The following is a 115,343-nucleotide window of genomic DNA, read 5'->3' as shown; positions in this document are numbered from 1 at the left end:
GAGTAGATAAAATGGGAAAAATAACAAGTATAGAAGTTCAAAAGAGAAATGTAAATAGAGTAAATGTTTATGTGGATGAAGCCTTTACCTTTGCTTGTGACGCTGAACTTATATATAAACAAGGAATACAAAAGGATTCTGTAATAGATGTTGAGGCAATCAAGGAAATTGTAAAAGAAGATGAATTTATAAAATGTAAAAATTCTGCACTAAGAACAGTTGAGAAAACCTATAAAACAGAAAAGGAATTAAGAGATAAACTTACTGAAAAAGGTTTTGAAGAGGATACAATTAAAAGAGCCATAGAATTTTTAAAGGAGTATAATCTTTTAAATGATGAAAAATATGCAGAGATGTATATAAAGGATAGGCTTAGAAGTCAGGGAAGAAATAAAATAAAATATGCTCTTATAAGAAAGGGAGTTAGTGAAGATATACTTTTAGATAAATTATCTAATATTGATACTGAGGATGAAAATGATACTGCTTTTAAGTTAGCAGAAAAGAAATATAATATACTAAAGAAAAAAGAAAGTGATAAATATAAATTATCTCAAAAATTATTTAGATTTCTTTTATCTAAAGGATATGATTATGACTGCTGTAATAGCATAGTTAGAAGATTAACAAATAATGAATATATGGAGTAGATAAAATGAATTTTAACTTAGTAGATATAATTATAGTTTGTTCTTTTATACTACCATTAGTAGTTGCTTACAAAAGAAAGTTTAATATTATTAGAATAAAGAATAGTATAGAGGAATTAGGAGGATATATATCCTTTTTTCTTGCTTTATACTTAAGTTTTATAGCTATAAAAAAGATAGATATAATAGAGAGGATGTTTTCAATTGTAGTTGTTGAATTCAATAACATTATATCTAACTTTAATATTTCACCACAGGTTATAATAATATTCATAGTATTAGCTCTTACCCTTGTAATTTATTTTATAGTAAAAGTTATACTTAAAATATTTAGTTTTATTATTATAAATCCAATACTTAGATGGTTAAAGAAAGCAGAGTCTAGAAGGGGAAAGGGATTTGGTAAAGTTGCGGCTTTAATAATAAATATACCAAAGTCTCTTTTTTATATGGCAGTAATTGCTTTAGTCATAGTTATTCTAGGAAGCAATGGTTTCTTAGGAGAGAAAATGGAAGGAATGACTTTAGCTTCAAAGGCTTATGAGGTTATAAATAGTAATAAGTACTATGCTGCTTTAAATAAAGAATATGAAGCTTTTCATGATGAATATAAAGATGTTATTAGTAAAAACATAGATTCTGCAGTTGAAAGCAATAAAGAGACAAATAGTGAAAAAGTGGTTGAAAGTAATAGAAATGTTATAAATCTTTATAATGGTGTAACTTTAGAACAAGGTATAAAATCAAATGAAGCTATTAATAAAAAAGCTAAGGAACTTACTAAAAATGCAAAAAGTAGTAGAGAAAAAGCTAAAAGAATATATACTTGGATAAGTGAAAATATTAATTATGATGATAATAAAGCTGAAAATATAAGTGAGAAAACTTCTGAGTATAAGTCTGGAGCTATTGAAGCCTTTGAAACTAGAAAAGGAATATGCTTTGATTATTCCTGTCTTTATGTTGCTATGGCAAGAGAAGCGGGGCTTAAAGTTAGAATTGTAACTGGAGAAGGATTCAATGGAAAGGAATGGGGACCACATTCTTGGAATGAGGTTTATTTACCAGAAAAAAATCAATGGATAACTGTTGATCCTACCTTTGGTAAAGCTGGAAACTATTTTGATAGTAAGAAAAATAGTGAATCACACAGAGATGGAAAAATAGTTGGAGAATGGTAATATAATAATTCATATGAAATACAATAAAACTTACAAATATATTTTGGAGAAAATAAAATTTCTTCTAATACTATTTGTAAGTTTTATTTTGGTTTTAGGGAGAATTAGATTTTTCTATATTTCTTTTAATGAAATTTTGCTTATGTAATTTTAATTATAAATTAGAATAGGTATTGAGAGTTAAGTAGGCTATATTTATTATGATTTATTTTGAGATTTTTGATAAAATTAAACTTATAGCTTTTTCACAATCAATATCTGCATTATCTAATGCCCAAGCTAAGTTAAAATATCTCAAAGCCTTAGAATTATTATTTATCATTGAATAACAATAGGCTAAGTTGAAAAAATATTTTGAGTCTTGGTATAGCTCTAAAGCTTTAGTTATCATTTCAATAGCTTTTTCATATTGCTTTAGTTTTATGTAGCAAACGCCAGCATTATAGTAACTGTGGCATTTACACTCATCGTTATCTAAAGCCTTTTTATAGTAATTTATAGCATCAGAATAATTTCTAGTATTGTATAATTCATTACCTTTAGAAAAGTTACTCATTTTTGACCTCCTAAATAATATCTATTTTAATTATTAACTTATTTTGGGATTATATTCATAGGTTGAGAATATTCTATAATTTGATTAATTCATAAATTATAGAATCATATTTAAAGACTAAAAAATATTATAAATTTATATCATATTTGATTAGAGTTACTTGACATAGGTTAAAATAATGGTATAAGATATATCTATAATTTAAATGATGATACAAACAGTGATAAAGAGGAGTAAAGATAGGAAGAACTTTAAGAGAGGAAATCCTTGGGTGTAAGATTTCTAAGTTTGATATCTTGAAGGTAGCTTTTGAGTTTCTTTGGTGAAATTATTAAAGTAATCAAAGACGGCAATTTCAGTCGTTAATTTTAGAGAGCCCTTTTGTGAGGGAAAAAAGGTGGTACCGCGAGTTTTCGTCCTTTTATGGATGAGGGCTTTTTTTATTGCCTAAAATTACTTTTAAATAAAGAATGTTTTAAATCAGTCTTTGTTTTTAGAGAGAACCCTAATACAAATATAAAGGGCTAGCTAAATAAATATTCATTTAAAATACACCATAAATAAAAAATAATTGTTAAAAGGCATTTCAAGATAGTTTTTGGAATGTTTTATATAAATACATAAAATTGTGTTTAAGTTTTAAGGAGGTTAGTCTAATGGATAATAAGAATATTTCTACAACGTATAATCCTAAAGAGTTTGAAGAAAGACTTTATAGCAATTGGCAAGAAAAGAAGTATTTTACTCCTGTAATAGATAAGAGTAAAAAACCTTACACTATAATAATGCCACCACCAAATATAACTGGTAAATTACACTTAGGTCATGCACTTGATAACACACTTCAAGATATGCTTATAAGATTTAAGAGAATGCAAGGATATTGCACTTTATGGTTACCAGGACAAGACCATGCTAGTATAGCAACTGAGGTTAAAGTTGAAAATGAACTTTTAAAAGAAGGTCTTTATAAGAAAGAAATGGGAAGAGAAGCTTTCTTAGAAAAAGTTTGGGAATGGACAGATGAATATAGAGAAAGAATAAGAGAGCAACTTAAGAAAATGGGATGCTCAGCTGACTTTACAAGAGAAGCTTTCACAATGGATGAAAACTTAAGTAAGGCAGTAAGACATGTATTCGTTAAATTATATAAAGAAGGCTTAATATACCAAGGAAACAGAATAACTAACTGGTGTCCTAAATGTCAAACTGCTTTATCAGATGCTGAGATAGAGTATGAAGAAAAAGAAGGAAACTTCTGGCATATTAAATACCAAGTAGTTGGTTCAGAGGAATTCTTAGAAATAGCTACAACTAGACCTGAAACTTTACTTGGAGATAGTGCCGTAGCAGTTAACCCAAGTGATGAAAGATATGCTCACTTAGTAGGTAAAATGTTAAAGTTACCTTTAACTGATAGAGAAATACCTGTAATCGCTGATGACTATGTTGACGTAGAATTTGGAACAGGAGCAGTTAAAATAACTCCAGCTCATGATCCTAATGACTTTGAAGTTGGTAAGAGACATAACTTACCACAAATAAGAGTTATGGATGATAGCGGTGTAATAAACCACTTAGGTGGAAAATATAAAGGCTTAGATAGATATGAGGCTAGAAAACAAATGGTTGCTGACTTAGAAGAGTTAGGATTATTAGTTAAAATAAAACCTCATACTCACAATGTTGGTACTCACGATAGATGTGGTACAGTTGTAGAGCCAATCATATCAAAACAATGGTATGTAAAAATGCAATCATTAGCAGATCCTGCTATAGAGGTTGTTAGAAACAAAGGAACTAAATTCGTTCCTGAAAGATTTGAAAAGACTTACTTCAACTGGATGGAAAACATTCAAGATTGGTGTATTTCAAGACAATTATGGTGGGGACACAGAATACCAGTATTCTACTGTAAAGATTGTGGAGAAATCATGGTTGAATTAGAGGATCCAACTAAGTGCTGTAAGTGTGGATCAGAGAACATAGAACAAGATAAAGACGTTCTAGATACTTGGTTTAGTTCAGCTTTATGGCCTTTCTCAACTTTAGGATGGCCTGATAGAACTGACGATTTAGAGTTCTTCTATCCAACATCAACATTAGTTACAGGATACGATATAATATTCTTCTGGGTTGCTAGAATGATATTCTCAGGTATCCACAACATGGGAGAAACTCCATTTGATACAGTATTAATTCACGGTATCATAAGAGATGCTCAAGGAAGAAAAATGAGTAAATCTTTAGGAAATGGTGTTGATCCATTAGAAGTTATAGATGAATATGGTGCTGATGCATTAAGATTCATGTTAGTAACAGGAAATGCTCCAGGAAATGATATAAGATACATTCCTGAAAGAGTTGAAGCTGCAAGAAACTTTGCTAATAAGATTTGGAATGCTTCAAGATTCGTTATGATGAACTTAGATAGAGAGCTTATGGATAAATATAAAGACTGCAAAGAGTATAGCTTAGCAGATAAGTGGATATTATCAAGAATGAACTCATTAATCAAAGAAGTTACAGAAAACATGGAAAAATATGAGTTAGGAATAGCTCTTCAAAAAGTGCATGATTTCTTATGGACAGAGTTCTGTGATTACTATATAGAATTAGTTAAACCAGTATTATATGGTGATGATGAAAAAGCTAAGGGAGTAGTATTTAACGTACTTTACACTGTATTAAATACAGGATTAAAATTATTACACCCAGTAATGCCTTTCATAACTGAGGAAATATATACTCACTTAAGCACAGAAACTGAGTCAATTACAATAGCTACTTGGCCAACATATGATGAAGCTTTAAATAACGAAAAAGCTGAGAAGGACATGACATTCATAATGGAAGCTATAAGATCATTAAGAAACTTAAGAGCTGAAATGAATGTACCACCTTCAAGAAAAGCTAAGGTTATGGCTTACGCTTCAGAAGAGGCTAAAGATGCATTTATAAATGGTGGAGCTTACTTAGAAAAGCTTGCATCTGCATCAGAAGTTACTTTCTTAGATAATAAGGATAACTTAGATAATAACTTAGTATCAGTAGTTGTTAAGGGTGGAGAATTATTCTTACCATTACTTGACTTAGTTGATAGAGAAAAAGAGTTAGAAAGATTAAATAAAGAGAAAACTAAACTTGAAGGAGAAATCTTAAGAGTTGAGAAGAAACTTTCTAATGAAAGATTCGTAAGCAAAGCACCAGAGGCTGTTGTTAATGAAGAAAGAGCAAAAGGTGTTAAATACAAAGAAATGTTAGAGGCTGTTCTAGAAAGAATAGAAGCTTTACAATAATATAACAAGAAAACTTTAGTGTATCTAAAGTGCTAAATAAACTTATAAATATATTCCGAGAATTACTGTGTTTCGCTAAGAATTTATAGCAGTCATTCCGAGAACTTTCCTAAAGATTGAAAACTAGCTCCGCGTCGGACATTCAATCTTCTTAACGCAAAGTTCTCTCCATGATTGCTTAAATTCTAAAGCTTACACAGATATTCTCTTCATACTATTTATAAGTTTTATTATTTAAGCACTTTGTGATACACTTTCTTTATATATTTTAAGGAGGGCTATAGGAATGATGAATTATGATGAAGCTATGGAGTATATTGTTACTGCATCAAGGTTTGGAATGAATTTAGGATTAGATAGAATAGAAAAGGTTTTGGAGTTTTTAGGGAATCCTCATAAGGATACTAAGTTTATACATATTGGGGGAACAAATGGAAAGGGATCAACTACTGCTATGATAAGTTCAGTTTTAAAGGAAGCTGGCTTTAAGGTTGGAATGTATACCTCTCCTTATTTAGAAGAATTTGAAGAGAGAATACAGATTAATGGGGAGAATATAGATAAAGATGATTTAGCAGTTCTTATGGGAGATGTTAAAAAGGCTATAGATAAAGTTATGGAGCTTGGCTATGAAAGTCCAACTCAGTTTGAAATAATAACTGCTTTAATGTTTTATTATTTTTCTAAAAAGAAAGTTGATTATGCTGTTTTAGAAGTTGGTTTAGGGGGAAGATTAGATGCAACTAATGTGGTCCTTCCTGAGGTAGTTGTACTTACCTCAATAAGCCTAGATCATATGAATATTTTAGGAAATACCATAGAGGAAATTGCAAAGGAAAAGTGTGGAATAATAAAGAGTGGTGTACCTGTAATATCTTATCCACAAGAAGAAAAGGCTTTAGAAGTAATAAAAGAGAGATGTAATGAATTAGGTTGTAATTTAGAGGTTGTTAATACTGAAGACATAAGAAATATAATTATAGATAAAGAAAAACATATTCAGAAAATAGAAGTTTCACTAGAAGATGAAATTTTAAAAATAGATTTAGGTTTACTTGGAGATCATCAAGTAAAGAATTTCTTAGTGGCATTAAAAACCTTAATTAAATTAAGAAATAATGGAGTAAACATAAGTAATGAAGCTATTAAGGAAGGGTTTAAAAAAGTAAGATGGATTGGAAGAATGGAAGTATTAAATGAAAATCCCTTAGTTGTTATAGATGGAGCTCACAATATTGATGGAATAAGAAACTTGAGAAATAGTATAGATAAATATTTTAATTTTAAAAATATAACATTAATATTAGGGGTTCTAGGTGATAAACAAGTAGATGAAATGGTAGAAGAAATAACTAGAGGAGTAGATAAGGTAGTTATAGTTGAACCTCATAGTGATAGGGCAGAGGATATTGAAGATTTATATATTAAAGTTAAAAAATATGTAAAAGAAGTTTTTAAATTTAAGGATTATAAAGAGGCCTATAATAAGGCATATTCTCTTACTAATGAGGATGATTTATTATTAATTTGTGGTTCTTTATACATGGTTGGAGATATGAGAAAGGCCATAAGAAATAATGAGAATACATCCTTAAGAAGTATAAAGTATTAAACTTAAGTAGATAAATTGTATTTAACTGGATAAATGAGGAATTTAAAATTTGAACTATTGTTAACAAAAGGTATATAATTTATTCATAAAATATTATGGATGTGATTAATATGGATAAGGATAAAGAGATAAGTGGATTAAATAATTTAGAGTTTAAAATAATAGTACAAGGAATATTAGTGGGCATAATTGTTGGAATTGTAATAATGATTTATAAGACCATAATAGGATTTGGAATGGAAGGCTTTAACAAGGTATATTCATATACAAGAGAAAATCCAAAGCTTATAATTCCTTTATTTTTAGTTCTTATATTTTTAGGGTTTATAGTTGGAATTATAGTTAAAAAGAATCCTATGATAGGTGGAAGTGGTATTCCACAGGTAGAAGGGGAGTTAAGTGGAAAAATAAGTGTAAACTGGCTAAGAGTATTTAAAGATAAGTTTATTGGCGGAATAATATGTATGGCATCTGGTCTTTCATTAGGTAAAGAGGGGCCCTCAGTTCAAATTGGAGCTTCAATAGGAGAAGGCTTTGCTAAAATATTTAAAAGAAGTGACTTTGAAAAGAGATTATTAATAACAGGGGGAGCAAGTTCAGGTCTTGCTGTAATATTTAATGCCCCTTTATCAGGAGCTATATTTGCTCTTGAAGAAGTACATAGAAGTTTTTCACTGCCAGTTATGTTGGCTGCACTTTCAGCTTCTCTTACAGGAGTTTTTGTGGATAATCTTATTTTAGGAAATGATTTTTGCATAAAAATACCACCTATAAATTCATTGCCAATACAATATTATTGGACATTATTAATATTAGGAGCCATATTAGGAGTAACAGGATGGATTTTTAATAAAGGACTTTTAAAAACACAGGATTTTTATGTAAAGACTTTGAAAAAAATTCCTATTCAATTTAAAACAATAATACCTTTTGTTATGGTTGGAATTTTAGCCTTAACAATTCCAGAAGCAATTGATGGGGGAGACTCTTTAATTGAAAGTGTAATAGGAAATAATATTGCAATAAAACTTTTAATAGTAATTTTAGTAATAAAATTTATATTTACATTCTTTAGTTATTCCTCAGGAGTGCCAGGAGGAATATTCTTTCCTTTGTTAGCCATAGGTGCTTTAGTAGGAGCAATATTTGGATTACTTTTAAATAAATATTTAGGAATAAGTGATTCCTTAATAGTCAACTTTATAGTGCTAGCTATGGCAGCACAATTTGCATCAATAGTTAAGGCTCCTATTACTGGATTAATGCTTATAACTGAGATGACAGGAACTTTTAAACACTTATTACCAGTGGCTATAACAGTTACTGTGGCATATTTAGTTTCTGATATGCTTAATAATAAGCCTATTTATGAAAGTTTATTAGAGAAATTATTAGAAAGAATGAATATTAAGTTTAATACTGGCGTAAAGAAAAAAGAAATTTTTGATTTTGAAGTAAAGATTGGTTCTGAATTAGATGGAAAACTTATAAAAGATGTTAAATGGCCTGAGGGTAGTTTAATAATAACTATTTTTAGAGGAGCAGAGGAAATTATACCAAATGGAGAGGTTAAAATTCAGGCTGGAGATGTGTTAGAAGTAATATTTAGCAAAGAAAAACAAGCTCAGTACTATGATGAAATATCAAAAAAAACATATTGTGAAATTTAATTAATAAAATACATCAAATTAAAAGCTAATAAAAAACTTACAAATAATTCTTAAAGAAATAGGGTAACTCTTTAAGTAAATTTGTAAGTTTTTTATTTTTATAAAAGTTTTTTATCTAGTTAATTTTTCTATTACTTCTCTATAGTTTGGATATTTTTCAAGCAAATCTTCTCTTTCAAATAGTTCAAAGTCTTTAAAATCAAAGCCAGGTGCTACCATACAACCAACTAGGGAGAAGCCTTCATTATTCATAGCAGAACCAAATATATAATCCTTAGGAACTAAAACTTGAGGAGTTTCTCCTTTTTCTATGTTTAATCCTAGTTGTTTTTCTATAAGTTCACCATCAGGGCTTATCATATAAATTGTTAAGGATTCTCCAGCGTGGAAATACCACATTTCATCAGATTTTAATCTATGAAAATTTGAAACTTCTCCAGTTCTTAATAAGAAATATATGCTAGTCCAAAGTAAACGCTCTTCATTTATATGTAAAGTATTTGGAGCAAGTTTGCTAGGTGAAATAAAGGATTCTTTAAAATATCCACCTTCAGGATGTGCTGTCATATTTAATGATTTTATAAAATATTCAGCTGAATGATTCATATTAAAAACCACCTTTCAAATAATTTTTCTAAACATGTTTAATCATAAATCATAAATAGTATAATTACAAATATAAATTTAAAATATGCATATAATAACATGAGAAAGGAAGGGGGACGGTAATTGTGAGTGAAGAATTAAATTTTTATACTAGAGAAGAGGAATTTGCTAATGCCATAACCCACGGAATTGGAGTGGTATTAGCCATAGTGGGAGCTGTTTTACTTATAGTTTTCTCATCTTTAAGTAGAGATTTTTATAAGATAATAAGTTTCACTATATTTGGAATAACTTTATTTTTACTTTATTTAGGATCAACATTATATCATAGTATTCCTAATAAAAAAGTAAAGAGGTTTTTAAGGATAATTGACCATTCATCTATTTATCTTTTAATAGCAGGAACTTATACACCCTATGTATTAGTATGTTTAAGAGATAATAAAAAAGCTATGGCAATATTTATTATGATTTGGGTAATGACCATATTAGGAATAGTATTTAAATTTATCTGTATAAATAAGTTTGAGAATCTATCAACCCTATTATATATTTTTATGGGGTGGTCAGTTATCTTTGTAGTTAAGGATGTATGGCAAAGAGTACCTCATATGGCCGTCTTTTGGCTTCTTATAGGTGGATTGTTTTATACCTTAGGATGTATATTTTTTGTTTTAGATAGAATGCCATACAATCATGCTATCTGGCATTTATTTGTAATGGGAGGAAGCATAAGTCACTTTTTCTCTGTAATATTATATTTATAATAACAAAGAAGAAGCTATATAGAATCTAAGTTATTAGTTCTATATAGCTCTTTATTAATTTCCTTCAGTATTATTTTGATTATTACTATTTTTAGAAGAAGTATTTCCATTATTAGATTGCGTGTTAGAGGATTCTCCATTTCCACTAGAACCATTATTTTCAGACGGTTTTTCTGTTGGAGTTTCTTGAGGAATACTTGGTTTTTCTGAAGTATTAGGTTTTTCTGTAGAATTATTACCAGTAGAAGTGCTTCCATTACTTGGTTTATTAGAAGAATTTACACTATTTCCTTGGTTAGAAGGTTTTTCTACTTTATTATTAGAATTATTATTACTACTATTGCCAGAATTATTTTTAGGTTTTTCAAAATTTCCATTAGTATTTATACTAGGTACATATTCATAATCTGGGTGAGTAGTATCATCTTTAATATCATAGTCATTAAAGTATTGTTCTATTATAGAGTCAAAATTACTAGTATCAGGCTCATAATTTTTATTGTCATTAAATATGAACTCTTGAAGAGCCTTTGATGTTTCTACCTTATCAATAACAAAGACCCAACCCTTATTATTAATGATTCCACCTTTTGAAATACTATCTAGAGGAACTCTAAATTGTTCTATTTCAAAGTTACACTTTTTACCTACATTTAAAGCTGTAAATCCATAATCCATAGCATTTCCTAAGGAAATATTAGTTTTTACATATGGGAATAATTCATTAAGCAGGGAAACAAGTTTAACTGTTGACATATCTTTAACTTTTTCTAAAGCGATTTGAAGAACAGCTCTCTGTCTTTCAGTTCTTTCATATTCACCATTACCAACTTTTCTAATTCTAGCATAAGATAAGGCTTGATAACCATTAAGATTATAAGTTCCAGGTGAAGGAAGTAAATCTTCTTCAGAACCGCCACCATCTAAAATATATTTATTAAGTTCATCAAGTTCATAATCTTTAACTGTTACTTCAATTCCGTTTATAGCATCTATAACCTTAACAAAAGCATTAAAATCTACGATTACATAATTATTTAATTTTATTCCGAAATTATTTTGAATAGTTTCAATTGTTTTAGTAGGACCACCATAAGCAAAGGCATGATTTAACTTTTCTTCTCCGTGACCATCTATTTTTACTAACATATCTCTCATTAAAGAAGTTACTTTTAACTTTTTATTGATATTATCTATTGTTAAGATCATTATAGAATCCGATCTAGATACATCTTCTCCAGGTCTAGCATCGCTACTAAGCAAAAGAATATTTGTTATTCCTGGAACCTCTTTAAACTTAATATCTTCATCTACAGTATTAACTTTAGCAGGATCCGTATTTCCTTCGTAGGAGTGGTTGTAAAATCTAAAAACAAAAAAGCCTACTACAGATGCGATTAATATAAGGATAGCTAATAAAGAAAATATAGTTATTTTTTGTTTTTTACTAAAATTAAAGTGTTTCTTTTTATCCATAAGTACTCCTTTTTATGATTTGTTTAAACGTTTTAATGAGTAGCTAAAACTTAATTATTTAATAATAACATAATATTTATTTTAGAACATCATATTTAAATAATTATTAACAATTAGTTAAATAATAAATATAAAAAAATAAAGAGGATATTATAAAATATCCCCTTTATATTATTCACTAAAGTTTTGTTTTTTATTTTCTAATCTGTATTCAATGAATTTTTCTGTATATATTTTTATTAAGGCTATTATAGGAACACTTAAGAACATTCCTAAAACACCAAATATTCCACCACCAACTGTAACAGCGAATATTATAAATAGTGGAGAAACACCTACTTGATCTCCTAATATTTTTGGACCTAAGTACCAACCATCAAATTGTTGAAGGATGAATATGAATAAAAGAACCCATATTGCCATAGATGGTTGAACAATAAGTGTTAATAAAAATGCAGGAATCATTCCTATAAATGGACCGAAATATGGAATCATATTTGTTAATCCAACTATGAAAGAAATAAGCACCGCATACTGAGTACCCATTAATAATAAACCTATGTAACAAAGCACTCCTATTATAAGTGAGTCTATAATTTTACCTATTATAAATCTACTAAAGATATTGTGAGCTTCTGCCATGAAACTAATAAAAAGTTCTGAAGATTTTTCAGATGGCATAACTGCAATTATAATTTTTTTACACCCTTCAATTAAAGTTTCCTTATCCATTAACATGTATATGGAAATAATAAATCCAAATACAAATTTAACAACAGATGAAGTTATTTTTATAGTTTGAGTTAACAAGCTACCTACTATATTAGATAGTAAGGTTGATGTCTTAGAAATAAATTCCGTAGCAGAAGTATTTAAATGATTTAAATCTAAAGGAACATTCATACTTGCTAAGGTGTTATTAATCCAACTTTCAGCAGAGGATGCATATTCACTAAGATTACTAAATAATTCTGACAAACTATCAAATATTGTAGGAACAATAATTGCAATTAATATGTAAACACATATTATAACTAAAATATAGCTTATCATTAAGGAAAAAGCTCTCTTAAGTTTAAACTTCTTTTCTATAAGCATCATGAGAGGATTTATTAAATAAGCTATACCAAAAGCCCAAAAAAATGGTGTTAAAACTGATAAAAATGGTCTAATACCTTCACTTAAAATGCTCCTAATATTAAAAATTAACATGATTGAAACTGTTGATATCAATATTAGTGGGAGCCAATTAAAGTGAAAATTATGTTTTTTAAACAATTATGTTTTCCCCCTAAATTATATAAATTTTATAACGATTTTTGCTAATAATAATAGCAGGATTATTAATCTTCTATAAGAGCATGAATTATTTTGTTATATATATCGGAAGAATTGTTTTCCCATTTGTTGCAAATAGCTTTTGCTTCAGTTTTGGAAGGAACGCTTACATTTAAATCAATTAGAATAGTATTATTTTCTATTGCTTTAAGATTTACTATGAAAGAACTGTCTTCTCCAACAGTATAATCAGCAGATATACTTAATTCTTTTTTTATTTTTTCAACATGCTTGCGTACATATTCATCTATAAGTTTTAATTTGTTTGGAGATATTCTATCTTTAAAGAAGAATAGTACCTTATCTCCCTTTTCCGTAAGTACTATGATTTCTTTATCATCATCTTGAGTTTTATATTCTAAGAACTCAGAAGAAATTAATTCAGATACATATTGTTGTAACATAAAATAATTTATAAAACTATTTTCTAAAACTATATCTGTTAATTGTGTGTTAGATATAGGATATTTTATTGACTTTATTATATATAAAAGAAGTAATTTATTCTCAGCTAATTCTAATGTGCTATCATACATTTATGTTTTCCTCCATAACTGTTTTGAAATAATAATCCTATTATACCATATATGTTTTAAGATAATAAAGTTATTTGATTAATATTAAATATTAAGGAGTGAATACTTTGAAAAAAAATAATAATTTTTTTATTTGTAAAAACTTTATTACTACCATTACTTTAGTTGTTATTATTGCCATATTTACATTGCCTATTAATGTTTTTGCAAAAGATAATAAGCCAATTCATTGTGTGGATAGAGAGGATAAAAAAATTTCTCTGACCTTTGATGTGAATTGGGCAGAAAATGATTATTTATATGAAATTTTAGATTTACTAGATGAAAATAATGTAAAAGCTACATTTTTTATAATGGGTAAGTGGGTAATATATCCTGAAGGTAATAGAGAAAAGTTAGTAGAAATTCATAAGAGAGGACACGAAATAGGAAATCATAGTTATGTACATCCTGATTTTAAGAATATAGGAAAAGAGAGAATAATTGAAGAGGTTAAAAAAACAGAAGAAATAATAGAAAAGGAAGTTGGAGTAAAGACTAATTTATTTAGATTTCCTAGTGGTTCATATAGCCAAGAAAGTTTAAGTGTTATTCATGGATTACAATATAAAAGTATACAATGGGATGTTGATAGTGTGGATTGGAAAGGAGAGAGTAAAGAGAGGGAATATAAAAAGGTAATTGACAATGTAAAAGGTGGGTCAATACTTTTATATCATAATAATGGTAAATATACTGTAGAGAATCTTAAGGAAATAATTCCAAAATTAAAATCAGAAGGATATGAATTTGTTAAAATAAGCGACATAATATATGAAAATAGTTACGAAATAGATGACAATGGAAAACAATTGTTAATTAAAACGAAACAAAATAATAGTTGAAATCGTTGAACAAAATGTATTATAATGGAAATAGTTATTGGATATACAGATAAATATAAAAAACATATTAAACTTATATGATTAAATACTAATGGGGAGAGGGGTTTAGGTTAAAATGGATAATTTAATGTTAAACAACAAAATTTATTTAGAAGGAACTGTAGTTTCAGAATTAGAGTTCAGTCACGAGATGTATGGAGAGGGTTTCTATACATTTAACTTAGAGGTTATGAGATTAAGTGATTCAAAGGACTTATTAAATATTACTGTATCAGAAAGATTAATAACCACTATGGATTTAAAAATTGGAACTGAAATAGTAGTTGAAGGACAATTAAGAAGTTACAACAAATTTATAGATGGAAATAATAAGCTTATCTTAACAGTTTTTGCAAGAAATATAGAATACTGTGAAGAAAGAAGTAAAAATCCTAATGAGATTTTCTTAGATGGATTTATTTGTAAGGAGCCAGTTTATAGAACAACTCCATTTGGAAGAGAAATTGCTGACTTATTATTAGCTGTAAATAGATCTTATAATAAATCAGATTATATCCCAACTATAGCATGGGGAAGAAACTCAAGATTCTGTAAAACATTAGAAGTAGGGGATAATATAAGAATTTGGGGAAGACTTCAAAGTAGAGAATATCAAAAGAAAATATCTGAAACTGAAGTTGTTAAGAAAATAGCATATGAGGTTTCAATTTCTAAAATGGAAAAAGTATCTGTTGAATCAGAACAAAATGAATCAGGTGAAGAAATTTCTTAAAAGTTTTAATAAAAAGGCCATGGGAATAAATCCTCATGGCTATTTTTTATTATTTTCTTAAATCATCTAATATTTCTGTTTTATCTTTAGTCTTTTCATCAACAGATTTAATAATTTTAGCAGGAGTTCCAGCTACAACTACGCCAGCTGGTACATCTTCAACTACAACTGAGCCAGCAGCTACAACTGAGCCTTTTCCAATTTTAACACCTTCAAGGATAACAGCATTAGCTCCTATTAAAACATCGTCTTCTATTATACATGGAGTTTTGCTAGGTGGTTCTAAAACTCCAGCAACAACAGCTCCAGCACCTAAGTGAACTCTTTTTCCAAGTTTTCCTCTAGCACCTATTACAGCGTTCATATCTACCATTGTACTTTCGCCTATTTCAGCTCCTATGTTTATGACAGCACCCATCATTATAACAGCATTATCTCCGATTGATACTCTGTCTCTTATTATTGCGCCAGGTTCGATTCTAGCGTTTATGTTTAAAAGGTCTAACATTGGAATAGCTGAGTTTCTTCTATCATTTTCAAGTCTAAAGCTTACTATTTTATCTTTATTTTCTGTTAAGAAAGTAGCAACTTCATCACTTTCTCCAAATAATACATAGAAATCATTATTTCCATAACATTCTATTGAACCTAATTCTACACCTTCTAAGTTACCTTTAAGATAAACTTTAACAGGAGTTGATTTTTTTACTTCCTTTATGAATCTAGCAATTTCATATGGATCTGTAAAGTTATAACTCATATTAAATTACATCCTTTCTATTTATAATGCATTTTGTCTATATATTTATTAAAATATAACATACAATATAAATTATTATAAACAAAAATGATTATCAATAAAAGAGAAAAACGTAAAATTTATATTATTTAATAAATAGATTGTTTAAAAAATCAAATATATTATAAAATATAATTTAAAGGAGTGATAAAATATGGCAAGACTTAAAGAAGGATATGTTCAAGTATATACTGGAAATGGAAAAGGAAAAACTACAGCAGCAATGGGATTAGCTTTTAGAGCTGCAGGTGATGGAATGGAAGTAAAGGTGGTTCAATTCCTTAAATCATGGAAAACAGGTGAGTTAGAATCTGCTAAAAGATTTGATAACTTAGAGATATTAAGATTTGAAAAGGTTAAAGGATTTACCTGGGAATTAAATGAGGAAGAGTTAGCTCAGTTAAAATCAGAAGTTAGAGTAGGCTTTGATTTTGTAAAAGGACTAGTTGAAAATAGAGGATGTGATATATTAATTTTAGATGAGGTAATGGCTTCAATTTCTGGAGGATTCATAGGAGAAGATGAAATTGTAGAATTAATTGAAAAGAAACCTAAAGATATGGAATTAATTCTTACAGGTAGAAATGTACCAGAAAAAATAATGGAAAAAGCTGATTTAATAACAGAGATGAGAGAAATTAAACATTATTATAAAAAAGGAGTTCCAGCTAGAGAGGGGATAGAATTTTAATGAATAAAAATGTTATTGGGGTAGAAATATCAGGAATAAGAAAATTCTATAATGAAGTAGTAAAATTCCCAGAGGCTATATCATTAACTCTAGGACAGCCAGATTTTCCTGTTCCAGAAAAGGTTAAAGAAGCTATGATAAGGGCTATTGAAGAAGGAAAGACAACATATACAGCTAATGCTGGTATAGTTGAATTAAGAGAAGAAATATCAAGCTTATTAAAAAATAATTTTGACATTGATTTTAGTAAGGATGAAATAATTATAACTGTAGGTGGAAGTGAAGGTTTATATGCAGCTATGACAGCCCTTTTAAATTCTGGAGAGAAGGTTTTAGTTCCATCAATTGCATATCCAGCTTATGAAAGCATAAGCAAAATAATAGGATGTGAAGTTATAAATTACGATTTAAATGAAGATTTTTCAGTTAACATAGAAAGTTTAAAAGAAGGAATAAAACAAGGGGGAAAACTTTTAGTTCTTTCTTATCCATGTAATCCTACAGGGGCATTACTTAGTAAAAAAAGTAGAGATGAGTTAATAGAGATTATAAAAGAAAATGATATATTGGTATTAACTGATGAAATTTATTCATCTCTTTGTTTTGAAGAGGAGTATTATTCTGTAGCTCAATGCAAAGATATAAAAGAAAAAATAATATATGTAAGTGGATTCTCTAAGATGTTTTCAATGACAGGTCTTAGAATTGGATATGTAGCATGTTCTAAGGAAATATATGATCAAATTATAAAGGTTCATCAATATAATTCTTCATGTGCAACATCTATTTCTCAATGGGGAGCCTTAGAAGGATTAAAATCTTGTATGAATGATGTTGAAAATATGAAGGAATCTTTTAAAGAAAGAATGAATTTTACTTATAAAAGATTAAAAAGTATGGGCTTAGAAGTGGAAAAACCTAAAGGAGCTTTTTATATTTATCCTAATATAAGTAAGTTTGGATTAACATCAGAAGAATTTTGTCATAGATTACTTGAAGAAGGCAAAGTTGCCTGTGTACCAGGAGATGCCTTTGGAAAAGGTGGAGAAGGATATATTAGAATATCTTACTGTTATAGCAAAGATGAACTTGAAAGAGCTTTAGATAAATTAGAGGCTTTTGTAAAAACTTTAAAAAAGTAAACTATGTCTTAAATAAAAGATAATTTAAAAAGGTAAAAATAAAATAAGTTATATAAAATTAAAAATAAAACTTATAAATAGTATTAAGAGAAGAAAATAATTCTCAAAATATATTTATAAGTTTTATTGTTTTACTTTGTTTTAAATATTTTTATTTCTTATGAATAATTTAAATTGAAAGGTTCTAAAAGAGTATATAATCTTTTAAAATCTTCTTTCAGATCTTTAAATTCGTACATAGAAATTAATGATACTTTAAACAAAAAGTGTTTCAGCATTTTATAAAGGTTTTATTAGAAGTTTAGTTGTAAAACATCATCCATTGAGTATTTTCCAGCTTTAGTTTTATCAGCCATGTATTCACATGCTTTTAAAGCACCTATAGCGAAAACATCTCTTGAAATAGCTTTGTGATTTATTTCTATAACTTCACCATCACCAGCAAAAATAACTTCGTGGTCTCCTATTATTCCGCCACCTCTTACTGTATTTACACAGATTTCATTTTTTTCTCTTTTAGCAATTCCTTCTCTTCCGTAAAGTAATTTTGTTTCTTCCTTAAGAGAATCTTGAATAGTATGAGCTAATAAAAGGGCAGTTCCACTTGGAGCATCAACTTTTTGACTGTGATGTCTCTCTACAAGTTCTATATCAAAGTTCTCATAAAGAACTGGAGCTACTTTCTTTAATAAATTATTTACTAAATTAATACCTATGCTCATGTTAGCAGATCTAAATAGAGGGATTTCTTTTGAAGATTCTTCTATAAATTTTAAGTCTTCAGCAGTGTATCCTGTTGAACATAGTATAAGTGGTTTTTTAGTTTTCTTTGAAAATTCTACTAAGCTTTTTAAAGCATCAGCTCTTGAAAAATCTAATAATACATCATAGGAAACATTGCAATCTTCTGGTTTTGCAAAGATTGGGTAAGGTCTTTGAGCCTTAGTGTTATTATCTATACCAGCAACTATTTCAACATTAGGAAATTTTGTTTCAGCTAAGTTTGAAATTACGCTACCCATTTTTCCTGAACAACCATTTAATATAACTTTAACCATAATTGGTACCTCCGATATTAGTTTTAAATAAGCATAACCACCTAAAGGCGATTATGCTTATTATATAATAGATTATTTTATTAAACCATTAGCTTTTAAGTTTTCTTCTAATATTACTAAATTAGAATCTTCCATTTCACATAATGGTAATCTTAATGGTCCACAGTTAAAATTCATTAAATTCATAGCTGTTTTAACTGGGATTGGATTTGTTTCTATAAATAAAGAATTTGCTAATGAAAGATATTTAAGTTGAAGGTTACGTGATTCAATAACTTCTCCTAAGAAATATTTTTCACATATATTGTGAGTTTCTTCAGGAAGAATATTTGCTAAAACTGAAACCACACCAGCTCCACCTAGGGATAAAATTGGAACTATTTGATCATCATTACCTGAATAGATAGCAATTCTATCACCACATAATTCAGCCATTTTAGCTACCTGTGAAAGATCTCCGCTAGCTTCTTTTATAGCAACTACATTATTTAAATCTGCAAGTTTATCAAGCATTAATGGAGTTATATTCATTCCAGTTCTTGATGGAACATTATAAAGCATAATAGGAATATTTATTGCATCATTTATAGCATTGAAATGAGCATATAATCCTTTTTGAGAAGTTTTATTATAATATGGAGTTATTATTAATACCATATCAGCGCCAACTTCTTCAGCATATTTACTTAATTCTATTGAAGCCTTAGTATTATTTGTTCCAGTTCCAGCTATTACAGGAACTCTTTTATTTACAACTTCCACAGAGAATTTTATAACTTCTTTCTTTTCTTCTAAAGTCATAGTAGAACCTTCTCCTGTAGTTCCACAAACTAAAATAGCGTCAGTATGATTTTTAATGTGCCATTCTAATAATTTTCTTAGCTCTTCATAATTAACGCCATCTTCAGTAAATGGTGTTATTAAAGCTACACAAGACCCTTTAAACATACGTATTACCTCCAAAAAAATAAATTATTTTTCGTTTATAAGTATTTCAGCAATTTGAATTGCATTAAGAGCTGCCCCTTTTCTTATATTATCAGCCACAACCCAAAGGTTAAGACCATTATCTAAGCTGAAATCACGTCTTATTCTTCCAACAAAGACCTCATCTTTTCCACTAAGTTCAAGTGGAGTAGGGTATTTTAAGTTTTCTACATCATCATGAACTATTATTCCTTTAGAACTATTAAATAAATCTATAACATTTTCAAGTTCAAATTCAGAATTAAGCTCTACATTTATACTTTCACTATGAGCATTTAAAACTGGTACCCTAACTGTAGTAGCAGTTATTCTTAAATTATCATCATGAAGTATTTTCTTTGTTTCTTCAATCATTTTAATTTCTTCTTTTGTGTATCCATTATCTAAGAATACATCTATATGAGGAATTACATTACCTAATATAGGATATGGGAATTTCTTTGTAGTTCCTTCTTGTAAATCTAATATACCTTGAATTCCAGCTCCTGAAACTGCTTGGTAAGTTGAGTAAACTATTCTTTTTATACCATATTTATCATATAGTGGCTTTAAAGCTACCATAGCTTGAATTGTAGAACAGTTTGGATTAGCAATAATACCTTTATGCCATTTTACATCCTCTGGATTTACTTCTGGCACTACTAAAGGAACTTCTTTATCCATTCTCCAAGCACTACTGTTATCTATAACCACTGCTCCATGTTTTGCGAAAATAGGAGCAAATTCTAAGCTTACACTTCCGCCTGCTGAGAATAATGCAAAATCTATTTTCTTGTTTTCAATATTAGCTTCGCATAATTCTTCAACTAATACATCTTCACCTTTAAATTTTAAAGTTTTTCCTGCTGATCTTTTTGATGCGAATAAATATAATTCTTTAACGGGGAAATTTCTTTCTTCTAGGATTTCAAGGAATTTTCTTCCAACATTTCCTGTTGCCCCAACTATTGCTACATTGTACACAATATACCTCCTAAATATAATCTTAATATATTCTATTTCTATATATTAAATATAGTTCAATGATAAACACTTTATCAAGTATATTTTATGATTAATTTGAAGGATTTGAGTAAGTTAACTTTCATATTTGACTAAATATGAATATTTAAGCTTATAGGGGGAATAATAGTTTTAAAAATAAATTTAAGGTAGGGGAAGAATATGAGCAAGACACCATTAAAAAAAATTATAAAAGGAAAAATAAAATCTAATAAGGAATTAACACCAGCAGAAAAATTAAGAGAAAAGATGAAATATGAAATAGCTGGTGAATTAGGATTAAGTGATAAGGTTGATAAATTTGGATGGGGAGGATTAACTGCTGAGGAAACAGGAAGAATTGGTGGGTTAATGACTAAGAGAAAAAAAGAACTTAAATTACCTAGTAATGATGAAATATTAGGTAGGAAAAAAACTCACGTTGACGAAAAGTAAAAAAAGTATATAATTTTTAGGTAGAATAATATATGGGGGATTTAAATTATTATGAAGAGTTATAAGATGATGGCAAAAGTGTATGATGAACTTATATATGAAGATGTAAACTATGAGAACATAGCAGAATACGCCTTATCAAAATGTGATAAGTATAATATTAATAAAGAAATGTATTTAGATTTAGCTTGTGGAACAGGAAATGTTGGTGTTCATGTAGGAAAATCCTTCAAAGAAAATTATTTTGTTGATCTTTCACAGGATATGCTTATAGAAGCAGATAAAAAGCTTAGAGAACATAGAGTTAGAGGTAAGATAGTTTGCCAAGATATGTGTGAGTTAGGGTTAAATAGAAAGTTTGATTTAATAACATGTGTTTTAGATTCAACAAATTATATTTTAGATGATGAAAGTGTAGAAAATTATTTAAGAGGGGTATATAATCATTTAAAAGAGGATGGTTTATTTATATTTGATATAAATTCATACTATAAAATATCAGAAGTATTAGGCAACAATGTCTACACATATGATAGTGAAGAATTATTTTATGCTTGGGAAAATATTTTTGAGGATGAAATAGTAGAGATGAATTTAAATTTCTTTGTGAAAGATGGAGAAAAGTATGAAAGATTCACAGAAGTTCATGAAGAAAGAGCTTATAAGGAAAGTGAAATAGAATATATTCTTGATGTAATAGGTTTTAAAATAGTAGAAAAGCATAATGGTTATACAGATGATGAAGTAACACCAGATACTGAGAGAATAGTTTATATAGTAAAAAAATAACGGAGGGATTAAATTATGAGTGATAAATTAATAAGAGCCATAGCTAAAGATGGCATGATAAGAATATTTGCAACAGAAACTACAGAGTTAGTTGATGAGGCTTCAAAAATACATGATTGTACACCTACAGCTGCTGCTGCCTTAGGAAGAATGTTAACAGCAGGTACTATGATGGGAGCAATGTTAAAATCAGATAAAGAAGTTGTAACTTTACAAATAAATGGTGGAGGAATGGCTAAAGGGGTTACTGTAACTGCTTACTCAGATTGTAGTGTTAAAGGATACATAGGAAATCCACATGTTGATTTACCTTTAAACACAGAAAATGGTAAATTAAATGTTGGTGAAGCTATTGGTAAAAATGGTGGATTAACAGTAATTAAAGATTTAGGATTAAAAGATCCATATGTAGGACAAGTTCCTATATATAGTGGAGAAATAGCTGAGGATTTAGCATATTATTTTACAGCTTCAGAGCAAATACCTTCAGCAGTTGCCCTAGGAGTATTAGTAGATAGAGATCATTCAATAAAAAAAGCTGGTGGATTTATAATTCAATTATTACCAGGAGCGGATGAACTTTTAGGTGACTTACTAACATATAGACTAGATGAGATTCCTTCATTAACTACAATGCTATCAGAAGGAAAAACAATAGAAGAAGTTATAGAATTCATTTTTGATGGAATGGATTTAAAGATATTAGAAGAAGAAACTCCAAAATATAAATGTGATTGCTCAAGAGAAAAAGTAGAGAGAGCATTATTAAGCATAGGATACAAAGATTTAAAAGAATTATATGATGAAGGTAAAGAAGAGGAATTAAAATGCCACTTCTGTAATAAAGCATATAAGTTTACAAAAGAAGATATAGGAAAATTATTAGAAGAAAAAGAAAAATCTATTGCTGATGAAGTTTCAGAAGAAATGAAAAAAGCAGAAGAGAAAGAAAAAGAAGAAAAAAATAAAAAATAAGTTGACAAATTAATTTTAAGTTAATATAATAATAAATGTCTTGAAGAGCTCAAGACATTTGGCTCGATAGCTCAGTCGGTAGAGCAGAGGACTGAAAATCCTCGTGTCGCTGGTTCGATTCCTGCTCGAGCCACCATTATTGCGGGAGTGACTCAATGGTAGAGTGTCACCTTGCCAAGGTGAAAGTTGCGAGTTCGAGTCTCGTCTTCCGCTCCAAATGCGGGTGTAGTTCAATGGTAGAACACCAGCCTTCCAAGCTGGATACCCGGGTTCGATTCCCGGTACCCGCTCCATATATGGCGCTATAGCCAAGTGGTAAGGCAGAGGTCTGCAAAACCTTTATTCCCCGGTTCAAATCCGGGTGGCGCCTCCATAAAAAACATCTATAAGATTTCTTATAGATGTTTTTTTATGCTCTTTTAAAATAGTGTTGATTTATTAATATATAGATATAAATATTATTTTAAAAATAGAGTCTTTTTAAATTAAAGATTTTATTAGCTTTTCACCAAAGTTAGAGAATTTAATTTCCTTAAATACTTTTCTTAATGTAATATGGTAGAGTTCTTCATTAGCTATAGAAGAATCCTTTATGAAAAGTTTGATTATTTGAGTGTCTTTATATTTAAACCAAGTTAAAACGGCAATTACATCTTTATTTATAGGTTTTTCAGAAATCTTAAGAGTATTATTCTCTTTATATACAATTAAATCCTTATGAGATACTGAAAAAAATTCATTAGAAGGACAAGTATATTGAATTAACCTTACATTATCAATAGCTATTAGCAGATCTAACTTTTCTTTATCTCCCAAGTCATTAGTAATTTCTTTTTGTAGTTTCACAACTTTTTTCATAATAAAAATACCCCCTACAGATAAAATTATAAACTAATAGTAAAGGTTTACAAATCATGGAATAAAGTATCAATAAAGTGCCTTAAAAAGCATATAATATATTAAATTACAACTTACAATATAATATGTTTTATATCATAAGAAAAGTACATTAATATTTTGAGAATTTATTAGTATAAATAATTAATTTAACATTAAAAATGCTTTTTGTAAATATATTGAAAATTAGGATACATAATGTATTAATTATATTTTAAATAGATATAATATATAAATAAACTTAGTAGGGGGAGTAAAGATGTTTTTAGCTATTATAATTGTTTTATCTTTATGTTTAACTTATTTAATTCTAAGGGATAATAAAGAAAATAATAAAAATAAATCAAAGATAAATAGGGGATGGAAGGTAACTCCATATTTAAGTTTAAGAATAAGTTCCTTTGAAAGTAGGATTGATCTAGAGAAGATGAGGTTAAGGGAATTGATAAAAAATACTATAAGGTTAATGGATGATAAAGTTACTTTTATAGATTGTAATAGTGACGGCTTTTATATAAAAAGTAAAAATGAATTGATTTATATAGAATTTTTAGTAGGGGACCAAAATGTAGAAAAAAATAAAGAAAGTGTTTCTTTAAAAAATAATGAGATGGCAAAGTTAGAATTATATAATACAATAAGAAGTACTATTAGGAAGTATATATGGTTTTGGGAAGAGAATTTTATTAATCCACTAAAAAGTGAATTTAATATAAGATTTTCAAGTGGAAATATAATTATGAAAATTAGTAAAGAAGATAAAATAATTTTTAATAAAGATGAGGAAAATAATACTTTAAAAAATGAATCTTAAGTTTAAAGAGAAATTAATTAGATTTTTAGGATAGATATAAAGGAAACTTTATATTTATCCTTTTTATGTGTAAAATTAAAATATACTATTTAAAATAAAGTTGTAATTAAATTTTAATTAATTTAAAACTTAATTAAAAGTGAAAATATGAGGGGAGTATTAATATGAAAATAAAGGATATAAAAAAATTAACTGATTGCAAGTTTTTAAACTTATATAAATTAGATATTGAGAATAAGGTTGGAAATTCTAAGGAATACTTTATAGCAAGTAGAAGAACAGAAAAAGATTTAAGCTGTGTTGTAAATAAACATGATAAGGCAGATGGTGTTATGATAATTCCAATAACAGAAAATGATGAGTTTGTTCTGTTAAAGCAATTTAGACCTGCTATAAATGATTATATATATGAATTCCCAGCTGGACTTATAGACAATGGAGAAGATGCAATAAAGGCTGCTACAAGAGAGCTTTTTGAAGAAACTGGACTTTTAGCTAGTGAAAGTGAATATTTAATAAAGCCTAGCTATACGTCAGTAGGTATGTCTGATGAATCTGTAGCTGTGGTTAAAATGAAGGTTTATGGAACTATTTCAATAGAAAATTTAGAAGAAAATGAAGAAATAGAAGTTATTAAAGTGCCTATAAAAGAGGCTAAAAACTTTGTTAAAGAAAATAATGTATCAATAAAAACTGCATTGGTTTTAAGCTTTATGTAGATTATAAATAAATTAAAGGAGCTTTATGAAATTTCAAGATAAAATTTATAAATGTGTTAAGAGTTTTTCTTCATACTATTTATAAACTTTATTAGTGAGTTATTTTCATAATGCTCCTTTTAAAATATATTATTATACTAAAATTTCTTTTGGTTCTTTAGCTAAGTTATGAACTACACCTTCTGGAATTTCTCCTTTGTGAAGTTTTAAGGCATTTAATGCAGCGCCTTTAATTGGTGGAAGTATAGGTGCTGTTAGATTAAAAGCAGTATAATTATCCTGAAGATAATTTCTTAGTGGGTCTAAGATAAATTCTTTTGAGTTAAATACACTACCAGAGTAAGAGATATTTAATACTCCTGTAAATTCAAGTTGATTAGTTAATCCATTTACCATTAGAAGACATTCTTTAGCAGCTTGTCTATATATATCTAAAGCATATTTATCTCCTTTAAGAGCAGCTTTGTAAACTAACATTGCAAGATTTGCAACTTTAGTTCTATCTTGTTTATATTCATCCTTTATGAGGAATATTAAATCAAAATCATTTTCTAGTTTTAATTCATTTTTAAATATATCATAAAGGGCAGTTCTTTCTAATCTATGATCAGATTGTTTTCCAAAGATTTCAACCCCTTTTTTAGCAATCCAATATCCAGAACCTTCATCACCACATATATATCCCCATCCACTAGTTCTTGCTGTTTTTAAATCATTAGTTATACCAGAGGCAATTGCTCCTGTTCCTAGAATTATACATATTCCTGGTTGACCAGCTAAGGAGCCAGCTAAGGCAACTTCTACATCGTTTCCACAAGAAAATTTATTTTCTCCTAAGATTTCAGCTATTATAGAGTTCATTTTTAATTTTTCACTTTCATTCTCACCATAAGCAGGTAAACCTAAAAATGAGTAACTAAGATCATCTCTGCATATATTAATTTCATTACAAATCTTATCAATACCTTCTTGAATACCTTTTCTAAAACCATCAAAACCTACTTGATGTATATGACATGTACCACTAGTATAAGTTGATAAAACCTCTCCTAAATGGTTTATAAGCATAAATGATGTTTTTGTTCCACCTGCATCAATACCTAAATAAAACATACTTTTCCCCCTCTTAATACATAGTTGTAATTACCACTTGGTTTTATTTTACTATATTATTAAATGTATAATCAATGGGAATGGAAAAGTATGAATTAAATTAAATAATAATTCAGTAAATATTAAATTTATCCACTTATTATCTGAAAAATATATATTTAAGTTGTAACAATAAAGGTGATAAATATAAAAAATAATATTTATATGCTATTTTATCAACATTTATTACTATATTGAGTAAAATATAGTGATTGTTAAATAGTTAATATACTACCTCTATCTATTAATTTACCATTAGAAAGATAAATTGGTTCAACATCATATTTTAATAAAAAGTTTTTAATATCATTTCCATAGGAATGATTTTCTAAGTTGCCAAAGAAAGCCATTTGATTTTTTGAAATTAATCCGCAGGTTCCACCTATAAATCCATAATCTAAACCAGGAAGAGAAATATCACCACTAGGAATTAATAATATATCAAAGCCATGAGGTTTTAGGGCTTTATAAATTCCTTTATCAGAAGTTATTAAGGCTTTTTCAGAAACTACAGCAATAGAACACTTAGAATATCCTTGCTTTATGTTTATTAAGTTTTTTTCCTTTACTGATTCAATTAGCTTAGGATCAGTAAATTTTAGATTATGTATAAAATCATTTTTTAAGTTTACAGCATTTAAAATTACATTTCCAGGATATTTATCTTCTAAGTTATAAGAGCTTTTTATAATATTTAAATCCTTTGGAACAGAGTTAAATAATTCTTCAGAGGAATCTTTAGCTAATAAAAGAGTATTTTCATTAAGTATATTTATTTGTATATCTGGATGACCGTCTATAGCATCATATAGTTTAGGATGTTTTGGTACCTTAATTATATTAAGATTTAAATCCTTTAGTTTTTTTTCTTCTAATTGTGAAATTCTATAATCAACAAAACAAGTTCTCATAATAATCTCCTCATTCAAAATTTTATAATTTCATTTTACTAAAAAATTAAAGAAATTGTCGATTAATGAATTTATATTTTTGAATATTACATGTGAATTAATACATACTAAAAGTAAAGAAAGGAGTGAGAAAAATGCTTCTAATGACATTATGTTGTGAGGAGGAAAAAAAATTAATAGAGGACATACAGAGTATAAAAAGTGTTTTAAAGAGCAAAGGAATTATAATTGGTGTGTCAGAAAGTATCTCATGTGGAACTCACTTCGTTAAAATATACTATGGAAATAGTGACTTTGATGAAAAGATAAGAGAGACCATAATGTTATATATAAGTAATGTTATCTATAATGTTATAATAGAACACTATAGAGAAAAAGAAATGCTTCATTATATAAATGAAAATTATTTCTTTTTAAAACATGATGAAATATTAGAAATTGATTTAGCTATAAATAAAATATTAAAAGGAGAGCAAAAGATTTGTTCTGATAAAGATTTTTATTGTTTAAATAAGGTAAATGACATTATAGAGAATATAAAAGAATTTATATTAGAAAATGATTATATAAACATAGAAGGTTTTATAACTTTTAGAATGAAACCTTTGTTAAAGTATATAGAATGTATTATAGATAAAGTAGTAGAAGATTATATGATTGAAAAAGAATATAATGAATTCATAAAACTATTAAAGTATTTTGTAGATATACAAGATTGTAAATTAGAAGAAGTAAATATAATAGTTCAAAGAAATGGATCCTATGAAGTTAAAGATTCTAAAGGACTTGATATCTTTAAGGATTTTTTAAATGAAATTACAGATATTGCTGAAGAGGGAATAATAAATATAGAAGATATTATTATTAGTGGTTTAATAACCAATGCACCAAAAAAAATAAAAATATATAATGAAGAATATTGCATTAATAAAGAATTTATTCAGACTATAAAAAGTGTCTTTGGTGAAAGAGTAGAAACTCATAGAAGTTACAATGATATTTTAAAAAAATAAGTTTTTAAACTTAAAAATATTTATTGTAATAAATCTTAAAATTATAAGTTTTAAAGATAAAAACTATTATTTTATTTAAAAGAAATTGATGAATTGTGTTGACAATAAAAAAGAATAATGATAAGATAACTGATGTCAAGAAGAAACAGCCGTTTCTCACCTTACAGCTATTAATGCTAGTTTGGTCATGAATTTTATTACATTTGATTTTGGTAATAGAGGACGGCTTAAAACCGTCCTTTTTTATTTATATATTTGTGTTGGCTAAATTCTATCGGAGGTGAACAAGATTAGTAAAAATTTTGCAATCAATCAAGAAATAAGAGAAAAAGAGGTTAGATTAATTTCTAGCACAGGAGAGCAACTTGGTGTTGTATCAGGAAGAGATGCACAAAAAATGGCAGATGAGGCTGAGTTAGACTTAGTTATGATTTCGCCAAATGCTAAACCACCAGTTTGCAAAATAATGGATTACGGTAAATTTATTTACGAGCAATCTAAAAAAGAAAAAGAAGCAAAAAAGAAGCAAAAGGTTATCAGTGTTAAGGAGATAAGAGTTAGCCCAACTATAGAAAAGCATGACTTAGAAATAAAAGCTAAGAATGCTAAAAAATTCTTAGAAGCTGGAGATAAAGTCAAGATAACTGTAAGATTTAGAGGAAGAGAAGCTGAGCATTCACATGTTGGTGTTAAGATATTAGATAGTTTCTTAGCTCAATTAGAGGAAGTATGTTCAGTAGAAAAACCTGCTAAATTAGAAGGTAGAAACATGATAATGATTTTAGCTCCTAAAAAAGCGTAACTTGAGAGGAGGATACTTACAATGCCAAAAATGAAAACTCATAGAGGTGCAGCAAAAAGATTCAAAAAAACAGGAACTGGAAAATTAAAGAGAGCTCACGCTTTCACTAGCCATATCTTAACAAAGAAAAGTGCTAAGAGAAAAAGAAATTTAAGAAAAACTGGTTATGTTTCAACTGCACAAGAAAAAGCAATGAAGAAATTATTACCATATCTATAAGATAAAACACGGAGTAGGAGGTCTAGAAAATGGCAAGAGTTAAGAGAGCGGTAAATGCTCGTAAAAATCATAAAAAAGTTTTAAAACTTGCAAAAGGATACTATGGTGGAAAAAGCAAGTTATTCAAAACTGCTAACGAATCAGTAATAAGAGCATTAAGAAATGCTTACGTTGGAAGAAGATTAAAGAAGAGAGACTACAGAAGATTATGGATAGCTAGAATAAACGCAGCTACAAGAATGAACGGTCTTTCATATTCAAGATTCATGAACGGAATGAAATTAGCTGGTGTTGATATAAACAGAAAAATGCTTTCAGAGATAGCTATAAATGATCCAAAAGCATTTGCTGATTTAGTTGAATTAGCTAAAAAGCACTTAAACGCTTAATATCAGATGCGAGTTTATCTCGCATTTTTTTTATATTTTATTTATATTTTATAAGTTTAATTTTATTCAGACTTTTATCTGAATAAAATTAAACTTATTTGCAATTACAATTAAATAAAATTACTTTTAAATTCTAAAAATAAGACAACTTTACATATATAAATTAAAAATAAGATATAATAAAATTAAAGGGAAAATATAATATTAGTTTAAGTTGGGGGTTTAATTATGTACATTAAACTGACAAAAAAGATAAAATTTAGTGCCGTTCAGATTTTAGCTTTAGGTTTTTCTATGGTTATTTTATTAGGTGCTATAATATTAAGTCTTCCAATATCATCTAAAAGTGGTGAGTTTACTCCTTTTTTAGATAGTTTATTTACTTCAACTTCAGCTGTATGTGTTACGGGACTTATAACATTAAATACAGCGGCACATTGGAACTATTTTGGGAAAACTGTCATAATAATCTTAATACAAATAGGTGGATTGGGATTCATGTCCTTTACAACTTTATTTGCCTTAATGGTTAAGAAAAAAATAACCTTAAGGGAAAGACTTCTTATACAAGAAGCTATGAATACCTTTGGAATACAGGGGTTAGTTAGAATGATTAGATATATCTTAGCATTTACATTTTCAGTAGAAATGTTAGGTGCACTATTATTATCTACTCAATTTATACCCAAGTTTGGATTCTTAAAAGGAATATACTATAGTATTTGGCATTCTATATCAGCTTTTTGTAATGCAGGGTTTGATTTATTTGGAGATAATCTAGTTGGATATGCTAACAATAAAACTGTAATATTAACAATTGCAGCCTTAATAGTAATTGGTGGTTTAGGATTTACTGTTTGGTCAGAATTATATAATTATAAGGGATATAAGAAATTATCTTTACACTCTAAAGTTGTAATAATGATAACAGCTATCCTTTTAATTGGGGGAGCTATTCTTATGTTCATATTTGAATATAATAATCCTAATACTCTAAAGTATATGAGTTTTGGAGATAAATTAACTAATGCATTCTTTGCTTCAGCAACCACAAGGACTGCTGGATTTAACTCTGTTTCTACTGCGGATATGACTTTAGCTGGAAAATTCTTAACTATATTATTAATGTTTGTAGGTGGATCACCAGGGTCAACAGCAGGGGGAATTAAAACTGCTACCTTTGGTATAGTAGTACTTACTCTAATCTCTATAATAAGAGGAAGAGAAGATACTGAAGTATTTAAAAAGAGAATTTCAAAAGAATTAGTGTATAAGGCTTTTGCTGTTTTATTTATAGGTTTTGGTATAGTGGTACTTGGAACATTAATTTTAGCAGTAACAGAACCAGGATTTTCATTAGAATATATTCTATATGAAGTTACATCAGCTTTTGCTACAGTTGGATTAACTCTTGGATTAACTCCATATCTTTCAGTAATAGGAAAAATAATAATAATAATAACTATGTATTTAGGAAGAGTGGGCCCTATGACTGTTGTTCTAGCTTTAGCTAATAGAAAGAAACCAAGTGCATACAAATACCCAGAAGATAAAATATTAATAGGATAAATAAGTTAGGAGTGTAAGGCTTATGTCAAGTAAACAATTCGTTATTATAGGATTAGGAAGATTTGGATCATCAGTAGCTAAAACTTTATATGCTTTAGGTCATGATGTTTTAGCAATTGATTCTAATGAGGATTTAGTTCAAGAAATATCAGATAGTGTAACTCATGCAGTTCAAATGGATGCAACAGATGAAAATGCTTTAAGAACTTTAGGATTAAGAAATTTTGATGTGGCTGTAGTTACAATAGGAGCTAACATACAAGCAAGTGTTATGGCAACATTACTTGTAAAAGATATGGGAATAAAATATATAATTGCTAAGGGAAATAGTGATTTACATGCTAAAGTTTTATATAAAATAGGAGCAGACAGAGTAATCTTACCTGAGAAGGATATGGGAGTTAGAGTAGCTCACAACTTAGTTTCTTCAAGCATCTTAGATTATATAGAATTATCTCCAGATTATTCTATAATTGAAATAGAAAGTCCAAAAGAGTGGTATGGAAAGTCTATGAAAGAATTAAGCTTAAGAAGTAAATACGGAATAAACGTAATGGCTATTAAGAGAAACAATGAAGTTAATATATCTCCAGATGCAGATGATGTTATTAATAAGGATGACATAGTAGTTGCTATAGGTTCTGCAGAGGATTTAACAAAATTAGAAGGAAAGATATTTAGACATTAATATCTTCTAGAAAGGATTATTTGCTTTGTTAGAAATCGAAAGTAAAAACAATAACTTATTTAAAGAGATAAAAAAGTTAAAAGAAAAAAAGCATAGAATAAAGAGTAATAAGTATCTTATTGAAGGTTTAAGATTTGTAGAGGAAGCTATAAAAAGTAAAGTATCAATAGATTCAATAATTTTTACAGAAAGTTTTAAGGAGAAAAATCCTGACTTATTCTTAAAAATTAATGAAAATATAAAGCTTATACAAATGAATGAAACTCTTTTAAAACAACTTTGTTCAACGGAAAATCCACAAGGAATTGTTGGTGTTATAAATATGCAAAACAAGGAATTAAAAAGTGGAGAGCTAGTTGTTTTAGTAGATAAGGTTCAAGATCCAGGAAATATGGGAACAATAATAAGAACAGCTCATGCAGCAGGTGCAGCAGGAATAGTAATGACTAAAGGTACTGTTGACATATATAACGATAAGACTCTAAGATCAACAATGGGTTCAATATTTTATATTCCAATTGTTGAGGATAATTCTTTAGATTTTGTAAAATCATTAAAGAAGGAAGGGTATAAACTTGTAGTAAGTTCTCTTCAAGGAAAAAATAATTTCTTTGAAGAAAATCTTCAAGGAAAAGTTATGATAGCTGTTGGTAATGAGGGAAATGGTGTCAGTGATGAAGTATATGATATTGCAGACATAAAAGTTAAAATTCCTATGCCTGGTGAAGCTGAATCTTTAAATGTAGCTGTAGCTACTTCTATAATGATATATGAAAAGATAAGACAATCATTTAAATAAATCAAGAGGTTTTATAAAAAAGACTTTTAATAAAACTTACAAATATATTCTAAGAATTACTAGAGATTCTTTTAATACTATTTGTAAGTTTTATTATTAACTTTTCATATAATCTCTTGATTTTTTTTATAAGTAAAATTCTATTAAATAGGAAAAAATAATAAATGCCTTGATTATAAATACTATTATATGTATAATATACTTTGAATTGAATAGATAAAAACATTGATAGAGAGAGTAGATATAGTAATTTCTTATCAGGGAAAAAATGCCATGGACTGAAAGCATTTTTAGAAACCTATATTGAAGTTCACTCTGGAGTTCTAACTGTGAAATATAAAGTAGTAGTTAGCGGCATAGTCGTTATTTGAAATTAAGTGAGTACTAATTTTTTTAGTACTAATTAGGGTGGTACCACGGATATGAATACCCCGTCCCTTGTTTTTGAGGGATGGGGTTTATTTTATTTTAATTGAAATGTGTCAATAATGAAAATATACTATTAAAATTAAATCTAAGATTAAATAATGACTAAAAAATAGATATTAGGGTTCTAAGAGCTTTAAGATAAAATCTAATATATTAATTATATATCAGGAAAGGAGAATGAAAATGCAAGATAAGTTAAATCAAATTAAAGAATTAGCTTTAGTAGAAATTAAAGAAGCTAAAGATAGTACTACTATTGATACAATAAGAGTTAAATATCTTGGTAAAAAGGGAGAACTTACAACTATATTAAGAGGAATGGGATCTCTATCTAAAGAGGAGAGACCAATAGTTGGTAAGTTAGCTAATGAGGTAAGAGAGGTTTTAGAAGCTGAATTAGAGGCTGTAACAAAGGCTGTTAAAGAAGCTGAAAAACAAGAAAAGCTTAAAAATGAAGTAATAGATATTTCAATGCCTGGTAAAAAACAAACAATAGGAAAGAAACATCCATTAGAGCAAACTTTAGATGAAATGAAAAAAATATTTGTTTCAATGGGATTTGCTATAGAAGATGGTCCAGAGGTTGAGAAAGATTACTATAACTTTGAAGCCTTAAACATTCCTAAGAATCATCCAGCTAGAAGTGAGCAAGATACATTTTACATAAATGATAATGTAGTTTTAAGAACTCAAACTTCTCCAGTTCAAGCTAGAGTAATGGAAAAACAACAACCACCAATAAAAATGATCTCACCTGGTAAGGTATTTAGATCAGATGCTGTTGATGCTACGCATTCACCAATATTCTACCAAATGGAAGGTCTAGTTATAGATAAGGATATAACTTTTGCAGATCTTAAGGGAACTTTAGAGTTATTTGCTAAAAAAATGTTTGGTGATAAAGTAAAAACTAAGTTTAGACCACATCATTTCCCATTCACTGAGCCATCAGCTGAAATGGATGCTACATGCTTTGTATGTAACGGAAAAGGATGTAAAGTATGTAAGGGAGAAGGTTGGATAGAAATACTAGGTTGTGGTATGGTTCACCCTCAAGTTTTAAGAAACTGTGGAATAGACCCAGAAGTTTATAGTGGATTTGCTTTCGGCTTTGGTGTAGACAGAATGGTTATGCTTAAGTATGGAATAGATGACATAAGATTATTATACGAAAGTGATATGAGATTCTTAAATCAATTCTAGTTTTAAAATAGGAGGTAAAAAAGATGAAAGTACCATTTAATTGGCTTAAAGATTACGTTGATATAGATATGACAGCAGAAGAGTTAGGCGATGCTTTAACTTTATCAGGATCAAAAGTAGAAGAGGTCGTAACTGCTGGTGCAGAAATAGAAAATATAGTTACTTGTCAAATAGATAAAATAGAACAACATCCTGATGCTGAAAAGCTTAAAATTTGTCAAGTAAACATAGGATCAGAAATGATTCAAATAGTAACAGCTGCAGATAATATGAAAGAACATGATAAAGTTCCAGTAGCTTTACATGGTGCAATATTAGCAGATGGAAGCAAAATCAAAAAAGGTAAATTAAGAGGAGAAGTTTCAAACGGAATGTTCTGTTCAGAAGAAGAATTAGGAATTGCTGACGGAAAAGAAGTTATTGGACTTATGATTTTACCAGAGGATGCTCCAATTGGTGTTTGTATAAAAGAATATTTAGGTCTTAATAAACAAGTTTTAGATTTTGAAATAACTTCAAATAGACCTGATTGTTTAAGTGTTTTAGGTATGGCTAGAGAAACAGCAGCTACAACAAGAAAAACTTACAGAATGCCAAGTACTAAGTTTGAAGTTAAATGTGATAAAAACATAAATGATGAAATAAAAGTTTCAGTTAATGATAAGCTTTGTAATAGATATATGGCTAGAGGAGTTAAAAATGTAAAGGTAGCTCCATCACCAACTTGGATGCAAGAAAGATTATTAGATGCTGGGGTTAGACCTATAAATAACATAGTTGATATTACTAACTTTGTTATGTTAGAGCTTGGTCAACCAATGCATGCCTTTGATAGAAGAGAATTAAAATCTTCTAATATAGTAGTTGAGAGAGCTAAAGATGGAGATAAATTCGTAACTTTAGATGAAATAGAAAGAGAATTAAATTCAGATGTTCTTTGCATAAAAGATGGAGAAGAGATAGTTGCTTTAGCTGGTATAATGGGTGGATTAAACTCAGGTGTTAAAGATGATACAACAGAGATTGTATTTGAATCAGCTAACTTTGATGGAACTAACATAAGAGTTAATTCTAAAAATTTAGGATTAAGAACTGAAAGTTCATCAAGATTTGAAAAAGACATAGATCCAAACTTAGCAGCTTTAGCTTTAGACAGAGCATGTGCTTTAGTTGAAGAACTAGGCTGTGGAGAGATTATGGAAGGCACTATAGATGTCTACAATAATGTTAAAGAAGAAAAGACTTTAGAAGTAAGTGTTAGCTGGATAAACAAATTCTTAGGAACTTCATTAGAAGCAGAAGAAATGAAGAGATGTTTAGATAGCTTAGATTTAAAAACTACTATAAATGGAGATACATTAGAAATATTAGTACCTACATTTAGAATAGATGTTGATATAAGAGAAGATGTAGCAGAAGAAGTTGCAAGAATCTATGGATATAATAATATTCCAGCTACTTTAATATCAACTAGTACAGAAAAAGAAGCTAAGGACAAGAAACAATTATTAGATGAAAAAGTTATAGATACAATGTTAGCATCAGGCTTAAATCAATCTATAAGTTACTCATTTGTAAGTCCAAAAGTATTTGATAAAATATGTGTACCAGAAGATAGTAGCCTTAGAAATGTTGTTAAAATAAAGAATCCACTAGGAGAAGATTATAGTGTTATGAGAACTTCAACACTTCCTTCAATGATGGAATCTTTAGCTAGAAACTATTCAAGAAGCAATGAGATAGTTAGATTATTTGAAATAGGTAAAACTTATATTCCAAATTCAGATGAAAATGAATTACCAACTGAAAGAAATATATTAACAATTGGTATTTATGGACAATGCGATTACTTTGATTTAAAAGGAATAGTTGAAAACTTATTAGATTCATTAGGTCTTAAGAGCGCATCATTCAAGAGAATGAGTGAAAATCCAAGTTATCACCCAGGAAAAACTGCTGAGTTAATATTAGGTAGAACTTCACTAGGTGTTTTAGGAGAAATTCACCCAGATGTTAATGAAAACTACGGAGTAGATGTTCCTTGCTATGTTACTGAATTAGATTTAGATGCTATGTATAACTTCTCAAAAACAGAGAAAGCTTACAAACCATTACCTAAGTATCCAGCAATAACAAGAGATATAGCTTTACTTGTTGATGATGCAGTTCTAGTTCAAGAAATAGAAGATGCAATAAGAAAAGCTGGTGGTCAAGTAGTTGAAAAAGTTGAATTATTTGACGTTTATAAAGGTGCTCAAATACCAGAAGGTAAGAAGAGTATTGCATATGCTATAGCTTACAGAGATCCAAGCAAAACTTTAAAAGATAAAGATATAAATAAAGTTCATGATAAGATACTAAGAGCTTTAGAATATAAGCTAGGAGCTCAATTAAGAGAGCAATAATAGTTTTAAATATGTTATGTATATGTTAAAATGTACATAACATATTTTTTATTATGGAAGTAAGAGGTGTTTAAGGAAGTATGGCGACTGTTACGGTAACAATAAATGGAGTTGAATATAATTTAAAAGGCCATGAAGACGGAGAATATTTAAAAAAAGTAGCTGAATACGTAGAAGAAAAAACACAAGAGATGGCAACAAAAAATAATAAATTAAGTGCACTTGGAGTTTTATCTTTATCTGCATTAAACATAGCTGATGAATTATTTAAAGGAAACGATGAATATAATCAACTTATAGATTATTATGAAAAAGTAAAATCTGAATTAGAAAAGTCCAAAAAAGAAATAGAAGATCTTAAAGAACTAGAAGGAGAAAGTGTTTCTTTAAAGGAAAAACTAGATAAGATTACTTCAGAGAAAGAAGCCTTAGAAAAGAGTTTTAATGAATTAAAAGATAAAAAAGAAGAGATTGAGAAAAGCAGAGAAGAACTTAATAATAAATTTAATAAGCTAAATAGTGAAAATTCTAATTTAAAAGAAGAGCTTAAGAATACAAATAATAGAATGAATAATTCTAATGAGGAAATAGCTAATTTAAAGAAAGAAATTGAAAGATTAAAAAGTGAAAATAATAGTTTAAAATCAGCTAAGGATAAAAACTCACATGAAGTTGAAAAATTAAGTAAAGAACTTAAAGAGGTTAAATCAAATAATGCTGAGTTAAACAAAACTATAGAAATCTCAAGAAATAAAGAGAAAAACTTAAGTAATGAGATTAATAATTTAAAAAGTAAAAATAATAATGTGGAAAAAGAGCTTAGAGATCTTAAGGAAAAAAATAATAGCTTAAGCAGTATAGTTACTGAAGCTAAGAAAAACTTAGAACTATTAAATAAAGAGATTAATAGCTTAAAGGAAAGAAATAAGACTCAAAGAGAAGAAAATGAAAAGTTAACTTTAGAAGGAGAAAATCTAAAGATTAATTGCAAAGAAATAGAAGAAAAACTTGAAGGTTTAAATAAAGAAAATGGACAACTTAAAGAAACTTCAGAGCTTTTAAATAAAGAAAAAATTTGGATTAAAGATCAAAATAGTGGTTTAAAGAAGCAAATTTTAGAGTTAGAAGAAAATCTTCAATTAGCTTTAGAAGAAAAAGATGCTTTAGGTAAGAAGATTTCAGAGGATATGGAAGTTGAAATGAAAGCCTTAAAGGAAGAAGCTGAAGAAGTTAAGGCTGAAATGGAGATTTTAGAAGAGGAAGCTAAAAAGTTAAAAAGAGAAAAAGAACTTTTAATGGAGAATAATAAAGAGTTAAGACGTAACTGGCAAACAGCTAAGTATAAACTTTTAGATTTAGAGCAAAAATATTTAGATTCTCAAGTTAAGCTTGCCACTTCAAAAAAATCAAATAATGTTCTTTTAAAGAAAAAATAAAAGTGTATTTAGAGACTGTAAGAGATTTATGTGAAAATAAATTTTCTTACAGTCTTTTATAGTTTTAAATAAATTTATTATTTATATTAAGTAGTATATAAGACTTAATCTATCTTAAAATTCTTATAAGCTTAATTTAAAAGTAAGCTTTAATTACTAAATTGGGAAATAAAAAACTCCTTAAAAATTGTGTATCTTTATATAACTTACTTATTTATATAAAGATATAGTGAAAAATTAACTTTGATTTTAAATTTTACTTTTATATCAATTAAAAAATAAAATTATTTTTATAGGGGATATGAACATGGAATTAATTTTCTGTCCTTGAAGTAACAAGGAGTTAATTTTGTCTCTTCTAAGAATTTATAAAGTTTTTCGAAATTTCTACCTACATGCTCTATTTTGTGAGAATCTGAACCAAGGGTTATATATTTACCTCCAAGTTCTCTATAGTATGAATAGATTTCTACCATGTTTTTAAAGGAAGTTTCATCATCTAAACGAGTAGTATTAAGTTCAAGAACTTTATTTTTAGCTATTAGTGTTTTAAAAATAGCTTGGAATTTAGATTTAAAATCCTTAAGAGTCATTTCCTTATCATTATAAGTACTGTATCTACAAGGATAATCTATATGTCCTAAAGTATCAAAAATATCATAAAATTCTATGCATTTAAGCATATTATCAAGATATTCACCATAAACAACTTCTTTAGGTCTAGTATCTTGTTTTAGAAATCTAGAAAGAGTAACACCATTTATAGAATGAATAGAACCTATTATCATATCAAATTTATCTTTGTATTTTTCATAAAAGGCAAAGTTTTCATCTACATTGTTCATTGCAAGTCCAAGTTCTACACCTTGTTGCATATTTTCTCCTCTATATTTACTGTATTCCTTTAAATAACCTTCAATATCAAGTTCAGCAAATTGAGGGTGAGTTTTTAAATTATAATCTAAATGCTCTGTAGTTATTATTCCGAGATTATTTTTTTTAGCCTTCTCTAATATATCCTTAATTTTTAATTCAGAGTCAGCTGAAAATTCTGTATGTATGTGACAATCATAAAGCATTTTGTAACCTCCGCATAAATATTAGTATAATTTAATTTTATCATAACTTAGAAAAATATTAAGGGAAGCAAATTGCTTTAAGGTTTATTTAGTTATTATATTTAAGACTATCATAGGGATATTTTTGAATTTAACTTAGAAGTAAAAATAAATACTATAGTAGAATGAAGATTCTTCATTAAATTTACCTATGAATAAAATAACAAATATCTAACATAAATTTAGTGAGGAAATTTTATTAAATAAATTATTAATATATAAATTTTTGTTTTATAAGTTTTTAAATGAAAAGAGAAATAATGAAATGTAGAATTGTACTGTGTAATTGTGTATAATACAAAGTATTGAGTAAATTAACTAAGGAAAGACCTAGTTGAATTTTAGGAGAGATGAATTTTATGGAAAGAATAGAGTTACTAGCACCGGCAGGAAGTATGGAAAGTTTAATTGCTGCCATAAACAGAGGTGCTGATGCTATATATTTAGGAGGAAGCAAGTTTTCAGCAAGAGCTTATGCTTCTAACTTTGATAATGAAACAATGGAAAAGGCTGTGGATTATGCCCATACTTATGGCGTTAAGGTTTATGTTACAGTAAATACTTTAATTAAGGAAAATGAGTTTCAAGAAGCAGTAGATTACATAGGCGTTTTATATAAAATAGGAGTTGATGCTTTAATAATACAAGATGTAGGATTAGCTAAAAGAATAAGAGAGGTATATCCAGATTTTGAATTACACGCTTCAACTCAAATGAGCATACATAATGGAGAAGGAGCACTTTTCTTTAGAGAAAATGGATTTTTTAGAATTGTTTTATCAAGAGAACTTACTTTAGATGAAATTAAATATATTTCAAAGGACTTAGGAATAGAAACTGAGATATTTGTTCATGGAGCCTTATGTGTTTGCTATTCAGGACAATGTTTAATGAGTAGCTTAATAGGAGGAAGAAGTGGTAATAGAGGAAGATGTGCTCAAAGTTGTAGACTTCCATATACACTAATTAGAGAAAAAGATAAGAAAGAGACTAAAGGATTCCTTTTAAGTCCTAAGGATATTTGTACTATTGAAAATGTAGAGGACTTGATAAAAACAGGAACTAGCTCTTTAAAGGTTGAAGGAAGAATGAAGAGACCTGAGTATGTTGCTGGAGTTATAGAATCTTATAGAGAAGCTATAGATAATTCTTATAGAAATATTAAAAAGTCTCAAGAGGGAAATAAGCTTAAACTTAAAAAGTTATTTAATAGAGAAGGTTTTTCTACAGCATACATGTATAAAAATGTTGGGAAAGATATGATGGCTTTTAAAACTCCAAGAAATACAGGAGTTTTACTTGGAGAAGTTCTAAAAAATGGAGAAGTCCTTTTATTAGATGATCTTTCATTAAAAGATGGAATAAGAACTAATGATGATGGATTTACTGTAAGTAAAATACTTATGGGAAATAGAGAGGTTACTGAAGCTAAAAAGGGGGATAAGGTAAAAATATTCCCTAAAAAATATAAAGCTAATGATAAGCTTTATAAAACTTCAGATACTAAGCTTTTAAATGAATTAAAGACCTCTTATGAAAATCCATATGAGAGAAAGATAAACTTAAAGGCTTATATGAAATTTAAGGTTAATGAACCTATGGAACTTACTGTGGAGTACAATGGAAATTACTTTACAAAGACTGGTGATATGGTTCAAGTTGCAGTAAATAGACCTATGGATAAGGAAAAAGTTGAAAAGAACTTAAAGAAATCTGGAGATATTCCTTATGAAATAAGTGAAATAGAATACGTAACTTTTGAAGATGGTTTTGCAGCAGTTTCTTCTATAAATAATTTAAGAAGAGAAGTTTTAGAAGAGATAAGAAATTCTGAGATTAAAAAATACAAAAGAGTTATAGAAAAACAAAATAATATAGAACTTAATGAAAAGAATGGTGAAATGCCAGAGGTTTTAGTTGTTGTAAATACTAAGGAACAATTAAGAGCTTCAATAGATTGTGGAATCAAAAATATTGCTTTAGATATCTTTGGAAAAAATCAAGGGCAACTTAATAAGAATGCTATAAAAGAATTCAAAGTTGAAGGAATTAATCTTTATATAAAAGCACCTACAATAATAAAAGAAGAGTTTGAAACAATAAGTAATATAATAGAAGAGAATCTTAACTTAATAAAAGGTTTAGTTACAGCTAATACTGGAATAATAAATAGATTTAAGGATAAAACAAATATTATAGGTGATTATAAACTTAATATATTTAATTCTTATGGTATGAAGTTTTATAATGAACATATGATGGGAAGCTGTTTAAGTTTAGAATTAAATAAAAAAGAGTTAAATAAAATGCTTAAGAAGTATTCTAAGGGAGCTCAAATCTTTGTTTATGGAAGACCAGAGGTTATGGTTAGTGAATATTGCCCAATAGGAAGTACCTTTGGTGGAAAATGTACTTCAAAAAATTGTGATAATCAATGTGTAAGTAGTACATTTACTTTAAGAGATAGAATGAATCAAGATTTTGTTATAAGAACTGATATATTCTGTAGATCACACATATACAATACAGTACCTGTTAACTTAATTCAGGAAATTGATGAAATAAAATCTTTAGGAGTAGATTCTTTTAGATTAGACTTTGTAGATGAAAATTATGAAGAGGTTAGACAGGTTATTGAAGCTCTAAATAAGGAAGAAGCTTTAAGATTAAAGGATTATACTAAAGGTCACTTTAAAAGAGGCGTTGAGTAAAGGGGATTAAAGTATGAACGATAGAGTTTTAAGAGTTTTAGAATTTAATAAAATTAAGGAATTGGTTAAGGGATATGCCATTACAAAATCAGCTAAGGAGATGGTTTTAGATCTTAAACCATATGATTCTGTTTATGATGTAAAAGAACATTTAGAAGAAACAAAAGAAGCTTTAGATATTTTAATGAGAAAAGGAAATCCTCCTTTCGAAGGGCTTTATGATGTTAAGGAAGCTATAACAAGAGCTGAAAAAGGTGGAGTTTTAAGTATAGAGGGCTTACTTAGAATAGGAAATATGTTATCTGTAACAAGAAAACTTTCTGACTTTTTAGCTAGAAAAGAAGAGGAAGAAGAGCATAGAATCCTAGAAGGAATGAGAGAAGGACTTATAGTACTTAGAGGTGTAGAAAGTGCCATATCAAAGGCCATAGTAAGTGAAGATGAAATTGCAGATTCTGCAAGTGATAAGCTTTATAGTATAAGAAGAAGCTTAAAAGAAAAGAATTCATCTATAAGAGATAAAGTTAATTCTATAGTAAGAAGTAATGCTCAATATCTTCAAGATTCCTTATACACAGTTAGAGGAGATAGATATGTTATTCCTGTAAAAGCTGAATATAAATCTCAAGTTCCAGGACTTGTTCATGATCAAAGTTCAACAGGGGCTACACTTTTTATAGAACCAACGGCTTTAGTAAACTTAAATAACGAAATAAAAGAACTTATGCTAAAGGAAAGAGCTGAGATTGAGAGAATATTAGCAGAATTATCAGCCTTAGTATATAAAAATATTGATGTTATAAAAGTTAACTTTAATATAATAGTTGAATTAGATTTTATATTTGCAAAGGCTAAATATGGTAGTGATTTAGGTGGAACAATGCCTATAGTAAATGAAGAAGGAGTAATAGATTTAATGGATGCAAGGCATCCACTAATTCCTAAAGATAAAGTTGTTTCTTCTGATATTTATTTAGGAAGAGAATTTACAACATTACTTATAACAGGGCCAAATACTGGTGGTAAAACTGTAACCTTAAAGACTACAGGGCTTATTGAACTTATGGGGTTAAGTGGACTTTTAATACCAGCAAGTGAAAATTCAAGCATAAGCTTCTTTGAAGAGATATTTGCAGATATAGGAGATGAGCAAAGTATAGAGCAAAGCTTATCAACTTTTTCTTCTCATATGACTAATATAGTTAAAATAATGGAGAAAGCAAATAATAAGAGTTTTGTACTTTTTGACGAACTTGGGGCTGGAACAGACCCTACAGAGGGAGCTGCACTTGCTATTTCAATATTAGAAAACTTAAGAGCAAGAGGATGTAGAATAATGTCTACAACTCACTATAGTGAATTAAAGGGATATGCATTAAAAACTGAAAATGTTGAGAATGCTTCTGTTGAGTTTAATGTTGAAACCTTAAGACCAACTTATAGACTTTTAATAGGAGTTCCAGGGAAATCAAATGCTTTTGAAATTTCAAGAAGATTAGGTCTTAAAGATAATATCATAGAAGAAGCTAAAAAGGTTATTTCTACTGAATCACTTCAATTTGAAGATTTAATACAATCACTTCAAGAAAAGAGTATAAAAGCAGAAAATGATGCTAGAGAAGCTGCTATATTAAGAAATGATGCAGAAAAATATAAGAATAGATATAAAGAGAAATTTGAAAGAATTGAAAGCGTAAGAGATAATGTTTATGCAGATGCTAGAAGAGAAGCAAAGCAAATTTTAGATTCAGCTAAGGAAGAGGCTGATGCTATTCTTAAAAATATGAGAGACCTAGAAAGAATGGGGATTTCTAGTGATGCAAGAAGAAAGCTTGAAGCTGAAAGAGGAAAGCTTAGAGATAAAATAAGTGATGCAGAAGCTAGGCTTCAAAAGAAAAAAGAAGAGCAAAAGGGAGAAGAACTTAAAAAGATTGAGGTTGGAATGGAAGCCTTATTACCTTCAATAAACCAAAAAGTCATAGTTCTTTCTAAGCCAGACAATAAAGGTGAAGTTCAAGTTCAAGCTGGAATTATGAAAATAAATGTTAAGGCTAAGGATTTAAGAGTAGCCAAGGAAACTAAAGAAGAAAAGAAAATTAAAAAGAGAGAAGCAAGATTAAACTTAAGACAGGTGGATCCATCAATAGACTTAAGAGGTATGGATTCAGAAGAAGCTTGTTACACTGCAGATAAGTATTTAGATGATGCTTATGTTGCAGGAAGAGGAGAAGTAACTTTAGTTCATGGAAAAGGTACTGGTGTTTTAAGAAAAGCTATAAACGATATGCTAAAAAAACATCCTCATGTAAAATCTCACAGACTAGGTGAGTATGGAGAGGGTGGAACAGGAGTTACTGTTGTAATATTAAAATAAATTTTTAATATTAAATTATGACTTAACTTAGGTTTTGATTTATATAAATTTAAGTTAAAAATAAAATCAATAATAGTTTAAAAAATAATATTAAGAGTTCGTCTAAATTTTTTATTAGTAGATTTAAATAAACTACGCTTATAAAGAATTTTAGATGGGCTCTTTTTTAGATACAATTTATTAAAAAAAGCATAGGTATATTTATGATATAATCAATTTAAACTTTGAGAATTATGTAAAATTGGTATAGAGGGGGCTGTTAGGTGAAAGCAAAAAAGAAAAATAAAAAAATTAAACTTAATGAAGGTAGAGTATTAGCTTTTTTATTAGCCATAGCAATATTATTTTTAGCTTTATCAGGTAGATTGCTTTACATAAGTATATTTAGATCAAAAGATTATAAGGCTATGGCAGAAGAACAATGGACCAATGAAATACAAATAGATGCTAGAAGAGGGCGTATCTTAGATAGAAACAATAGGGAGTTAGCAGTTACTGCAAACGTATTTAGAGTAGATTTAGATTTAATAACCTTAAGAAAATATATTGATAAGAAAGATACTGATAATATTGAAATTGCAAAATTATTAGCTGAAGCTTTAGAGATGGATGAAGAAAAGGTTTTATCAAGAATAGAACTTACATATCCATCAGGAAATCCAGCAAACTCTGCTACCTTAATAAGAAGAATAGAAAAGGAAAAGGCTGATAAGGTTAAAGAGCTAGATATAAATGGAGTAATAGTATCAGAGGATACAAAAAGATATTATCCTAATGGAGATTTTCTTTCTCATACTTTAGGAACAACTAATGCAGATGGAGAAGGATTAAGTGGATTAGAACTTTATTATAATGAAGAACTTATGGGAATCCCAGGAGTAAGAGTTAGTGAAGTCTCTGGAAATAGTACTTCAAATCCTTATTCTGAAACAAGTTTTACTCCACCTGTAGATGGAAAAGATATGACTTTGACAATAGATGAGAATATACAATACTTTGTTGAAAAGGTAGCTGAAGATGCCTTAAAGAAACATAATGCAGACTCAGTAAGCATTGCAGTTATGAACCCTAATAATGGAGAAATTTTAGGAATGGTAAATAAACCTGGATTTAATCCTAATAATCCTTATGAGGGTAGTGAGGCATTTAAGGGGAAAGATGAATCAGCAAAACTACAAAACATGTGGAGAAATACAATTGTTTCAGATGCCTTTGAGCCAGGTTCAATATTTAAAATAATAACTTCTATAGCAGCCATAGAGGAAAATATAGCAGGAAAAGATGAGGTTTATTATTGTGATGGTAGTTTAAATGTAGCAGGGAAAAATATAAAATGTTGGAAACCTGGTGGACATGGAGTACAAAATTTTAACCAAACATTAGAAAATTCATGTAATGTTGCTTTTATGGAAATGGGTGCAAAATTAGGAGCAGAAAAGTTAAATGAATATATTAAACTTTTTGGATTTGGAACTCAATCAGGAATAGATTTACCGGGAGAAGCTACAGGAATAGTTAAAAATGTAGAAGATATAAGTGCTGTGGATTTAGCAACTATATCCTTTGGACAAACTAATACAATGAATGGTATTCAGTTTATGACAGCCTTAAATGCTGTTGCAAATGGAGGAGATTTAATTCAGCCTCATATTATGAAAGAATTAAGTCATAAGGATGATAATGGGACAAAAATTATAGATGAAGTTTTTGTGCCTAAAATACAAGAAAATATAGTAGATGAAAAAAGTACTATGAGAGTTAAAGAGGCCTTAGAATCTACTGTTTCTAATGGATCTTCAAAGGATGCTGGTATTGAAGGAATAAAAGTAGCAGGAAAAACTGGTACAGCAGAAAAGGTAGATCCTGAAACAGGTACTTATGGAGCAGGGTATATAGCGTCCTTTGCTGGATTTGCACCATATGATAATCCACAAGTATCTTTAATAGTAATAATAGATAATCCTAAAAATGGAGAACATTTTGGAGGAATTGTTGCAGCTCCTTTTGCAGGAGAATTATTTAATAATATATTTAACTATATTTCATTAAATGAAGGGCAATTAGATGCGAAAGATGAAAGTGTAATAATCCCTGATTTAAGAGGAGATAAGGTAACTAGTGCTGAAAAAACTTTAAATGAATTAGGAGTTAATTGTGTAATTGAAGGGGATGGAACCTTTGTTACTTCAGTTACACCTATACCAGGCTATAAGGTTAAAAAGGGTGATAGTATAACCTTGTATGCTGGAAGTAGATTTGATAGAAATGAAAAGGAAATAGTAGTTCCTGATTTTAGAAAATTAAATAAGGAAGAGGCAGAAGAAATTTTAAAATCCTTAGGATTAAAGGGAGAATTTGAAGGAGAAGGTGAAATTAAGGAACAGAGCATAAGTGCAGGAGAAATAATAAAAAGTGGAGATAAGATTAAGTTTAAATTAGAAGGATAAAACTTTAAAAATAAAGAGTTATATCAAATAACATATAATAAATATTATAAACCTCTTAATGTTTATAAGATTTATTATTAACTTTTTGATATAACTCTTTTTTACTTTAAAAGATAAATACTTTTTTTATGAAGTTTTAAGGATTATAATAAAATAGAATTTTGTTAATAAATAATGGATAAATTTTTATAAAACTAGGAGTAAATTTATTTTAATAAGTTTTAGGGAGGAGAAATTTGTGATTTTAATTAGTGGGTGTTTGTGTGGAGTTAATTGTAAATACAATGGTGAAAATAATTTAAATGAAAATATATTAAAGCTTCTTAAGGAAGGAAAAGCAGTGATTGCCTGTCCAGAACAATTAGGAGGACTAAAAACTCCAAGAATACCAAGTGAAATAGTGGGTGGAACAGGAAAAGATGTACTAGAAGGAAAGGCAAAAGTACTTGGTAAGGATGGAGCTGATGTTACAAAAGAATTTCTTAAAGGGGCTTATGAAACTTTAAATATAGCAAAGAGCATAAATGCAGAATATGTAATTTTAAAAGCAAAAAGTCCATCTTGTGGTCTTGGAGTTATATATTCAGGAAATTTTAATGGAGAGAAAAAAGAAGGAAATGGGGTAACTTGTGAACTTCTACTTCAAAATGGATTTAAAGTTAAAACAGAAAATGATTTTTAGGAGGAATGTATAGATGAATAAGGATATGAGAGATAAAGCTAGAGAACTTTATAATGGAAGTTGTAGAGTATGTAAAGTTTGTAATGGAGTAGCATGTGCAGGAGAAGTTCCTGGCATGGGAGGAAAAGGAACAGGAGATTCTTTTATAAGAAATGTAGCGGCCTTAGAGGAAATAAAACTTAATATGAGAACAATTCATGATGCTAAAAACCCTACTACAAATATTGAAATTTTCGGTAAGAATATGGAGTTACCACTTTTTGCAGCTCCTATAACAGGAACTATGTTAAATATGGGTGGAAAAGTTAGTGAAAGAGAATATATTGAGGGAGTAGTTAAGGGATGCTTAGATTCAGGTATATATCCTATGGTAGGAGATACAGCAGTAGACTTATGTTTAGCTACTAATTTAGAAGTAATAGAAGAATATAATGGACAAGGAATTATATTTATAAAACCTTGGAAAAATGAAGTTGTAATAGAAAAAATAAAAATGGCAGAAAAAGCAGGAGCCTTTGCTGTAGGCGTGGATATAGATGCAGCTGGACTTATAACTTTAGCTATGAATGGAAAACCAGTTGAACCTAAAAACTTAGAGGAAATAAAAGAATTAGTAAATTCAACAAAATTACCTTTTATATTAAAGGGAATAATGACGCCAGATGAGGCTGAATTAGCAGTAGAAGCAGGAGTAGATGCCATAGTAGTATCTAATCATGGAGGAAGAGTTTTAGATCAAACTCCAGCCTCATGTGAAGTGCTACCAGAGATAGCAGCTAGAGTTAAAGGAAAAGTTAAAATTTTAGTTGATGGTGGAGTAAGAACTGGAGTTGATATATTAAAAATGATAGCCTTAGGTGCTGATTGCGTTTTAATAGGAAGACCTTTTATAACAGCTACCTTTGCTCATGGAGCTAAAGGGGTAGAAGAATATGTGAATTCTTTAAAAGGTGAATTAAAATCAGCTATGGTATTAACAGGATGTAACTCAATAGAAAATATAGATAATAGAGTTATTTACAAAGGAGAGAATTAACTTATGAAAGTTTTTGCACATAGAGGATTTAGTTATAGATATCCAGAAAATACTTTGTTAGCATTTAAAGAGGCTTTAAAATTAGATATATATGGAATAGAGCTTGACGTGCACAAAAGTAAAGATGGAAAATTGGTAATAATACATGATGAGGATATAAAAAGAACTTTTAATGGAAATGGAAAAGTTAAGGATTATACTTTTGAAGAACTTAGAAGCTTTAAGTGTAATAAAGAAGGCTTTGAAAATAATGATGATTGTAAAATCTCCTTATTAGAAGATGTTTTTAATCTTATAAAAGATAAGGATATAGTTTTAAATATAGAAATTAAAAATGATGTAATAGATTATGAAAATATTGAGAAGGATGTATTAGATTTAATAAAGGAATATAATCTAGAAAGAAAAATACTTATTTCAAGTTTTAATCATAAGGCCTTAGAAAAAGTTAAAAAGTTAAATGGAGATATTAAATTAGGGGTACTTTATGAAAAAGAAATGCCTAATATTCTTGATATTGCTAAAAGTTTAAATGCATATGCAATACACCCTGCTAAATCCCTTGTTTCAGAAGAACTGGTAGAAAAAGCACATAATGAAGGTGTAAAAGTCAATGTTTATACAGTAAATGAAAAAGAGGATATAGATAAACTTAAAAATTATGGAGTAGATGCTATATTTACAGATCAGGCTAAAATGGCTTTAGAGTACTTAAAATAACAAGTAAATTTTAAAAGCCATTTATATTAATACTAAATAATAAACCTTATAAATTATTAAATTTCACCAATAATTTATAAGGTTTATTTTATAATATTACTCTTTAATATAATATATTTTTTTAAATAAAATCAAAAAAATAAATAATTTTTAATATTTATTGTAATAAATATTATGTTATTTGAATAAACATATATAGGATAAATATAGTTAAGGAGGAAGTATGAAAGTTAGGGCTATAAAAAGTTTTTTAGCAACTACAATGGCAATGACTTTTTTAGTTAGTATGGCACAAGGATCTATATTAACTAAGGCAAATACTATAAATAATATGAAATATGTAACAGAAGCATTTGGAGCAATTCCAACAGAAGAACAGGTTAGCTATCAAAAAGAGGAACTTACAGCATTTATACACTTTGGTGTGAATACCTTTACAGGAAGAGAGTGGGGAGATGGAACAGAAAATCCAGAAATTTTTAACCCTACTAATTTAGATGCTGATCAATGGGTAAAAACTTTGGCAGATGCAGGCTTTGGAAGGGTTATATTAACTGCAAAACATCATGATGGATTTTGTTTGTGGGATAGTGCATATACAAAGCATGATGTAGCTAGTAGTCCTTGGAAAAATGGAAAGGGAGATGTGGTTAAAGAGGTTTCAGAAGCTTGCGCTAAATATAATATAAAATTTGGAGTTTATTTATCACCATGGGACCAAAATTCAGAACATTATGGAGAAGGTAATGGTGGTGATTATAATGAGTTTTACATGAATCAGCTAAGGGAGTTATTAACTAACTATGGACCTATAGCTGAAGTTTGGATGGATGGAGCAAAGGGATCAAATGTTAAGCAAGAATATAACTTTGAAGAATGGTTTGCTCTTATAAAAGAATTACAACCAGAATGTTTAATATTTAGTCCACAGGGTCCAGATATTAGATGGATTGGAAATGAAAAAGGATATGCAGGAGAGCCTTGCTGGTCAACTATAGATATTGAAAAAATGAAAGAAAGGGAAAATCCAACATATTTGAATAATGGAGAAGAAGGTGGATCAGATTGGGTAGTTGGAGAATCAGATGTATCAATAAGACCAGGTTGGTTTTACCATGAATCTCAAGATAATGAAGTTAAATCCTTAGAAAAAATGATGGATATTTATTTTAAATCCATAGGGAGAAATTCAGTTTTATTATTAAATGTTCCCCCTAATAAGGAAGGAAAGTTACATGAAAATGATGTTAATAGATTAAAGGAATTTGGTGAAACAATTAAAGAGTTATTTAATGATGATTTAGCTTTAAATAAAGAGGTAATAGTAGATAGTTTTGCTAATAGGGATGAGACATATGGTGCAAATAAAATTGTAGATGGAGATTATGATACCTATTGGGCACCAGATAATAGTAGTAAAACAGGTACTATTGAAATAGATCTAGGTGGAAGTAAAGAATTTGATGTTATTTCTTTGCAAGAGTATATACCATTAGGTCAAAGAGTATCTAGTTTTAATATAGAAGTGTTACAAGGAGAAAATTGGAATAAGGTTTATGAAGGAAAAACAATAGGATATAAAAGACTTATTAGAATATCCCCAACTAAAGGAGAAAAAATAAGAATTAATATAACTGGTTCATTAGAAGTGCCACTTATAAATAATGTTGGAGTTTATAAACAACCTATTAGTATAGAACTTCCATCAGGGCCACCAGCTGGATTGAAAGTATTAAATGATGATAATAAGGGGAATGAATTAGAACAATTTAACTTTAGTGATGGATGGGTATATGAGACTATCCATGGAGAAAATGATTTAGGTGGAGATGCTCACTATACAAGTAAAACTAATGCTACAGTTAATATTAAATTTAATGGAACTAAGTTTTTCTTATCAGGAACAAAGGATTCAGGACATGGAATAATGGAAATTTCCATAGATGGTGAAAATCCAGTAGAGGTTGACTTATATTCTCCTAATAGAAAATCTAAAGAGATAGTCTTTGAAAGTGAAGATTTAAGTGATGGAGAGCATGAAGTTACGGTTAAATGTACTGGAAGAAAGAATTCAAGTTCTAGAGGGACAGCGGCTCATATAGATGGAGCTTATGTATTAGACAATGGTGGAAAAGGTATGGTTGAATTTGAAAAGGTAGGATACGAAGTAAGTGAAAATATAGGAACTGCTACTTTTAAGGTTATAAGAAAAGGCGGAAGTAATGGTAAGCTTGAAGTTAACTATGATACTTTAGCTGGCACTGCTTTAAATGGAGTTGATTATCAAACATGGTCTGGTACTTTAGCATTTAATGAAGGTGAAACAGAAAAAACTTTTGATATAACAATCATTGATGATAAGGAAAAAGAAGAGCCTAAGGAATTCTATTTAAAATTAAGTGATCCAATAGGTGGAATATTAGGATTTAATTCAAGAGCTACAGTTACTATTAATGATGATGAGCAAATTAAAATAGAAACAAAGGATACTGGTGATGGATTACATCAATTTAATTTTTCAGGAGGATGGAATAAAGAGACTGATGGAGCATGGACAAACAATATGAATTCAACTTTCTCTATCAAGTTTAGAGGAAAGCAAATTTCTTTAATAGGAGCAAAGGATCCTAATCATGGAATTTATGAAATTTCAATAGATGGAGGAGAATTTGTAGAAGTTGATGCTTATGCAGAAAGTAGGGTTACAAATCAAGTAATATATGAAAGTGAAGTATTAACTTCTGGAGAGCATATTTTAAACTTTAGATTAAAGGGTGAAAATCCACATGGAGGTAGAGCTGATGGTCAATTGAATTATGCTCTAGTGGATACCAGTGAAGACAATTTAGTTGAGCCAGAAATGCCTACAACAGATTTAAACAAAGATGGCAAAGTTGATATTGGTGACTTATCATTAGCATCTAAACATTATGGGGAAAATATTAAAGAGTATGATATAAATGGTGATGGAGTTATTGATGAATTTGAACTTAATTCTATAACGAATGATATATTAAAATAATTTTTATGTGCTGTATCTAATTATGTCTAAAAATTTTAAGTGTTTAATCATTTTTAAAATTTTTACATAAAGATACAGCCTATTTATTACATATATTTATAATAAATGCGAAAATGCATTAATAAATATAATGATTACTTTAGTAGGGGGAGAATTTATGAAAAGGAAATTCTTAAAGAAAATAGCTCTAATAGTTTCTTTAATGGTAGTTGGGCAATCAGTTTATACTTTTGCTAAGTCTAGTAGATTTAATGAAGTAGAAAAAAGCACTTTAAATGAAAATATTGATCTAGATAAATTAGCTTTATGGTATGATGAGCCTGCTACAAACTGGGAAAATGAGGCCCTTCCAATTGGAAATGGTTATATGGGTGGAATGATTTTTGGAAGTGTAGCAAGTGAAAGAATACAATATAATGAAAAAACTCTATGGTCTGGTGGACCAGGAGCATGGGAAGGTTATAATGGGGGAAATAAAGAAGGTGCTTGGGAAGCTGTACAAGAAATAAGAAAAATATTAGCTGAGGGTGGAACTCCTTCAAATGATTTATATCAAAGAGTATGTGGGGATCAAAGAGCTTATGGAGCTTATCAAAATTTTGGAGACATATTCTTAGATTTTAAGTCTCATGAGGAGAGTAAGGTAACTAATTATAGAAGAGAGCTTAATATAGAGGAATCTTTATCTACAGTTAAATATAACTATAAGGGTGTTAATTATGAGAGAGAATATTTTTGTAGTTATCCTGATAATGTAATGGTTATTAAATTAAAGGCTGATAAAGCTTCTTCGCTAAATGTAGATGTTAGAAATGAAGGCGCCCATAATGGGAAGAATCTTTCTGTAGAAAATAATACTTTGATATTAAGTGGTGCAATAGAAGATAATGGAATGAAATATGAATCTCAAATTAAGGTTATTAATACTGGAGGATCAATTCAAGATAAAGAAGATAGAATAAGTGTTGAAAATGCAGATGAAATAACAATAATAATGAGTGCAGGAACAGATTATATAAATGAATATCCAACTTATAAAGGAGAAGACCCACATTCAGCAGTAACTGAAAGAATTAATAATGCTGTAAATTTAGGATATGATGAATTAAAGAGTAGGCACATAGAAGATTATAAAAATTTATTTGATAGAGTAAATTTAAATTTAGGAGAACTTAAATTAGATAAGCCTACTGATGAAATGCTTAATGAATATAAAACAAATCAATCCAATAGCTTAGAAACTTTATTTTTCCAATATGGTAGATATTTGCTTATTTCCTCTTCAAGGGAAGGAAGTTTGCCAGCTAATTTACAAGGAGTTTGGAATAATTCTAATAATCCACCTTGGAGTTCGGATTATCATTTTAATGTAAACATACAGATGAATTATTGGCCAGCAGAGGTTGCTAATTTATCTGAAACTGCCATTCCATTAGTTGAATATATAGAGAGTTTAAGAGAACCAGGAAGAAAGACGGCAGAAATGCATTGTGGAATAGAAGGGGCAATGGAAAATAAAAATGGATGGACAGTAAATACAATGAATAATCCTTTCGGCTTTACAGCTATGGGATGGGAATTTGATTGGGGATGGGCTCCTACTTCTAATGCTTGGATAAGCCAAAATCTTTGGGAGCATTATAATTTTACTGATGATAAGGATTATTTAAGAGAAAATATATATCCTATTATGAAAGAAGCTGCACAGTTTTGGACTCAATTTTTAGTTGAATATACTCATAGTGATGGAAAAACCTATTTAGTTTCTTCACCAAGTTATTCTCCAGAACATGGTCCTAGAACTGTAGGAACAACTTTTGACCAAGAACTTATTTGGCAATTGTTCACAGATACTATAAAAGCTAGTGAAACTTTAGGAATAGATGAAGAGTTTAGAGCAGAACTTGAAAATAAGAGGGAGAGATTATTAAAACCTCAAATAGGTAAACATGGACAAGTTCAAGAATGGAAAGATGATATAGATGATCCAAATAATAATCATAGACATATTTCTCATCTTGTAGGACTTTATCCAGGAACTCAAATAAATCAAAAAGATACTCCTGAACTATATGAAGCAGCTAAGGTTACTATGAATCATAGAGGGGATGGAGGAACAGGATGGTCTAAAGCTAATAAAATAAATCTCTGGGCTAGATTATTAGATGGAGATAGAGCCCATAGATTATTAGAAAATCAATTAACAACAAGCACTTTAGAAAACTTATTTGATACTCATCCACCTTTCCAAATTGATGGTAATATGGGAGCTGTTTCTGGAATGGCTGAAATGCTTGTACAAAGTCATTTAGGAACAATAAATCCATTGCCAGCATTACCAACAGCATGGGAAGATGGAAGCTTTGATGGATTAAAGGCTAGAGGAAATTTTGAGATTTCAGCTAACTGGAATAATAATTCATTAAATCTCCTAAAAATAAAATCTGGTTCAGGAAATGATTGTTATTTAGAATATCCAGGAATAACAGAAGCTATTATAACTGATGCTAATGGAAATAAAATAACTCCAGAGGTTGTTTCAGAAAATGTAGTTAAGTTCCCAACAGAAGTTAATGGAGAATATAAGGTTGAAGGAATGCCTATGGAGAAACCAGAAAAGGTTAATGGATTAAAAGCTTTAAGAAATGGAGATAACTCTGTTTCATTAAAATGGAATAAAACAAAATTTGCAGAAGGTTATGATGTTTATAGAAAAGGTGAAGGGGACTTTGAATTAATAGCTGAAGATGTAAAAACAGAAGAGTTTATTGATGAAAATGCTCCGTTAAATGATAGTTATAGTTATTTATATTATGTAGTGGCAAAGAATTCAGAGGGACTAGGAGAGGCATCAGAAAAGGTTGCAGTTGAAACCAGTGTTTATTTAAGTGAATTAGAATGGAAAAGTGCATCTACTGGATATGGAGAAATACAAAAAGATGCTAGTTGTGATGGAAATACAATAACTTTAAAAGGTGAAAATGGAGAGAAGGTTTCTTATGATAAAGGAATAGGAACCCATGCTCATTCAGAGATAGTATATAGTTTAGAAGGATTAGATTACTATGATTATTTTGAAACCTTTGTTGGGGTAGATCAAGAAATGGCTGGTACTGTAGCATCTATATCCTTTGAAGTTTATTTAGATAATGAGAAAGTTTTTGATAGTGGATTAATGACAGGAGATACTACACAAAAACATGTTAAAGTGCCTATAGCAGGTAAGAATACACTTAAATTAGTTGTAAAAGATGGGGGAGACAGTATAGGCTCAGACCATGGAAGTTTTGGAGACGCTAAGTTAACAAAAGTTCATGCTGCTAGTAATGCAGATCTTAAATCTCTAAATATTAATGGAAATCCTCTAGAAGAATTTAATGGAAGTAAATATGAATATTCTTATGATCTTAAAAAGGGAGAAAACTTACAAAATTTAAATGTTGAAGCAGAAGCTTTTACTTCAGAGGCTAAGATTGAAATTACAAAACCAGAAGAACTCCCAGGGGAGGCAGTAGTAAGAGTTACATCTAAGGATGAAACTATGCATAAAGAATACAGAGTTTTAATAAATCCATATGTAATTGTGGAAGAAAGCATAATTGCTTATTATAACTTTGAAAATTCTTCTAACTTAGGAGAAGATAGTTCTAAAAATAGTTTTCATGGAGAAGTAAATGGTACAGTTACTCAAGGAGAGTCAAAGGATGGAAAAGCTGCTAATTTTGGTGATGGATATATAAGTGTTGAAAGCAATGATTCATTAAAATTAGATGATAATTTAGTTATAGAAACTGAAGTTTATTTAGATGAATACACTAATTATTGGCAAAAGATAGCTCAAAAAATAAATAATGGGACAGGAAAAGGTGGATTCTTAATAGATGTATCTCCTGAAGGAAAATTAAGATTCCATGCTGAAGGGTCAATAACTCAATTTATATCTAATAAAGCAATTCCTTTAAATGAATGGACAAATATAAAAGTTATTTTTGAACATTCAAAGGGTGAAGCATCTATTTATATAAATGGAGAGTTAGATAAGACAGTAAAGCCAAGTTCACCTTTAGAAGTTAGTGATTTACCACTTATTATAGGTGCTGATTCTAATGGCAGTGATAAATTGAAAGGGAAAATGAATAATTTAACTATTTCTTCAATAGAGCGTAGAGTAGCTAGTAGCAATGCTAGTTTAAGTGATATTTCTATTAATGGTGAAACTATGGAAGGTTTTAAAAAGGATGTGTTTGACTATGAAATAGATTTAGAAGATAGAAATAAAATTAATTTAAGGGGGTCTTTATCAAAATTTATTTTGAGAAAGTCCTCTTTATTTATATAAGACATTAAAGTTTATGAATAATAAAATGAATTTTGGAGATAATACTTAAAAGGAGGGATGATGATGGAAAATTTACAAGTAAATCAAAGAGAAAAAAAGACTAGACATTCAAGTAGACAGTGCAGAAGAAAGGGATTAGTTCCTGGAGTTATATACGGAAAAGGAATTAATAATTTCTTATTTGAAATAGGAGAATTAGAACTTAATCATGCTCTTTCTGTAACTGGTGAACATGGACTTTTAAGCATAAATTCACAAGAGGGTTCTTTAAATACTCTTATAAAAGAAGTTCAAAGAGATCCTGTAACTAGAAGGGTATTACATATAGATTTAGAAAAAGTTGAAGGTAATGAAGAAATAGAAACAGCTGTTCCTATAAATTACGTTGGAGAAGAATACATAAATAAATTAGATGCAGTGTTACAAAAGAATCTAGATAGCATAAAGGTAAAGTGCTCTCCATCTAATATTCCAAAGGGAGTAAATTTAAATGTGGGAAGAGCTAAGCCAGGAGATCAATTTAAGATTGCAGATGTAGAATTTGGAAATGAAATAACAGTAGTTGATGATTTAAATTCTATAGTAGCTTCTGTAAGTTATGATCAAAAGATAATAACTCAAGAGGTAGTGGATCAAGAAGTAGCTGAAAATAGAGCTAAAAAGGAAAGTTAATATAAGCTTAATATAAATTAGGGTAAAAATGGGATTATTTTGTTTACAGTTCCATTTTTACTTTTTTTTGTTTTCAAATTTCAAAATATTGTAGTATAATATCTGTGAAAATAAAATATAAAATCCTTATAGAGATTTAAAGGGGAGATAGTGCAGTGTATAGAGAAAAATATGAAGAATGGCTAAATTCTGATATTATTTCTGAGGAAATAAAGGCGGAATTAAGAGACGTAAAAGAAGATAAGGAAATAGAAGATAGATTTTATAAGGAATTAGATTTTGGTACTGGTGGATTAAGAGGTATTATTGGTGCTGGGACTAATAGAATGAATATCTATACTGTAGGAAAAGCTACTCAAGGATTTGCAGATTATTTAAATGATAATTATGCGGGGGAAAAATCTGTTGCAATAGCTTATGACTCAAGAAATATGTCTAAGGAGTTTGCAAAAGCGGCTGCTTTAACTCTTTGTGCAAATGGAATAAAGGTTAATCTTTTTGAATCTTTAAGACCGACTCCAATGTTATCCTTTGCAGTAAGAGAATTAAATTGTAAGGGTGGTATTGTTATAACAGCATCACATAATCCAAAACAATACAATGGATATAAAGTTTATGGAGATGATGGATGTCAATTAACAGATGCTCCTGCAAAAGCTGTTATTGGATATGTTAACAAAGTTACAGATTACGCAAACATAAAGACAATGAGTGAAGAAAAGGCTTTAGAAGAAGGACTTTTAGTTTATATTGGTGAAGAAATAGATAAAAAATATATAGATGATTTAAAAACTTTAACTATAAGAGAAGATTTAGTTAAGAAGCATGCTAAAGATTTAAAAATAATTTATACTCCAATTCATGGTTCAGGAAATGTTCCTGTAAGAAGAATATTAAAAGAGTTAGGATATGAGAATGTGTTTGTTGTTAAAGAACAAGAAATGCCAGATGGAAATTTCCCAACAGCTCCATATCCAAATCCAGAAGATCCAAAGGTATTTAAATTAGCTTTAGACATGGCTAAAGAAATTCAACCTGATATAATATTTGGAACAGATCCAGACTGTGATAGAATAGGTGTTGTTGTTAAAGACAATAATGGAGAGTACCAAGTATTAAGTGGTAACCAAACAGGAATGTTACTAACTAACTATATATTAAGTTCATTAAAGGAAATGAATAAATTACCTGAAAATGGTGCAGTTATAAAAACTATAGTTACTACAGAGTCAGTAAGAAAAATGACTGAGGAATATGGGGTAACTTTAATAGATACATTAACAGGATTTAAATATATAGGTGAAAAGATAAGAGAATTTGAAGAATCAGGTTCAAATGAATATTTATTTGGTTTTGAAGAAAGCTATGGTTACTTAGCTGGAACTTTTGCTAGAGATAAGGATGCTGTTGTAGCTTCAATGTTAATAGCTGAAATGACTTTATATTATAAAGAACAAGGAAAAACTCTTTATGATGGTTTAATAGAGCTTTATAATAAATATGGTTACTTCAAAGAAAGCTTAGTATCAATAGAACTTGCTGGAAAAGAAGGACAAGAACAAATAGCTAAGTGCATAGATGGCTTAAGAAATGATGCCCTAAAAGAAATGAATGGAGTTAAAGTTATTACATCTTTCGATTATAAGTTAAGCAAAGAAGTAAATAACTTAACTGATGAAGAAAAAGAAATAAAACTTCCAAAATCAAATGTTTTAAAATATGTTTTAGAAGATGATTCTTGGTTTGTTGTAAGACCATCAGGTACAGAGCCTAAGATGAAAATTTACTTATCAGTAAAAGGTTCAAGTTTAGAAGATTCAAAAGAAAAAACTGAAAACTTTAAAAATGCAATAATGGAAGTAATTAATGCTAAATTAAAATAGTTTAAGTTAAACAAAGAGCTATGTTAATATAACTTATATAAAACTTATAAGTTATAAATATAGCTCTTTTTATATTTTTAGAGCTTAATTCACAAAAGAGTTAATTAAAGTGTTATAATATATAACTAAAATAAGTGTTATAAGTTATAACTAAATACTAAGATGAACTAATTTTTATTTTGTGATAAAATAAAGTTCGAAATTTATGATATATAATAAAATTTAGGTTTATAAATTTTATTTTTAGATAGAATTAAAATAGTTAGTAAAAGTAGTTAAGGAGATAGATATATGAGTTTTAATACATTTGCAAAAGAAAAATTATCACAACTTTTATTTTTAGAAATAGATGGAGATGGATTTGTTAAAAGCTTAGGAAAAGATCCAAAAGAGGTTAATATAAATGAAGTTTATATCCCAATAGATCCAAAACATTTATCACAGGATGTGAAAAGTGGATATAAATTAGAATCTTTACCAATAAACTATTTAGTTGAAGGAATGTTTTTTGCTTTAGGTGGAGACAAGGATTTTAAATTTAATAAGGAGTATAAAAAATTAATTCCACTAATAGAGGATGCTATTCCATGTGTTAAAAAGATAGTAGCTGATAAGGTTAAAGAAGAAAATATGGTTGAAGCATTTATGCTTTTAAAGGGATTAACTGAAATATCAGATGAAACTGAGGTTTACGAAAATCTTCTTTTAATATGTGAATCTTTAAGAGAAAGAAATAAAGCTTACAATGAAACTCAACTAGAAATTTGTGATAAATGTAAAGCAAATAGAAGTGATTTAGCTCTTCCATATCTTTATTCAGCAATAGCTTACAATGACATGGGACAATATGATAAAGCTTATGTTGATATAAATGAATATTTAGCTAAGGGTGGAGAAAGAAATGAAATAGTTGAGGTTTTATATAATGAGATAAAAGACTCAGCTGATTATGAAGAAGGAAAAGAAGATTTAATAGAAGAACCAGAGGATGCTTTAAAAAGACTTCTTCCTTTAGCAGATAAATTCCAAGATAATGCTATTTTAAGATATTATATTGCAACAGCTTATAGAAGACTTGGAAATTTTGAAAAGGCAGTTTATTACTTAAATGAATGTTTATCAATTGATGATAGTATAGTTGAAGCAGTAAATGAAATGGGAATAAATTATGCATCTTTAGGAATATATGATGAAGCTGTTAAATATTTAAGAAAAGCCTTTGAAAGTACAAGAGATATAGAGGTTTGTACTAACTTAATAGTTTGTTATTTAAATGCAGGAAAAATAGAAGAGGCAAAGCAGCATTTAGATATAGCAAAGGCTATAAACAAGGATGATGAAATAGTAAAAGAAATAGAAACATTTATGAAAAATAATAATATTAAATAGCCTTAGGAGCGGAATATGTATAAGGAGTTATTAGGATATAAAATATTTTCAGATAATAAAGAGGAACTTTTAAAAGAGATTGAAAATAAAAAAAGAGTTAACATAATATCTGGAAATCCAGAGGTTTTATATAATGGTATAAAGAATGAATTTTTAAGAAATAGCTTTACTAAAGAGGATGCTTTAATAATTCCAGATGGAGTAGGAACTTTGCTTGCAGCTAAGATTAATGGAATAGATATTACAGAAAAAATAGCTGGAATTGAAGTTATGAATATGCTTTTAGAGGAAGCTAGAGATAAGAATTTAAAAGTGTTTTTATTAGGAGCTAAGGAAGAGACACTAATTAAATGCAAGGAAAAAATAAAAGAAAGCTATGATGGAATTAATATAGTTGGAAGTAATAATGGCTTTTTTGATTTAGACAATTGTGATGATTTAATAGAAAAAATTAATGAAAGCAAGGCTGATATACTTTTTGTTGCCATGGGAGCGCCTAGACAAGAAGTCTTTATAGAAAAATATAAGGATAAACTTTGTTGTAAGATTTTTATGGGTGTTGGTGGAAGTTTTGATGTGTTTGCTGGAAATGTAAATAGAGCACCACAATTTATGATTAACATAGGTATGGAGTGGCTTTATAGAGTAGCTAAAGAGCCTTGGAGAATAAAAAGATTAGGTAGCATACCAAAGTTCTTAGTTTTATCACTTAAGGAAAGAGGTAAAAGATAATGAAAATTTTATTTATAGCTTGTTATTCTCCTATGATAAATAATTCAGCATCAATTGAAACTCTTATGTACTTAAATAATTTATGTAATATAGAGAATAATGATGTGCATCTTTTAACTGTAGACTTTCCTAAAAACTCTATCTACTATGATGAGGAAATATTAAAGCTTTTAGATAGTAAAGTAAAGGTTCATGCTATTGAAGGTGGAAAATTATTTAATAAGATTATGCCAAAAAAATCTATAGAGGTTAAGGAAGATGAGAAGTCTTCTAACACGAAATCTAGTGGTAAAATTAAGCTTATGAGAAAAATTAAAAATAAAATAATTTTTCCTGATATGTATTATAACTGGAGTTTTAAAGCTTCAAAGTATGGCATAGAACTTATGAATAAAGAAAAGTTTGATGTTATATTTTCTATGCATGAGCCACCATCTAGTCACCTTTGTGCTTTAAGAATAAAAAAGCACTTTAAGGAGATTCCTTGGGTTTTATATTGGAGTGATCCTTGGCTTAAGGATCCCTCAAGAGAGGATATTGGCTTTATAAGAAAATTCATAGAAGGTAGACAAGAAAAATCAGTAGTATTAAATGGGGATAGACATATCTTTGTAACTGAAGAGAATAAAAAAGATTTTATGGAAAAATATAATGTAAAAGAAGATAAAATGTTTATCGTAACTAGGGGGTACAATAAAGCCATATATGAAGAAATTGAAAGGGCAGAAAAGCCAGAACTTTTAAAGGATAATAAGATAAACTTAATTTATGCTGGAGAAATTTTCAGTAAAATTAGGGATTTAAAACCTTTTATAAAAGCTTTAAAAGAATTAGAGAAAAGAGATCAGGAGCTATTTAATAGATTAAACATAATATTTTTTGGAAACATAGATGATGAAAATATTAAAGAAGAATTAAAAAAGTTTTCTAATGTTAGTGTTAATGGAAGAATTGACTATAAGGAAGCTTTAAGATACATGATACATGGAGATGTTCTTCTTGTTTTAGGAAACAAAAATTCTAAGCAAATACCTGCTAAAATATATGACTATTTAGGAACAAAGAATCTTATTATGGTTATATTAGGAGATGAAAATGATCCTATTAAGAATGTTGCACTTAATAAAGAAAAGTGTATAGTTAGTGAAAATAATTATGAGGCTATAATAGATGACTTAAATAAATGTAGGGATTTAATAGATTCAGGTAAGAAATTTAAGGCAAATGAAGAATATGAATGGAGTAGTATAGGTAAGAAGCTAAATAATATACTAAAATTAAAATAGGCAATAAGACATGACGGAGGGGTACACAATGAAAAACGAAAAGATTAAAGACTTTATAGAAGATTTAGGTTCAAGTTCATCAGCACCTGGTGGTGGGGCAGCAGCAGGGATTGTTGGAGCAGTAGGAGTTGCATTAACATCAATGGTTTATAGCTTAACTGTTGGTAAAAAAGCTTACGAAGCATTAAGTGAAGAAAATAAAAAGAAATTAGATGAAAATCTTGAAAATGCAAAAAAATCTTATAATGAAATGTTAGATTTCATGAACAAAGATGAGGAAGCTTTTACTGCGTTAATGGATTGCTATAAGTTACCTAAGGAAACTTGTGAAGAGAAAAGCTTAAGAAGTGAAAAAATAGATGAATGTACTTTAGGGGCAATGATGGTTCCATTAGAATTAAGCAGAAAAGCCTTAAAGTTTTTTGATAATGTAAAATTTGCTTCTAAGTATGGAAATAAAAATTTAATTTCAGATGCTGTAGTAAGTGCTATAATGCTTAGTGCTTGTATAGATAGTTCCATAGTTAATGTAGAAATAAACTTAGGATTTTTAAAAGATAAAAACTTAGTTAATAGTGTAAAAGAAGAAATTTTACATATAAGAAATGAAAGCAATAAATTAAAAGAAGAGATTTTAAAAGAAAGTGGTTTTCTTCAAAATTAAGTAAAAATAGAATAAAAATTATTAGATAAATAATAAGGGGTCTATATCAAAATGTAATAAAAAACTTATAAACATATTTCGAGAATTAATAGATTAAGCTAAATTTAGAGATTCTCTTCATACAATTTGTAAGTTTTATAAAAGTTATTTTGATATGGGCCCCATAATTGATTTAGTATTATTCTTTTTTAGGAGTTAAATCATTTAAGGATTTAAATTCATAACCATTAGATTTTAACTCTTTTAAAATTTCATCTAAAATAGCAGTATTAGTATCTGATACGGCATGAAGCAGAGCTATTTCACCATTATGAACTTTATCTAATATTTTTTTCTTAGCAGCTTCTTTAGAAGGTTGCTCATCAACTAACCAATCTTTATAAGCAAAACTCCAAAAAACAGAGGTATAACCAAGTTCTTCAGTGTAAGCTAAGGATTGTTCACTGTATTTACCCATTGGAGGTCTAAAGAATTTAGGCATTTCTTTTCCAGTAACTTTAGAGTATTCCTCTTCAACTTCAGTAAATTCCTTTGTAAATTTTTCTTTATCAAGTATTTTAGCCATAGATGGATGATGAGAAGTGTGATTACATACAAGATGGCCCTCTTCATCCATTCTTTTTATAAGGTCTGGATAGTCTTTTATATATGGTCTTGTTACAAAGAAGGCAGCAGGAACTTGATTTTCTTTTAATATATCAAGTATTTTTGCTGTATTACCATTTTCATATCCTTCATCAAAAGTAAGAAAAATTTCTTTCTTTGATGTGTCTCCACAATATACAACTTTATGATTGCTTATATAAGGAGTTTCTTTTGGCCCATGAGGAACACCTTCCTCTTTACTAAAAGAATAATACCAGTTAAATTCTTTTGTACAAGGGCTATTAAATTCTTTTGCACTTACTTTTGTGTTTAAAGTAATAGATAGAATCATCATTATTGAAAATAATAATGAAAAAACTTTCTTAATCATAAAATATCACCTCAAATTTAGTATGTGTTATATATTAGGATTAATTTGTATTTTTAAGTGGATAATTAGGAAACATAATACAGTTGTTGAAATATATATTAAGCTAGAGTATAATCATTAAGTATGAAATTAAATATAAGAAAGGGACGTGTACATAGATGAAATTAGGAATGGTTGGATTACCAAATGTTGGTAAAAGTACATTATTCAATGCTATTACAAAAGCAGGAGCTGAATCAGCAAACTATCCTTTCTGTACAATAGAACCAAACGTAGGTGTTGTAAGTGTACCAGATAAGAGATTAGATGTTTTAGAAAAAATATATAATACAAAGAAAAAAGTATATACTGCAATAGAGTTTTATGATATAGCAGGATTAGTTAAAGGTGCTAGTAAAGGTGAAGGATTAGGAAATAAATTCTTATCACACATAAGAGAAGTTGCAGCTATCGTTCATGTTGTAAGATGCTTTGACGATGAGAATGTTGTTCACGTAGAAGGTTCTGTAGATCCAATAAGAGATATAGAAACTATAAACTTAGAACTTATCTTTGCAGACTTAGATGTTCTTGAAAGAAGAATGGAAAAGACTATGAAGTTAGTAAGATCAGGTGATAAAACTGCTAAGTTTGAGTATGATGTAATGGAAAGATTAAAAGCTCACTTAGAAGCAAATAAACCAGCTAGAACTTTAGAAGCTACTGAAGATGAAGAAGCTTTCGTAAAAAGCTTATTCTTAATAACTTCAAAACCAGTTTTATATGCTTGTAACATATCAGAAGATGATATGATGGAAGGAAACTTAGATAATGAATATGTTCAAAAAGTTAGAGCATATGCTGAAACTGAGAATTCAGGAATCATGGTTGTTTGCGCTAAACTTGAAGAGGAATTATCAGGATTAGATGAAGAAGAAAAAGCTGAAATGTTATCTGAGTATGGATTAGAAGAATCAGGTCTTGATAAACTTATACAAGCAAGTTACAAATTATTAGGATTAATGAGTTACTTAACTGCAGGGGTACAAGAAGTTAGAGCTTGGACAATAAAACAAGGAACTAAAGCTCCACAAGCAGCAGGTAAAATTCACTCTGATATAGAAAGAGGATTCATAAGAGCTGAGGTTGTTTCTTATGATGATTTAGTAGAATGTGGTTCAGAAGCAGCTGCTAAAGAAAAAGGTGTTTACAGATTAGAAGGTAAAGAATACGTAATGAAAGATGGAGATATAGTTAACTTCAGATTCAACGTATAATATAAAAGAAAAAAATTATCATCAAATTTAAACAGTATTTTTAGACAAAAAAAGAGCTATTTGAAGTTTTCTTCAGATAGCTCTTTTTCTTTATGGCGGGAATATGTGGGAATCGAACCCACCCATGATGGTATTAGCACCATAACTAGGTTTTGAAGACCTGTAGAGACACCAGCCCCTATCTATTCCCATAATATTTTAAAATTTTACATCAAAATAAGTATAATGTCAAATTTTTTTCTAAGAATATTTTAATTATATAAACTTATAAATCCTGAATATTGAAAGGAATTTTTAATTTTTTATAGAATAATGTATAATAAAATATAATATATAATGGGAAAATGGTTGCAATAGCATTGTATTGTAGTGTAAATTAGTAAGAGGCATAATAATTTACATAATGTTTATAATAAATACGTTTAAAAATGTTTATTAATAAAATTAAGCATGATAAATTAAAGCTATTAAGCTATATTATACAGTATATAATATGATTGAGAAAATCAAATGATGATAAGTAATTAAAAATTTAAGGAGTATTTATATGGAATTTAAACACGTTTCGGTTTTGCTAGATGAGTGCATAAATGCTTTAAATATAAAAGAAGATGGTATATATGTAGACTGCACATTAGGTGGTGCAGGTCATTCAAGTGAAATAGTAAAAAGACTATCAAGTGATGGTAGATTAATAGGATTCGATCAAGACAAAGATGCTTTAAAAGCTGCTGGAGAAAGATTGAAAGACTATAAAAATGTTACATATGTTCATAGTAATTTCTATGCTATATATGATGTATTAACAGATTTAGGCATAGATGGAGTAGATGGTATCCTTATGGACTTAGGAGTTTCTTCTTATCAATTAGATAATGGAGAAAGAGGATTTAGTTATATGCAAGATGCTCCTTTAGATATGAGAATGAATAGAGAAAATGAATTCTCAGCATATGAAATAGTTAATACATATTCAGAAGAGGAATTATATAGAATAATCAAAGAATATGGAGAAGAAAAATTTGCTAAAAGAATAGCGAGTTTCATAGTTAAAAATAGAGAAGAGAAAAATATAGAAACTACTTTGGAATTAGTTGAGATAATTAAAGCCGCAATTCCAGCAAAGGCTAGAAGAGAAGGACCACATCCAGCTAAAAGAACATTCCAAGCTATAAGAATAGAAGTTAACAAGGAACTTGAAATTATAAGTAAGACTATTTTAGATGGAGTTAAGAAACTTAATAAAGGTGGAAGAATGGCAATAATAACATTCCACTCATTAGAAGATAGAATTGTTAAAAATACATTTAAAGAATTGGCTAATCCATGCACATGTCCAAGTGAGTTTCCTGTATGTGTTTGTAATAGAAAACCAGAAGTTAAGCTTATAAGCAGAAAACCTATTGAAGCTAGCAAGGAAGAGCTAGAATTTAATCCAAGAAGTAGAAGTGCTAAGTTAAGAATAATAGAAAAATTATAAGATGATATATTTAGATAGCTTTATTAGATTTTTAAGTAAGGGGAATAAAAATAATTGGAGAGGGATTGTAGATGATTGTAAAAGAGTTTGATTATAATGGTAGTTCAGCGCTTAAACCACAGAGAAAAGAACAAACTATACCAAGTAAAGAAACCTATGACAAGAAAAAGAAAAAAATCGAACAACAAAGAAGAAAAAAGCAAAAAGATAAAAAAATAAAAAAAAGTGTATATCAAATAGTACTTCTAATATTAGTTGTTGGTGGGATAACAATAAGTAGAGATGTAAAAGTTTATAAAACTCAGCAACAATTGGACTCATTAAATAAAGAAATAAATTCTGTTATAACGGAAAATGAAGCTTTGAAGGTTCAAATATTAAAGGCAAGTTCTTTAGACAAAATAGAGGAAACTGCTAAAAATAAATTAAAAATGATATTACCAACTAAGGAAAATATGATTAAGTTAGGCGAAAGCCAAGCTACTGAAGGTAAGCAATAGGGGAATAAATTAGGATGTACTTTTATTATTATTTTAAGAGTACATCCATAATTTTTTATAAGGGCTACAATTTTATAAATTTAATTTTAATTAGATAATATGATAAATTTAGTAGAACTTTAAAGTTTCATAAAGTGAATTTCAAAGAGGGAACTCAGTTTATTTAACTTACTACGGAGGGCTAAGGGTGAAAAAGAAGAAAAACAAAGGATTTAAAGATTATAAAATAACAAAATCGCTTAGATTTGGAAGAACATATTGGACCATGATAGTAGTATGGGGATTACTAGGAGTATTAACCTTAAGATTATCATACGTAATGATTTTTAAGCATAAAGAATATGGTTCAATGGCAGAAGAACAATGGAAAAATGAAATAAAGATAGGTGCTAAAAGAGGAGAAATACTAGATAGAAATGGAGCTCAATTAGCTGTTAGCGCTAATGTTTATAGAGTGGATTTAGATCTTAAAACTTTAAGAGAAGATACATTTACTAAAGATGATACAGATGATACAAAAAAAGAAAAGCTTAATAAAATTGCAGGGGAGCTAGGTACTGTTTTAGATATGCCTAAAGAAGAGGTATATGATAAGATAAATAGCACTTTACCATCAGGATTGCCAGCTACTTCTGTTACTTTAATTAGAAAGATAGAAAAAGATAAAGCTGATAGTGCTAAGAATTTAAAGATAAGAGGAGTAATAGTTTCACAGGATACAAAGAGATATTACCCAGATAATAATTTCTTAGCTCAAGTATTAGGAAGAGTTGATGCAGATGGTATAGGTCAAGGTGGTATAGAGCGTGAATATAATGTGGAGTTATCAGGTTTACCAGGAATGAGAATATCAGAAGTTGCAAGAAATAGTAGTGGAATACCTTATTCAAATTCTGAATTTGCAAAGCCTGTGGATGGTAAAGATGTCACACTAACCGTTGATGAAACTATACAATATTTTGCAGAAAAAGTTGCAGAAGAAGGAAAAAAAGAATATAAAGCAGATGGGGTTAGTATAATAGTTATGAATCCTAAAAATGGAGAAATATTAGCTATGGCTAATAAACCAGATTATAATCCTAATGAACCTTATAAAGGGTATGAAAATTTCCCTGGTAAAGATAAAACTGAAAAGATGGAAAATATGTGGAAAAATGATGCCGTATCAAATTCATTTGAGCCAGGATCTATATTTAAAATGGTAACATCTTCAGCTGCCGTACAAGAAGGGATAGCAGGTGGAAATGAAACATATTTTTGTCCAGGTGGAAAAAATGTATCTGGAACTTATATAAAATGTTGGAAGCCAGATGGGCATGGAACTGAAACTTTTGACCAGATATTAGAAAACTCTTGTAACGTTGGGTTTATGGACATAGGTCAAAAACTTGGAAAAGAAAAATTAAATGAATATATAGAAAAGTTTGGATTTGGTAAGCAGACAGGAATAGATTTACCTGGAGAAACAACAGGTATAGTATTGCCAAATGATAAAATAGGTCCAGTAGAACTTGCAACCATATCATTTGGTCAAACAGATAGTGCTAGTTCAGTTCAAATGATGGCAGCTATGAACACAATTGCTAATGGAGGAACATGGATACAACCTCATATAATGAAGGAAATAAGCCATGAAGATACAAGTGGAGCAAGAGTAGTGGATAAAACTTTTGTACCTAAAAAGATTGATAATATAATAGATCAAAAAACAGCTATGAGAGTTTCAGAGGCTCTAGAAAAAACTGTTCATTTTGGATCTCCTAAGAGAGCTTATATAGAGGGATATGGAATTGCAGGTAAAACTGGTACAGCTGAAAAGGTTAAGGCTAGTGGAGGATATGGTGCAGGGTATGTAGCGTCCTTTGCTGGATTTGCTCCATATAATGATCCACAAGTTTCAGTTTTAATATCTGTAGATAATCCAAAGGGGGAATACTTTGGAGGATTAGTAGCGGCACCATTAGCTCATGATTTATTTAGTGATATATTTAACTATATGGAATTAGATAGTTCAAAGATAGACAAAAATAAATCAAAAGAAGAGATTCTGCCAGAAGTTAGAGGTATGAGTTTAGATAAGGCTAAAGCTATTTTAGATAAAGATAATATAAAATATTCTGTAGAAGATGGTGGGAATTCTGTAGTTGATATGAATCCTAAGCCGGGATATACAATCAAAGAGGGAGATGAAATTAAACTTTACACTAAAACTACTTCAAATTATAATAAAGATGTTGTAGTACCAGATTTTAATGGACTTTCCATGGAAAAAGCAAAGGAAATTTTAAACAAAATTGGCTTAAAGGGTACTTTTGCAGGAGAGGGAGTTATTAAGGAACAAAGTGTAGCTCAAGGTGATGTAGTTAAAAGTGGTACATCAATAGAATTTAAATTAGATAAGAAATAATGATAGTTAAAAACTAGCATGTGAGTAATTTCACATGCTAGTATTTTGTGAATTTAACGCTTGTTTATTGCATAGTATTTAAGGAGTGAGAAAAATGATTCTTAAAAGTTTATTAAAGGGCTTAGATTATGAAGTTATAAAAGGTAATGAAGAGTCAAAAGTACAAAATATAAGATATGATAACAGAAAAATAGAACAAGGGGATGCCTTTGTTTGTGTAAAAGGCTTTAAAGTAGATGGACATTCCTTTATTGGTGATGCTATTAAAAAAGGAGCTAAGACATTAATAGTTCAAGAAGATGTAAGTGTTCAAGAAGACATAACAATAATAAAGGTTAGAGACACTAGAAAAGCCTTAGCAATAATGTCTTCAAATTATTTTGGAAATCCAAAGGATAAACTTAAAATAATAGGAATAACAGGAACTAACGGTAAAACCACTTCTGCTTTTATTATTAAATCTATCTTAGAAAAGGCAGGATTTATGACAGGTTTAATAGGAACCATAGCAAACTATATAGGAAATAAAAAAGTAGACGCAGTAAGAACTACACCAGAATCTTACGAACTTCATGAGCTATTTAAAAATATGGTTGATGCTGGAGTAGAATATTGCGTTATGGAAGTTTCATCCCACTCTCTAGAGTTAGATAGAGTATATGGAATTCAATTTGAAGAAGGAATTTTCACTAATTTAACTAGAGATCATTTAGATTTTCATAAAACCTTTGAAAACTATTATAATGCTAAATTTAAGCTTTTTGAAAGAAGTAATCATAGTATCATAAACTTAGATGATCCATATGGAGCTAATATAGTTAAGGATATAGAAGAAAGAGGATTAAAGACTAAGGTTTCTACTTTTTCAATTGAAAAAGAGTCAGACTTTAAGGCTTTTGAGATTAAAAGTCACTCAAATGGTTCAGAATTTAAGGTGAATTTAGAAAGTATAGAAGAATTTTCTATAAACATTCCTGGAGAATATAATATATATAACTCATTAGGTTGTATAATATGTGCATATAACTTAAATATTCCAATGGATAAAATTAAAGAAGGATTAAGTGATGTGGTTATACCAGGAAGATGTGAGTTAGTAGCAAAGGAGAAAAATTTACCTTATAGCATAATAATAGATTATGCACACACACCAGATGGATTAGAAAATATTTTAAGTACAGTAAAGGCCTTTACTAAAAATAGAATGATTTCTGTATTTGGTTGTGGAGGAGATAGAGATAAGGTTAAGCGTCCTCAAATGGGTAAAATAGGATGTGAATTATCAGATATTGCAATAATTACTTCAGATAATCCAAGAAGTGAGGAGCCTATGGATATAATTAATGACATAGTAAAACCACTTAATTATGATAACTTTGTTATTGAAGTTAATAGAAAAGAAGCTATAAGAAAAGCAATGAATATGGCTTTAGAGGGAGATGTTATTGTTATAGCTGGTAAAGGACATGAAACATATCAAATACTAAAGGATGAAACAATACACTTTGATGAAAGAGAAGTTGTATATGATATTTTAGAAGGCAAGTAGAGGTGTTAAAAAATGCTAGAGTTAAATTTACAAGAGATTGTAAAAGCTACTAAGGGAGCTTTATTAAAAGAAGCTGATGTAAAAGAAATAAAGGCTGTATCAACAGATACAAGAAAAATTGAAGAAGGAACTATGTTTATTGCCTTAAAAGGTGAAAATTTTAATGGAAATAACTATGTTTTAGATGCATTTAATAAAGGTGCTAAAATTGCTATAGTTGATGAAGTTAAATGTGACTTAAATGAGTTAAAAGAGGATGTGGCTTTAATTAAGGTTCAAAATACTGGAAGAGCCTTAATGGATTTAGCTAAGTTTTATAGAGAAAAATTAGGATTAAAGGTTGTTGGTATTACTGGTTCAGCGGGAAAGACTTCTACTAAGGATTTAGTGGCTGCTGTTTTAAGTTATAAATATAAGGTTTTTAAAACAAAGGGAAACTTTAATAACGAAATAGGATTACCTCTAATGATATTAGAATTAGATAGCACATATGATGTGGCTATTTTAGAAATGGGAATGAGAGGTCTTGGACAAATTAAAGAGCTTGCAGAAATAGCATCACCTGATTTAGGTATTATAACTAATATAGGTATTTCTCACATAGAAATATTAAAAACTAGAGAAAACATATTAAAAGCTAAGATGGAAATAGCAACTTTCTTTGATAAAAACAATACCCTTGTTGTTTGTGGAAATGATGACTTTTTAGGAGCCTTACCTGAGGCTGAATATAAAATAGTTAAAACTGGAGTTGGAGAAAATTTTAAGATAGGAGCTAAAAATATAGCTTTAGAAGAACTTTCATCTAAATTTACAGTTTATGATGGAGAAAAAGAAGAAGAGTTTTCTTTAGATATGCCAGGAGAACATAATATAAGCAATCTAATGTTAGGAATTGCTATAGCAAAAGAATTAGGTGTTTCCTTTGAAGAAATGAAAAGGGGATTAAAAAATATTGAAGCTACTTCAATGAGATTAGAGCTTATAAAAAAAGATGGATTTTCAATTTTAAATGATTGCTATAATTCAAGTCCAGTAGCTGTTAAATCAGCTATAGATGTTATGAAAAACATAGAAGGAAAGAGAAGAATAGCAGTTTTAGGAACAATGAGAGAACTAGGACATAAATCAGAGGAAGCTCATGAGGAAATAGGTAAATATGCAAAGGAAAATGGAATAGAAAAAGTACTTTGTTTTGGTGACTTCTCAGAAAATATTAAAGAAGGATATGGAGAAGGATGCACTGTATATGAAAATAAAGAAGAACTAATAAAAGATTTACTTAACATTATATGTGATGGAGATATTATATTAGTTAAGGCATCTAGAAGTTTAAAATTTGAAGAAATAACTAAAGCATTATTAGAAAAGTAAATGGAACTAAGGAGGTGAAGCTGCTTAATAGTTTAAGTAGCAGAATTTTATGGAAATTTTAAAGTCAATGATAGATCCAAAGATAGTAATGGCAATAGTAATAAGTTTTATAGTAGCATCAATATTAGGACCTATTATAATTCCACTACTACATAAACTTAAATTTGGACAAAATATAAGACAAGAGGGACCAAAGAGTCACTTAAAAAAAGCAGGAACTCCAACTATAGGTGGATTAATATTTATTTTTGCAACTATTATAACAATGTTTATTATGGTTGGAAATCCAACAGATGAGGCTATGATAGCTTTATATTCTTTCGTAGGATTTGGTTTTGTAGGATTTTTAGATGACTTACTAAAGATAATCAAGAAGAAAAATGAAGGATTAACATCAGGACAAAAAATGATTTTATTATTAATCGTATCAGGATTTTTAACTTGGTATGCTTATAAATATATAGGAACTAGCATTAATATACCATTTTTAAATGGGCAAATTAACTTCGGATTATTCTATATACCTTTTGTAATGTTCTACTTTGCAGGGGTAACAAATGCGGTAAACTTAACAGATGGATTAGATGGATTAGCTACATCAGTTACTGTTTTAGTAACTACATTTTTAGGGATAATTAGTTATAATTTAGGACACATAAGTTTAGCAATATTCTGTGTTGCTTTAGCAGGTGCATTACTTGCCTTCTTAAGATTTAATGCATTCCCAGCTAGAGTATTTATGGGAGATACAGGTTCTCTTGCTTTAGGAGGAGCTGTAGCAATGGTGGCATTAATACTAAAAATGCCTTTAATACTAGTGTTAATAGGAATTATCTACGTAATAGAAACACTTTCAGTTATATTACAAGTTGCTTCATTCAAGCTTACAGGTAAGAGAATATTTAAAATGGCTCCTATACATCACCATTTTGAGCAACTAGGTTGGAGTGAGACAAAGATAGTTTCTGTATTTTCTATAATAACAGTAGTATTTTGCTTCATTGCTTTTGCTTCACTTTAGAAAATTCCTAAAATAGGAGGTTTTTAAATGAAGAAAAAAAAGACTACTAAAAAGAGTAATATTAACCCATTGGATTATGGACTTTTATATACAATAGTTATTTTATTAGCTATTGGGGTGGTCATGGTTTATAGTGCCAGTTCATATTTTGCTATGGTTAACTATAATGATAGTACAGCTTTTTTGAAAAAGCAGGCTTTATTTGCAGTAGTTGGTTTCATAGCTATGATATTTATATCAAGATGTGATTATCATAAACTTAAAAAATTAACAGGAATACTACTTATTATAACTCCTATATTATTGGTTGCTGTTTATGCATTCCCAGCAACCAAGGGAGCACAAAGATGGATAAAGTTAGGTCCACTTTCTTTCCAACCATCAGAACTTGCAAAATATGCGGTAGTTATAATCTTAGCTCATATGATTACCAATAAAGGTGAGAAGATTAAGGAGTTTTGGAAGGGAATAGTTCCTTGTTTCGTAATAGGGGGAGGATTTGCAGCTCTTATACTTGCTCAGAAAAACCTTAGTATAGCAGCTGTAACTGGCTTTGTTACATTTATAATGGTTTTTGTTGCAGGTGCAAGAAAAAGATTTATGTTTGGAGTAATAACTCCAATAATTTTATTTGCAGGTTCATTCTTTACTTTATTTGAGGATTATAGAAGAAGAAGACTTTTAAACTTTATTAATCCTTGGAAAGATCCAGCTGGTGATGGATATCAGCTTATACAATCCTTTTATGCTTTAGGAGCAGGAGGAGTTACTGGACTTGGAATAGGACAATCAAGACAAAAAACTCTATACATGCCAGAGCCACATAATGACTTTATATTCGCAATAATAGGAGAAGAGTTAGGGTTAATAGGGTGTACAGTAGTAATATTATTATTTGTAATATTTGTTTATAGAGGAATAAAAATAGCAATGAGTGCTAAAGACGAATATGGAACTTTATTAGCAGTAGGAATTACTTCTATTATAGGATTACAAGCCATAATTAATATTGCCGTTGTAACAGGTTCAATGCCAGTTACAGGAGTTCCACTTCCATTTATAAGTTATGGAGGAACTGCACTTGTATTTAACTTAATGGCTATGGGAATTCTTCTTAATATATCAAGACAAAGAAATAAAAAGATTGATTAAAGGCGTTTTATACGCCTTTATTTTTTATTAAATTGTATTCATAATTTTAATAGTAATTTTTTACTATTAGTAATATTTTCTTAAAAACTTAATGAAAAAAATCTAGTAAAATGATATTATTGTTATTGAAATGCAAAATAAAGAAATAAGGAGTAATATGAGTACGAACATAAATGAATATATACAAAAAAAGAAAAGAAAAAAGACAAGAAAAAAAATTATCTTAGTTAGTATAATACTTATTGTTATATTAGGATTAATTTTAATTAAGACACCTTATTTTAATATAAAAAAGGTTAATGTTAATAATAATAATGTTATAACTAAAGAGAGTGTAATAGGAGAAAATGATATTTTAAATCAAAATATATTCTTGCTTAATACTTCTGCTCTTAAGAAAAAAATATTAAGTAATCCATATGTAAAAAGCGTTAAAATATCAAGAAAGCTTCCAGATCAATTAAGTATAAATGTAGTTGAAAGAAATGCTACATTTATTGTTAATGAGGGTACTGATTTTTATGTTTTAAATGAAAATTTAGTCATAATGGAGAAGAAAAATTCAGAAGAAGGGCTACAATTGCCTACAGTAACTGGATTAACTGTAGAAAACAGATTCTTAGGGGAACCTATGAGTACAGATAAGGATAAAGTTGAGGTTTTAAAAGAGATTGGAGAAGCTTTAAATAAAAGTAAAATAAAAGTAAACTCTGTAGATATATCTAACCTTAATAATATTGTTATAAATAAGGGCGAGGTTCAAATACTTTTAGGAAATTCAGATAAATTAAGTGATAAGTTAACTAAGATGGTTAATATATTAAATGATCCAGCAGGAAATTTTGAAAAGGGATATATAAACATAAGCTTTAATGGGAATCCTGTAATATATAAAGAAAAGTAAGGAGGAGTGCTTTTTGAAGAAGTTGTCTTCACAAATTATTATAGGTATAGTTTGTGCTTTGTTAGGGTTTTTATTAACCTACCAATTTAAAATTATAAATAATAAAGAGAAAAATATAATAGAAAATTATAACCAAAATGACATAATGGCAGAGATAGACGGTCTTAAGAAGGAGAAAGAAGAGCTTCAAAAGAATAATGATTCTTTAAATAAGAGGCTTAAAGAAATGGAGGATGCAGCAGCATCTAAAGGGGATGTAAATAATAAAATAAAAGAGCAATTAGATAAAACAAGAATGATTTTAGGAACTGAAGAGGTTAAGGGGCCAGGAATAATTTTATCCATAACACCTAAATCTCCATTGCTTACTTCAAAGGATCCTGAATATATAAGTGAAAAGGAGATAATTCATATATTAAACTTATTAGCTTTCTCAGGTGCAGAAGCTATTGCAGTTAATGATATTAGAATAACTCCTCAGACAGGAATAAAGAATGCTAGCAACTTTATATGGATAGGAAATAATGAAAGAATTTCTCCAAAGGAGAAGCTAACAATAAAGGTTATTGGTAATCAAGATAACTTAATAAAAGGAATTGATTTCCCAGGGGAAATGGACTATGGAGTATTAGGAGGTAATTATGATTATAAATATGAGAAGAAAGATTCAATTACAATACCTAAGACTACTCAAAACCTATCTTCTGAATATTTAAAAAAGGTTGATTAGGAAGGTGATTGAATGATAGTATTTATTGGGCTTTTAGTAGGTATAATAATAGGAGTTATATTTCCAGGAAGCATACCAGATAAGTTTTCCCCATATTTATCTATAGCCATAGTTGCATGCTTAGATTCTGTTTTTGGAGCTATAAAGGCTAGTTTAAAGAAAGAATTTCAAGCTGATGTTTTTATATCAGGATTCTTTGGAAATGCAGCTTTAGCAGCTTTACTAGCATATCTAGGTGATAAACTTGGGATACCACTATATTTTGCAGCTGTAATAGTATTTGGTAGTAGAATATTTAATAACTTTGCAGCTATAAGAAGGATATTGTTAGATAAAAGCAAAGAACGATAAAGAGGTGATGCTTTGAAAAATAGAGAATTTACTATTTTTATATTTACAGCTTCCGTTATAGTTGGACTTTTAATATCTATGAATATAAGTTTTGATGGAATAGAAACTACAAAGGTGTTAAATGCTAAAGAATATCAAGAGGCATATAATAAACGTAACAATCTTTATAATGAAATATCAAAGTTAAAGGAAAATAATAGAGAACTACAAAAGAAGATAAATAATTATTCAAAGAATGATGAGGATAGCAATAAAATTTCAAAGGATATGATAGAAGAGTTAAATAATAATTTAATGCTTTCTGGATTAGAAGAGGCTAAAGGACCAGGTTTAAAAATAGTTTTAGAGGATGGTGGAGAAGCTTTTAGTGGAGAAGTAGTTGATGATTTCATGAGACTTTTAAGAACTATTCATGATGATGATATGATAAAAGTTATAAATGAACTTAAAGCTGCAGGCGCAGAGGCAATATCTATAAATAACCAAAGAATAATATATAATACAGAGATATATTGTGGAGGACAGTTTTTACGAATGAATGGAGTTAAAATACCAGCTCCTTTTTATGTTAATGTTATAGGTGATCCAGAAAAAATGGAGAATCAAATTATGAGAGACGGAAGTTATATTAAAACTCTTATGAATAGAGGAATAAATGTTCAAATAACTAAGAGTGACGACATAACTATGCCAGCATATATAAGTGATATGAATTCTAAGTATATGGAACCTAATACAAAGTAAAAGAACTATGTTTTGTAAAAAATTTGTACAAAAAAGAAGGATTTTCTATTCCTATAAAGAAGAATATAATGTAATATATAATTAAAGGAGACAGTAAAAGTGGATATAAAAGAAAATTTAACAAAATTTACAGAAAAAATTCCAAGTAACGTTCAACTTATTGCTGTATCTAAAACAAGAACTATTGAAGAAATGGAAGAGGCCTATGAATTTGGTATTAGAAAATTTGGTGAAAATAAGGTTCAAGAAATAATAAGAAAATTTGATGAGTTTCACCAAGATGTAGAATGGCATTTAATAGGACATCTTCAAACTAATAAGGTGAAGTATATAGTTGATAAAGTTCATCTTATACAATCATTAGATAGTATTAAATTATTAAAAGAAATAGAAAAGGTATATGGTAAACATAATAAAATTGCCAATACTTTAATTCAAGTTAACATAGGAAGAGAAGAACAAAAGTATGGTATCTTGGAAGAAGAGTTAGATGAACTTATAGAAGCTATAGAAGCTTGTAACAATGTTAATGTTTTAGGTATTATGACTATAATTCCAAAGGGAACAGAAGAAGAATGTAGAAAGTACTTTAGCAAAACTCATAAGCTTTTTTGTGAATTAAAAGAGAAAAAGTTTAAGAATATAAAAATGGATATACTTTCAATGGGAATGTCAGGTGATTATGAGATTGCTATTGAAGAAGGCAGCAATATGGTTAGAATTGGCCAAGGAATTTTTGGCAAAAGATTATATAAATAAAATTAGGAGGATATGTGTATGTCAAAAGTAGTTAGTAAAATGAAAAGTTTTTTAGGGTTTGATGAATTCGAAGATGAAGATGAAGTAATGGAAGAAGAAGAGGTAATGGAGGAAGAAGAATCATTTGCTCCAGTATTATCTTCTAAGAAAAATGGTAAGGTTGTAAATATTCATACAGCTAACACAGCTAAATTAATGATAACTAAACCATTAGTTTATGATGATGCAACTGAAATATGTACTGCATTAAAAAATAGAAAGATTGTTGTTATAAACACAACTTCATTAGAGCTTAGAACAGCTCAAAGATTAATAGACTTTGTTGGTGGAGCTTGTTATGCATTATGTGGAGAACTTCAAGAAGTTGAAAAAGGAGTATTTATAGTATCACCTTCAAATGTTGAAGTAAGCAATGAATTAAAGAGTGAATTAAGCAACAAAGGAATGTTCAACTGGGCTTCAAAATAATATGAATAAAAAAGATTTTATAAATTTATTAAATTTAGAAGAGTTTGAAGCGTTAAAACTCTTTGAGAGATTTAATTTAGCTAGGACAAAAAATATTTCAGTATTTACTGATGAGTTTTATACTCCAGATGTATGGAGCACTCTTCAAGAAATGAATTTATTTGATGTAAATGTTGAAAGTTTTGGATTTTTTGAGGATGGAGAAAGAAGAGTAATAGCCTTTAATAAGGAAGAATATGATTTGTTTCCAATAAGTCTTTTAAGGATTCAATGCAATACTAAATTTTCAAAATTAGAGCACAAGGACTATTTAGGATCTATTATGGCTTTAGGCATAAATAGAAATAAAATAGGTGATTTAATTTTAAGAGATGATGGATGCTATGTTGCTGTTCATCATAGTATAATTGACTTTTTAATTAATAATTTAAATAAAATAAGAAATCTTAATTGTAAATGTGAAATAATTTATGATTTAGATGAAATACCTAAACCTAGCTATGAAGAAAAAAATATAATAGTAACTTCTAAAAGGTTAGATTGTATAGTTGCAGCCTTGGGGAACATATCAAGAAGTAAAGCTTTAGATGCTATAAATTCAGGAAGTGTTCTTCTAGACTATAGAATAACAAAAGATAAAAGCAAAGAAGTTTCAGAAGATTCAAGACTTACCATAAGAGGTATTGGAAAGTTTAAAATAAGTAATATTTTTGGGACAACGAAGAGTGGTAGATTAAAATTGACAGTATTTAAGTATACATAGGAGTGTGATTATATGAAATTAACCCCAATGGATATTAACAACAAGGAGTTCAAAAGGGTTTTAAGAGGTTATTGTCCAGAGGAAGTAGATGAATTCTTAGACCAAATAGTCGAAGAATATGAGATTCTTTTTAAAGAAAACACTGTTTTAAAAGAGAAACTTGAAAATTCTAACGATAAGATAGAGCATTATAGTAAAATTGAGAATACAATTCAAAATACTTTATTATTAGCTCAAAATACAGCTGAGCAAGCAAAAGCTAATGCTCAAAAGGAAGCCGATGTAATAATCAAGAGTGCTAATGACACAGCTCAAAGAATATTAGATAAGGCTCACAATGATGTTATACAAATCAATGATGAGTATGACAGAGTTAAACAAGAGTTTACAAAGTTTAGAGCTAAGTTTAGAAGCTTTATGAACTTCCAAATAGATACTTTTGATGATTTAGAGAAAGATTTTATTAAGAATTTTAACATAACTAAGCCAGAGGATCAAACTGAAACAGAAGAACCACAAGGCATACAGATTGATTTTGAAGAAGAGAAAGAAGAAAAAACTGAGCTTAAAGACATCTATGAAGTGGAAACACATTTTGATGATGTAAATGAAATTAAAAGTTTCTTTGCTGAAGAGTAAAGAGCTATTAAAAAATCTCACTTTGATTAAGGTGAGATTTTTCTTTTTGTTTAATTAATTGTTGAAATTTAATATTTTATTATATAATATTTAAGATATAGCTTTAAATATTTACTTTAGAATGGAGCAAATAAACTATGAGTTTAAGTAAAGAAGTAATAAAAATAACTGAAGAAGAAAAAGGAATAAGAGCAGATAAATTTTTAGCTCTTAAAATAGATGGAGTTTCAAGAAACTTTATTCAAGGGCTTTTTGATGATGGAAAAATTTTAATTAATGGAAAAGCAGAAAAGGGAAAATATAAGCTTTCAGTTGGAGATTGCGTTGAGGTAGAAATACCAGAACCAGAGGAATTAAAAGTTGAAGCTGAGGATATCCCATTAAATATAGTTTATGAAGATGAAGATGTAATAGTAGTTAATAAACCAAAGGGAATGGTAGTTCATCCTGCACCGGGAAATTATACTGGAACTTTAGTTAATGCATTATTACATCATTGTGATGATTTATCAGGAATAAACGGGGTTATAAGACCTGGAATAGTACACAGAATAGATAAAGATACTTCTGGAATATTAGTTGTTGCAAAAAATGATAATGCTCATCAAAAACTAGCAGAACAATTTAAAGATCATAGCATAAAGAGAGAATACTATGCTATTGTTGAGGGAAGATTTAAAAAAGAAGGTGGCACAATTGATGCACCTTTAGGAAGACACCATAGAGATAGATTAAAGTATGCTGTGGTTAAAGATGGAAAGAGAGCAGTTACTCATTATGAAGTTCTTAAAGTATTTAATTCATGTTCCCTTGTTAAATGTACTTTAGAAACAGGAAGAACACATCAGATAAGAGTTCATATGGCCTTTATAGGGCATCCATTACTTGGAGATACTGTTTATGGCTTAAAGAAACAAAAGAAATTAAGTCAAGAGGGGCAAGTTCTTCATGCTAAAACATTAGGATTTATTCATCCTACTACTGGAGAATATGTTGAATTTGACTCAGAATTGCCAGAGTACTTTGAAAAAATTGTAGAGAAATTAGGAGGGTGTTAGAATATGCATCTTAAGGCAAGTTTATTAGATGAAAATGCTATAAGAAGAGCGCTTACAAGACTTTCACATGAGATAATAGAAAAGAATAAAGGGGTAGAGGATATAGTTCTTGTTGGAATTAAGAGAAGAGGATATCCTTTAGCAGAGAGACTTTCAGAGTTTATAGAAAAGTTTGAAGGTGTTAAAATTCCTGTTGCTAGTGTTGACATAACATTATACAGAGATGATTTAACTAATGTTAGTGATACACCGAATTTAAATGATCCTAAAATAGATGTGGATATAAGAGGGAAAAAGGTTATTATAGTTGATGATGTTTTATATACTTGTAGAACGGCTAGAGCAGCTATTGATGCAATAATGGATCAAGGAAGACCAGAATTTATACAGTTAGCTGTTTTAGTAGATAGAGGACACAAGGAATTACCAATAAGAGCTGACTATGTTGGAAAGAATATTCCTACATCAAAGGATGAAATAATAAAGGTTCAAATCAAAGAGATTGATGGAACTGATTCAGTTGAAATATATGAAAATTAGAACTAAGGAGTAAATTTTTATGGATTATAATTTAATAGCCACTGCAACTTTTGGCTTAGAGGCTGTTGTTGCAAAGGAATTAAAAGAGTTAGGATATGAAGACCTAAAAACTGAAAACGGAAGAGTTCATTTTGAAGGGGATGAAATGGATATTGCCATAACAAACCTTTGGCTTAGAACTGCAGATAGAGTTTTAATAAAAGTGGCTGAATTTAAAGCTGAAAGCTTTGAAGAGTTATTTAATAAAACTGTAGAGATTGATTGGAGTAAGTATATACCTGTAGATGGTAAGATGCATGTTGTTGGTAAATCTGTTAAGTCAAAACTTTTTAGTGTTCCAGACTGCCAGTCAATAGTAAAAAAAGCCGTAGTTAAGAGTATGAGCAGAAGTTATGGTCAAGATTGGTTCACAGAAGATGGTCCAGTTTATAAAATAGAAGTTGGACTTTTAAAAGATGTGGTTACCTTAACAATAGATACTTCAGGAGAGGGATTACACAAAAGAGGATATAGAGAACACTCAGGGCAAGCTCCCCTTAAGGAAACACTAGCTGCAGCTATGGTTTTACTTTCAAAGTGGAGAGGAGAGCAAACTCTTATAGACCCATGTTGTGGATCAGGAACAATATTAATAGAAGCTGCTATGATAGCTAAAAACATAGCTCCAGGATTACATAGAAAATTTGTTTCTGAAACTTGGCCTTCAATGGATAAGGAAATTTGGGATCAAGTTAGAGAGGGAGCAGAGAAATCTATAAAGAAAATTCCTTTAGATATAACTGGTTATGATATAGATAGTTGGGTATTAAGTACAGCTAAAAATAACGTAAGAAAAGCAGGATTAACTGATTGTATAACTATAGAAAAAAGAAACTTTTTTGATTTTTCAACTAAGAAAAAGTATGGATATATGATTACAAATCCACCATATGGTGAGAGAATAGGTGAAAAAGAAATAGTTTCAAAATTAAATAAACACTTTGGAGAAGTTAAAGAGAAGTTAGATACTTGGGATTTTAATATTCTAACAGCATGTCCAGATTTCCAAAAAGAGTTTGGTAGAAAAGCTACTAAAAACAGAAAGCTTTATAATGGTAGACTTTTATGCTACTACTATCAATATTTAGATAATAATTTAAAGAAGTAATTTAAAAAGAATATAATATATAAAAAGTTACAAATAGAATGAAAAGATAACTGTATAAATTATTAGTTTAGTACAGAAGTTAGTAGAATCTATTTGTAACTTTTATTTTATTACTTAAGTTTTTCTAAAGTTATTTCCTTTGGTGAATCCATATAAACTGTCTTGTTAGTTGAGTATATTACCATTCCAGGTTTAGAACCAGAAGGTTTCTTTACATTTTTAACTAAAGTATAGTCTACAGGAATTTTAGTGCCACCTTTTCCTTTACTATAGAAAACAGCTAAGTTAGCAGCTTCTTCTAAGGTTTTATCAGGAATATTTGAACTTTTAACAATTACGTGAGAACCAGGTATATCCTTAGTGTGAAGCCAAGTATCATTTTTGTCAGCAAACTTTAAAGTTAAATAATCATTTTGGATATTATTTTTACCAACATAAATATCTATTCCATTAGAAGAAACATAGTGATAAGGCTTAGATTGTTTTTCTTTCTTTTTACCATTATTATTTCTTCTAAATCTTATATATCCTGTTTCTATAAGTTCATTTTTTATAGCATCTATGTCTTCATAGTTATCTGCAACCTGTATGCTTGAGGAAACTGAATTTAAGTATTTAAGCTCATCTTCATTTATAGCTAATTGTTCTAGGGCAGATTCTTCAGCTTTTTTTAATTTGTTATATTTTTTAAAGTAAAATTGAATGTTTTCAGATGGTGTTTTATTTTCATCAAGTGAAATAGTTAGGTATTCTTCATCCTCACTATAATAATTTAAAAGGTCAACAGATTTATCTCCTTTTTTAATACTATAAATATAAGAGGTTAAAAGCTCACCTTTAATCTTAAATTCCTCTTTTTTATCACATTCTTCTAAGGTTTTTTCAAGAACCTTAATTTTTTTTAAGCATCTGTCTATATTAGTATTAACTAATCTTTGAATATCTGCACTTTTTGCATGTAATCTATCTTGTTTATCCTTATTAGCAAAAAAGGCATCTAAAAGTTCACTACTATTATCATAAATTTCTTTAGTACAATGGTCTAAAATAGATAGATCTTTAAAATAAAAATCTATAATTTTTTCATTCTTGTAGAATATAATATTTTGTATATCTTTAAATATGTTATTAAAGTAATTACATATAAAATTGAATATATCATCAAAAACATATGAATCTCCAAATTGTGATTTAAATAATGAATACATTTCAAGAGAAAGATTTTTACCAACACCAGTTAGTAGCTTTGAAAAGATCTTTTCATCTAATTCATTATTATTTTTGCTTAATTCTATCTTTAAATCTTCCTTTGAAAAGTCAAAAGGATTTAATTTTTCAGATGCAGGAGGGAATACATAGCTTACACCAGGGTATAGAACTCTAAAACTATTTTTATTTGCTGTTATATGTTTTATTGATTCCATAATTTTATTATCTCTCTTTCTTACAAGAGAAATATTACTGTGTCTAGCCATTATTTCTACTACTAAAGTATATACACTATCAAAACCCATTTCATCTTTATTGGCTATATCAATTGAAACAATTCTATCTGTAGATTGTTGATATATGTCAATTATTCTTCCACCTGTTAAATATTTTCTTAATACCATACAAAAAACAGGAGGTTGTAATGGATTATTCTTACTTATTGTAGTAAAATGTAATCTAGGGTACTTGGAACTAGAGGAAATTAAAAGTTTTTTATTTTCCTTTCCACGTACATTTATTATTATTTCATCCTTTTCAGGTTGATTTATTTTGTCAATTCTAGAATTTATTAATGAATCTTTTAATTCATTTATTAAGTTATATAAATAAATACCGTCTAAAGCCATGATTTTCTTTCCTTTCTAAATTGATTGAACTTACAGTTAGTATACATCTTATAATAAAAAGTATCAATAATAGGTAATTTGAGGTGATAATATGAAGTTTTCAAAAATGCATGGAAATGGAAATGATTTTATAGTTATAGAAGATTTAAACAATGAGTATTTAGGTAAAGAGGGAGAAATTGCTCAAAAAATGTGCCATAGAAGATTTGGAATTGGCGCAGATGGGATTTTAATAGTTAGAAAGAATGAAAATTGTGATATAGAAATGGTAATAATAAATTCAGATGGATCTTATGCTGCTATGTGCGGAAATGGAATAAGATGTTTTGCTAAGTATGTCTACGAGAAGGGAATAGTAAAGAAAGATGTGCTAGATGTTTTAACAGGTGATGGAGTTAAAAGAATCTTTTTAGAAATTGAGAATGATAAGGTAAAAAGTATCAATGTAAATATGGGATTTGGAGACTTTAAACCAAAGAATATTCCAGCATTATGTGATGAAGAAATAATAGAAAAAAAAGTAAGTGTAGGAAATGGAAATTTTGAAATAACATCTTTACTTATGGGTGTTCCTCATACTATTATATTTGAGGAGGAAAAATATCCTATAGAATGTGGTAGGGATATAGAAAAGTATGAATTATTTCCTCAAGGAACAAATGTTAACTTCTGCAAAGTAATTGATAGAAATACAATGGAAGTTAGAACTTGGGAAAGAGGTGCAGGCCCAACCTTAGCATGTGGAACAGGGAATTGTGCTTCAGTTATAGCTGCTAATAAATTAGGTCTTGTAGATAAAGAAGTAAAGGTAATAGTTCCTGGTGGAGAATTAAAAGTTAATATTGAAGATGATGGAGTAAAAATGATAGGTAATGCGTCATTTATTTGTGATGGCACATATTTATTTTAGAGAGGGAAGTAAGTAAATGAGGAAAGCTGCTGCTTTAAGTTTATTAGTATTAGTTATTTTATCAACAACCCTTGCGGGATGTAATTTCGGTAAAGGGTCTAATGAAGAGGACAGTAAGGGAACAAACTTAAAACTTCCTTGTAGTATTGTGTCTACAATTTCAGGGGAAGATGTTTTGTATTACGAAATAGAAGGGGATTCACTAAAAAAACTTGATTTAGATCTTAAGGGTCATATGGAAGTTTATAGTGAGGAATTAGGTTTAGCTGTTTATAGGGAGTTTGCTGATAAGGGAACAAACTTAATAATAACTAATGGAGTTAAGGAACATAAGATATCAGTAGATGGAAATATAGAAGAATTAATTATTAGTCCAAAGGGAACTAAACTTCTATATAGATATAATTCTGGGGATAAAATAGGATACAAAGTTTTAGACTTACAAAATTTTAAGGAATTTGATTTTAATGAGAATTTAGCTATTTCAGGGGAAAATGTTAAATTTGTTAATGAGGATCAATTAATTCTATATGGTGTTGACCTAGAAAAAAGACAAAGTGGGCTATATATTTATAATATTAAAGATGGAAGATATACTTTAGAAAAGCAAATTGTTAAGGCTTTTATAGATTATATTGATTTAGTTGAAGATCAAGTTGTTTTATATACTCAAAGCAGTATTGATGGCAAGAAAAATTGCTATATATATAATTTGGATAGTAAAAAAGAATCTGTTATTTCAAATGAGGTTGGAGAAATAGAATCTTTATGTAAAATAGGAAATGTAGTGTATTTTATTGGTACAAAGGGCGAAGGATTAAGAAGCTTGTATTCAATTGATATAACAAATAATAAACTTGATAGATTAGTGTATGATTTTCCTAAAAATATATCAGAGAAATCAAAGTTAATTGTTGCTGGAGATAATATATATTTTCTTGGATTTAATGATAGTAAAGAAAAAAATGCACTATATAGATATAATCTAAAGGATAAGAGTATTAAACTTATAGATAGCAATAAAGGGCAGTATATTATTATAAAATAGTTAAAAGTTCTAGATTATTAAAAATTTTTAATAATCTAGAATTTTTTTGTTTAAAAAAGAAATGCCTTGTCAATTATTACTGATGAGGAGGTTGATATATGAAATATACCATTAAAGATATAGATATGAAGCTAATGGAGAATATATCTAAGAATACAGCTTTAGAGATGAATTTAATTGCCTTAAAAGAAAGTTCAGGTAAGATATTTTTTTATACAAGTAAGGAAGAATCAAAGAAAAGGGAGTATTTATCCTTATTATTTAGAGAAAAAGAAATAAACTTTGTAATTGGAAATAAGGATGAAATAGAAATTTTAATTGAAGATTGTTATGGTGGAAAAAGTTTTTCTAAGGATAAATTTATTGAGGAAGAATTAATAAGTCTTATATCTTTAGGTATAGAAAAAAATACTAGTGATATTCATATTGAACCCTTAGAAGAATATGCTAACATTCGCTTTAGAATAGATGGAACTTTAGTTTTAGTTAAGAGAATAAAGAAAAATCTTTATGAAAATTTAGTTAATAAGATAAAGTTAAAAGCTGATATGGATATAAGCGATAAATTAAGATGCCAAGATGGGAAGGTGTCATTTAAAAATTATGGATATGATTGTGACTTAAGAATATCAAGTATTCCAAGTACTTTTGGTGAAAAATTAGTAGTTAGAATTTTATATAAGAAAAATGAGTTTATGAATATTGATAATTTGAGTTTAATGGAAGATCAAAAGAATAAAATAAATAAACTTTTAAAATTAAAACATGGAATGGTGGTTATAAATGGTCCTACAGGAAGCGGAAAATCAACAACTCTATATGCATTATTAAATTCAATAGATAAGGAAGGGATAAATATAAGTACCATAGAAGATCCCGTTGAATTTACCATAGAAGGAATAACTCAGACAAATGTTAATGATAAGGTTGGATTAACCTTTGCTAATGGATTAAAGCATATATTAAGACAGGACCCTGATGTTATATTAATTGGAGAAATAAGAGATGAGGAAACGGCTAAAATTGCCATAAGAGCTTCTATAACAGGGCATAAAGTATATTCAACGATACATGCTAACAGTGGTAATGAAGTTTTTAATAGATTATTAGATATGGGGGTAGAAGGATATTTAGTAAAGGAAGGAGTAAGTTCAATAATAACTCAAAGATTAGTAAGAAAAATTTGTGAAAAGTGTAAAGTGAAAATAGAGCTTAAAAATGAACTAGTTGAGAAATTAAAAGGGGAAGAGTTAAGTTTAAAAGCTTACTATAAGGGAACTGGATGTGAAATGTGTAATTGGACAGGTAATAATGGAAGAAAAGCAATTTGTGAAATTATATTTCCAAGAGAATATAAAAGCACAGAGGATATTACTTGGGGAGAAGAACTATTAAAGGCATGTTTTACCTTAGTTAAAAAGGGAGAAATATCTTTAGAAGAATATTACTTATTAAAAGAATGTGAGGGGTTAGATGTTTGGGTTTAAAGATGAAGCTTCATACATATGCTTAAATTTAAGCACATATGTAAAATCAGGAATGCCTATAGGACGATCATTAGACTTAATAAAGAACACTGTAAAAGATAAGAAATACAAAGAATCCTTAAAGAGAATTGAGAAAAAGGTTTTAAATGGAGAGGCTTTATCAAAGGCTTTTAAGGAGGAAGGTAACTTATATCCAGATTTAATGAAGGATATGATGAAGATTGGAGAAGAAAGTGGAAACTTAGAAGAGGTTCTAGAAAAGTGTGCTAGAAATATATTAGCTGAAAAGGAAATAAAGAATAAAATTATTAAATCTCTTAGATATCCAGTTTCACTTCTTATAGGTTTAATTATTATGATTTTTGGTTATGTAACTTATATTTTGCCACAGTTTGTAGATATGTATGAGTTAAGGGAAATTGAAGGTTCTAAAATTATGACTTTATTAAATAATTATATTAACTTTGTAGAAGAAAATCCTAATGTTGAAGTAATAGTTTTTTGTTATTTTTCCTGTGCCTTAATTTCGCTTTATCTATTCTTTAAAGTAATACCCTCTGAAAAAATCTTAGAAAAGATAGAAGTATACAGAATGTATTATGAAATTAGAATATTATTTTTAATAAACATGATATTAAATAGTGGAATATCCCTAAATAATTCTTTAAGTGTATTTGGAGAAAGCTTAAGTGATGTAAAGCTTAGAAAATATATTAAAAGCATAAATGAAGAATTAATAAAAGGGACTACTTTAAGCAGTAGTATTGGGAAAATAAATGTTATTTCTCATGTATCAAAGGGATTTTTAATAACAGGAGAAGAAAGTGGATTATTTAGTAAAAATATTGAAGAGCTTTTAAAAATAAGAGAAAAAGATTTTGATAGGGCACTGAATAAAACTGTTGGGAAAATAGAGCCAGCAATGTTTATTATATTAGGTTTTGTTATTTCAGCTATGATGCTTTTAGTTTTAGTACCGACCTTTGAGGGCATGAAATATGTATAGGAAAAGAAAAGGATTTACCCTTAGCGAAGTAATAATATACCTAGGAATAACTTCTCTTATTTTAGCAATACCAACATCATTTATGATTATAAAAGATAGGGGGTATGAATTAAAAGTTGAAGGAGAAATAAGTAAGATTCATGATTTTTTAATGGAAGCAAAACAGTTATCTAAGAAAGATAATCTATATGGAGAAATAATTTTTGATATTTTAGACAATAAATTAATTTATGAAAATGCTCTTAGAACTACCTCTTTAAAGTTAAATGGAGTTAAAGTAAGTTTTAATAGAGATAATTTAATTACTATAAATGAGACTGGGATGATCAGTATAGCTGGAACTATAACAATAATTGATAAAAATAATAAGAAAAGAGAAATAACCATAGTTCCAGGTATATGGAAAATTAATGTTAAGTGATTTATGAGGGAATATAGCTATGGAAGATAAGATTAATAAAAAGAAAGGATATTTACTAGTAGATATGGTTTTAGCATTAGCATTAATATCAATACTTTTCTTAGGAATAGGAAAAAGTTATAGCACTTATATTAAAAACAACTATTATATTAAAGAAAAAATAAAAGTAGCAGAAATTATTAATTCTTTGGCTATGGAGCTAAAACACAATATATCCTTTGAAGATTTAAGAAGTATTAATAGTGGAACATATAAAATAAGTACTTTAAAGATAAATGACTTAATAAATAGTGATATTAAAGAATTTCTTAGAAAAAATTTAATATTACATAATAAAAATCATAATGATTTGGGATGGACTATTAATATAAGCCACTTTGATCAATATGAAAGTATTATTAATATAATTTATAAAAATGAAAAACCATATATAAGTGAAAATAAGGAGGTGAAAATATACAAATTTTTAGAAAAATCCTTTCAAAATTTAGAAAATCAACCGCAAAAAGAAGAAGAAAAGCATATTTATTAATTGAACTATGTATTTATTTAGGTGCTTTAGGAATTATAACCTTAAGTTTAACAAAGAATTTGATTTTTTATGTTAAGGAATATAAGAGGTTTATTCCAAAAGAGAAAGAATTAAACTACTTGTTGGATGCAGAGATGTACTTAAATCACAGGTTTTGGGATAATATGGTTGAAAATATAAAGATAAATAAAGAGAAAAACTATATTGTAGTTAAGTTTTGGAGAAAGGGTATTGTAGAAGAAAATAAAATAGAAAAGAAAGAAGATAAATTACATGTTTATTATATAAGTAGCGGAGAAAACCGTAATCATATATTAATAGAAAATGTTGAAGAATTTGATGTGGTAGAAAAGAAGAACTTATTTTATATAAAATTAAAGGTTAAAAATCAAGAGGAGAGGATCTATTGTTATGAAAAGGCGTAAAGGTTTTGTGTCTATAGAAGTTATGTTAGTTTCACTAATTTGTAGCATGATAGTTACTATACTTATGGATAATTCATTCCAAAGAAGAAAAGAACTTGATAGAAGTTTTAAAATAATAGGTTCTAATATAGATAAAAATAACTCAGAGGAACAGTTTTTAAAGTACATGTTAAAAGAAAAGATTTTGAATAAGGACACTTTTCAAGAATTAAAATTTTCTTTGAATAATATGAAGGCTGAGTATAGTAAAAAAGCGAGGATTTTAAATATTAAAAATAAAGATAAAATAAGTGGACTTTCTAGGGATACTTACTATGAAATAAAGGTTATAAATGATGATATTATCTTGTCAAAAAGGGGAAATTATGAGTTTGTTAATAAAGACCTTAGTAATTAATGATACAAATGATATTTCAAAACTTAAGGAGTTAAAGGATAAGAGAGTAAAAATTATTCTTTTAAATGAAAAGATATTTATAGAAACACTTAGAGTTGATAAAAAGTGTAATATTGAAGAAAAAATAGAACAGCTTATAAGAGATAGATTTTTTAATTACACACCCTTAGTTCATTACGAGGTATTAAAATATAACAAAAGTTTATTTTTAATAGTGTATTTTATTGGATGTGATGAAAGATTTAAAAGTTTATTATATGAAAGAAAGGATTTTGCTTTAACATTTCCTGAACTTAAAAATAAGAATATATTATCTTTTAAGAAAGCTACTTTTGAACTTAAAAATTTAAAAATAAGTATTTATATAAAAGGTAAACTAGTTTTATTAAAGAGTGTAAAAGATTCTAATATTATTGAAGTAATAGAGGAAAGCCTTAAAGGTTTAGAAAAAGATTTTGGAGTATCCTTAAAAGACTTTACTTTTAAAATTCAGAAAGAGTATTTAAAGGAAGAAATAAAAGAATGGTTTAAAGGTTTAAAATTAAATGAGATTAGAGGTGAGGAGAATTTATATCAAAAAATATAAAAATTTTTTACCAATTGAATATGTAGAGGAGTATAACAGAAAAATAAAGAAAAAGCTAAATATATACATATTGCTTTTATTATTATTTAATCTATTTTTTTATGGGAAAATTAAGACTGAAAATAATAAAATAAAAAATTATTTAAGTGAAATAAGGGGAGTTAATAGGGAGAGATCTTTAGACAAGGAATTTTTAGAAGATATAAATAAGTTAAAGGAAATAATTAAAGATGAAAAGATATTAAATTTAAATCTAGAGAGAAAAAGTTTTGAAGTAGAAGTAAATAGTATTTATAAAAATTCTCTTATTAATTATATTAATAAAATTAATGGAAGAGTTTATGATATAAGCTTAAATGAATCTAATAATACTTATAGATTAAAAGGAGAATTAAGGTGAAAAAATTAAAATTAGATGTAACTTTAGCTACTATTTTTATAGTTATACTATTAGTACAAGGTATAGAGCTTTTTAAATTAAGAAATTATGAAATTCCAGTTTTAACAAACTCTATAGGAGAAATGGATTTAAATACAGTATTAAAAAATATAGAAAATAAGGATTGTACTGTTTTACAATTAGAATATAAAGAGGGATGGATAGGTAAAGTTTTATTTACAGGCTCTTTAGAGGATTTAAGTAATTATGTTAATTTATTAAAAAATAATAATATTAATATAAAAAATTATAAAATAGAAAAATCAGAAGAATTAAGGTGTTTTTTGGAGCTTAAGGTTGTATAGTCTTGTAAATTTAATGAAAATAATTGCATTTATTATTAGCTTTTGATAAAATATGATTGTTGTTTTACACTTTAAATAGTAAATAAGTAACAAGGTAACTCTAGAGGGTATTAATTTATCTTAAAGGGTTATAATATAAAATGAATTAATAGATTTTGGAGGGATACTTAATGATATCAGGAAGTGATTTAAGAAAAGGAACTACTTTTGAACTGGATGGACAAGTATACACAGTTATAGACTTCTTACACGTTAAACCAGGAAAAGGTGCTGCTTTCGTTAGAACTAAATTAAGAAACGTTATAATGGGTGGTGTTACAGACAGAACTTTCAACCCAACTGATAAATTACAAGAAGCTATAATCGAAAGAAAAGAAATGCAATACCTTTACTCAGATGGAGAATTATACTACTTCATGGATCAAGAAACTTTCGAGCAAATTCCTTTAAACCATGAAAAAGTTGAAGATGCTATAAAATTCTTAAAAGAAAACATGAACGCTGTAATCAAATTCTACAAAGGAGAAGCTTTCTCAGTAGAAGCTCCAAACTTTGTTGAGTTATTAATCACTGAGTGTGAGCCAAGTGTTAAAGGAAACACTGCTACTACAGCTATGAAAACTGCAGTTGTTGAAACTGGTGCAACAGTTATGGTTCCTATGTTCGTTGAAGAAGGAAACACTATAAGAATAGATACTAGAACTGGCGAGTACATGGAAAGAGTTTAATAAAAACTTGATTTAAATGTATTTAAGTCAAATTTATCTAGTGAATATAGATAAAAATAAATTTATGCTAAGCTTAAAAAGCTTAGCATATTTAATATAAGGAAGTGATTTCAGTGAAGGATATTAAAAATAACATTAGCAACTTACTTAAAGCTATGGATAAAAACACTGAGTTAGATAAAGAATTTAAGGATTCCTTACTTAATGTAATTTCATCTTTAGTTGATAAGATTGAAGAGTTACAAGTTAATGTTGAAACTTTAGATGAAAATGTAAATCTACTAAATGATGATTTAAGTGGAGTACAGGATGAACTTTTTGAAGAGCTAACTTTAGAAGAGCTTGAAGAATATGATGATGAATACTGTGAAGTAGTTTGTGATAAATGTCATAAGCCTATATACATAGAAAAAGATATATTAAACAGATCTGAAAGTATACCTTGTCCTTATTGTGGAAATGAATTTGAAGTTTAATAAACTGTGCCTTATAAAAGGTACAGTTTATTTTTTTTGCTAAAAATTAGAAAATACTTAGAATAGTTTTTTATGTAAAGTAATAAATTTAAATAGAAGAAAAGAAGAGGTTTCCAAAAAAGATTATTATTTTAAAAATAATTAGAATAATTTCTTATGTAAAGTAATAGATTTAAATAGAAAGGAGAGGAGGTACTTTGAAAGAAATATTTGATGTATTACCAGATAAGATAAATTCTTGTTTAAAAGATAAAAGTAATTTAAATAAATTACAAGAAATTAGAGTTAAGGTTGGAAAGCCTCTTAACATAGTTTTAGATAATACAGAAACAATTTTTAACTATGTAATAAGGAGAGAGGATGTTAAAGCCATAATTCAAAAAATAAGTAACTACTCTTTATATGCCTTTGAGGAAGATATAAGACAAGGATATATAACTATCCAAGGAGGGCATAGAGTTGGATTAGCAGGTCAATGTGTAATAGAAGATAATTCTATTAAAACTATTAGAAATATAACTTCTTTAAATATTAGAGTTTGTAGAGAAATATTAGGATGTTCAAATAGTCTAATGAATAGCTTAGTAGAAAATAACAGGGTAAATAATACTTTAATAATATCTCCACCTAAATGTGGAAAAACCACACTTTTAAGAGATATTACAAGAAATATATCTAATGGAATTTCTCAAATTGGTTTTAAGGGAAAGAGAACAGTTGTAATTGATGAAAGAAGCGAAATAGCTGCTTGTTACAATGGAATTCCCCAAATGAATGTAGGAATGAGAACTGATGTATATGATAACTGCATAAAAAGTGAAGGGATGATGATGGCTGTAAGAGGGCTTTCTCCAGAGGTTATTATATGTGATGAAATTGGAACTTATAAAGATATGGAAGGATTAATGATGGCATATAATTCAGGAGTTAGTATTATAGCTACCTTGCATGGAAGAAATGTTGAAGAATTGTATAGGAGACCTGTTTTTAGGGAGATTGTTGAAAATAATATAATAAATAAAGTTGTAGTTCTTAGTGGAAAAAAAGGAATTGGAACAATTGAGGGTATATATAATGTTTAACATAATAAAATTATCTTTAAATTTTCTAGTAGGTTATGAAAAATAATATACCTATTTTCAATTGGTGCTACTGAGTTTATTAGAATGAATAAAAGGTATAAAAATAACAAATCTACTAGAAAATTTATCTTTAATAGGAGGAGGAAATGAAAGTTTTTTTTCTGCTTATTATAGTTCTACTTAGTTCTTTAATTGGATACCTGTATGGAGAAGGATTTAGAAATAGACTTTCCCAACTTAGAGAGTTAAAAAGAGCTTTAATAGATTTTGAAAATGATATTGTTTATACTTACACTCCTTTACCAGAGAGTATAGAGAGTATAGCTTTAAAAGCTAAAAGTCCAATAAAAGAATTATTTAATGAAATTTCTTTTAAATTAAAAAATAATGAAGTGGAAAATGTATATATGGCTTTTAAAGAAAGTATAAATGAACATAAGAAAGAAATGAATCTAAGGAATAAGGATTTTGAAATTTTATTAGATCTTTCAAAGTCTTTAGGAGAAACCAATGTAGAGGGACAAATTAAGATATTTAATTTAGCAAAGGAAAAGCTAGATATAGAATTAGAGATTGCTGAAGATGAGTGCAATAAAAACACTAAGGTATATAGGTATTTAGGGGTTGCAGTAGGTGCAATGATAGCTATTTTTCTTGTTTAGTCTAATAGATTTTTAGAAAAGAAATTTTACTTTTGGACTATTTAATAAGAGTTAAGTTTTAGGGGGAGGCCATATATGTCGGATTTATCTTTGATTTTTCAGATTGCAGGAGTTGGTATAGTGCTTGTTATACTAGATAAAGTTCTTGATCAAAGTGGTAAAAAGGAGTATGCAACTTTAGCTAATATAGTTGGAGTAGTCATAATACTTACCATGATGATTCAACTTATAAGTAGATTATTTTCTTCTGTTAAATCTATGTTTTTATTTTAATAGATTTATGAAATACATTGAGAAGGAGGTGTCTATGACAGTAATCTAAGGTTTAAATAAAGAAAAAGATTACTGGCAAAATGAAATATGGATGTAGTTATACAAGTAATAAGCTTTGTACTAATAAGTTTATTTTTATATCTAGTTTTAAAAGATAATAAGAGCACCTTTGCAGTTTTTCTTCTTTTAGGAGCTGGCATAGTAATTTTTCTTTTTGTAATGCCTTATGTTAATGAAATAATAGTATTTATGCAGGATATAGCAATGGAGTCTGGAATGGATTCATCATATATTGCTATAGTTATGAAAATTATTGCCATAGCATATCTTTCCACTTTTTGTAGTTATATATGTAATGATGCAGGGGTCACAGTATTAGGTAAGAAGGTAGAGTTTACAGGAAAAATTATGATTCTATTATTAGCTATACCAATAATGGCTAATATTTTGAATTCTATTTTAAGTATAATGTAGGAGCTAAGATATGAAAAAGTTGATAAACATAATATTATTATCTCTTATCTTTGTATTTTGCTTTAACTTAAAAGTTTTGGCGAATGATAACTTAGAGAGTTCAAAAGAAAAAATAGACAATGACTCGAGAATAGAAAGATTTTATGATTATATAAATAATTTAGAAACAGAAGAAGATATATTAGGCAATATGTCTGCTAAGGAATATATAATGAATTATTTAGAAAGTGGAGAAGATCCAATAACCTTAAAGAAAATAGGTGCTTCAATACTTAGTTATATCTTTAGAGAACTTAACATAGTTTTAAAGTTTATCGCTTCAATATTAGTAATTGCTCTTTTAAGTGCTTTACTTAAAAATTTACAGGATGCTTTTAATATTGAAGAGGGAGTAACACAGATAGCATTTTTTGCTTGCTATGCCCTACTTATAATGCTTTTAACTAAAAGTTTCTTTATATCTCTTAACTTAGGAAAGGAAGTCTTAACTTCAATTATAGATTTTATGAATGTTATTGTTCCAGTTATTGTAATGCTTATAGCTACCTCAGGGGGAGTAACATCAGCTGTTACCATAGACCCCATAGTACTAGGGGCAGTTTCTATAACTCCTAGAATTTACACATACTTTTTATTCCCACTAATATTAGCATACTTTACATTACAGTTTGTTAATAATCTTTCTAGCGAATTTAAAATAGATAGAATGTGTAAGTTCATAAAACAGGTTGTTATGATATCTCAAGGGTTTATATTAACAATATTTGTTGGAATATTAACTTTAAGAGGAATGACGGCAGATACTTTAGATGCAGTGGCTGTAAAAACAGTAAAGTTTGCTGTAGATAATTTTGTGCCTATAGTGGGAAAGGCATTTTCAGATGCAATAACCACAGTAGCAGGATATTCCTTAGCTATGAAAAGTGTAATAACTTCTTTAGGAGTAATAGTTCTAGTTGTAATTGTAATTTATCCAATAATAAAAATAGGCCTTATGGCTATATGTTTTAAACTTACCTCCGCGGTTATTGAGCCTGTTGTTGATTCAAAGATTTCTAGCAGTGTGGAAACCGTTGGAGAAGCCTTATTTATGATAATGTCATGCATAATAAGTGTCAGCATAATGTTCTTTATTATGGCATCTATGATGGCTACAGCAGGTAATTTTATAGTAGGAGGATAGAAATAAGATGGAACTTTTAAAAAATTGGATTTCAACCCTTTGCGTTGTTATAGTCATTATATCTATTGCTCATATAATTTTACCTAATTCTTCAATAAAAAAACATGTTAAATTTGCATTTTCATTAATAATACTTTCTGTAATGCTATCACCAATAATAGGGCTTTTAACTATGAATAAGGATATAGATGAAACTGTTTTTCAGGAAAAAATAAGTGATGTTACAAGATCTGATGAGGAAAAAAAGTCATTATATGATGAAGAAGCAATTTTAAAAAGTGTTGAGAAAAACTTAGAAAAGTCATTAAAAGATGAATTCTATGAGAATGAGTTTGAGGTTAATTTAATTGGGAAAATAGATTTTGATGAAGTGAAATTTAATATAGAAAAAGCAGAAATTACAGTTTTAGATGAAAAAAAAGTAAAAAAAGTAGATAAGGTTGTTGTTGGAAAAGAAAAGGTTAATAAAGAAGAGAAAAAGGATTCTTTTTTAGAAAAAATTGAAAAGTTTGTTGAAAAGGAACTTGAAATTTCTCATGAAAATATAATTGTTTCATATGCCTAGGAGGGGGTATAAAGATGCATGAGTTAAAGGAGAAAATAGCTAATCTTTTTAAACAGAAGAATATTACTAATTTAATAATATTACTTTTATTAGTTATAATGTTTTATTTAGTTGTGTCATATTTTACAGGTGTAAACAATATAACTAAAAGTGAGAAAACTAATTTAGAAAAAGTATCAAAAGAGGATATGAATAGTAATAGTCAAAAAGATTCAGAAGTTTTAAGTTATCAAGAAAAACAAGAAAAAGATTTAGAGAGGATATTAGGAAAAATAAATGGAGTAGGATCAGTAGATGTAGTAATAAACTTTCAAAGCAGTGAAGTAAAAGTACCAGCTGTAGATAATTCTTCTCAAAAAAGCACTACAGAAGAAACTGATAGTGAAGGAGGGACAAGGGTTAATTCACAAGAAACTGATGGAGATAAAATAGTTATGTCAAATAGCTCAAATGGAAGTGAACCAGTTATATTAAAAACAGAAAAGCCAGAAGTTTTAGGAGTCATGGTTGTGGCTGAAGGTGCAGAAGATAGCAAGATAAAGTATGAAATAACAAAAGCGATATCAAGCTTATATAACATAAGTGTTGATAAGGTAAATGTATTAGCAATGAAAAAATAAAATTAAAATTTATGGGGGGTTCATTATGAACAGAAAACAAGCAGGGATAATTTTAACACTTTTAGCATTAATAGTTTGTACTGGCGTTCTAGCAACTAGAGTTAACAATCAAATTAAAGAGAGTATGGGAGAAGTTCCTACAGCTTTTGGAGAAAATGATGACAATGCAACTGAAACATCTTCAAATTATTTTTATGAATCAAGAAATTTAAGAGAACAAAAAGATTCTAAAACTATCGATAACTTAAAAGCTATAGTAGAAGATAAGAACACTTCAGCAGAACAAAAAGAAGAAGCTGAAAAAGAATTAACTGAAAAAACTATGGCAAGAGATTATGAAACAAGAATAGAACTTAGTATAAAGAGCAAAGGTTATGAAGATGTAATATGTTTTATAGATGGTGATAATGCTAAGGTTGTAGTTAAGACTAATGAAGAGTTAACTCAAGAGAAAATGGTTGAAATCCAAGATATAGTTATGAATGTATCAAAAGTATATGACGTTGATATAGAAAAAAAATAATTAATTGTATTGTAATTAGTTATTTGCTATAATGAACCTATAACTAATTAAGTTTCGTGAAGATTAGTAGGAGGGTTCAGCTTTATGAATGAAATGAATAGAGATGAAGCTAACTTAGGTATAGTTAATATATCTGATGAAGTTATCGGTGTCGTAGCTGGTATAGCTGCATCTGAGATAGACGGAATACTTGAGATAAATCACAATAATAGCACTGGAATAGGACATAAATTTTCAAAGAAAAGTTTAGGTAAGGGCATTAAGGTTAATGTGGAGAATGGTGAAGCAGTTATAGAAATTGGTGTTACTGTTCAATACGGAATTAAGATCCCTGATGTAGTTTCTCAAGTGCAGGAAAACGTAAGAAGGACTGTTGAAGCTATAACTGGACTTAAGGTGGCACTAGTGAACATATATGTGCAAAACATAATTATCTTAAAAGAAGAAGATAAAAATGAAATATTAAAAAAATAGTAGTCACCCTCTGATTTCAGAGGGTGTTTCATTGTGTTAAATCATTAACTATATGATTAATAATATAAATTAAGACAATAATACTAAATAGAGTATTTTCAAAACATAGGAGGATATAATGAATAGAGTAAAATCAAGAGAATATTTATTACAATTAGCTTACCAAATGGAAATAACTTCAGAAACTGCATTAGAAACTTTCAATTCTTTTATGGAGAACGAGGACATTTCTAAGGATGATTTAGATCTAGCATACATAAAATCAGGATTATTAGGAATAGAAGAAAATAAGGAAAAGTTAGATTCTTTAATAGAAAGTCAACTTGTAAAATGGAAATTAAACAGAATTTCAAAGGTTAACTTATCAATTTTAAGAATTTCTACATATGAAATATTATTTGCAGAGGATGTACCAGGAAAGGTATCAATAAATGAAGCTATTGAGTTATGTAAAAAATATTCAGATAATAAATCAGTTTCATTTATAAATGGAGTTTTAGATAAAGTATATAAGAATATGCAATAGGGGCTAAATTTATTTTTACTAGAATTATAAGATTTGGAGGGGCAGGTAATGGATAAAATTTTAAGCGGAAAAACAGTGGCTATAGACATAAAGGGGCAAATTAAGAGTTATACAGAGGAATTAAAAGCTTCTGGAAAGTCTTTAAAAATATCGTCTATACTAGTTGGGGATGATGGAGGCTCAGTATATTACCAAAACTTCCAAGAAAAATTAGCTAATAATTTAGGAATAGACTTTGAGAAGATAAAATTAGATGAAAGTATTTCAGAAGAAAATCTGAAACTTAAGATAGAAGAGTTAAATAAAGATGATAGTGTAAATGGAATAATGCTTTTATTACCTTTACCAAAACATATTGATGAGAGAGCAGTTACAAATTTAATAGATGCAGATAAAGACTTAGATTGTCTTTCTGAGGTAAGTGTAGGTAGATTCTATAAGGGTGAGAAGTGTTTTATGCCATGCACACCAAACAGTGTAATAACTCTTTTAAAAGCTTATAACATTGAAATTGAGGGAAAAGAAGTTGTTATTATTGGAAGAAGTAATATAGTTGGTAAACCTCTTTTTCAAATGTTTTTAAATGAAAATGCTACAGTAACAGTATGTCATTCAAGAACTAAGAACTTAAAAGAAGTTTGTAAGAGAGCTGACATATTAGTAGTAGCTATTGGAAGGGCTAATTTCATAGATTCTTCTTATGTTAGAGAAGGAGCGGTTGTTATTGATGTAGGAACTAGTGAGGTTAATGGTAAAATAACGGGAGATGTTAATTTTGATGATGTTTATGAAAAAGCATCATTAATTACACCAGTTCCAGGAGGAGTAGGTTCTTTAACTACGACTCTTCTTTTAAAAAATGTTTGTAAGGAGTTAGATTAGAATGAAACTAAAGACATTATCTGTTGGTGAAGTTAATAACTACGTTAAAAAGTTAGTTGAAAATGACTTTATATTAAAGAATCTTAATGTCAAAGGTGAAATATCTAATTTAAAATTCCATTCAAGTGGTCATATTTATTTTTCATTGAAAGATGAAAATAGCAAGGTTAACTGCATTATGTTTAAAAATAATGCAGTTAATTTAGATTTTAGACTAGAAGAAGGAATGAAGGTAGAAATAAAGGCTAGATTAGGTGTTTATCATAAAGAAGGAACTTATCAGCTTTACTGCGAAAATATTAAAAAAGCAGGAATTGGAGAACTTTTTGAAGAATTTCATAAATTAAAAAAAGAACTTAGTGAAGAAGGAATTTTTGATGAAAAATACAAAAGAGCCTTACCAAAATTCCCTAAGAGAATTGGAATAATTACAGCAAGGACTGGAGCAGCAGTAAGGGATATAATAAACGTAATACAAAGAAGAAATAAATCTTTAGATATTATTTTATATCCAGCTAAGGTTCAAGGAGAAAATGCAGCAGATTCAATAATTGAGGGTATTAGATATTTTAATAATGAGAAATCAGTTGATGTTATCATCTTAGGTAGAGGTGGAGGATCTATTGAAGAACTTTGGACTTTTAATAATAGAGACTTAGCATATGAGATATTTAATAGTAGAATACCTACTGTATCAGCTGTTGGACACGAAGTAGATTTTACTATTAGTGATTTTGTAAGTGATATGAGAGCACCTACACCATCAGCAGCAGGAGAGTTAGTATCACCGTCATTACAAGAAATGATAAATGATTTATTAAATAAAAAAGAGTTCTTACATAGAGCTATTGACAGAAAATTTTTAAATGCAAAGAAAGATGTAGATTTATTACACAAAGGATTAAAAGGTAATAATCCTAAGCATATAATTGAAAAAAGAATAAAAGAAGTAAATTCCTTAGAAGAAAAGTTAAACTTTTTAGGAAAAAGAAAAATTGATAAGGCAAAAGATGAACTTATTGCTTTAAATAGCATATTACAAACCTTAAATCCATTAAACACCTTAGGAAGAGGGTATTCAGTAATAATGGATAAAAAAGATAAAGTAATTAACGAAGTAAGTGAATTAAAAAAGAACGATATGGTAAAAGTGATAATGAAGGATGGTTCCGTTAATATAGATATAAAAATTATTAATGAATAAGGAGCAAAGAGAGATAAAATGGCTAGAAAAGAAACTAATTATGAAAGTATGGTTAGTGAATTAAATGAAATCGTAAAGCAACTGGAAAATGGAGATTTAACCTTAGAAGAGTCTATAAAAAGCTATGAAAATGGCGTTAAAATAGTAAATAAACTATATAAGAAGCTAAGCACTTTAGAAGGCAAAATAAAGGTTGTTGAAGATGAAAAAGAGGAAGACTTTGGAGGATACAGCAATGAATATTAATAGCTTAAAAGAGGAAGTTGATCAATCTTTAAAAGCTTATTTTAATAAAGATAGAGAATACAATAAAGTTTTATATGATTCAATGGCATATAGCATAAACGTAGGAGGAAAAAGAATAAGACCAATCTTAATGCTTTTATCTTACTATATTTATAAAAGTGATTATAAAAAAATATTAACACCTGCAATGGCCATAGAAATGATACACACTTATTCTTTAATACATGATGATTTACCATGTATGGACAATGATGATTTAAGAAGAGGAAAACCTACAAATCATAAGGTTTTTGGAGAAGCTATTGCTGTTTTAGCTGGAGATGCTCTTTTAAATGAAGCTATGAAAATTTTAGTTGATTATTCTTTAGAAGAAGGAATAAGTGCATTAAAGGCAACTAAAATAATTGCAGATGCAGCAGGATCAGATGGAATGATTGGTGGTCAAATTGTTGATATAATAAATGAAGATAAGGAAGAAATTTCTTTAAAAGAATTAGATTATATGCATTTAAAGAAAACTGGAGAACTTATAAAAGCTTCAATAATGTCTGGAGCGGTTTTAGCAGAAGCTTCAGAGGGAGATATTAAAAAATTAGAGGATTTTGGATATAAGTTAGGCTTAGCATTTCAAATAAAAGATGATATATTAGATGTAGTGGGAAATGCAAAAGATTTAGGGAAGAATGTTCACAAAGACCAAGAAAGCAATAAAAATAATTATATAACCATTTTTGGATTAGAAGAGTGTAAGAAAAAATGCGTGAATATAACTGAGGAATGTATAGAGATATTAAGTTCAATAGAAGGAAATACAGAGCCTCTAAAAGTTTTAACCATGAAACTTTTAGAGAGAAAATTTTAATAATAAAGGATTTGGTTTAAATGAGTGAAGTTCTACAGAGAATAACTGATCCTAAAGAAATAAAGGATTTAGATGAGAAAGAATTAGAAATATTAGCTGAAGATTTAAGAGAATTTTTAATTGAAAGTGTTTCAAATACTGGGGGACATTTTGCTTCAAACTTAGGAGTTATTGATTTAACAGTAGCTTTGTTTAAAAATTTTGATTTTAGTGAAGATAGAATAATATGGGATGTTGGACATCAATCTTATGCTTATAAGATATTAACAGGAAGAAAAGATAAATTTAATACTTTAAGACAATATGGTGGATTGTGTGGATTTCCTAAGAGAACAGAAAGTGAATATGATTTTTTTGCCACTGGACATAGTAGTACATCACTATCTTCAGCAGCAGGTATGGCTAGAGCACAGAGGCTACTTGGAAAAGATAATAAGGTTATAGCAGTTATAGGTGATGGAGCCTTAACTGGAGGTATGGCCTTAGAAGCCTTAAATGATATTGGATATAGAAAAGATAATCTTATAATAATATTAAATGATAATCAAATGTCTATATGTAAAAATGTTGGAGGACTTGCAACCTATTTAAATAAGCTTAGAATGGGTGTAGGTTATAATAAATTAAAATCAGATATTGGATCAACTTTAGATACAACTTCTTTTGGGAAAAGAGTAAAGAACTCTCTTTCAAAATTAAAAGATGGTATTAAAAAAATTGTTGTACCAAGTATGTACTTTGAAGATATTGGATTAAAATATTTTGGTATAGTAGATGGACATAATATTAGAGAATTAAATGAAGTTTTAAGCATAGCTAAAAATATAAAAGGACCAGTTATAATACATACAGTTACTAAAAAAGGAAAAGGCTATGAATTAGCAGAAAAAAATCCTAATAAATATCATGGAGTATCTCCTTTTGATTTAGGGGAAGGAGTAATTTCAAAGTTTGCAAGTAGAAATTATTCTTCTACCTTTGGAGAAGAAATGATTAAATTAGCTAAAAATGATGACAAAGTTGTTGCAATTACTGCTGCTATGCCAGATGGAACAGGGTTAAAGGAATTTAGAGAAGAATTTCCTGATAGATTTTTTGATGTAGGAATAGCAGAACAACACGCTGTTACCTTAGCTGCTGGAATGGCAGCAGAGGGTTTAAAACCATTTTTTGCGGTTTATTCCACTTTCCTACAAAGAGCTTATGACCAAGTTTTACATGATGTATGCATACAAAAGCTACCTGTTACACTTTGTTTAGATAGAGCTGGCTTAGTTGGAGAAGATGGAGAAACTCATCAAGGTATATTCGACATTTCATTTTTATCTCCAATGCCTAATATGACTATTGTTGCACCTAAGTGTATAGATGAAATGGAAGTTATCTTAAAATGGGCAAGTAATTTTAATGCACCTTTAGCTATAAGATATCCAAGAGGTGGAGATATTGATGTTAATTTAAAACCATTAAGTAAAATAGAATATGGAAAATGGGAAAAGGTTCAAGAGGGAGATAAAATAGCAATAGTTGCTACTGGTAAAATGGTTCAACATGCTATGATTGCTGCACAAAAAATAAAAGAAGAAAAAAATATAGATATTTTAATTATAAATGCAACCTTTATAAAACCAATAGATAAAGAATTATTAAATTCCTTATCAAAGGATGGATTTAAGATTGTAACTATTGAAGATAATATTAAAAAAGGTGGCTTTGGAGAAGGCGTTCTAGAGTATTTAAATGAAATTGGACATAAAGAAAAAATTGTTACATTAGCATTTAATGATAAGTTTATAGAACATGGTAAGCCTGATATTTTATATAAAATTAATGGGTTAGATGCAGAGGGAATAAAAAACACATTAATTGAATTACTTTAAAGGAGAAAATTATGGCAGAAAAAAAAGAGAAAAAAGAAAGACTTGACGTACTTCTTGTTGAACAAGGTATTGCTGAGTCAAGAGAAAAAGCTAAGAGATATATAATGGCAGGTATGGTATTCATAGGAGAAAAGAGAGTTGATAAGGCTGGAGAAAAGGTTCCTGTAAGCTCAAATATCATATTTAGAGGAGAAAAACTACCTTTTGTTAGTAGAGGTGGATTTAAACTTGATAAGGCAGTTAAATCCTTTGGAATAGACCTTAAAGGAAAGAGATGCTTAGATATTGGAGCATCAACTGGTGGATTTACTGACTGTATGCTTCAAAATGATGCTTCAAAAGTATTTTCAATTGATGTTGGTTATGGACAATTTGCTTGGAAACTTAGAGTAGATCCAAGAGTTGTTTGTATGGAAAGAACTAACGTAAGATATGTAACCCCAGAGCAAATAGGAGAATTATGTGATTTTGCATCAATAGATGTATCTTTTATATCACTAACAACAGTTTTGCCAGCTGTACTTAATCTTTTAAATGATAAGGGAGAAGTTATGGCACTTATTAAGCCTCAATTTGAAGCTGGCAGAGAAAAGGTTGGCAAAAAAGGTGTTGTAAGAGAAGCTTCTACTCATAAAGAAGTAATTAAGAAAATTGTTGATTTTGCTTTATCACACAAATTAAATATATTAGGTCTTGATTTCTCTCCTATAAAAGGACCAGAAGGAAATATAGAATATTTAATATATTTAAAGAAGGATAACAATACAGAAGAGTTTGATTATAATATTATAGATGAAGTTGTAGATAAATCTCATAGTGATTTATAAAAATTAAATTATTAAATAAGAAATATTAATTTTATAATTACTTTAGATAAACTTCATAGTTAAAGTAAAGGTGTGTTTTGGGGCATGAGAAATATAGGAATTATAATTAATAAAGAAAAAGATAAAGAAAATGAAATTTTAAATTTGGTTATTTTAAAGGTTAAAGAATATCTAAATCCTGATGAAATAAAAGTTATAGACCAATTTTATAAGGGAGATTATAAAGATTTAATGGCTTTAGATCTTTTAATAGTACTTGGTGGAGATGGAACGCTTTTAGGTGTGGCTAGAAAATTCTCTACAGTTATAGATACTCCAATTTTAGGAATTAACATTGGAAATTTAGGCTTTTTAGTTACAGCTGAGATAAGCGAATTAGATGAAGCTTTATATAGAATAAAGGTTGGTGATTATAAAGTAGAGGAAAGAATGTTACTTTCTTGTACTATAGAAGGGGTAACTTGTTCAGAGGAAAGGGCTTTAAATGATATTGTTGTTGCTAGGGGAACATTATCTAGAATGGCACAATATGAGGTCTTTATAAATGATGAACTTTATGCTACTTTTAAAGGGGATGGAGTTATAATTTCTACTCCAGTTGGATCAACAGCCTATTCTTTTTCAGCTGGAGGCCCACTTATAATGCCAGATTTACAAATAGTATCAATAGTCCCTATATGTCCTCATACACCTAATTCAAGACCTATGATAATAGATGGAAATAACAAGGTAAGAGTTAAGCCTCTTATTAATGAATCAGATGTCTTTGTTACAATAGATGGTCAAAAAGCATTAAAGTTAGAAAAACACAATGAAGTTTTAATAAAAAAAGCAAAAGAGTTTTTTAGAATAATTTCATTTGATAATAAAAGTTATTTTAAGGTACTAAGGAAAAAATTGTTTAAGATAGAATAAATATTATGAAGGTGAGTTGAAGATGAAATCTAAGAGACATTCTAAGATAATTGAAATTATAAAATCAACAGCGATAGAAACTCAAGAAGAGTTAGCGGAAGAATTAAAAAAAGCTGGGTTTGATGTTACTCAAGCTACAGTATCTAGAGATATAAAAAATTTAAAACTTGTTAAAAAACAAGATAATAAAGGACACTATAGATACACAATCATAGAAGAAGAAAAAAATGAAATGGTTGATAGATTAAGCAATATATTAGCCAATACTGTAACTTCAGTAGAAAATGTTGATAAGATGGTTGTTGTTAAAACAATATCAGGTTCAGCATCTGCAGCAGCAGAGGCAATAGATACCCTTCATTTAGGTGAAATTGCTGGTACTATAGCAGGAGATAACACAATATTTATATTAGTTAGAAGCTTAGAAAAAGCAGAAACTCTAGTTTCTAGGATACTGGAAATGATAGAAGGATAGTTAAGGAGGAGAAGTATGCTTTTACAATTAACTATAAATAACTTTGCTTTGATAGAAAAAGCATCTTTAGATTTTAAAGAAGGATTCACTATTTTATCAGGAGAAACTGGAGCTGGTAAGTCTATTCTTATAGATGCGATAAATTATGTTCAAGGAAGTAAGTTTAACAAGGACTTAATTAGAACTGGAGAAGAAAAGACTTTTGTAGAGGCTATATTTTCAATAGATGATAATGAGAGGCTTAAAGAAATTTTAGATGATTTAGAAATAGAGTATGATGATACTTTAATAATTTCTAGAGAAACTTTTATAAACGGTAGAAGTAATATAAAGGTTAATGGAAGAAGTATAATAGTAGCTACTTTAAAAAAAATAAGTAGCACACTTCTAGACATACATGGTCAACATAACAATCAAAATTTATTAAATAAAGAAAATCATATAATGTATTTAGATGATTTTGGAGATTCTAAGTTAAGTGAAGATTTAAAAGAATATGGAGAAAAATTCTCAGAGCTTAAGGATATAGAAAGAAAAATAAGTGAATTAAGCAATGAAGGAAAAGATGAAAAACTTTTAAATTATTTAGAATATCAGTTAAATGAAATTGAAGAAGCCAAGCTTAGAAATGGTGAAGAAGAAGAGTTAACAGAAAGATTTAATGTTTTATCTAATGCAGAAAAAATAAAAAATTCACTGGGAATATCATATAATCTATTAAATGGTATTGAAAGCAGTGTAGTGGATTCTTTATCAGTAGTAAATAGGGAGCTTTCAAATGTTGAAGAGCATTTAGAAAAAATCAAAAATATAAACTCTAAAATAATGGAAATGTACTATGAAATACAAGAAATGGCTAGAGAAATTAGGGATATATGTGATGAAAGTGTTTATGATGGCAATGAATTAGAAGAAATAAATAGCCGTATGTTTAAGATTGCTGCATTAAAGAAGAAGTATGGAAATAGTATAGCCGAAATCTTAGAATATAAAAATAATATTTTATCTCAAATAAATAATATTAAAAACTCAGAAAAAATAATTGAAGATCTTTTAAATGAAAAAAGTAAAGTTGAGAATGTTTTAAGTGAAATAGCTAATAGAATTCATAATAAGAGAATAGAACTTTCAAAAGTTTTAGAAGAAAATATCCATAAAGAACTGGCCTATGTTGGCTTAGGAAAATGTAGATTTGAAGTTCTTATTGAGGAAGATGAAACCTTTAACTTTAAAGGTAAGGACAAAGTACAATTTCTTATATCAACAAATCCTGGTGAACCATTAAAGCCTATGGAAAGAATAGTTTCTGGAGGAGAACTTTCAAGAATAATGTTAGCTTTAAAAGCTGTGTTTATAGATAAGGATAAGATTCCTACAGTTATATTTGATGAAATAGACACCGGTATAAGTGGAAGAGTAGCTCAATCCGTTGGAGAAAAGATGTATGAAATATCAACAAAACATCAAGTTTTTTGTATCACACATCTTCCTCAAATAGCAAGTATGTCGGACAATCATTATATGGTTAGAAAAAAAGTAATAGATAATAAAACTTTTTCAAAGGTTGAACCTATAACTTATAATCAAAAAATTGAAGAGGTTGGAAAAATGCTAGGTGGCGTTGAAATGACAAGTAATACATTATTAAATGCTAAAGAGATGATAGAGCTAGCTGATACAAAAAAAGAAACAATTAAGACTTTTCATACATAATAAAGTGATTTTTAATACAAAATAGAACTGTTAAACAGTTCTATTTTTTTTTATTTTAAAACTAATATGAGAATTTTAGTATATTTTAAATTGATTTGGCTAGAATAACAAAGTTAATACAGGATATTATTTTTTTGAAAGGGGCAAATTAAGAATAGAAAAGGAGGAGATAGTTAATGAAAAATATGAACAAAAGAATAAAGATTATATCAATAATAATGATGTCTTTAATATTACTTTTATCCTCTGTAACATTTGCAAGGGATTATTGTGAGAGTAATAATGTTTTTGCAAGTAGCAATTTCTATTCTTTAAATTCTAAGAGTAGTAATGATGAAAAGTTTAAGAACAGATATGGCGTAGCTCTTGTAAATAGTGAACAGGAAAAGAAAGATATAGAGCTTTATGCTGGAGGAAATTCAGTAGGTGTAAGGGTTTCAACAGATGGTGTATTAGCAGTAGGTTATTCAGACTTAACAACAGGAGAAGGAGAAGTAGAGAGTCCAGCTCAAAATGGTGGAATACAAATTGGTGATAGACTTATAAGTGTAAATGGAAATAAAATAAAAAATTCAAAAGATTTATCAAAAAAAATCAACGAGAGTAAATCAGAAAATGTTGAAATATTAATTGAGAGAAATGGTGAAGAAATAACTAAAAATATAAATTTATCAAAAAATGCAGATGGTGATTATAAAATAGGTCTTTGGGTAAGAGATTCTACTGCTGGTGTAGGTACACTTACTTTCTATGATAAAGAAAGTGGAAAATATGGAGCAATAGGTCATCCAATAACAGATAGTGAAACAGAAAAAATTCTTTCAATAAAAAATGGAGATCTTTTAAATTCTTCAATAATAAGCATAAAAAAAGGTGTTAAAGGTAATCCAGGAGAATTAAGAGGAATTTTTTCAAGTGATAAGAAACCAATAGGAAATGTTACAGGAAATACACAATGTGGAATATTTGGTAGCATGAATACAGAAAATTTAAAAAATATTAATAATAAAACTTATAAAGTTGGTTGGAGAGATGAAATTCAGCCAGGACCAGCACAAATTATAACTACTATTGATGAAGAAGGTCCTAAGCTTTATGATATTGAAATTGTAAAACTTGCAAAGCAAGATAGCATTAGTACAAAGAGTATGGTAATTAAGATTACAGATGAAAGATTATTAGAAAAAACTGGTGGTGTTGTCCAAGGAATGAGTGGAAGTCCAATTATACAAAATGATAAAATAATTGGTGCTGTGACACATGTTTTGGTTAATAAACCTGAAGTAGGATATGGAATTTATATAGAGTGGATGTTAAAAGATGCAAAAATTATATAATAGAAAATAAGTGTGATTAATGTAAATATGTGTTATAATAAATACTAGAAAATTAAATGAATTTTTTAGTATTTATTTTTTTTAGAAGGAAATAAATAAGTTTTGTCGAATATAGTTAAAGTAGAATAATTGTAAAAAAATGGATATATAAAGTTGGTTAAGGAGAGAAAAGCATGAAGGAATCAAAAATATCTGTATTAATTGCTGATGATAACAAAGAGTTTTGCAATATTTTAAATGACTATTTATTAAGTCAAAGGGATATTGTTGTTACAGGAATTGCAAAGGATGGATTGGAAGCTTTAAAACTTATAGAAGAAAAACAACCAGATTTAGTTGTATTAGATATAATTATGCCACATTTAGATGGATTAGGTGTACTTGAAAGAATAAATTCTCTAGGATTAGAAAAAACTCCAAGAGTAATAGTATTATCTGCTGTTGGACAAGACAAAATTACTCAAAGAGCTATAACTTTAGGGACAGATTATTATGTTGTTAAACCATTTGACATGGATGTATTTACAGAGAGAATAAGACAAATGTTTAATAGCACAATATCAGAGGAACCTACAAATAGTAAACCTACAATTAGTGTAGTTGAAGGTTCAAAAAGTGAGGATTCATCTTCTGATGATAACAAAGAGCCTATGGATTTAGAGGTTGAAATAACTAGTATAATTCATGAAATAGGAGTTCCAGCTCACATAAAAGGATATATGTATTTAAGAGAAGCTATAACTATGGTTGTAAATGATATGGAATTACTATCAGCTATAACAAAAGAGTTATATCCTTCAATAGCAAAGAAATATAATACTACTGCAAGTAGAGTTGAAAGAGCTATAAGACATGCTATAGAGGTTGCTTGGGGAAGAGGACAAATAGATGCTATAAACAAAATATTTGGACATACTATTCACAATGATAAGGGTAAACCAACAAACTCAGAGTTTATAGCTATGGTTGCAGATAAATTAAGACTAAAGAATAAAGTTAGCTAAATTAAGGAGAAAGCACTTTTTATCAGATAATATTTTCACTGATAAAAAGTGCTTTTTTATAGAGAGGTGAGGTAATTTGAGAAAAGCGGTATATGTAGAAGGAAATGAAAAAAAGATTATTTTAGCTAATTGTATAACTAAATCTGAGTATGAAAAAATATATAAAAAGAATTTAGTATGTCCAATAGATGGATGTAAAGCAAAACTTGGTTTTAGGGAAGTTAAAAAGCAAAGAGATGGAAAATATTTTTATACATTACCTAATAATAAACATGTTGATGGATGTCCTTATAAAATTCAAAAGAAGAAAAGAAGAGTAAGAAGAAAAATAGATAATAATTTAAGTGAGGAGTTTTCACAAATATCATTTGAAATTTTATAATATTTATATAAATTTAAAAAATAATTTTAGATTTTTTAGGTCCAAAATTGAGGTGAGATATATGGATTTATATGAAAAAACTTTAAATGAGGAGAGCATATTTAAGTGTTCTTTTATGGAACTTGTTAAGCAAAAGGTGAAATTACCAGATGGCAATGAGGCAGAAAGAGATATTGTTAAACATTCAAATGGGGTTTGTGTTATAGCTTTCAATGAAAAAGGAAATATTCTTATGGTAGAACAGTTTAGAAAGCCTTTTAATAGAGTGTTTTTAGAATTACCAGCAGGAAAGGTTGATAAGGAAGAAATATTAGAAAAAGCAGCCTTAAGAGAACTTAAAGAAGAGACAGGATATTCAGCTAATAAGATAACATATTTAGGACAAATAGCACCATCACCAGGATTTTGTGATGAAGTAGTTCATATATATAAAGCTCATGAACTTAAAAAGGGAGAAACTAATTTTGATCATGATGAATTTTTAAATTTAAATGAATATTCCTTAGAGGAAGTTAAAAATATGATTATAGAAGGAAAAATAACTGATGCAAAAACTATAGCATGTTTATTTTTCTATGAAAATATTAAATAATGAGAAATAGGAACTAGAGTATTTGAAATTACTTTAGTTCTTATTTTTTTATAAATTTAAAAAAGTATGTATCTTTTTATTATGTTAATCATATCTTTTAATAAATAGCTTTAATGGAGGGTAAGAAGAATTTATGAGGATGTTTTTTAGTGGACTTATGGAGTCATTAAAGGAAAATAAAATCACTTTTTTATGGGTACTTTTATTCTTTTTAGTTGGAATAGTTTTAGGATCTTATACAGTTTACTATATGAGTGATTTTAATAGGGTTGAAATTACTACTTATTTTAATAACTTTTTAGAGTTTTTAGGTGGAAATTCTGTAGCTTATACAAGTATTCTTGTAGATAGTATAAAGAGTATTCTACCAATGGTTGTAATAATAGTTTTATTAGGTTACACAGCTGTAGGAACACCAATAATTCTTATGATGGATTTAGCTAAAGGATATGTTATTGGATTTACATTTTCTTTAATCGTTAGCATGCTAGGAAGCAAGGGTGTTATGTTAGTCTTATCAGGATTAATGCTTCAGAATTTAATTTTTATTCCAATAATAATGTTAATCAGCGTTTTGGCTATAAGACATTCAGTTACAAAGTTAAAAATGGGAGTATCTAGAGATAGAGTAAAACTTGATGTTAGTAGGGCATATTTAAACTTTCAAGGGCTTTTAAGCTTAATTATAATATCAGGAATACTAATTGAAACATATATATCACCTAATTTAATAAGATTAGTAATTAGTAGGTGATTTCTGTAATATAAATAATTATGTAATAACATTTTGGTTAGGAGTTAATATGAAAGATTTAGTAAGCAAATACGAAGTATATCTAGAATCAATAGGAAAGAGAAAGAATACCGTAAGTGCATACATTACAGATGTCTCTATGTATTTAGATTTTGTAGAGGAAAAAGGATTTAAAGTAAATGAGGATGGATATCCTTTGGTATCTTATGTACAACATCTAAAAGAAAATCATAAGTCTCCATCATCAATTCAAAGAACAATCATATCTTTAAGAAATTTTTACAATTTCTTAGTGGCAGAAGAATTTTTAAAGAAAGTTCCAAACTTAACTATGAAAAAGGAAAGAGTTGAAAAGAAAAAGCCTTTAGTTTTAACTGTTGAAGAAATAAATAAAATTATGAATTCAACTAATGTTTTAACTGAAAAGGGAATACGCGATAAGGCTTTATTAGAACTTATGTATGCTACTGGAATGAAAGTTTCAGAGTTAATATCTTTAAGAATTGAAGATATTAATTTGGATTCATCTTTTGTAAATTGTAGAGATAGTAGAGGGTATGAGAGACTTATACCAATAGGAAAAGCAGCTAAGGAATCTCTTAAAAGATATATTGTGGTAAGAGAAGATAATTCTAAAGGATCAGATAAGCTTTTCTTAAATATGAGTGGAGAACCTATAACTAGGCAAGGAGTTTGGAGAATTGTTAAGGAGTATGCTGTTATTGCAAATATTGGCAAGGATATAAATTTAAATACATTTAGACATTCTTTTGCAGTGCATTTATTACAAAACGGAGCAAATGCTAAGGTGGTACAAGAACTATTAGGAAATCAAGTTATGACTTATATAGATATGTACTATGATATTATAAACAATGAAAAAATTAACAATATATACAGAAAGGCTCATCCAAGAGCATAATATATATAAGAAAAGGCTTTCATAAAAGTCTTTTCTTTTTATAATTTTTAGCTTTAAAATATTAGAATTTATTAAAAAATACATAAAAATAATTTTAATTTTATAATTAAGAAAAGAAAAATTCATTAATGTTGAAAAAAATATAATATTTTATAGGATGAAAGTACTTGTAAATAAGGAATCTCTCTGATAAAATGAATTTATGAAAAGGTTATCACAAATTGATAGTGTGGAGGAAAGAAACTTATGAGAATGTATGATTTAATATTAAAAAAGAGAAATGGTGGGGAATTAAGCACTGAAGAAATAAACTTTTTTGTTGATAAATATACAAATGGTGAAATACCAGATTATCAAGTAGCAGCCTTATTAATGGCTATATATTTCCAAAAAATGAATAAGAGAGAAACTTCAGATTTAACTATGGCTATGGTTAATTCAGGAGATATATTAGATTTAAGTGAAATACACGGTATAAAAGTAGATAAGCATTCAACTGGTGGGGTTGGTGATACTACTACTTTAGTTTTAGGACCTATGGTTGCGGCTTTAGGAATTCCTGTAGCTAAAATGTCAGGAAGAGGTCTTGGACATACTGGTGGAACAATAGATAAATTAGAAAGTTTTGATGGATTCTCAGTAGAAATGACTAAGGATCAATTTATAAATAATGTTAATAATATAAAATTAGCAGTTGGTGGACAAACAGGAGATTTAGCTCCAGCTGATAAAAAACTTTATGCTTTAAGAGATGTTACTGGAACTGTTGATAATGTATCATTAATAGCTTCAAGTATTATGAGTA

The 115,343-nt window shown here is 28.4% G+C and carries 112 protein-coding genes, 5 tRNA genes, 1 pseudogene and 3 other annotated features (2 of these 121 running past the window's edge); of the genes and pseudogenes, 102 read left to right on the top strand and 16 right to left on the bottom strand.

Annotated elements, in window-relative coordinates:
- The 3 genes in view from GOM42_RS10725 to GOM42_RS10715 are tightly spaced (at most 5 nt apart) and all read left to right on the top strand, a layout consistent with a single transcriptional unit that may run on beyond the window.
- Window positions 1-6: the final stretch of a pitrilysin family protein gene (locus GOM42_RS10725; RefSeq protein WP_003451379.1), read on the top strand. 1,239 nt of this gene lie to the left of the window's left edge; 6 of the gene's 1,245 nt are visible here — the last part of the coding sequence; the start codon falls outside the window, past its left edge; the stop codon is at window positions 4-6.
- 5 nt (window positions 7-11) lie between these two features.
- On the top strand, window positions 12-650 hold the full coding sequence (gene recX / locus GOM42_RS10720; RefSeq protein ID WP_011590999.1) for a recombination regulator RecX: 639 nt from the start codon (window positions 12-14) through the stop codon (window positions 648-650).
- Between the two features lie 5 nt (window positions 651-655).
- On the top strand, window positions 656-1,831 hold the full coding sequence (locus GOM42_RS10715; protein WP_011590998.1) for a transglutaminase-like domain-containing protein: 1,176 nt from the start codon (window positions 656-658) through the stop codon (window positions 1,829-1,831).
- A 205-nt stretch (window positions 1,832-2,036) separates the two neighbouring features.
- On the opposite strand, the gene GOM42_RS10710 is transcribed toward GOM42_RS10715, so the two are convergent.
- Window positions 2,037-2,387 carry a tetratricopeptide repeat protein gene (locus tag GOM42_RS10710; protein ID WP_003455034.1) on the bottom strand — a complete coding sequence of 117 codons (351 nt, stop codon included), beginning with the start codon at window positions 2,385-2,387 and terminating at the stop codon, window positions 2,037-2,039.
- A gap of 211 nt (window positions 2,388-2,598) precedes the next feature.
- Window positions 2,599-2,811, top strand: a binding site (T-box leader).
- 232 nt (window positions 2,812-3,043) lie between these two features.
- Here GOM42_RS10710 and GOM42_RS10705 point away from each other — a divergent pair.
- From GOM42_RS10705 to GOM42_RS10695, 3 genes are all read left to right on the top strand, one after another.
- Complete coding sequence (locus tag GOM42_RS10705) at window positions 3,044-5,686, top strand: valine--tRNA ligase (RefSeq protein ID WP_011590997.1); 2,643 nt, start codon at window positions 3,044-3,046, stop codon at window positions 5,684-5,686.
- 289 nt (window positions 5,687-5,975) lie between these two features.
- Window positions 5,976-7,298: a folylpolyglutamate synthase/dihydrofolate synthase family protein gene (locus GOM42_RS10700; RefSeq protein WP_041702759.1), complete on the top strand. Its 1,323-nt coding sequence runs from the start codon at window positions 5,976-5,978 to the stop codon at window positions 7,296-7,298.
- Between the two features lie 110 nt (window positions 7,299-7,408).
- Window positions 7,409-8,968, top strand: a complete 1,560-nt coding sequence (locus tag GOM42_RS10695) for a ClC family H(+)/Cl(-) exchange transporter (RefSeq protein ID WP_057231771.1) — start codon at window positions 7,409-7,411, stop codon at window positions 8,966-8,968.
- A 111-nt stretch (window positions 8,969-9,079) separates the two neighbouring features.
- On the opposite strand, the gene GOM42_RS10690 is transcribed toward GOM42_RS10695, so the two are convergent.
- A complete protein-coding gene (locus GOM42_RS10690; RefSeq protein ID WP_011590994.1) occupies window positions 9,080-9,574 on the bottom strand; it encodes a cupin domain-containing protein in 495 nt (164 codons plus the stop codon).
- 125 nt (window positions 9,575-9,699) lie between these two features.
- Between GOM42_RS10690 and GOM42_RS10685 the strand changes: the two genes are divergently transcribed.
- Window positions 9,700-10,341 carry a hemolysin III family protein gene (locus GOM42_RS10685; protein ID WP_003454985.1) on the top strand — a complete coding sequence of 214 codons (642 nt, stop codon included), beginning with the start codon at window positions 9,700-9,702 and terminating at the stop codon, window positions 10,339-10,341.
- Between the two features lie 54 nt (window positions 10,342-10,395).
- Here GOM42_RS10685 and GOM42_RS10680 read toward each other — a convergent pair whose 3' ends face one another.
- The 3 genes from GOM42_RS10680 to GOM42_RS10670 form a co-directional block, all read right to left on the bottom strand.
- Window positions 10,396-11,817: an LCP family protein gene (locus tag GOM42_RS10680; protein WP_011590993.1), complete on the bottom strand. Its 1,422-nt coding sequence runs from the start codon at window positions 11,815-11,817 to the stop codon at window positions 10,396-10,398.
- 171 nt (window positions 11,818-11,988) lie between these two features.
- On the bottom strand, window positions 11,989-13,095 hold the full coding sequence (locus GOM42_RS10675) for an AI-2E family transporter (protein WP_003454728.1): 1,107 nt from the start codon (window positions 13,093-13,095) through the stop codon (window positions 11,989-11,991).
- Between the two features lie 65 nt (window positions 13,096-13,160).
- Window positions 13,161-13,691, bottom strand: a complete 531-nt coding sequence (locus tag GOM42_RS10670) for a DUF4364 family protein (RefSeq protein WP_003451559.1) — start codon at window positions 13,689-13,691, stop codon at window positions 13,161-13,163.
- Window positions 13,692-13,798: 107 nt separating this feature from the next.
- Here GOM42_RS10670 and pdaB point away from each other — a divergent pair, with 107 nt between their 5' ends.
- Window positions 13,799-14,575, top strand: a complete 777-nt coding sequence (gene pdaB, locus GOM42_RS10665) for a polysaccharide deacetylase family sporulation protein PdaB (protein ID WP_003455022.1) — start codon at window positions 13,799-13,801, stop codon at window positions 14,573-14,575.
- A 115-nt stretch (window positions 14,576-14,690) separates the two neighbouring features.
- Window positions 14,691-15,347, top strand: coding sequence for a single-stranded DNA-binding protein (locus GOM42_RS10660; RefSeq protein WP_003454917.1), 657 nt, complete (start codon window positions 14,691-14,693; stop codon window positions 15,345-15,347).
- Window positions 15,348-15,396: 49 nt separating this feature from the next.
- Here GOM42_RS10660 and dapD read toward each other — a convergent pair whose 3' ends face one another.
- Entirely contained in the window at window positions 15,397-16,107 is a 711-nt protein-coding gene (dapD, locus tag GOM42_RS10655; RefSeq protein WP_003454957.1) for a 2,3,4,5-tetrahydropyridine-2,6-dicarboxylate N-acetyltransferase, read from the bottom strand.
- A gap of 193 nt (window positions 16,108-16,300) precedes the next feature.
- Between dapD and GOM42_RS10650 the strand changes: the two genes are divergently transcribed.
- Together GOM42_RS10650 and GOM42_RS10645 are read left to right on the top strand one after the other, a co-directional pair.
- Window positions 16,301-16,837, top strand: a complete 537-nt coding sequence (locus GOM42_RS10650) for a cob(I)yrinic acid a,c-diamide adenosyltransferase (protein WP_003451437.1) — start codon at window positions 16,301-16,303, stop codon at window positions 16,835-16,837.
- On the top strand, window positions 16,837-17,979 hold the full coding sequence (locus GOM42_RS10645) for an aminotransferase class I/II-fold pyridoxal phosphate-dependent enzyme (RefSeq protein ID WP_011590992.1): 1,143 nt from the start codon (window positions 16,837-16,839) through the stop codon (window positions 17,977-17,979). The genes GOM42_RS10650 and GOM42_RS10645 overlap by 1 nt, the downstream gene beginning before the upstream one ends.
- A 293-nt stretch (window positions 17,980-18,272) precedes the next feature.
- On the opposite strand, the gene dapB is transcribed toward GOM42_RS10645, so the two are convergent.
- The 3 genes from dapB to GOM42_RS10630 form a co-directional block, all read right to left on the bottom strand.
- Window positions 18,273-19,037, bottom strand: coding sequence for a 4-hydroxy-tetrahydrodipicolinate reductase (gene dapB / locus GOM42_RS10640; protein ID WP_110077226.1), 765 nt, complete (start codon window positions 19,035-19,037; stop codon window positions 18,273-18,275).
- A 72-nt stretch (window positions 19,038-19,109) separates the two neighbouring features.
- Complete coding sequence (gene dapA, locus GOM42_RS10635; RefSeq protein ID WP_011590991.1) at window positions 19,110-19,985, bottom strand: 4-hydroxy-tetrahydrodipicolinate synthase; 876 nt, start codon at window positions 19,983-19,985, stop codon at window positions 19,110-19,112.
- Between the two features lie 24 nt (window positions 19,986-20,009).
- Window positions 20,010-20,987, bottom strand: a complete 978-nt coding sequence (locus GOM42_RS10630; RefSeq protein WP_003468781.1) for an aspartate-semialdehyde dehydrogenase — start codon at window positions 20,985-20,987, stop codon at window positions 20,010-20,012.
- Window positions 20,988-21,188: 201 nt separating this feature from the next.
- Between GOM42_RS10630 and GOM42_RS10625 the strand changes: the two genes are divergently transcribed.
- The 7 genes from GOM42_RS10625 (at window position 21,189) to GOM42_RS10595 (ending at window position 23,598) form a co-directional block, all read left to right on the top strand.
- Complete coding sequence (locus tag GOM42_RS10625) at window positions 21,189-21,461, top strand: alpha/beta-type small acid-soluble spore protein (protein ID WP_011590990.1); 273 nt, start codon at window positions 21,189-21,191, stop codon at window positions 21,459-21,461.
- A 51-nt stretch (window positions 21,462-21,512) separates the two neighbouring features.
- Window positions 21,513-22,250, top strand: coding sequence for a class I SAM-dependent methyltransferase (locus GOM42_RS10620; protein WP_011590989.1), 738 nt, complete (start codon window positions 21,513-21,515; stop codon window positions 22,248-22,250).
- Between the two features lie 15 nt (window positions 22,251-22,265).
- A complete protein-coding gene (hslO, locus tag GOM42_RS10615; protein ID WP_003454848.1) occupies window positions 22,266-23,225 on the top strand; it encodes an Hsp33 family molecular chaperone HslO in 960 nt (319 codons plus the stop codon).
- A gap of 60 nt (window positions 23,226-23,285) precedes the next feature.
- Window positions 23,286-23,361: transfer RNA gene (locus GOM42_RS10610), tRNA-Phe, on the top strand.
- A 5-nt stretch (window positions 23,362-23,366) separates the two neighbouring features.
- Window positions 23,367-23,441: transfer RNA gene (locus tag GOM42_RS10605), tRNA-Gly, on the top strand.
- Window positions 23,442-23,444: 3 nt separating this feature from the next.
- A tRNA-Gly gene (locus GOM42_RS10600) sits at window positions 23,445-23,518 on the top strand.
- A gap of 5 nt (window positions 23,519-23,523) precedes the next feature.
- Window positions 23,524-23,598, top strand: a tRNA-Cys gene (locus tag GOM42_RS10595).
- A gap of 107 nt (window positions 23,599-23,705) precedes the next feature.
- Here GOM42_RS10595 and GOM42_RS10590 read toward each other — a convergent pair.
- A complete protein-coding gene (locus GOM42_RS10590) occupies window positions 23,706-24,083 on the bottom strand; it encodes a hypothetical protein (RefSeq protein ID WP_003455018.1) in 378 nt (125 codons plus the stop codon).
- A 298-nt stretch (window positions 24,084-24,381) separates the two neighbouring features.
- Here GOM42_RS10590 and GOM42_RS10585 point away from each other — a divergent pair, with 298 nt between their 5' ends.
- Complete coding sequence (locus GOM42_RS10585) at window positions 24,382-24,936, top strand: hypothetical protein (RefSeq protein ID WP_003451404.1); 555 nt, start codon at window positions 24,382-24,384, stop codon at window positions 24,934-24,936.
- A 164-nt stretch (window positions 24,937-25,100) separates the two neighbouring features.
- Window positions 25,101-25,655 (top strand): NUDIX hydrolase, encoded by a 555-nt coding sequence (locus GOM42_RS10580; protein ID WP_011590988.1) that lies wholly within the window; start codon window positions 25,101-25,103, stop codon window positions 25,653-25,655.
- A 132-nt stretch (window positions 25,656-25,787) separates the two neighbouring features.
- Here GOM42_RS10580 and GOM42_RS10575 read toward each other — a convergent pair whose 3' ends face one another.
- Complete coding sequence (locus GOM42_RS10575; protein ID WP_011590987.1) at window positions 25,788-26,768, bottom strand: BadF/BadG/BcrA/BcrD ATPase family protein; 981 nt, start codon at window positions 26,766-26,768, stop codon at window positions 25,788-25,790.
- Between the two features lie 254 nt (window positions 26,769-27,022).
- Window positions 27,023-27,718, bottom strand: a complete 696-nt coding sequence (locus GOM42_RS10570; protein ID WP_011590986.1) for a DUF6873 family GME fold protein — start codon at window positions 27,716-27,718, stop codon at window positions 27,023-27,025.
- Between the two features lie 134 nt (window positions 27,719-27,852).
- On the opposite strand from GOM42_RS10570, the gene ytxC reads away from it, so the two are divergent.
- The 10 genes from ytxC to zapA all read left to right on the top strand — a co-directional run bounded on the left by ytxC (window position 27,853) and on the right by zapA (window position 38,670).
- Window positions 27,853-28,731 carry a putative sporulation protein YtxC gene (ytxC, locus tag GOM42_RS10565; RefSeq protein WP_011590985.1) on the top strand — a complete coding sequence of 293 codons (879 nt, stop codon included), beginning with the start codon at window positions 27,853-27,855 and terminating at the stop codon, window positions 28,729-28,731.
- Window positions 28,732-28,862: 131 nt separating this feature from the next.
- Window positions 28,863-28,982, top strand: a sequence feature (ribosomal protein L20 leader region).
- Between the two features lie 29 nt (window positions 28,983-29,011).
- Window positions 29,012-29,533, top strand: a complete 522-nt coding sequence (infC, locus tag GOM42_RS10560; RefSeq protein ID WP_011590984.1) for a translation initiation factor IF-3 — start codon at window positions 29,012-29,014, stop codon at window positions 29,531-29,533.
- A 21-nt stretch (window positions 29,534-29,554) separates the two neighbouring features.
- Window positions 29,555-29,752: a 50S ribosomal protein L35 gene (gene rpmI, locus GOM42_RS10555; RefSeq protein ID WP_003451643.1), complete on the top strand. Its 198-nt coding sequence runs from the start codon at window positions 29,555-29,557 to the stop codon at window positions 29,750-29,752.
- 29 nt (window positions 29,753-29,781) lie between these two features.
- Window positions 29,782-30,141: a 50S ribosomal protein L20 gene (gene rplT / locus GOM42_RS10550; protein ID WP_003451332.1), complete on the top strand. Its 360-nt coding sequence runs from the start codon at window positions 29,782-29,784 to the stop codon at window positions 30,139-30,141.
- A gap of 228 nt (window positions 30,142-30,369) precedes the next feature.
- Window positions 30,370-31,710 carry a TrkH family potassium uptake protein gene (locus tag GOM42_RS10545; RefSeq protein ID WP_003451277.1) on the top strand — a complete coding sequence of 447 codons (1,341 nt, stop codon included), beginning with the start codon at window positions 30,370-30,372 and terminating at the stop codon, window positions 31,708-31,710.
- Window positions 31,711-31,732: 22 nt separating this feature from the next.
- On the top strand, window positions 31,733-32,398 hold the full coding sequence (locus GOM42_RS10540) for a TrkA family potassium uptake protein (RefSeq protein ID WP_003451483.1): 666 nt from the start codon (window positions 31,733-31,735) through the stop codon (window positions 32,396-32,398).
- Window positions 32,399-32,423: 25 nt separating this feature from the next.
- A complete protein-coding gene (locus GOM42_RS10535) occupies window positions 32,424-33,197 on the top strand; it encodes an RNA methyltransferase (RefSeq protein WP_011590983.1) in 774 nt (257 codons plus the stop codon).
- 216 nt (window positions 33,198-33,413) lie between these two features.
- Window positions 33,414-33,639, top strand: a binding site (T-box leader).
- A gap of 170 nt (window positions 33,640-33,809) precedes the next feature.
- Window positions 33,810-34,829 carry a phenylalanine--tRNA ligase subunit alpha gene (pheS, locus tag GOM42_RS10530; RefSeq protein WP_003451091.1) on the top strand — a complete coding sequence of 340 codons (1,020 nt, stop codon included), beginning with the start codon at window positions 33,810-33,812 and terminating at the stop codon, window positions 34,827-34,829.
- Between the two features lie 23 nt (window positions 34,830-34,852).
- Window positions 34,853-37,234 (top strand): phenylalanine--tRNA ligase subunit beta, encoded by a 2,382-nt coding sequence (gene pheT, locus GOM42_RS10525; protein ID WP_110016131.1) that lies wholly within the window; start codon window positions 34,853-34,855, stop codon window positions 37,232-37,234.
- Between the two features lie 80 nt (window positions 37,235-37,314).
- Window positions 37,315-38,670: a cell division protein ZapA gene (gene zapA, locus GOM42_RS10520; protein WP_011590981.1), complete on the top strand. Its 1,356-nt coding sequence runs from the start codon at window positions 37,315-37,317 to the stop codon at window positions 38,668-38,670.
- A gap of 290 nt (window positions 38,671-38,960) precedes the next feature.
- On the opposite strand, the gene GOM42_RS10515 is transcribed toward zapA, so the two are convergent.
- Window positions 38,961-39,749: a histidinol phosphate phosphatase gene (locus GOM42_RS10515; protein WP_003469844.1), complete on the bottom strand. Its 789-nt coding sequence runs from the start codon at window positions 39,747-39,749 to the stop codon at window positions 38,961-38,963.
- Between the two features lie 398 nt (window positions 39,750-40,147).
- On the opposite strand from GOM42_RS10515, the gene GOM42_RS10510 reads away from it, so the two are divergent.
- From GOM42_RS10510 to GOM42_RS10445, 14 genes and pseudogenes are all read left to right on the top strand, one after another.
- Window positions 40,148-42,499, top strand: coding sequence for a U32 family peptidase (locus tag GOM42_RS10510; RefSeq protein WP_110016132.1), 2,352 nt, complete (start codon window positions 40,148-40,150; stop codon window positions 42,497-42,499).
- Between the two features lie 13 nt (window positions 42,500-42,512).
- The gene (locus GOM42_RS10505; RefSeq protein WP_025648173.1) at window positions 42,513-44,873 is read left to right on the top strand and encodes an endonuclease MutS2; all 2,361 of its coding nucleotides are present in this window, start codon (window positions 42,513-42,515) and stop codon (window positions 44,871-44,873) included.
- Window positions 44,874-45,136: 263 nt separating this feature from the next.
- Window positions 45,137-47,320 (top strand): stage V sporulation protein D, encoded by a 2,184-nt coding sequence (locus tag GOM42_RS10500; protein WP_110016133.1) that lies wholly within the window; start codon window positions 45,137-45,139, stop codon window positions 47,318-47,320.
- Window positions 47,321-47,558: 238 nt separating this feature from the next.
- On the top strand, window positions 47,559-48,002 hold the full coding sequence (locus GOM42_RS10495) for a DUF523 domain-containing protein (RefSeq protein ID WP_011590978.1): 444 nt from the start codon (window positions 47,559-47,561) through the stop codon (window positions 48,000-48,002).
- A gap of 13 nt (window positions 48,003-48,015) precedes the next feature.
- A complete protein-coding gene (locus GOM42_RS10490; RefSeq protein WP_003460161.1) occupies window positions 48,016-49,038 on the top strand; it encodes an alpha-hydroxy-acid oxidizing protein in 1,023 nt (340 codons plus the stop codon).
- Between the two features lie 3 nt (window positions 49,039-49,041).
- Window positions 49,042-49,758, top strand: coding sequence for a glycerophosphodiester phosphodiesterase (locus tag GOM42_RS10485; RefSeq protein WP_003460154.1), 717 nt, complete (start codon window positions 49,042-49,044; stop codon window positions 49,756-49,758).
- A gap of 223 nt (window positions 49,759-49,981) precedes the next feature.
- Window positions 49,982-52,780 carry an alpha-L-fucosidase gene (locus GOM42_RS10480; protein ID WP_110016134.1) on the top strand — a complete coding sequence of 933 codons (2,799 nt, stop codon included), beginning with the start codon at window positions 49,982-49,984 and terminating at the stop codon, window positions 52,778-52,780.
- A 157-nt stretch (window positions 52,781-52,937) separates the two neighbouring features.
- Window positions 52,938-57,050: pseudogene (locus GOM42_RS10475) on the top strand (glycoside hydrolase N-terminal domain-containing protein); the annotation flags it as partial.
- Window positions 57,051-57,179: 129 nt separating this feature from the next.
- Window positions 57,180-57,791 (top strand): 50S ribosomal protein L25, encoded by a 612-nt coding sequence (locus GOM42_RS10470; protein WP_003469843.1) that lies wholly within the window; start codon window positions 57,180-57,182, stop codon window positions 57,789-57,791.
- 155 nt (window positions 57,792-57,946) lie between these two features.
- Complete coding sequence (locus GOM42_RS10465; protein WP_011590974.1) at window positions 57,947-59,674, top strand: phospho-sugar mutase; 1,728 nt, start codon at window positions 57,947-57,949, stop codon at window positions 59,672-59,674.
- A 291-nt stretch (window positions 59,675-59,965) separates the two neighbouring features.
- Window positions 59,966-61,063 (top strand): tetratricopeptide repeat protein, encoded by a 1,098-nt coding sequence (locus GOM42_RS10460; RefSeq protein WP_003460180.1) that lies wholly within the window; start codon window positions 59,966-59,968, stop codon window positions 61,061-61,063.
- A gap of 15 nt (window positions 61,064-61,078) precedes the next feature.
- Window positions 61,079-61,795 (top strand): WecB/TagA/CpsF family glycosyltransferase, encoded by a 717-nt coding sequence (locus GOM42_RS10455; protein ID WP_003481897.1) that lies wholly within the window; start codon window positions 61,079-61,081, stop codon window positions 61,793-61,795.
- Window positions 61,795-63,081, top strand: a complete 1,287-nt coding sequence (locus GOM42_RS10450) for a glycosyltransferase (protein ID WP_011590973.1) — start codon at window positions 61,795-61,797, stop codon at window positions 63,079-63,081. The genes GOM42_RS10455 and GOM42_RS10450 overlap by 1 nt, the downstream gene beginning before the upstream one ends.
- 28 nt (window positions 63,082-63,109) lie before the next feature.
- Window positions 63,110-63,745 carry a cyclodeaminase/cyclohydrolase family protein gene (locus tag GOM42_RS10445; RefSeq protein WP_011590972.1) on the top strand — a complete coding sequence of 212 codons (636 nt, stop codon included), beginning with the start codon at window positions 63,110-63,112 and terminating at the stop codon, window positions 63,743-63,745.
- A 178-nt stretch (window positions 63,746-63,923) separates the two neighbouring features.
- On the opposite strand, the gene pdaA is transcribed toward GOM42_RS10445, so the two are convergent.
- Window positions 63,924-64,721, bottom strand: a complete 798-nt coding sequence (pdaA, locus tag GOM42_RS10440) for a delta-lactam-biosynthetic de-N-acetylase (RefSeq protein ID WP_011590971.1) — start codon at window positions 64,719-64,721, stop codon at window positions 63,924-63,926.
- Between the two features lie 158 nt (window positions 64,722-64,879).
- Between pdaA and ychF the strand changes: the two genes are divergently transcribed.
- Window positions 64,880-65,977 carry a redox-regulated ATPase YchF gene (ychF, locus tag GOM42_RS10435; RefSeq protein WP_003451384.1) on the top strand — a complete coding sequence of 366 codons (1,098 nt, stop codon included), beginning with the start codon at window positions 64,880-64,882 and terminating at the stop codon, window positions 65,975-65,977.
- Between the two features lie 93 nt (window positions 65,978-66,070).
- On the opposite strand, the gene GOM42_RS10430 is transcribed toward ychF, so the two are convergent.
- Window positions 66,071-66,167: transfer RNA gene (locus GOM42_RS10430), tRNA-Sec, on the bottom strand.
- A 357-nt stretch (window positions 66,168-66,524) separates the two neighbouring features.
- Here GOM42_RS10430 and rsmH point away from each other — a divergent pair.
- The 18 genes from rsmH to GOM42_RS10340 all read left to right on the top strand — a co-directional run bounded on the left by rsmH (window position 66,525) and on the right by GOM42_RS10340 (window position 83,563).
- A complete protein-coding gene (gene rsmH / locus GOM42_RS10425) occupies window positions 66,525-67,457 on the top strand; it encodes a 16S rRNA (cytosine(1402)-N(4))-methyltransferase RsmH (RefSeq protein ID WP_003451137.1) in 933 nt (310 codons plus the stop codon).
- A 71-nt stretch (window positions 67,458-67,528) separates the two neighbouring features.
- Window positions 67,529-67,957, top strand: a complete 429-nt coding sequence (locus tag GOM42_RS10420; RefSeq protein ID WP_003458745.1) for a septum formation initiator family protein — start codon at window positions 67,529-67,531, stop codon at window positions 67,955-67,957.
- 187 nt (window positions 67,958-68,144) lie between these two features.
- Window positions 68,145-70,364, top strand: a complete 2,220-nt coding sequence (locus GOM42_RS10415; protein WP_011590970.1) for a stage V sporulation protein D — start codon at window positions 68,145-68,147, stop codon at window positions 70,362-70,364.
- A gap of 94 nt (window positions 70,365-70,458) precedes the next feature.
- Window positions 70,459-71,913 (top strand): UDP-N-acetylmuramoyl-L-alanyl-D-glutamate--2,6-diaminopimelate ligase, encoded by a 1,455-nt coding sequence (locus tag GOM42_RS10410; protein ID WP_057231748.1) that lies wholly within the window; start codon window positions 70,459-70,461, stop codon window positions 71,911-71,913.
- A 12-nt stretch (window positions 71,914-71,925) separates the two neighbouring features.
- A complete protein-coding gene (murF, locus tag GOM42_RS10405; RefSeq protein ID WP_011590968.1) occupies window positions 71,926-73,287 on the top strand; it encodes a UDP-N-acetylmuramoyl-tripeptide--D-alanyl-D-alanine ligase in 1,362 nt (453 codons plus the stop codon).
- A gap of 49 nt (window positions 73,288-73,336) precedes the next feature.
- On the top strand, window positions 73,337-74,308 hold the full coding sequence (gene mraY / locus GOM42_RS10400; RefSeq protein WP_003458662.1) for a phospho-N-acetylmuramoyl-pentapeptide-transferase: 972 nt from the start codon (window positions 73,337-73,339) through the stop codon (window positions 74,306-74,308).
- Window positions 74,309-74,335: 27 nt separating this feature from the next.
- On the top strand, window positions 74,336-75,460 hold the full coding sequence (spoVE, locus tag GOM42_RS10395; protein WP_003451300.1) for a stage V sporulation protein E: 1,125 nt from the start codon (window positions 74,336-74,338) through the stop codon (window positions 75,458-75,460).
- Window positions 75,461-75,617: 157 nt separating this feature from the next.
- Entirely contained in the window at window positions 75,618-76,364 is a 747-nt protein-coding gene (locus GOM42_RS10390) for an FtsQ-type POTRA domain-containing protein (RefSeq protein WP_003458747.1), read from the top strand.
- Between the two features lie 13 nt (window positions 76,365-76,377).
- Window positions 76,378-77,094 carry a DUF881 domain-containing protein gene (locus tag GOM42_RS10385; protein WP_003451626.1) on the top strand — a complete coding sequence of 239 codons (717 nt, stop codon included), beginning with the start codon at window positions 76,378-76,380 and terminating at the stop codon, window positions 77,092-77,094.
- Between the two features lie 12 nt (window positions 77,095-77,106).
- A complete protein-coding gene (locus GOM42_RS10380) occupies window positions 77,107-77,445 on the top strand; it encodes a DUF1290 domain-containing protein (RefSeq protein ID WP_003451069.1) in 339 nt (112 codons plus the stop codon).
- Window positions 77,446-77,457: 12 nt separating this feature from the next.
- A complete protein-coding gene (locus GOM42_RS10375; protein WP_110016137.1) occupies window positions 77,458-78,189 on the top strand; it encodes a DUF881 domain-containing protein in 732 nt (243 codons plus the stop codon).
- Window positions 78,190-78,288: 99 nt separating this feature from the next.
- Window positions 78,289-78,948 (top strand): YggS family pyridoxal phosphate-dependent enzyme, encoded by a 660-nt coding sequence (locus tag GOM42_RS10370; protein ID WP_003458739.1) that lies wholly within the window; start codon window positions 78,289-78,291, stop codon window positions 78,946-78,948.
- Between the two features lie 18 nt (window positions 78,949-78,966).
- On the top strand, window positions 78,967-79,416 hold the full coding sequence (sepF, locus tag GOM42_RS10365; protein WP_003451474.1) for a cell division protein SepF: 450 nt from the start codon (window positions 78,967-78,969) through the stop codon (window positions 79,414-79,416).
- A 1-nt stretch (window position 79,417) separates the two neighbouring features.
- Window positions 79,418-80,179, top strand: coding sequence for a YlmH/Sll1252 family protein (locus GOM42_RS10360; RefSeq protein ID WP_003475151.1), 762 nt, complete (start codon window positions 79,418-79,420; stop codon window positions 80,177-80,179).
- Between the two features lie 12 nt (window positions 80,180-80,191).
- Entirely contained in the window at window positions 80,192-80,818 is a 627-nt protein-coding gene (locus GOM42_RS10355) for a DivIVA domain-containing protein (RefSeq protein ID WP_110077225.1), read from the top strand.
- A 137-nt stretch (window positions 80,819-80,955) separates the two neighbouring features.
- On the top strand, window positions 80,956-81,876 hold the full coding sequence (locus GOM42_RS10350) for an RluA family pseudouridine synthase (protein ID WP_003458700.1): 921 nt from the start codon (window positions 80,956-80,958) through the stop codon (window positions 81,874-81,876).
- Between the two features lie 3 nt (window positions 81,877-81,879).
- Window positions 81,880-82,416 carry a bifunctional pyr operon transcriptional regulator/uracil phosphoribosyltransferase PyrR gene (gene pyrR / locus GOM42_RS10345; protein WP_003451681.1) on the top strand — a complete coding sequence of 179 codons (537 nt, stop codon included), beginning with the start codon at window positions 81,880-81,882 and terminating at the stop codon, window positions 82,414-82,416.
- A gap of 19 nt (window positions 82,417-82,435) precedes the next feature.
- A complete protein-coding gene (locus tag GOM42_RS10340) occupies window positions 82,436-83,563 on the top strand; it encodes a class I SAM-dependent RNA methyltransferase (protein ID WP_003451545.1) in 1,128 nt (375 codons plus the stop codon).
- Window positions 83,564-83,673: 110 nt separating this feature from the next.
- Here the strand turns inward: GOM42_RS10340 and GOM42_RS10335 are convergent, their stop codons facing one another.
- A complete protein-coding gene (locus GOM42_RS10335) occupies window positions 83,674-85,401 on the bottom strand; it encodes an NFACT RNA binding domain-containing protein (protein ID WP_011590967.1) in 1,728 nt (575 codons plus the stop codon).
- A gap of 91 nt (window positions 85,402-85,492) precedes the next feature.
- On the opposite strand from GOM42_RS10335, the gene dapF reads away from it, so the two are divergent.
- From dapF to GOM42_RS10140, 39 genes are all read left to right on the top strand, one after another.
- Window positions 85,493-86,311 (top strand): diaminopimelate epimerase, encoded by an 819-nt coding sequence (gene dapF / locus GOM42_RS10330; protein WP_003458678.1) that lies wholly within the window; start codon window positions 85,493-85,495, stop codon window positions 86,309-86,311.
- A gap of 16 nt (window positions 86,312-86,327) precedes the next feature.
- Window positions 86,328-87,359, top strand: coding sequence for a DPP IV N-terminal domain-containing protein (locus GOM42_RS10325; protein WP_003458660.1), 1,032 nt, complete (start codon window positions 86,328-86,330; stop codon window positions 87,357-87,359).
- A 98-nt stretch (window positions 87,360-87,457) separates the two neighbouring features.
- Window positions 87,458-88,846 carry a GspE/PulE family protein gene (locus tag GOM42_RS10320; protein WP_003458669.1) on the top strand — a complete coding sequence of 463 codons (1,389 nt, stop codon included), beginning with the start codon at window positions 87,458-87,460 and terminating at the stop codon, window positions 88,844-88,846.
- Complete coding sequence (locus GOM42_RS10315) at window positions 88,833-89,852, top strand: type II secretion system F family protein (RefSeq protein WP_025648191.1); 1,020 nt, start codon at window positions 88,833-88,835, stop codon at window positions 89,850-89,852. The genes GOM42_RS10320 and GOM42_RS10315 overlap by 14 nt, the downstream gene beginning before the upstream one ends.
- A complete protein-coding gene (locus GOM42_RS10310) occupies window positions 89,845-90,273 on the top strand; it encodes a prepilin-type N-terminal cleavage/methylation domain-containing protein (protein ID WP_110016138.1) in 429 nt (142 codons plus the stop codon). Before GOM42_RS10315 ends, GOM42_RS10310 begins: the two co-directional genes overlap by 8 nt.
- 19 nt (window positions 90,274-90,292) lie before the next feature.
- The gene (locus GOM42_RS10305; protein WP_110016139.1) at window positions 90,293-90,805 is read left to right on the top strand and encodes a type II secretion system protein; all 513 of its coding nucleotides are present in this window, start codon (window positions 90,293-90,295) and stop codon (window positions 90,803-90,805) included.
- 134 nt (window positions 90,806-90,939) lie between these two features.
- On the top strand, window positions 90,940-91,230 hold the full coding sequence (locus GOM42_RS10300) for a hypothetical protein (protein ID WP_110016157.1): 291 nt from the start codon (window positions 90,940-90,942) through the stop codon (window positions 91,228-91,230).
- 46 nt (window positions 91,231-91,276) lie between these two features.
- On the top strand, window positions 91,277-91,627 hold the full coding sequence (locus GOM42_RS10295) for a hypothetical protein (protein WP_003475193.1): 351 nt from the start codon (window positions 91,277-91,279) through the stop codon (window positions 91,625-91,627).
- On the top strand, window positions 91,602-92,213 hold the full coding sequence (locus GOM42_RS10290; RefSeq protein ID WP_003481877.1) for a hypothetical protein: 612 nt from the start codon (window positions 91,602-91,604) through the stop codon (window positions 92,211-92,213). Before GOM42_RS10295 ends, GOM42_RS10290 begins: the two co-directional genes overlap by 26 nt.
- A complete protein-coding gene (locus GOM42_RS10285; RefSeq protein ID WP_057257475.1) occupies window positions 92,173-92,613 on the top strand; it encodes a hypothetical protein in 441 nt (146 codons plus the stop codon). Before GOM42_RS10290 ends, GOM42_RS10285 begins: the two co-directional genes overlap by 41 nt.
- Entirely contained in the window at window positions 92,610-92,957 is a 348-nt protein-coding gene (locus tag GOM42_RS10280) for a hypothetical protein (RefSeq protein WP_004456727.1), read from the top strand. Before GOM42_RS10285 ends, GOM42_RS10280 begins: the two co-directional genes overlap by 4 nt.
- Before the next feature lie 170 nt (window positions 92,958-93,127).
- Window positions 93,128-93,685 carry an elongation factor P gene (gene efp, locus GOM42_RS10275; protein WP_003451649.1) on the top strand — a complete coding sequence of 186 codons (558 nt, stop codon included), beginning with the start codon at window positions 93,128-93,130 and terminating at the stop codon, window positions 93,683-93,685.
- A gap of 113 nt (window positions 93,686-93,798) precedes the next feature.
- Window positions 93,799-94,161 (top strand): CD1247 N-terminal domain-containing protein, encoded by a 363-nt coding sequence (locus tag GOM42_RS10270; RefSeq protein ID WP_003458718.1) that lies wholly within the window; start codon window positions 93,799-93,801, stop codon window positions 94,159-94,161.
- A 197-nt stretch (window positions 94,162-94,358) separates the two neighbouring features.
- Entirely contained in the window at window positions 94,359-95,243 is an 885-nt protein-coding gene (gene spoIIIAA / locus GOM42_RS10265; protein WP_110016140.1) for a stage III sporulation protein AA, read from the top strand.
- 146 nt (window positions 95,244-95,389) lie between these two features.
- On the top strand, window positions 95,390-95,905 hold the full coding sequence (gene spoIIIAB, locus GOM42_RS10260) for a stage III sporulation protein SpoIIIAB (RefSeq protein ID WP_003458670.1): 516 nt from the start codon (window positions 95,390-95,392) through the stop codon (window positions 95,903-95,905).
- 75 nt (window positions 95,906-95,980) lie between these two features.
- The gene (gene spoIIIAC, locus GOM42_RS10255; protein WP_003451671.1) at window positions 95,981-96,178 is read left to right on the top strand and encodes a stage III sporulation protein AC; all 198 of its coding nucleotides are present in this window, start codon (window positions 95,981-95,983) and stop codon (window positions 96,176-96,178) included.
- 87 nt (window positions 96,179-96,265) lie between these two features.
- On the top strand, window positions 96,266-96,652 hold the full coding sequence (spoIIIAD, locus tag GOM42_RS10250) for a stage III sporulation protein AD (protein WP_110016141.1): 387 nt from the start codon (window positions 96,266-96,268) through the stop codon (window positions 96,650-96,652).
- 10 nt (window positions 96,653-96,662) lie between these two features.
- Window positions 96,663-97,835: a stage III sporulation protein AE gene (gene spoIIIAE / locus GOM42_RS10245; protein WP_003463484.1), complete on the top strand. Its 1,173-nt coding sequence runs from the start codon at window positions 96,663-96,665 to the stop codon at window positions 97,833-97,835.
- A 7-nt stretch (window positions 97,836-97,842) separates the two neighbouring features.
- Window positions 97,843-98,400, top strand: coding sequence for a stage III sporulation protein AF (gene spoIIIAF / locus GOM42_RS10240; protein WP_003468981.1), 558 nt, complete (start codon window positions 97,843-97,845; stop codon window positions 98,398-98,400).
- 14 nt (window positions 98,401-98,414) lie between these two features.
- Window positions 98,415-99,020, top strand: coding sequence for a stage III sporulation protein AG (spoIIIAG, locus tag GOM42_RS10235; protein WP_003451336.1), 606 nt, complete (start codon window positions 98,415-98,417; stop codon window positions 99,018-99,020).
- Window positions 99,021-99,045: 25 nt separating this feature from the next.
- Complete coding sequence (locus GOM42_RS10230) at window positions 99,046-99,543, top strand: SpoIIIAH-like family protein (RefSeq protein ID WP_003451536.1); 498 nt, start codon at window positions 99,046-99,048, stop codon at window positions 99,541-99,543.
- Window positions 99,544-99,627: 84 nt separating this feature from the next.
- Window positions 99,628-100,017: an Asp23/Gls24 family envelope stress response protein gene (locus GOM42_RS10225; protein ID WP_003451410.1), complete on the top strand. Its 390-nt coding sequence runs from the start codon at window positions 99,628-99,630 to the stop codon at window positions 100,015-100,017.
- A gap of 118 nt (window positions 100,018-100,135) precedes the next feature.
- Window positions 100,136-100,543: a transcription antitermination factor NusB gene (gene nusB / locus GOM42_RS10220; protein WP_003451187.1), complete on the top strand. Its 408-nt coding sequence runs from the start codon at window positions 100,136-100,138 to the stop codon at window positions 100,541-100,543.
- 48 nt (window positions 100,544-100,591) lie between these two features.
- Window positions 100,592-101,425, top strand: coding sequence for a bifunctional methylenetetrahydrofolate dehydrogenase/methenyltetrahydrofolate cyclohydrolase (locus GOM42_RS10215; protein WP_003458738.1), 834 nt, complete (start codon window positions 100,592-100,594; stop codon window positions 101,423-101,425).
- Between the two features lies 1 nt (window position 101,426).
- On the top strand, window positions 101,427-102,629 hold the full coding sequence (gene xseA / locus GOM42_RS10210) for an exodeoxyribonuclease VII large subunit (RefSeq protein ID WP_003458744.1): 1,203 nt from the start codon (window positions 101,427-101,429) through the stop codon (window positions 102,627-102,629).
- Between the two features lie 18 nt (window positions 102,630-102,647).
- Window positions 102,648-102,875 carry an exodeoxyribonuclease VII small subunit gene (locus GOM42_RS10205; RefSeq protein WP_003451121.1) on the top strand — a complete coding sequence of 76 codons (228 nt, stop codon included), beginning with the start codon at window positions 102,648-102,650 and terminating at the stop codon, window positions 102,873-102,875.
- Window positions 102,865-103,737, top strand: a complete 873-nt coding sequence (locus GOM42_RS10200; protein WP_003458680.1) for a polyprenyl synthetase family protein — start codon at window positions 102,865-102,867, stop codon at window positions 103,735-103,737. Before GOM42_RS10205 ends, GOM42_RS10200 begins: the two co-directional genes overlap by 11 nt.
- 20 nt (window positions 103,738-103,757) lie before the next feature.
- Window positions 103,758-105,617, top strand: a complete 1,860-nt coding sequence (gene dxs / locus GOM42_RS10195) for a 1-deoxy-D-xylulose-5-phosphate synthase (protein ID WP_003458746.1) — start codon at window positions 103,758-103,760, stop codon at window positions 105,615-105,617.
- A gap of 11 nt (window positions 105,618-105,628) precedes the next feature.
- Complete coding sequence (locus tag GOM42_RS10190) at window positions 105,629-106,444, top strand: TlyA family RNA methyltransferase (protein ID WP_003458690.1); 816 nt, start codon at window positions 105,629-105,631, stop codon at window positions 106,442-106,444.
- A gap of 84 nt (window positions 106,445-106,528) precedes the next feature.
- Window positions 106,529-107,359, top strand: coding sequence for an NAD(+)/NADH kinase (locus tag GOM42_RS10185; RefSeq protein ID WP_003458666.1), 831 nt, complete (start codon window positions 106,529-106,531; stop codon window positions 107,357-107,359).
- 22 nt (window positions 107,360-107,381) lie between these two features.
- Complete coding sequence (locus tag GOM42_RS10180) at window positions 107,382-107,834, top strand: arginine repressor (protein WP_003451580.1); 453 nt, start codon at window positions 107,382-107,384, stop codon at window positions 107,832-107,834.
- Window positions 107,835-107,849: 15 nt separating this feature from the next.
- Window positions 107,850-109,547 (top strand): DNA repair protein RecN, encoded by a 1,698-nt coding sequence (gene recN / locus GOM42_RS10175; protein WP_003458741.1) that lies wholly within the window; start codon window positions 107,850-107,852, stop codon window positions 109,545-109,547.
- 176 nt (window positions 109,548-109,723) lie between these two features.
- Window positions 109,724-110,884: a SpoIVB peptidase gene (gene spoIVB / locus GOM42_RS10170; RefSeq protein WP_003451227.1), complete on the top strand. Its 1,161-nt coding sequence runs from the start codon at window positions 109,724-109,726 to the stop codon at window positions 110,882-110,884.
- 173 nt (window positions 110,885-111,057) lie between these two features.
- A complete protein-coding gene (gene spo0A, locus GOM42_RS10165) occupies window positions 111,058-111,888 on the top strand; it encodes a sporulation transcription factor Spo0A (protein ID WP_131440316.1) in 831 nt (276 codons plus the stop codon).
- 76 nt (window positions 111,889-111,964) lie between these two features.
- On the top strand, window positions 111,965-112,270 hold the full coding sequence (locus GOM42_RS10160) for a hypothetical protein (protein WP_110077223.1): 306 nt from the start codon (window positions 111,965-111,967) through the stop codon (window positions 112,268-112,270).
- A 61-nt stretch (window positions 112,271-112,331) separates the two neighbouring features.
- Window positions 112,332-112,862 (top strand): NUDIX hydrolase, encoded by a 531-nt coding sequence (locus GOM42_RS10155; RefSeq protein WP_110016143.1) that lies wholly within the window; start codon window positions 112,332-112,334, stop codon window positions 112,860-112,862.
- Window positions 112,863-112,995: 133 nt separating this feature from the next.
- A complete protein-coding gene (gene spoIIM, locus GOM42_RS10150; RefSeq protein WP_003469014.1) occupies window positions 112,996-113,616 on the top strand; it encodes a stage II sporulation protein M in 621 nt (206 codons plus the stop codon).
- 49 nt (window positions 113,617-113,665) lie between these two features.
- Window positions 113,666-114,538 (top strand): site-specific tyrosine recombinase, encoded by an 873-nt coding sequence (locus GOM42_RS10145; protein ID WP_110016144.1) that lies wholly within the window; start codon window positions 113,666-113,668, stop codon window positions 114,536-114,538.
- Between the two features lie 246 nt (window positions 114,539-114,784).
- Window positions 114,785-115,343: the 5' end (the start) of a pyrimidine-nucleoside phosphorylase gene (locus GOM42_RS10140; protein ID WP_003470716.1), read on the top strand. The gene runs 743 nt beyond the window's last position; the window shows 559 of its 1,302 coding nt (coding positions 1-559); its start codon is at window positions 114,785-114,787; its stop codon lies beyond the right edge, outside the window.

Source organism: Clostridium sp. 16K-1-R1 (assembly GCF_023921145.1).
In the GTDB taxonomy this organism is placed as follows: domain Bacteria; phylum Bacillota; class Clostridia; order Clostridiales; family Clostridiaceae; genus Sarcina; species Sarcina perfringens.
Note: the sequence above shows the minus strand (reverse complement) of the source record. Positions and strands in the feature narration are given on the sequence as shown.

What these genes read in the sequence shown, in the direction of transcription:
- GOM42_RS10540 (WP_003451483.1), top strand. Translation starts at nt 31,733, where the DNA reads ATGTCAAGTAAACAATTCGTTATTATAGGATTAGGAAGATTTGGATCA.
- rsmH (WP_003451137.1), top strand. Translation starts at nt 66,525, where the DNA reads ATGGAATTTAAACACGTTTCGGTTTTGCTAGATGAGTGCATAAATGCT.
- GOM42_RS10320 (WP_003458669.1), top strand. Translation starts at nt 87,458, where the DNA reads ATGAAATATACCATTAAAGATATAGATATGAAGCTAATGGAGAATATA.
- GOM42_RS10300 (WP_110016157.1), top strand. Translation starts at nt 90,940, where the DNA reads ATGTACTTAAATCACAGGTTTTGGGATAATATGGTTGAAAATATAAAG.
- GOM42_RS10510 (WP_110016132.1), top strand. Translation starts at nt 40,148, where the DNA reads ATGGAAAGAATAGAGTTACTAGCACCGGCAGGAAGTATGGAAAGTTTA.
- spo0A (WP_131440316.1), top strand. Translation starts at nt 111,058, where the DNA reads ATGAAGGAATCAAAAATATCTGTATTAATTGCTGATGATAACAAAGAG.
- ychF (WP_003451384.1), top strand. Translation starts at nt 64,880, where the DNA reads ATGAAATTAGGAATGGTTGGATTACCAAATGTTGGTAAAAGTACATTA.
- GOM42_RS10460 (WP_003460180.1), top strand. Translation starts at nt 59,966, where the DNA reads ATGAGTTTTAATACATTTGCAAAAGAAAAATTATCACAACTTTTATTT.
- spoIIIAG (WP_003451336.1), top strand. Translation starts at nt 98,415, where the DNA reads ATGCATGAGTTAAAGGAGAAAATAGCTAATCTTTTTAAACAGAAGAAT.
- GOM42_RS10180 (WP_003451580.1), top strand. Translation starts at nt 107,382, where the DNA reads ATGAAATCTAAGAGACATTCTAAGATAATTGAAATTATAAAATCAACA.
- GOM42_RS10215 (WP_003458738.1), top strand. Translation starts at nt 100,592, where the DNA reads ATGGATAAAATTTTAAGCGGAAAAACAGTGGCTATAGACATAAAGGGG.
- GOM42_RS10480 (WP_110016134.1), top strand. Translation starts at nt 49,982, where the DNA reads ATGAAAGTTAGGGCTATAAAAAGTTTTTTAGCAACTACAATGGCAATG.
- pdaA (WP_011590971.1), bottom strand. Translation starts at nt 64,721, where the DNA reads ATGATTAAGAAAGTTTTTTCATTATTATTTTCAATAATGATGATTCTA.
- GOM42_RS10570 (WP_011590986.1), bottom strand. Translation starts at nt 27,718, where the DNA reads ATGAGAACTTGTTTTGTTGATTATAGAATTTCACAATTAGAAGAAAAA.
- spoIIIAD (WP_110016141.1), top strand. Translation starts at nt 96,266, where the DNA reads ATGGATGTAGTTATACAAGTAATAAGCTTTGTACTAATAAGTTTATTT.
- spoIIIAC (WP_003451671.1), top strand. Translation starts at nt 95,981, where the DNA reads ATGTCGGATTTATCTTTGATTTTTCAGATTGCAGGAGTTGGTATAGTG.
- efp (WP_003451649.1), top strand. Translation starts at nt 93,128, where the DNA reads ATGATATCAGGAAGTGATTTAAGAAAAGGAACTACTTTTGAACTGGAT.
- GOM42_RS10420 (WP_003458745.1), top strand. Translation starts at nt 67,529, where the DNA reads ATGATTGTAAAAGAGTTTGATTATAATGGTAGTTCAGCGCTTAAACCA.
- GOM42_RS10680 (WP_011590993.1), bottom strand. Translation starts at nt 11,817, where the DNA reads ATGGATAAAAAGAAACACTTTAATTTTAGTAAAAAACAAAAAATAACT.
- nusB (WP_003451187.1), top strand. Translation starts at nt 100,136, where the DNA reads ATGAATAGAGTAAAATCAAGAGAATATTTATTACAATTAGCTTACCAA.
- spoIIM (WP_003469014.1), top strand. Translation starts at nt 112,996, where the DNA reads ATGAGGATGTTTTTTAGTGGACTTATGGAGTCATTAAAGGAAAATAAA.
- sepF (WP_003451474.1), top strand. Translation starts at nt 78,967, where the DNA reads ATGTCAAAAGTAGTTAGTAAAATGAAAAGTTTTTTAGGGTTTGATGAA.
- GOM42_RS10350 (WP_003458700.1), top strand. Translation starts at nt 80,956, where the DNA reads ATGAGTTTAAGTAAAGAAGTAATAAAAATAACTGAAGAAGAAAAAGGA.
- GOM42_RS10445 (WP_011590972.1), top strand. Translation starts at nt 63,110, where the DNA reads ATGAAAAACGAAAAGATTAAAGACTTTATAGAAGATTTAGGTTCAAGT.
- GOM42_RS10575 (WP_011590987.1), bottom strand. Translation starts at nt 26,768, where the DNA reads ATGTTTTATTTAGGTATTGATGCAGGTGGAACAAAAACATCATTTATG.
- GOM42_RS10295 (WP_003475193.1), top strand. Translation starts at nt 91,277, where the DNA reads ATGATAGTTACTATACTTATGGATAATTCATTCCAAAGAAGAAAAGAA.
- GOM42_RS10505 (WP_025648173.1), top strand. Translation starts at nt 42,513, where the DNA reads ATGAACGATAGAGTTTTAAGAGTTTTAGAATTTAATAAAATTAAGGAA.
- GOM42_RS10700 (WP_041702759.1), top strand. Translation starts at nt 5,976, where the DNA reads ATGAATTATGATGAAGCTATGGAGTATATTGTTACTGCATCAAGGTTT.
- GOM42_RS10315 (WP_025648191.1), top strand. Translation starts at nt 88,833, where the DNA reads ATGTTTGGGTTTAAAGATGAAGCTTCATACATATGCTTAAATTTAAGC.
- GOM42_RS10585 (WP_003451404.1), top strand. Translation starts at nt 24,382, where the DNA reads ATGTTTTTAGCTATTATAATTGTTTTATCTTTATGTTTAACTTATTTA.
- GOM42_RS10670 (WP_003451559.1), bottom strand. Translation starts at nt 13,691, where the DNA reads ATGTATGATAGCACATTAGAATTAGCTGAGAATAAATTACTTCTTTTA.
- GOM42_RS10200 (WP_003458680.1), top strand. Translation starts at nt 102,865, where the DNA reads ATGAATATTAATAGCTTAAAAGAGGAAGTTGATCAATCTTTAAAAGCT.
- GOM42_RS10340 (WP_003451545.1), top strand. Translation starts at nt 82,436, where the DNA reads ATGGATTATAATTTAATAGCCACTGCAACTTTTGGCTTAGAGGCTGTT.
- GOM42_RS10390 (WP_003458747.1), top strand. Translation starts at nt 75,618, where the DNA reads ATGAGTACGAACATAAATGAATATATACAAAAAAAGAAAAGAAAAAAG.
- GOM42_RS10190 (WP_003458690.1), top strand. Translation starts at nt 105,629, where the DNA reads ATGGCAGAAAAAAAAGAGAAAAAAGAAAGACTTGACGTACTTCTTGTT.
- GOM42_RS10545 (WP_003451277.1), top strand. Translation starts at nt 30,370, where the DNA reads ATGTACATTAAACTGACAAAAAAGATAAAATTTAGTGCCGTTCAGATT.
- pheS (WP_003451091.1), top strand. Translation starts at nt 33,810, where the DNA reads ATGCAAGATAAGTTAAATCAAATTAAAGAATTAGCTTTAGTAGAAATT.
- GOM42_RS10620 (WP_011590989.1), top strand. Translation starts at nt 21,513, where the DNA reads ATGAAGAGTTATAAGATGATGGCAAAAGTGTATGATGAACTTATATAT.
- rplT (WP_003451332.1), top strand. Translation starts at nt 29,782, where the DNA reads ATGGCAAGAGTTAAGAGAGCGGTAAATGCTCGTAAAAATCATAAAAAA.
- GOM42_RS10650 (WP_003451437.1), top strand. Translation starts at nt 16,301, where the DNA reads ATGGCAAGACTTAAAGAAGGATATGTTCAAGTATATACTGGAAATGGA.
- GOM42_RS10625 (WP_011590990.1), top strand. Translation starts at nt 21,189, where the DNA reads ATGAGCAAGACACCATTAAAAAAAATTATAAAAGGAAAAATAAAATCT.
- pyrR (WP_003451681.1), top strand. Translation starts at nt 81,880, where the DNA reads ATGCATCTTAAGGCAAGTTTATTAGATGAAAATGCTATAAGAAGAGCG.
- GOM42_RS10285 (WP_057257475.1), top strand. Translation starts at nt 92,173, where the DNA reads ATGAGATTAGAGGTGAGGAGAATTTATATCAAAAAATATAAAAATTTT.
- GOM42_RS10225 (WP_003451410.1), top strand. Translation starts at nt 99,628, where the DNA reads ATGAATGAAATGAATAGAGATGAAGCTAACTTAGGTATAGTTAATATA.
- spoIIIAF (WP_003468981.1), top strand. Translation starts at nt 97,843, where the DNA reads ATGGAACTTTTAAAAAATTGGATTTCAACCCTTTGCGTTGTTATAGTC.
- recX (WP_011590999.1), top strand. Translation starts at nt 12, where the DNA reads ATGGGAAAAATAACAAGTATAGAAGTTCAAAAGAGAAATGTAAATAGA.
- GOM42_RS10515 (WP_003469844.1), bottom strand. Translation starts at nt 39,749, where the DNA reads ATGCTTTATGATTGTCACATACATACAGAATTTTCAGCTGACTCTGAA.
- GOM42_RS10490 (WP_003460161.1), top strand. Translation starts at nt 48,016, where the DNA reads ATGAATAAGGATATGAGAGATAAAGCTAGAGAACTTTATAATGGAAGT.
- GOM42_RS10470 (WP_003469843.1), top strand. Translation starts at nt 57,180, where the DNA reads ATGATGGAAAATTTACAAGTAAATCAAAGAGAAAAAAAGACTAGACAT.
- GOM42_RS10660 (WP_003454917.1), top strand. Translation starts at nt 14,691, where the DNA reads ATGGATAATTTAATGTTAAACAACAAAATTTATTTAGAAGGAACTGTA.
- GOM42_RS10205 (WP_003451121.1), top strand. Translation starts at nt 102,648, where the DNA reads ATGGCTAGAAAAGAAACTAATTATGAAAGTATGGTTAGTGAATTAAAT.
- dapB (WP_110077226.1), bottom strand. Translation starts at nt 19,037, where the DNA reads ATGGTTAAAGTTATATTAAATGGTTGTTCAGGAAAAATGGGTAGCGTA.
- rpmI (WP_003451643.1), top strand. Translation starts at nt 29,555, where the DNA reads ATGCCAAAAATGAAAACTCATAGAGGTGCAGCAAAAAGATTCAAAAAA.
- GOM42_RS10410 (WP_057231748.1), top strand. Translation starts at nt 70,459, where the DNA reads ATGATTCTTAAAAGTTTATTAAAGGGCTTAGATTATGAAGTTATAAAA.
- pheT (WP_110016131.1), top strand. Translation starts at nt 34,853, where the DNA reads ATGAAAGTACCATTTAATTGGCTTAAAGATTACGTTGATATAGATATG.
- GOM42_RS10310 (WP_110016138.1), top strand. Translation starts at nt 89,845, where the DNA reads ATGTATAGGAAAAGAAAAGGATTTACCCTTAGCGAAGTAATAATATAC.
- dapD (WP_003454957.1), bottom strand. Translation starts at nt 16,107, where the DNA reads ATGAGTTATAACTTTACAGATCCATATGAAATTGCTAGATTCATAAAG.
- GOM42_RS10355 (WP_110077225.1), top strand. Translation starts at nt 80,192, where the DNA reads ATGAAATTAACCCCAATGGATATTAACAACAAGGAGTTCAAAAGGGTT.
- spoVE (WP_003451300.1), top strand. Translation starts at nt 74,336, where the DNA reads ATGAAGAAAAAAAAGACTACTAAAAAGAGTAATATTAACCCATTGGAT.
- dapA (WP_011590991.1), bottom strand. Translation starts at nt 19,985, where the DNA reads ATGTTTAAAGGGTCTTGTGTAGCTTTAATAACACCATTTACTGAAGAT.
- hslO (WP_003454848.1), top strand. Translation starts at nt 22,266, where the DNA reads ATGAGTGATAAATTAATAAGAGCCATAGCTAAAGATGGCATGATAAGA.
- murF (WP_011590968.1), top strand. Translation starts at nt 71,926, where the DNA reads ATGCTAGAGTTAAATTTACAAGAGATTGTAAAAGCTACTAAGGGAGCT.
- spoIIIAB (WP_003458670.1), top strand. Translation starts at nt 95,390, where the DNA reads ATGAAAGTTTTTTTTCTGCTTATTATAGTTCTACTTAGTTCTTTAATT.
- GOM42_RS10325 (WP_003458660.1), top strand. Translation starts at nt 86,328, where the DNA reads ATGAGGAAAGCTGCTGCTTTAAGTTTATTAGTATTAGTTATTTTATCA.
- dxs (WP_003458746.1), top strand. Translation starts at nt 103,758, where the DNA reads ATGAGTGAAGTTCTACAGAGAATAACTGATCCTAAAGAAATAAAGGAT.
- GOM42_RS10380 (WP_003451069.1), top strand. Translation starts at nt 77,107, where the DNA reads ATGATAGTATTTATTGGGCTTTTAGTAGGTATAATAATAGGAGTTATA.
- mraY (WP_003458662.1), top strand. Translation starts at nt 73,337, where the DNA reads ATGGAAATTTTAAAGTCAATGATAGATCCAAAGATAGTAATGGCAATA.
- GOM42_RS10335 (WP_011590967.1), bottom strand. Translation starts at nt 85,401, where the DNA reads ATGGCTTTAGACGGTATTTATTTATATAACTTAATAAATGAATTAAAA.
- GOM42_RS10695 (WP_057231771.1), top strand. Translation starts at nt 7,409, where the DNA reads ATGGATAAGGATAAAGAGATAAGTGGATTAAATAATTTAGAGTTTAAA.
- GOM42_RS10710 (WP_003455034.1), bottom strand. Translation starts at nt 2,387, where the DNA reads ATGAGTAACTTTTCTAAAGGTAATGAATTATACAATACTAGAAATTAT.
- GOM42_RS10580 (WP_011590988.1), top strand. Translation starts at nt 25,101, where the DNA reads ATGAAAATAAAGGATATAAAAAAATTAACTGATTGCAAGTTTTTAAAC.
- spoIIIAE (WP_003463484.1), top strand. Translation starts at nt 96,663, where the DNA reads ATGAAAAAGTTGATAAACATAATATTATTATCTCTTATCTTTGTATTT.
- GOM42_RS10185 (WP_003458666.1), top strand. Translation starts at nt 106,529, where the DNA reads ATGAGAAATATAGGAATTATAATTAATAAAGAAAAAGATAAAGAAAAT.
- GOM42_RS10155 (WP_110016143.1), top strand. Translation starts at nt 112,332, where the DNA reads ATGGATTTATATGAAAAAACTTTAAATGAGGAGAGCATATTTAAGTGT.
- dapF (WP_003458678.1), top strand. Translation starts at nt 85,493, where the DNA reads ATGAAGTTTTCAAAAATGCATGGAAATGGAAATGATTTTATAGTTATA.
- GOM42_RS10485 (WP_003460154.1), top strand. Translation starts at nt 49,042, where the DNA reads ATGAAAGTTTTTGCACATAGAGGATTTAGTTATAGATATCCAGAAAAT.
- GOM42_RS10230 (WP_003451536.1), top strand. Translation starts at nt 99,046, where the DNA reads ATGAACAGAAAACAAGCAGGGATAATTTTAACACTTTTAGCATTAATA.
- GOM42_RS10690 (WP_011590994.1), bottom strand. Translation starts at nt 9,574, where the DNA reads ATGAATCATTCAGCTGAATATTTTATAAAATCATTAAATATGACAGCA.
- GOM42_RS10145 (WP_110016144.1), top strand. Translation starts at nt 113,666, where the DNA reads ATGAAAGATTTAGTAAGCAAATACGAAGTATATCTAGAATCAATAGGA.
- GOM42_RS10360 (WP_003475151.1), top strand. Translation starts at nt 79,418, where the DNA reads ATGAATAAAAAAGATTTTATAAATTTATTAAATTTAGAAGAGTTTGAA.
- GOM42_RS10705 (WP_011590997.1), top strand. Translation starts at nt 3,044, where the DNA reads ATGGATAATAAGAATATTTCTACAACGTATAATCCTAAAGAGTTTGAA.
- xseA (WP_003458744.1), top strand. Translation starts at nt 101,427, where the DNA reads ATGAAACTAAAGACATTATCTGTTGGTGAAGTTAATAACTACGTTAAA.
- GOM42_RS10455 (WP_003481897.1), top strand. Translation starts at nt 61,079, where the DNA reads ATGTATAAGGAGTTATTAGGATATAAAATATTTTCAGATAATAAAGAG.
- spoIVB (WP_003451227.1), top strand. Translation starts at nt 109,724, where the DNA reads ATGAAAAATATGAACAAAAGAATAAAGATTATATCAATAATAATGATG.
- GOM42_RS10450 (WP_011590973.1), top strand. Translation starts at nt 61,795, where the DNA reads ATGAAAATTTTATTTATAGCTTGTTATTCTCCTATGATAAATAATTCA.
- GOM42_RS10715 (WP_011590998.1), top strand. Translation starts at nt 656, where the DNA reads ATGAATTTTAACTTAGTAGATATAATTATAGTTTGTTCTTTTATACTA.
- GOM42_RS10590 (WP_003455018.1), bottom strand. Translation starts at nt 24,083, where the DNA reads ATGAAAAAAGTTGTGAAACTACAAAAAGAAATTACTAATGACTTGGGA.
- GOM42_RS10305 (WP_110016139.1), top strand. Translation starts at nt 90,293, where the DNA reads ATGGAAGATAAGATTAATAAAAAGAAAGGATATTTACTAGTAGATATG.
- GOM42_RS10645 (WP_011590992.1), top strand. Translation starts at nt 16,837, where the DNA reads ATGAATAAAAATGTTATTGGGGTAGAAATATCAGGAATAAGAAAATTC.
- ytxC (WP_011590985.1), top strand. Translation starts at nt 27,853, where the DNA reads ATGCTTCTAATGACATTATGTTGTGAGGAGGAAAAAAAATTAATAGAG.
- zapA (WP_011590981.1), top strand. Translation starts at nt 37,315, where the DNA reads ATGGCGACTGTTACGGTAACAATAAATGGAGTTGAATATAATTTAAAA.
- recN (WP_003458741.1), top strand. Translation starts at nt 107,850, where the DNA reads ATGCTTTTACAATTAACTATAAATAACTTTGCTTTGATAGAAAAAGCA.